The following is an 86,949-nucleotide window of genomic DNA, read 5'->3' on the forward strand; positions in this document are numbered from 1 at the left end:
TCTTTACTTGTGGCGATACATTTCCTATATTCTCTTTTTTCGTTTGCGGAGAAATGACGTTGTTAGGCTTCATTTTATTAATTTGAGGAGCAATTAACTCGCTTCCCTTTTTTATTACGTCTGAAATTTTATATTCTTTTTTCGATTTAATTGGCGGTTGCGGCGGCTGCGGTAATACATTGATAGAAAATTTAGTGTTTTCTTTCGTAGTAGGTTTTAGTTTTTCTACTTTCTCTACAACAGGTGGTTTTTGAATGACCGGCGGCTTTTCAACTGGCTTCTCTTTTTGAATCGGAATTTCTTTTTGCACTTCTTTTTGTGGCTGCACCTGTACTTCTTTTTGTGGTTTCACCTGTATTTCTTTTTGCGGTTTTACCTGCATTTCTTTTTGCGGTTTTACCTGCATTTCTTTTTGCGTTTGTTGCATAGCTGGCTGCTGTGTAATAGGTGCTGATTGATACGTAATCTCATCTTCATCTTCTATTCCGAGCGGGGTTGGTGTTGATGCAAACTCTTTTTGCTGTACCTCTTTTACATATTGTTTCGGGGGCGCTGAACCCGATCCAGTCTGTTGCTTCACATGAACGCTATTCGATGGCACTTTAATTTTCATCCCTGGCATAATTAGATCTGGATTGCTAAGCTGTGTATTTGTTTTTTTTAGCGTCTCAAAATCCACTCCGTACTTTTTTGCAATTTTCCAAAGGGTCTCCCCTTTTTGCACGATATGAATTTTCAAATTTTCCCCCTCCTGTATAACTTATCTATAAGTAAAAAACACTTTGAAGTAACACTTTCTAAACAACATTAACTTCTTTTACTTTTATCACTTCTTCTATTTTCAATATGATTCGAAGTGGAATAAGCATAGAAAAATCGCAATGATTTCCTCAACACAATGTATGCCCCTTTCGTTCTTGTTATGATTATATGTACGAAAAAAAGCAACGGAAATTCCGCTGCTTTAAACACGCTCTAACATACGATTTAATGCAAGAACTGCCTCTTCTGTTACTTGTTTCTCCACACGAATAACGTTAATCTGTTCTCCTCTTTCTATGTTCTCAAGTGCCCATAATAGGTGAGGTAAGTCAATTCGGTTCATTGTTAAACAAGGACACATAAACGGATTTAGCGAAATAATTTCTTTATCAGGGTGTTGCTGAATAATTCGGTTCACTAAATTCATCTCTGTACCAATCGCCCACTTACTTCCCTCTGGAGCAGCCTCTATCATATCAATGATATATTTCGTTGATCCTGCATAATCAGAAGCGGCAACAACTTCATAACAACATTCAGGGTGAACAATAATATTCATATCCGGATGATTTCTTCGCACATTTTCAATATTTTTCACAGTGAAATTTTGATGAACAGAACAATGGCCTTTCCATAAAATCACTTGAATTTCTTCTATATCTCCATCGTACTCTAATGAATCTGTATGTGGGTTCCACACTGCCATTTTTTCTAACGGAATACCTAAATCATACGCTGTATTTCTTCCTAAATGTTGGTCTGGTAAAAAGACGAGACGCTCTTTTTGTGTAAACGCCCAAGACACCATTTGTTTTGCGTTAGAAGAGGTTACTGTTGCCCCTCCATTACGACCACAAAACGCTTTGATTGCAGCTGTTGAATTTACATATGTTAATGGAATCATCGTATCCCCAAATAATTTCGTGAGCTCTTTCCACGCTCTTTCTGTTTGTTCAATATCTGCCATATCTGCCATAGAACAGCCGGCACGCATATCTGGTAAGATGACAATTTGATCATCTGTCGTTAACATATCTGCCGTTTCTGCCATAAAGTGTACACCACAAAACACAATATATTTTGCCTCTTTATTATTCGCTGCAACTTGCGCGAGTTGAAGTGAGTCCCCTGCTGCATCTGAAAATTGCACCACTTCATCTTTTTGATAATGATGTCCTGGAATAAATAGTAATGCTCCCATTTTCTCTTTAATTTCACGGACACGCTCTTCCATCTCTAATGTAGACATCGTTTGATAACGCTCTGGTAACATTACTTCAATTGGCTGAACTTTCTCTAAAATACCCATTTATGATTCTCCCCCTCTAAACCACTCTCACTAGGCCTCAATATTAAAACTAATATCAAGTGCTTTCACTGAATGTGTTAACGCTCCAAGTGAAATATAATCTACCCCTGTTTTTCCGTATTTTGATAAATCTTCAATTGTAATACCACCTGAAGCCTCCGTAACGATGGCACTTGGTACAATTTTTGAAAACTCACGAATCTCTTCTGGCGTACGATTATCGAACATAATAACATCTGCGCCGGCTTCTACTGCTTCTCTTACTTGCGCCTCTGTCTCTGTTTCGACTTCTACTTTCACCATATGTCCCAATCTTTCTTTCACCGATGTAACAGCTTTTGTAATTGAGCCAGCAAAAGCAATATGATTGTCTTTAATCATGACACCATCATATAAACCGAATCTGTGGTTAAATCCGCCCCCGCACACTACCGCATGTTTATCAAACATACGTAGTCCTGGCATCGTTTTTCTCGTATCACAAATGCGTGTATGACTGCTATCTAAAGCAAGAACCGCCTTACGTGTCATCGTCGCTATCCCGCTCATACGCTGGATAACGTTTAATATAACGCGCTCTGCCGTTAATAATGACGCGATTGGGCCTTGCACAGTTGCAATTATTTCGCCTTTTTCTACAAGATCCCCATCTTTTTTATGAAGTTCAACTTCAATTCTCTGATCAATTAATTTAAATCCTTCTTCAATTACTAAGCGTCCTGCAAAGACCCCTGTATCCTTTACAAGAAACGTTCCTTTCGCAAGTGCATTATCGGGAAAGATAAGCTGAGATGTTACATCTCCTTCTCCTATATCTTCTAGAAAAAATCGATTTAATGCTTCCTTAACTTTTAACGTATTCATAAAACCCCTCTTCCCCTTATTAAACAAGTTGTAGTTTTCTTCTCACTCGAATAATCTCTTTTTTCACGCTATTTTTTTCTGGATAATCAATGCGATAATGACCACCAATACTGTCTTCTCTTTGCAAAGCTGATACTGTTATAAGCTCACAAACTGTTAACATATTAATAAGCGTTATCTCTTCATTTGTCAGTGCATCGTATTGTAAGATCATATTTCGCACACCGTACCTACTAAACCATCTCTGAGCATATGATAATTTTTTCTCAGTTCGCACAATCCCAACATGCTTCATCATGTATTCTTGTATTTCTTCTTTCAACGGTAAATCATTAAGAGCTATAAAACTTTTTCCTCTCTCTTCCGGCATATTTTTTCTTTCCTCTGCTGGTTTAGCTAAAATGTGTTTTCCTATTCGTCTTCCAAACACAAGACCTTCTAATAATGAATTACTCGCCAATCTATTCGCACCATGAACTCCATTACACGCCACTTCACCGACTGCATATAAGTTGGGAATGGACGTCTCTCCGTCACAATTCGTCTTCACGCCGCCCATATGAAAATGAGCACCCGGTACGACCGGAATAAGGTTCCCTTTTAAATCAACGCCATTCTTTTTACATAATGATGAGACGGTGGGAAAACGTTGTTCAAAGTTTTGAATGGTTTCGATGTTTAAGTACACTGTTTCACCCGCAAGAAGTTGTTCATGAATAGCCCTTGCCACTACATCACGCGGTGCGAGATCTTTCCCGGGATGTATATCCATCATAAAACGCTGTCCTTTTGCATTTATAAGGACAGCTCCTTCACCACGGACTGCTTCAGAAACGAGACCACAACATCGCTCGTCCACGTATAACATTGTCGGATGAAATTGTACAAATTCTAAATCAACAAGTTCTCCCCCAGCTCGATATATCATCGCAAGTCCATCGCCTGTAATTGTCTCATCATTCGATGTAAAGGCGTACAAGCCACCAATTCCTCCTGATGCTAACACCGTATTATCAGCATAGTAACGCTTCAGCTTCCCTTCACTATTTCGCGTTAAAGCTCCTATGCATTTATTATTTTCTATAATAAAATCGAGCACCATTTCATGCTCAACGACAGTAACATTCGGAATTACTTCTTGTATTAAATGCTCTAATAGATTTTTACCAGTTGCATCTCCTCCCGCATGTAAAATACGCCGTTTTCGATGCGCTCCTTCTTTACCAAGGTGGAGCCCTTTTTCATCCCCATCAAATTTCATTCCATTTGTAATAAGCTTACTTATTTCCTTCGGTCCCTCTTCAACTAAATAACGAACTGCTTCTTCGTTGTTATAATGGCAACCTGCCACTAATGTATCTTCAAAATGCCCACTCGGATCGTCATATGTAGCAACAGCTGCTGCAATTCCTCCTTGAGCTAAATGTGTATTGTTATTACGTCCTGTTTTTTTTGTGATAATTATCACATTCTTTTCGTGACAAAGCTCTTTCGCAACACGAAGCGCTGCAACACCGCTTCCAATAATCAAGACATCTGCACTTGGCATAATTGTTGCCTCCTACTTTACACTTTTCAACTGTCTTGACACCTATATTTACATAGTTTTAAAATAATGACAAGAGTTTTTTTACAATTCTTATTTTCACTACCATTCTAAAAACGAAAACAAATGTCACTCTTACTGAAGAGAGGAAATTACATGATGATATATCTAGATTATGCAGCGACAACACCTATGAGCGAAGAAGCTTTAGAAACATATATAGCAGCGGCAAAAACATATTTCGGAAATGAACAAAGTTTACACGATATCGGCGGAAGCGCATCATCTTTATTACAAGTTTGTAGAGAAACATTTGCAGAAATGATTGGGGGTAAGGAACAAGGTGTATTCTTTACAAGCGGCGGTTCAGAATCTAACTACCTTGCGATTCAATCCCTTCTAAATGCTAGAAATGGAAAGCACATTATTACGACACCTATGGAACACGCATCGATTCGAAGTTATTTTCACTCCTTACAATCGCAAGGCTATACTATTACTGAGATTCCTGTTGATAAAAGCGGGATAATTCATTTAGTAGATTTAGAAGCAGCTATTACAGAAGATACTGTTCTAGCAAGTATACAGCACGGAAACTCTGAAATAGGAACTGTTCAAAACATTGCAGAGATCGGAGCACTTTTAAAAAAATATAATGTTTTATTTCATTCGGATTGTGTTCAAACGTTTGGTAAACTTCCAATAGACGTTACAGCGATGGAGATTGATAGTCTCTCTGTTTCAGCCCATAAAATATACGGACCAAAAGGAGTTGGAGCTTGCTATATAAATCCGCAAGTCCGCTGGGAACAAATATTCCCTGGAACTTCTCATGAAAAAGGCTTTCGCCCTGGTACAGTGAACGTTCCTGGAATCGCTGCTTTTTTAACAGCCGCAGAGCATATATTAAAGAATCAAAAGGAAGAGAGCGTTCGTTTTAAACAATTACGATCTTATTTTTTAGGGCAATTACAAACACTTCCTCTAGAAATTGAAGTGAAAGGACATTCTACTTCTTGTTTACCACATATTATTGGGGTTACAATAAAAGGAATAGAAGGTCAGTATACAATGTTAGAATGTAACCGTCATGGTATAGCCATTTCAACTGGAAGTGCTTGCCAAGTCGGTAAACAAGACCCTTCAAAAACAATGCTTGCAATTGGAAAAACGTATGAAGAGGCAAAACAATATGTCCGCTTTTCTTTCGGACATCACACAACGAAAGAACAAATTGATACAACTATTCATGCACTACACACAATTGGAAATCAATTTTATAGAGGTGTTAAATCATAATGAAACAAAACGATCAAAAAAAGATTTTAGGCGAAGAAAGACGACAACTCATCCTCGAGTGGCTTCTTGCTGCAAATGAACCGTTATCGGGGAATGAGCTATCTAAAAAGACAAACGTAAGTAGGCAAGTTATCGTGCAAGACATTTCCTTACTAAAAGCAAGAAATGAACCAATTATTGCAACTGCACAAGGGTATTTATATTTAAAACCACAAACAAGACAACAAGCTTTTGAACGCGTAATCGTATGCCAACATAAACCGGCAGAAGTACGTCAAGAACTTACCATGTTAGTTGACCACGGCGTTACGATTAAAGACGTAAAAGTTGAGCATCCTGTATACGGCGACTTAACAGCATCAATTATGGTAAGTAATCGCTTTGATGTAGAGCAATATTTACAAAAAATCGAAAACACAAACGCTTCCTATCTTTCGCAACTAACAGATGGTATTCACTTACATACAATTGAAGCAGATTCTAAGGAGAAATTAGATGCGGCTTGTGAGGCACTAGACCGCGCTGGATTTCTTGTTTATTAATGTAAAGCACAGAGGTTTTCATCATTCTCTGTGCTTTTATTTTTTAAATGATATAATATTGTAATCAATTGTAAAGGAGATCAAATATGGGAATTGAACTCGTTCACTTTAGCATTGGCAAACCGAAACAAATGGAATATAGCGAAGATAAAGAAATGATTACTGGTATATGTAAAGAACTTACAGAAGAGGCTTTCCTCTCAAAAAATGGCTTCCTTGGTGATGATGTAGCGGATTTAAAACATCACGGTGGACCTGACCGCGCTGTCTGTGTTTATCCATATGAACATTACGCACTATGGGAAGAAGAATTTCAAACAACACTTCCAGCTTCCACATTTGGTGAAAACATTACCGTAACAAATATGTTAGAGCGTGACGTATGCATCGGAGATACATATCAACTAGGCGAAGCAATCATTCAAGTAACACAAGCTCGCGTACCTTGTAGTACAATTTCAAAACGTCTTGGCATTCCTGGCATTTTGCCACGCATTGTAGCAACTGGATATACTGGCTATTTATGCCGCGTTCTTCAAGAAGGTACTGTACATAAAGATTCTAAAATTACATTACTAGAGCGTCCATCAAACAATGTATCTGTTTTGTTCTCTAACGAAATTTATTTTCATAATAGAAAAGATAAAGATGGCATTGAGAAGATCCTTGCTGTCCCAGAACTAGCTGATGTTTGGCGTGGTCAATTAGAAGATCGTCTTTCGAAGTTAAAATAACAAATCCCACCTTGTGCAGGTGGGATTTTATTAATCTATCAATATTGCATCTCTTGCTTCAATAGAATAGACAGCTTGCTCTGCGCCAAACCGATGATACGTTTTGATTAACTTCATATGTAACCTTTCTAAAAGTTTACGCGAAGGTGTATTAGCCATTTGTGTTACTGCAATTACTTTTGATAAATGTAATTCCTGAAAACCATACTGAATTACTGCTTGAACAACTTCTGTTGCATAGCCAGCTCCCCAGTACATCGGCAAAAATTGATAAGATACTTCAATATCCTTATTAACATCATTTGGATCGAGCGATACTACTCCCAAAAACGCTTTTGTTTCCTTCTCTTTAACAATCCAATACCAACAGTTTTCTTCCAGATGCAACATATCATTCAAAACATCTCTAATTGACTCTTCTTCACGCGGTCCACCAAGATATTTTCTCACTTCTTCATTTAAATATAGTTCTTTTATACTTTCGTAATCTAATTCATGAACTGTATTTAATAAACAACGTTTCGTTTCAAGCAAATTTAACAACCCCCTCACCCCTTACAACCAATAAGAAGAATAGCTCCCCAAAACAGTAACAGAAAAGCCAAGTGCTTCAAGTTCCATCATTACGCCTGGCAATAATACGTCATCATATGCTTTATCTACGTCGATTAAGAAAAAGTAATTTCCAAGACCTGTTTTCATCGGGCGAGATTCGATTTTTGATAAGTTTAATTTTCTCCATGCGAAAGCTGATAACACTTGATACAGCGCTCCTGCATAATCCGCAGGTAACGTTATCATAAGCGTCGTTTTCTCACCTCGATTTTCTCCGTTGTTTGGGAGTACTGCTTTCTTTTTCTTATGCAGAACAAGGAAACGCGTATGATTGTTTTTATGCGTATGAATGTCACGCCTTACAATTGTTAATCCGTACTTTTCTGCCGCTGCTTCATTTGCAATGGCGGCAACTTTTTCTGCAGGATGTTCTTTCACATATTGCGCAGCAGCGCTTGTTGATGTCATATCTCGAACAGTTACGCCTTTTAATTCCTCATTTAAAAATTTATGGCACTGTGCAATGGCATGCGGATGAGAATGTACAGCGTATACTTCTTTCCACACTTCTTCGTACTGCGGGTATACGAGTAAATGTTGCTGAATTGGCACTGTAATTTCTCCTACAATGGAAAGTGGCTGCTCATGTACGAGATAATCAACCGTTATATTAACTGAACCTTCTATGGCGTTCTCTAACGGTACGACCGCATAATCTACATTTTCATTTGCAGCTGCATCAATACAATCCGGAATCGTTCGATACGGTACATGCTCTGCTTCCGGAAAAAAACGACTCACCGCCATATTTGTAAATGTCGCTTCTGGTCCTAAATATCCTACTCGAATCATCGTCTTTTCCCTCTTTTTCGTTTTCTTACTGTTATACCATACTTTTTTATATTCTTCTATGAGAATTTCGAATATTAAAAAAAGACTAGCATTCGCTAGTCTAAATGTTTCTTGTATTCTCTTTGAGCGAAGAAGAAATAGATGATACATGCAGCAATGTAAAACAGAATAAACAAGCCCACTTTTCTTAATGATCCGTCCATAAAAAGAGTATTATGAAACGTATATAACGCAACTGCACTATGCATACTCCCTACTATAATAGGTGCAAAAAATAGCATACATAATTGCCAACGAGAAATTTTCCACACTTCTTCCTTCGTCATTCCAAGTTTAGAGAGCGCACCATACTGTTTACGATCCGATGCAATATTATGAAACCATTTAAAATATACGATACTACATGATGTAAGGAAGAATAATATACTAATGAATGAGCCGACAAATAGAGTAATATCGCCGAACTCTTTCATATTCACATATAACTCCATATTACTTCGAAATGCATCATTATTATCTTGTTTCATATGTTTCCGTAAATCTTCATTTAATTTCTTCGTATTTTCAATATTTGGTAATGTGTAGCCTCTATATATCATTTTTTCAGAATCCGGAATTTTATTTGCTACACTGTCAAAATCTTCATCATTCATGACAAAAAACAGACCATTAATGCGCGCGGGATGATAGTTAAATTGCACTCCTTCTTTCTGACCGTTAAATGCGAATTGATACGTTTGATTCATTACTTGCAATTGAATCTCTTTTTGATTATATAAATTCGGATGATTGCGTTTATTATAATAAACAAGTGTAACTGTTCCTTTTTTAGGATGATACGTTTTCTGTTTTTGTTTTCTCGCCTCTTGATTGTATTCACTTTCCTTTATAAGCGGCGCGACTTCTGTTTCTCCCTTATTAGACTGAAAGGATGCATGCAATCCAACAAAACTCATAGATTGAAAATCATCATACCCATATTGATGCAGTAAATTTTCAACCGCACCATCCTCAAAGACTTCATGGGAAGAAACACCTTTTTCTATATATGAAAATGAGTGTGTGCCCCCATCCCGCCACATATCTTGCATACTAGAAAAATACAAGAATACCGTACCTGTCGCCGTAACTACAAACGTCGTTGCCATGGACATTAGAAAGAAAAAGCGACCATTTTCCTTCATTCGATGTGACAATTGATTTACTATAAATAAATACGGATATGTATATATAATCTTTTTATTTCGTTTTATCACTTCTAACAATTGGCTAACACCATGTGTAAAAGAAAAATACGTTCCAAAAAAGATAAGTATAGACACAGGGAAAAAGTATAACGCTATCGTTGGCATCGTCACTTGTAGCGCTAGCGCATATCCCGTTCCTAAACAAGCAAAGCCGAATAAACAAAGCCACTTTGATGTTTTCTTCTCTTTTTTATCTGTTCGAAATTCTTTCAATAACCGAATGATTTGTATATTCCATATACGTAAAGCACTTATAAAAGATAACAGAATAAAAACGACCATATATGTAACAAACGTTACACCAATCGCTCTCACATCAAATATGACAGGGAGTTCTTTCGGAAGACGAAGTAACATACTAAACACCATAAAAAAGAGTTTCAAAAAGATCATGCCAATCCCAATACCGAAAATATTAGCAAAAATTCCAATCAATATTTGCTCGGTCATAATCACTCCTATTACGTTAGACTTCTTCGCTCCCATTAACATATATAATCCTAATTCTTTCTTACGTGCTTCTATGAAAATAGAAGTAGAGTACAAAATAAATATAACGAAAAAAGAAATAATTATAACGTTACATACGATAAGTCCCCAGCGTACGTTTTGATACCACATCGTCTCTTGCATATACGGATGTACAATGACAGACATGTATGCATAAGAAGCAAATATGGCAAAACAACTACTTAAGAAAAACACTTTATAATTACGCCAATTTCCCTTTATATTTTGCAGCGCTAGTTGCCGAATGTTCATCTATCGTCCTCCTGTAACTTACTACACACGTAAAAAGCTAGAGGTTTCCCTAGCTTTTTACGTGTTTTAAATATCCTCTTTGAGCGATCATAAAGTAAACGGCAGAAGCTAAAATATATGCACCTATTACAATCGCACCTGATTTCCATAAATCGATATAAAGCATTTTCCCTAACGTATGAAGAGCAAATCCACTATGAATTGTACCGATTAAAATTGGGATAAAGAAGATAACACCCATTTGTCGAATTGCAATTTTACGAATTTCTTTATCTGTCATACCAATTCTTTTTAATGACTTAAATTGAATACGATCTTGTTCTTTATCATTAAACCATTTAAAGTATGTCATGCTACAAGCGAAGAAGAAGAACAGTACTGCTACGAAGAAACCGATGAACATTGTAATCGCTCCGGATTCTCTTATATCTTTATAAGCAAACACTGAATTTTTCAGTTCTCCTTGCTTTTCTGGCGCAATTTCCTTTTTTAAATCTAGCACAAGATTTTCGGTACTTTTCCAATCTTCAATATAATAACCATAATATTTCGTCTTTTCTCCATCTGGTACGAGCTTTGCATATTTCTCAAAATCTAGATCATTCACAATAAGATATTCGTCATCATTAAACACAGAATATGAAGTTGGTTCATTTAACTGAACAGGCTGTTTTTGTCCATTAATTGTAATTTCATATGGCTTCGTACGATCTATCTTCACTAGATCATTTGTCATATCACTCATGATCATCGTCGCACTACCTGGTGCATTATGAACTTCTCTAACTTCTTCCCTTTTTTGTTTGCGTACTTCCGCATTATATTCTTTCTCTGAAACAATCGCTGTTGGCACTTCATGTTCACTGTTAAAAAACGTTATTTTCTGCGTAGCAGGTAGTTTTACGTAGGTTATTTTTCTTGCATCTTCAAACCCATTCTTTTTTAATAATCCTTGTACTTTCTCCTCGTTAATAATGGTATGCGTATTTATACCCTTTTCTTCATATGAAATAGCATGTGGCGTAAGGTCTACCGTTTTCGCACTCATATTTTCAAAATATACATAAAGCGTACCAACCGCTGAAGAAACAACTGCTGTAATGATAGAAATGACAAATAGAAAACGAGCGTTATCTTTCATTTTATAAATAAGATTGCTAAGGACAAACATATTTGGATACGTATAAAAAGATTGTTTTCTTTTTTGCAATGCTTTTAATACGACTGTACTACCTTGTGTAAATAATAAATACGTTCCGCCAATTGTCAGTCCTACAATTGGTAAGAAATACATAATAAAATTCATAATTGTTACTTGGAAACAAAGTATATACGCCGCAATAATACAGCCTATACCGGCTACACCTAACCATGTAAATGCAAAAGGCTCTACTTTTTGTTTTCTTGCCTCTCTTAATAAATCAATAATTTGCAAGCGGCCTACTGTCCAAACACTAAACAATGATAGTATTAAAAAGAGGATAAAGTATATGCCAGCTGTAATAAGAACTACTTTTCCATTCCACACAAGCGGCAGTGTTTTATCAATTTCCAGTAAGACACTGAGTGCTTGGAAGAAAAGTTTTGAACAAAGCATTCCAATCCCAATACCTACTACAATTGCAATACTACCTAACATCAGTTGCTCTAATATAATCATTCGGCCGAGCTGAGACTTCGTTCCACCTATTAATGTTAATAAACCGAATTCTTTTTTTCTTGCTCGTAAAAACGTTGAATTCGCATATAAAATAAAGAGTGCTGAGAAGATGACTACAATATAATTCATCGATTCTAATCCTTTTGAAATCATCGTCTTCATACTAATATTACCGCTTACGACATCTGGATGATAAATGAAGGAAGCATACATGAAAAATACGACAATCGATAAACAACTACTAATAAGGAACGCTTTATAATTACGCCAATTTCCTTTTACATTGTTAAGCGCGAGCTGGCGAAAGTTCATGATATTCCCCCCCTAGCATCGCAAGTACGTCCAAAATTTCTTGGAAAAAGGCTTGTTTCGTTCTTCCTTTATGTATTTCTGAGAAGATCTCTCCATCACGTATGAAGAGGATACGTTCACAATAACTAGCCGCTACCGGATCATGCGTTACCATTGCAATCGTTACTTTCTTTTGCTCATGTAAATCTTGAAGTGCTCCCATTAATGATTTCGCTGACTTAGAATCTAAGTTTCCCGTTGGCTCATCCGCTAAAATTAATGTTGGTTCATGAATAATCGCCCTTGCAGCAGCTGCACGTTGTTGCTGTCCTCCTGATACTTCGTATACTTTTTTATTTAAAATTTCTTCGATGTTTAAAAACCTCGCAATTTCAAGTACTTTCGCATCAATTTCTTTTACAGATTTCTTCGCCATTACAAGCGGCAAAATAATATTTTCTTTAATGGATAACGTATCAAGTAAGTTGAAATCTTGGAAAATGAACCCTAGATGTGTACGGCGAAATTCCGCCAATTTTGCAGCACGCATTTGATTAATTTCTTCACCATTTACAAGCACATGACCTGAAGTTTGCTTATCAATTGTCGCTAATAAATTTAAAAGCGTTGTTTTTCCGCTTCCTGAAGGCCCCATAATTCCTACAAATTCGCCTTCTTCAATTTTAAAATTTATATCATTTAAAGCAGTCGTCGCTACTGAACCTTTTGATTGATACACCTTTGTTAACCCTTTTACTTCAAGAACACTCATTTCTAATCCCCCTATGTGTTTTCTTCTTACATTTACTATAAGAAAAATAAGAAAAAGAAACGAGTGATTTCCCTTACAAAACCATTTGTTATCTTACAATTTTGTCATTTTTCTCATTAATGCATGATATTCTTCATCTTTTGCAAATTGGAACGTAACTGTTGTTCCTTCCCCTTCAGTTGATTGTACATACACTCCATGATGTAAATTACCGCAGATTTCCTTCGTAATATATAAACCCATCCCTGTCGCTTCCCTTGTTTTACGGCCGTTTATTCCCGTAAAGAACGGATCAAATATACGCTTTACATCTTGCTCTGGAATACCAATTCCATTATCCCTAATATGCAGTAATACGTTTTGATCCTTCTCTTCAATTTGAAATTGAATTTCTTTTTTCTCTGCTTCTGAAATTTTTGTATACTTAATTGCATTCACAACAATTTGGCTCATAGCGATACTAAGCCACTTTCTATCAGACGCAATCATACAAGTCTCTTCTTCAAACATCATTTTCGGAAATACAGAAGATTGAATGAACGACTTTCGATTTTCATTAATAATATCTCGAATGACCTCTATAACATTTACTACTTCTACTTTATAATCTTTCGAAAACTGATCTAACCTTGCCATATGTAACGCTAAATCTAACCCATTTAAAATACGGTTATTTTCTTCACGAATACTTTCAATCGTTCCCCTTGCTTCACGGTGTTCCTTACCATATTTCTGTAACAATAATTCAATAACGGATACTGGTGTTTTCATTTGATGGATCCATTGATTCATGAAAATCATTTGCTGTTGCTCTTTTGCATGCTGTTTATGAACTTCATTCATATATTGCTGCCTTAATAGCGTAAACGCTTCAACAACCAGTTCTTGCTCTGACGTATAAGAAGTATCGATAAGTAAAGAGTCATGTAATGTATGTCCACCGGCAATATACTGTTCTATTCTCTTTAAAAACACACTTCGTTTTCGGTAATCGTAAATAAGGTATACACTAAACACAACTGTCCCTAATAAAAGTCCGTATAACCATGTACTCCAGTCTAGCGAACGCTTTTCTAAAAGACTTTGTAACTGCAATACGAGCCCAAATAAACAAAGGCTTATAATGTAAGAAAAGATTAAGGAAAAACGGTCTATGAGGTAGCTTTTAATCTTCATGCCCTTCGCCCCACTCAGTAAGAAGAGCATAACCGTACCCACGCTTTGTGACAATTGCATTTTTAATGCCTAACTCCTCAAGTTTCTTCCTTACACGCTTTACATTCACAGTTAATGTATTATCATCAACAAAAGCTACTTCATCCCATAAAGCCTCTAACAGCTCTTCACGTGTTACATATTGGTTCGCTTGTTTCATTAAACATTCTAATAAATAAAATTCATTTTTTGTAAGTTCAGTTTGTTGCCCTTTCCACTCTACTGTGTGCTGTGATGGGAATAATAACAATCCATTAACACCTAAACAGTCACTTTCCGCGGCCAAAGCATACTCACCATACCCACGGCGAAGTGCACTCTTCACCTTTGCCATTACGATATCTAAATGAAACGGCTTTGTAATATAATCATCCCCGCCATTCTCAATCGCCATCACTTGATCCATTTCCCCTGTCCTTGCAGACACGAAAATAATTGGCGCATTCGATACAATGCGGATTTGGCGGCACCAGTAGAAGCCATCAAAGTATGGCAAATTAATATCAAGTAACACAAGATGAGGACTTACTTTTACAAACTCATCTTTTATATGACGTAAATCGCTTACTCTGAAAGATTGATATCCATACCTTTCTAAATGCTCCTCTAATATTTCTGCAATTTTTTCATCATCTTCTACAATTAATATTTTATACATGTTCCTTTTCTCCCCATAAAATATTCTTCTAAAATCACTCCTTTTTCTATTATAAATTGAAACTTTGATTAATGGGGATTTTTTCCTATATCGACTTATAGTTCGCCTATACGAATCGGATCTTTACTGAACTCAAATAGTGAAAAAAAAAGACCGCCATATTTCGGCAGTCTTAATCGATAAATTCAAATTGATATTCAAGAATTTTTACAATATCTCCGTCTGTTGCACCACGTGCACGAAGGGCTTCATCGATACCCATTCCACGCATTTGACGAGCAAATCGGCGTACAGATTCATCACGTGAGAAGTCTGTCATCTTGAATGTTTTCTCAATGTCATAACCAGAAATAACAAATGTACCATCACTTTCGCGTGTAATTTCAAAATTAGATTCAGATTCAAATTTGTACATTACACTTGCTTCAGATTCTTCTACATCATCGTACATTGGGAATTCTGGTGTTGTTTCTAATAAGTTCGCTACTTCAAATAGTAAGTCACGAACACCTTGTTTCGTTACAGCTGAGATTGGGAAAATTTTCACTTCGTCTCCCAATTTCTCTTTAAATGCTTGTAAGTTTTCTTCTGCATCTGGCATATCCATTTTGTTTGCAACAACAACTTGTGGACGCTCAGTTAAACGCATATTGTATTCTTTTAGTTCATTATTGATTGTGACATAATCTTCATATGGCTCACGTCCTTCTAAACCAGACATATCGATAACGTGCACAATTACACGTGTACGTTCGATATGACGTAAGAATTGGTGTCCAAGTCCAACGCCGGAGTGTGCGCCTTCAATTAGTCCAGGAAGGTCAGCCATAACGAAGCTGCGGTTATCACCAGTTTCAACAACACCAAGATTCGGAACGATTGTTGTAAAGTGATATTCTGCAATTTTCGGACGCGCTGATGATACAACAGATAATAATGTAGATTTACCTACACTTGGGAATCCAACAAGTCCAACATCTGCTAGCACTTTAAGTTCTAGCGTGACATCACGTTCTTGACCTGGTTCCCCGTTCTCAGCGATTTCTGGCGCTGGGTTCGTCGCTGTTGCGAAACGTGAGTTACCACGGCCACCACGGCCACCTCTTGCGATTACAGCTGTTTGTTCATGCGTTACTAAATCGGCAAGAATTTCACCTGTTTTTTCATCTTTCACTATTGTTCCTGGTGGAACCTTTACGATTAAATCTTCAGATTTACGACCGTGCTGACCTTTACTCATTCCGTGCTGACCGCGATCAGCTTTGAAATGACGTTGGTAGCGGAAGTCCATTAATGTACGTAAGCCTTCCTCAACAACAAAAACAACATCTGCACCTTTACCACCGTCGCCACCTGCTGGGCCACCTTTAGGTACATACTTCTCACGACGATACGCAACCATTCCGTTACCACCGTCGCCGCCTTTTACATATATCTTGACCTGATCTACAAACATTATTTCACCACACTTTTTTCGATTAGTTGTAATATAACTGAGACTTCTTCGTCTCGTACTGTATAAGAAATGGAATACCATTTATTGTTTTGGTTCGCAAGCCACGTTTGTAGTTCTTCTACATTCGTTAGCTTTCCACGAAAATCAAAAAAGAAACGAGCATTCTCCGCGTCACATTCAATTGTGATACAAACATAATTTTCAACATATACGTCTAAACTATGCTGAAGCATTAAGAAAAACTGATTCGTCCATGTACATACAGTCTCATCTAGATGAGATAAGTTATGTAATTTCCCCAATACTTCGTACTCCAATAAGCACGGTTGCTGTTTCCAATTATATGTTAAAATCCACTCTGAAAATAAAGGCATTGATAGCCCCATCAGATTGGATTCTTGTCTCGCTTCTTGGACAAAACGATCGATGAGCATATGAATCTCTTCCACTTTTCCAAGGGAAAGATTTCCTTTAACCATCTGCAAACGATTAAGCCAATCATGTCTTGAGTGGCTCAACGCATCTATAATTGTCCATTTTTCATTCATTTAGATACCCCTTAATATAGAAAAACTCTAACCTGCACTCAGGTTAGAGTTTTCCGTGAGTTCTTATGCTTCTTGAGCAACAGGATATACGCTCACTTGTTTGCGGTCACGACCAAGACGCTCAAAGCGTACTACGCCGTCAACTTTCGCGTATAAAGTGTCATCGCCACCACGACCAACGTTAACACCTGGATAAATTTTTGTACCGCGTTGACGGTAAAGAATTGAACCACCTGAAACCGTTTGACCATCTGCGCGTTTAGCACCAAGACGTTTTGACTGAGAGTCACGACCGTTCTTTGTACTACCTACACCTTTCTTAGATGCGAAAAACTGAAGATCTAATCTTAACATACGTTACACCTCCTGCACTTTTTCTATTAAACGGATATACTTTCCGTAATCAAGTTCAATCGTCTTAAGTGAAACAACCAATCCTTCTAAAAGTATTTGTGCTTTTTCTGCTGCATGAACGTCTAAATCATTAGGCAATTCATACGTCAAGAATCCGCCATCACTTCCGAGTTCAATAGTTGCCTGCACATTACAAAGTTCTTCCACTGCATTTATAGAACCAAACACAACCGCTGTAGTTCCAGCACAGACAAGATCTTGTCCATGTGGCGCATACTTGGCATGTCCAGTCATTTTAAATGATTGGATACTTCCTAGTTTCGTGCGACTTATCGTAATCTTAATCATCTTAACCAGAATTAAGCGTTGATAGCTTCAACTACTAGCTTAGTGTAAGGTTGACGATGACCTTGTTTCTTACGATTGTTCTTTTTCGCTTTGTATTTGAAAACGATGATTTTCTTAGCGCGACCTTGTTTTTCAACTTTCGCAGTAACTGTTGCACCTTCTACAACTGGGCTACCAACTTTCACGTTTTCGCCACCAACGAAAAGAACTTTGTCAAAAGTAACAGTTTCACCAGCTTCAACATCTAATTTTTCAATGTAGATTGCTTGACCAGCTTCAACTTTAATTTGTTTTCCACCTGTTTCGATAATTGCGTACATACTTGCACCTCCTCTTAATTACTAAGACTCGCCAAAAACGAGGTAGACATAAAATGTCTTTAGGGAACCTGTCTTGTGCGGTTGTAGCATATAGCAGTTTAGGTGCTATAAACTATAACATAAAAATATTACCATGACTCATTGACTATTGTCAATGAATGTTCTGCTAACTATTTTTTCCGTTCTACAATTTCTTTCTTACTTCCAAAACGGATAATAGCGTACTTTTCGATAATATCATCTTTGAAATAAATTTCAAATGGAATATTTTTTTGTAATTCTTTTTGTGAAAAATGTTTTTGCAAAATTTTTGGTGCAGCGATTAATACTGCTTCATCTTCTATATTGCCATATGTAATTAACTCTCTCTCTAGCTCATATGCAATTGTTTCATAAGACATAACATACCCCGTCGCTTTACAAGGTACACATTCTTCTAATAATACGTCACGTAACGAATGTTTCTTACGTTTTCGCGTCATCTCTAAAATACCTAGCTCTGTAAACCCAAGCACTCTTGTATATGTGCGATCATCTTGCATAGCAGCTATGAGGCGTTCTCTTACCTTCTCTTTATCTTCCCGTCTTTTCATATTAATAAAATCAATTAATATCATCCCGCCAATATCACGAAGTCTTAATTGACGAGCAATCTCTTCAGCAGCCATTTCATTTGTGCGAAATACGGTATCTTGTAAATTTTGTTTTCCAGTAAATTTACCTGTATTCACATCAATTACAGTCATCGTCTCCATTTGTTCTACAATTAGATAGGCACCATTTGGTAGCCACACAATTTGTTGAAGTGCTTTCTCGATTTCACGATCTATTCCAAAATGGTTAAACATCGAAGATTTTTCATTATAAAAGGATACTCTTTCTTTCCCTACTTTTTCTTCTAATTCTTTTACTATACTTCTCGTATCTACAACTATTTTTTCAATTGTTTCAATTGGGTTCTCCTGAAATACACGATCTAAAAACGTCGCTGGTTGATGAAGTAGTAAGGGCGCCTTCCCTTGATCTTCTTTTCTTTTTAACTCTTCATATAACTTCTGCAACCCTTGCATTTCAGCTTGTATTTCATCGATCGTTCCTTTTTCAGAAGCAGAACGGAAAATGTATCCACCCGTTCCTTCTACTTCAATTCCCAGTAACTGTTGTCTTCTTTTATTATTTTTTATTTTCCGAGAAACAGCGCGCATGTCATCATACGGCATGTAAACGACATATTTTCCGGTAAATTCTACCTTCGCCGTTAATTTTGGCCCCTTCGTATCAATTGCCTCTTTCACAACTTGTACAAGTATCGCCTGCCCTTCATGTATGCGATATGAAGATGGTACATCATCAAACGAAAGATATGCATGTTTTTCTAATCCGATATTTACAAAGGCTGCGTTCATTCCAGCAATTGTTCTTACAATACGCCCAACATAAATATGTCCGACAATCTCCTGCTCTTCATTCCGTTTCCATAAAAGCTCGACAATTTTTTGTTTCTCTTCTATCGCAACACGCTTTTCCGAACCAGTGTAGTTAATATATAACGTCTTCAAAATTATTTCCTCACTTTTCACTTCTTTTCCTTACAATATAAAAGGTTAGTGTCGTCGTCAACACTAACCAATTAATTCTTCAACAGATGAGGTTGTTCGTTTTTCAGCAAAATACGCATACAACAATTCATTTTCGTCCAATGTGTAATGCTCTTTATATTTTCCATGGACGATAATAGAGTGTTTATATCCTCTGCGAAATTTTGTGAAAATCGTATATAAATGATCTTCCGTTTTCACCTCAATAGGTGCTATTTTTTCAATATCTCTTTTATTCCCATAATAACGTTCTAATAAAAAGCGCATAAATGCGTACCGTCTTTGTTTCCATTCTTGATATAAAGAAATCGCTAGAAAAACGAGTAATACCCACATCATAATGTTATTACTATTCCAAAGTAACTGCCATCCTAATATTACACTAAAAAAAACACATGACAATTTCATCATCTTTTCATGTGCTTGTAAATAGGGAAAACGATATGATAATACATTAAATAATACTTTTCCGCCATCAAGTGGCCAAATAGGCAATAGATTAAACCCTAAAATAATGACATTATTCCATACAAAGAAATGGTACAAATCATCAGTTACCCAGCCCGCTTGATACAAAATATAAGCGGCCACAATCATCCATATATGCTGAATTGGCCCAGCTATAACGACAATTAATTCTTCTTTTAATGATTTATTCCCATGCTCTTCCATCTCAACTACGCCACCAAACGGCAAAAGCTGAATTTGTTTAATACGCCAATTATAATACGCTGCGGCAAAAGCATGCCCAAGTTCATGAATGAGAACGATACAAAATAACAATAGCAACTCTTTAAAACGCGCCGTAAAAATACCAATAACAATAATAACCCAAAACAACGGATGCACGGAAATTTTCGTGAAAACATCCCTATATTTAATCAAATGAAATCACCTGAATTGGATCAATAAATTTTTCATTCTTTTTTATTGCAAAATAAAATTTACCATTTTTATTATTTTCATCATTACTCACTGTTCCAATTTTTTGTTTCTTTGAAACGTAATCATATAATTTTACTGACATATCATTTAAATTTGCATACCATGACTCCGTACCATCAGCGTGCTGAATTTGAACTGTATTTCCAAGTTCCTCTTTCTTGCCTGCAAAAACAACTAGCCCTTCATTCACTGACTCAACTGTTGCATTTGTAGCTGTTTGGACAAATACACCTTGACCATTTTTTTGAAAACCTTGCATCACCTTTCCAGAGGCAGGAATTGCATAATCCTTTTGCTGAATCGTTCCTTCCTTTCTCTCATTAGGCGAATAGAATACGAGAGGTTTTCCAAACTGCTTTTCGTACCATTTCGCTACAGTGGCAAACTGAAACTCCTCTTTCATCACTTTTTCTGTAACAGCTTTAGCACCATCGAAAGAAGAAGGAGCATTCTTGTATAAAATAGCAACAGAAAGAACTAATATTGCTGATAGCAACACTTTGAAGAGAAAAACTTCTTTTCGAAATAGAGGATGAATTTCCTTCTCCCCCTCTTCAATAAAGACCGTTTCGCTATCAAAATCTCCTCCCGCAAAATACCGCTCTTCCTCCATCCTTTCTTGCTCTGCTTTCCTTTTCGCAATCCGCTTTTTAATTTCTTCCACACGTCTATTCTTCATACTGTCTCCTTTCTTTCGTTAGCCTTATTCAAATAGAAACAGTTATATACAGTTTGTACATATGTATGAGTTATAGAAGGAAGATATTCATGCGAAGAAAAAAGAAAGCACTCCGCATTTATGCGAAGTGCTTTTAACGGATTCCAAAGAAATTTTTCATCTTTGTAAATACCGATACTTTTTCTTGTTCAAATGCTTGTAATGGTACATTCTCACCTAACAAGCGTCTTGCAATATTACGATAAGCTATTGCTGCTTTCCCACTAGGTTGCAGTGCTACAGGTTCACCTGTATTCGTAGCACGAATAACTTCATCATCATCCTCGACAACTCCAAGAAGCTCGATTGACAGTGTACGTACGATTTCATCAACGTCTAACATATCCTGTTCATGAAGCATATGACTACGCACACGGTTAATGACAAGTTTCGGTGGTTCAATATCCTCTTTCTCTAAAAGCCCGATAATACGATCCGCATCACGCATTGAGGATACTTCTGGTGTTGTTACAACGATTGCTTTATCCGCACCTGCTACTGCATTTTTAAACCCCTGCTCAATCCCCGCAGGACAATCAATTAATATGTAATCATAATCTTGACGTAATACTTGTATTAATTCATCCATTTGTTCAGGTGTTACCGCCGATTTATCGCTCGTTTGTGCTGCAGGTAATAAATAAAGATCATCAAAACGTTTATCTTTAATAAGAGCCTGAGGTAAACGACAACGCCCTTCAACGACATCAACAAGATCAAATACAATACGATTTTCCAGCCCCATTACTACGTCTAAATTGCGTAAACCGATATCTGTATCAATTAAACATACTTTTTTTCCAGATAACGCAAGGGCTGTACCAATGTTCGCAGACGTTGTAGTTTTACCTACTCCGCCTTTTCCAGATGTAATTACTATTGCCTCTCCCACAGCTATACAATTCCCCTTTCTAACTTTGTTAAATTAGGTCTAAGATGTGTGAGAAGTTGCAGGCGATCGACAACAATGTGATTGTTCTCATTAATGTACGCACATTCTGCCGCCTCTGCTCCGTCTTCTTTCTCTTCCGGAGCCCGCATTGTCACATCACTAATTCGGAGTTGCATAGGGTTCATACTAGATGCAGCAATAACAGCTTCTGAATCTCCATCATACCCCGCGTGTGCAATTCCTCTTAATGATCCCACGACAAAAATATTCCCCCCAGCGATAACCGTTCCGCCTGGATTAACATCTCCAATTAATAATAAATTGCCTTTTACATGTAACACTTGTCCAGAGCGAACAATTTTGGAAATAGGGACAATTTCTGTTTCTTCTTTCCAAGCTATTGCTTCTGCTTTTGTTATAACATCACTTTCGATTGATTCCACAACAAGGTTCTTCTTATTGCGAATTAACGTACGAATCTCTTCTTGTTGTACTTCTGTTAAATAGCGATTTCCTACTTTAACACGCACTTCAATTAAAGAACGTCCGTCACCCTCATAGTAATGTGTAGAAAGCTTTTCATCCAATTCTTTTAGTAGTTCAGAGAATGAACAGCAATCATCTAAATGAAGTGTTATTCCATCTTTTGTCCCTTTTATCGTTACATTTTGTTGCTTTTTTTCTTCCACTAAAGTTCACCCCACCGATTCAATTCGACATAAAATTAGAAAATCCTTTTTTCTTTTTCTTCTATCGCTTTTGAAAGACGCACTAAATATCGTCTCAGTGGGAAACAAACTATTAACAAGAAAATTCCATTTAGCAATAAAGTAGCAAGGAGACGATCTGTGAAAAAGACAGATGCTGACATGTGAGTACGTCCTAACAAAGTTAAAAACCCATACACATAATACTCTAATGCTGCAATGCCAGCCAGTACGATAGAAGCGACAATAAATAAATTCAATTGTAATACCTTCATCACACTATAAACTAAATAAGCTAAAATCGGATAAGCAAAAATATATATACCGACAAGTTCTGTGTATACGGTATCAAATAAGAAACCAAATAATAGTCCGTAGTAAATCCCTTGAATTGGACTATAGTACACTGTAATAAAACATAACACAATTATAAAGAAATGCGGTGCTGCTATACTGTTGTTCCAAAAGACGTCTGTTGGAACAACAGTAGAGAACATATTTTCAAATAAAAAAACAAAAAGGAGCAGAAGAGGAAGAGCTGCTCTTTTTAAAATCGTCATCATCTCTTCTCCCCCTCCTATTCTAACGACGCTGTAGGCATATCACGTTTTGCAACTATAACATGCTCTACATCATTCAAATCAGCGGATGGTTTTACATAAGCTGTTTTTGTTAAACCGTATGGATCTGGCTGAACATCAACAATTTTCCCAATCGCAAGACCTTTTGGGAAGATATCACCAAGTCCAGATGTTACAACTAGTTGATCTTTTTCTACTTTTGCATCAGAGCTAATCTTTGTGAAAAGAAGTAGTTGTTTTTCTTTATCGTAACCTTCAATCAATCCAAAGATATTTTCTTGTCCTTGTACAATAGCAGAAACACGGTTTGTTCGGCTCATAGAACTTAACAACTCTACTGACGATGTAAACTGAGATGCACTTTTTACGCGTCCAACTAAACCTTTCGGAGTTACAACAGCCATATCTTTTTTAATCCCTTGCTGTGCTCCTTTATCAATTGCAACTAAATCGTACCATTTATCGGGATTACGAGAAACCACACTAGCTTGTACTTCCGTATAATCACCACGGGACTTTTCTTTACCAGTTAATTCTCGTAGTTTTTTATTCTCATCCTCTAAATTTTTCACTACTACAGATAAATCTGCGGTAGTATCTAATTTTGCTTTCAGCTTTTTATTCTCTTCATACGTGCGCTTTACATCTTCTACGTTTTCGAAGAATCCGGCAACATAATTCGCTGGCTTTTGGAATACACGTTCTACAACACCGACAGTATCTTTAATAAACTGCTCTGGCCATGTTAAACTATTCCGTTCTTTCAATGAGATTCCAATCAATGCCACGAGAAGAATAATACTAACTAACAAAACAATTAATCTTTTGTTTAAGAAAAACTGTGGCACGTTCACACCCTCTTAATTTCAGTGATTTTTATTTTGCAATATTATCGAGCAGCAGTTTTGAAAAGGTCGATATTGTCTAACGCTTTACCCGTTCCAATTGCTACGCAATCTAATGGGTTCTCTGCAACAAGAACTGGCATATTTGTTTCTTCACTAATAACTTTATCTAAGTTACGTAGTAATGCTCCACCACCTGTTAATACGATACCACGGTCCATAATATCCGCTGCTAATTCAGGTGGAGTTTTTTCTAACGTATTTTTAACTGATTCTACAATTGCATCTACTGTATCTTTTAATGCGTCTGCAATTTCTTCTGGTTGAATTAGTACTGTTTTTGGTAAACCACTTACTAAATCACGACCGCGAATTTCCATAGGCTCGATACCTTCTGGCTCGCCTGCAGAACCGATTTCTAATTTTAGTGCTTCTGCTGTTCTTTCACCGATCATTAAGTTGTAGCTTTTCTTAATGTACTGAATGATTGAATCGTCCATATCATCACCAGCAACACGAACTGATTGACTTGTTACAATACCACCTAAAGAAATAATTGCAACTTCTGTTGTACCACCACCGATATCAACAACCATACTACCAGTCGGCTCCCAAACAGGTAAGTTTGCACCAATTGCTGCTGCAAATGGCTCTTCGATTGGATAAGCATCACGAGCACCAGCTTGACGAGTCGCATCGATTACCGCACGTCTTTCTACAGCTGTAATACCAGATGGTACACATACCATTACGTATGGCTTACGTGAGAAGAATCCATTTGATTTTTGAGCTTGTTGAATGTAGTATTTCATCATTGTTGCTGTTGTTTCATAATCAGCAATTACACCATCTTTCATAGGGCGAAGTGCCACTACGTTTCCTGGTGTACGACCAATCATTTGTTTTGCATCGCTACCTACCGCAACGATTTGTTTCGTATCAGTTTGTAATGCTACTACTGAAGGTTCACGTAAAACTACACCTTTTCCTTTCACATATACAAGCGTGTTCGCTGTTCCTAAGTCAATTCCAAGATCGCGAGTAAATCCACCAAATCCAAACATATCATTTATCTTCCCTTCTTATTTTCACGGACTCATTTTTCTTACTTTATATTTATAAAAACAGTACGTTTTTTTATATCTGTATCCTTCTTGTAGATAATTTTCTACAAAAAACTCATAAATCACATTATAAAACAAAATAGGTAAAAAGAATAGTCTTAAATATGACCTTTTTCCTTTAAACTCACGAATTTATGGTCACCTATTATGATATGATCAAGCACTTCAATTCCAATAATTCGACCACATTCTACTAGTCGTTTTGTAACTTCAATATCTTCACGGCTCGGCGCCGGATCTCCTGAGGATAGCAATAGGTAAGACTTTGAGGTTATCTCCACCTTTTCCCCTGCTCTACACCGTGCGTGCAACTTTCATCGCACACGGCATGCCATCGTTTGCCTTCTATTTCATTTTCCTCAATCTACTTAGTTTAATTTAAATCCCTAATTTACTTGATTATTTCATTTCCAATTAACAATCTTAGTTTATTCAGCTTTATAAGTTGTTCCTCATTTAATTCAAGAAATTCAAGATACCTTTGGATAGTTTCTACATCTGTGGCATGGATTAGCCGGTGAACATCTCTAGTAATTAGCACTAAGTTGGAATAACTATCATCCTTCGTTTTACTCCATAATGTTTTATGATGGCAATCCATTTCCGTTAGAATCAATTCTTCCCCAGTTACTGCACATTTTCCATTTTGGGCTATAAACAGCGATATTCGATTGTCATTGAATTCTATCGTTGCCCGTTCATTAATGATAGGGTGTTCCCTAATCCATTGAACTTGCCAGTTCGGAACCGACTTTTGTTCCCGATGTATTAGTTCTCGTCCTTCTTCGGTAAATTTATTAACACTATTTTTGGGCATTAATGCTGTTTTTGTTTTAATGAACCCAATAGGAATGAGGGGATATCCATTAATATATCTTGTCATCTTTGATTTTAAATAAGGTTTAATGCCTTTATCTTTGATTGGATAATTGGTTGTTTTTCGCAATGAAAATTGCTTTAATCGTTGACGTTCTATTTGTGTTAATTGGTATTGTATTGGCATCAAACTATTGACTACTTGCGTCGCAATTTGATAATAATTGTGAATGCCAATAACCATACTATTATAAATTCGAACGTTCTTGATTAATTCGTTTCCATTGGGAACTCTTTGCATGAGTTTGATTTGGTCTTTGAGTTGTTTCTTAATCCTCTTTCGTGCTTTTTCTGCTATATGTGATTGACAAACGTATTTTCTGCGGCCAAAACGGTCATATCCTTTTCGTTCCATTTTCAGTTCAAAGCCGAGAAACTCGCTACTTTTCTTTTTCAGATTTGTAATTTGAGATTTCTCCTCAGAAATAGGAAGGTTTAACCGTTCCTCTAGCCACATTTTGCTTGCCATGAAAATCTTTTCAGCATTTAATCGCGTTGTAGTAAAAATTTTAAAATCATCTGCGTAGCGGACAATGTACATTTCTTTTAATGTAGATGTTTTTCTAAGTTGTTGATAGCGATATTGACGATTATACCATCCTGTTTTCTTATTAAAATAGTCGTTAATCGTTCGACACTTTTTACTTTCCCATTGGTTTGCAATCCACCAATCAAATTCATTTAGAGTGATATTCGCCAATAGAGGGGAAAGTATTCCACCTTGCGGTGTCCCTTTTGTTGGATGTACGATTTCTCCATTTGGTAAAACAATAGGCGCTTTTAACATTTTACGTATAATCACAAGTAATTGTTTATCACGAATACCCATTGTCCAAATTTGTCGCATAAGCTTTGAATGTTTCACTTCATCAAAGAAACCTTTAATGTCTATGTCCACTACATATTGCATTTTATTATTGTTTATTCGTCCATTACATGCAGATATTGCATTTTCAGCTGATTTTGTCGGTCTAAATCCATAACTATATTTATAAAAATTAGCTTCACATATAGGTTCCAGTACTTGTAGAATACATTGTTGTGCAATTCTATCCCACATAGATGGAATACCTAATGGTCTAGTTTTTCCATTAGGTTTTGGAATTTCCACACGTTTTACTTTTCGAGGATTATACTGTTTAAATCTTTTCTTCACAATTCCAATAAACTCATGGGTTCCAAGCTCTTCAACGTCCTTTATCGTAACTTCATCGACTCCAGGCGTAGCACTTCCGTTATTCCGTTTAATATTTCGATAGGCAAGTAGAATGTTGTTGTCTGAAGTAATGATTGACATGAGGTTTTTAAATTTTTGTTTATCCTTACTTTTTACATAAAGTTCATCGAAGATTTCAGTCATGCCATAATACTCAGCATGGCGTAACCTTGTATTTTTCATTCTAGGGATCTTCTTAAAGCTTTCGTTCAAGGTATATCACGCTCCAATCTTGGCTCGTGACCTTTTTAGTCATACGAGAATCCTTGAGATGATTGAGTTAAAATAATTTAGGCGAAACGACTTGAGGCTATTGTTCCATTTCCATTACAGAAACTTCATCACTCCTGCCTCTACTCTCACTATCATAAAAGGAAGTTATAGATATATTCCTTTCCTTCCTAACACTTCGTCGAGTGTGTACTCTCCATGTTGATAGCTTTCCACGTTCCCTTAACTCTATCTATTCTTAACTTAGGTGCTAGCTCTTGCCTGACGTCCTCTCCATCGCCTGTAACGATGCATGGAGCTTTCGAAACCACCATACTTACTCGCCCACGGAACGCACTTGAAGTTTTCATCAAGTCTACTCATTTCTAAGTAGTTCCACTTACAGACATTTCATTCGCTAGTTCGTCAGTGTTTTACCACATTCTCACCATATTAAGTTTTTCACGACTCCCGACCTATCAGTTGTACCAACCACCTCTGGTTAGCTTTCGGTTACTCATGAGTACTACGACAACTTTCAGCCGACTTCACCGAGCTTCACACCCTATTCTTATACACATTCGAATAACGCATGTCGGAGTATTAGAGTAGGCATTTCAAGGCGTTACCCTATCATTCTACCTATCGAGTTAAGAGTTCACGACTCTCTTACTTGCCATAAATGACGTTCAGACAGCGTGCGTAACCTTTTCAGTTAGGAACGTGTCGCACGATGGTTATGAAGACATATAATAGAGGCTGCTGCACGGCGAAACGCTTCTTTAAAAACTTCCCTTGGGTGCACAATCGACGTATTTAAACTTCCAATAAAAATAGTTTGCCTATGTATAACTTGATTTTTCGTATTCAAATATAAACAAACAAAATGCTCCTGTTGCAAAAAACGCATCTCTTCCATCATATAACTCGCACAATCTTCTGGACTTCGAATACTATATCTATTTTGATATTCTAAACGTACCATTCTTCTACCTAATTCAAAAGCAGCCATAAGCTGCGACGCCTTTGCAATCCCAACACCATGAATGCTCATCATCTCTTCTAACGTTGCATCCTTTAACATTCGTAGGCCGTCAAAATGATGTAGGATATTATCTGATAACGTTAACACCGTTTCTTCTTTAGAACCCGTTCTGAGTAAAACTGCAAGAAGTTCTCGATTCGATAAACTTCCTGCTCCTTCTAACAATAAACGCTCCCGTGGCTGTTCTTCTCTCACAACATCACGAATACCGTTCATCTCTCCACCCCTTTTTTTACGATTTCTCCTAAAGAAAACCCCATGCAATTTTACGCATGGGTTACATCGCTATCAAACTGTTTTAGTTCACGGACAAGACGCGCAATTGGCAAGCCAACTACACTGTAGTAGTCCCCTTGAATATGTTGAACAAAAATAGACCCTTTACCTTGAATTCCATAGCTTCCTGCTTTATCAAGCGGTTCCTTCGATGCAACGTATACGTCTATTTCCTCTTCTGTTAATTCCCAAAATGTTACTTCTGTACGTTCATAAAAAGTTACCGTTTTTTCTTTCAATATAATTGCAACACCTGTGTATACTTCGTGTGTTTTCCCCGATAATAATCGTAACATTTCTTTCGCCTCAGCCTCATTAGACGGCTTTCCAAGAATACGTGAATCATATGTAACAATTGTATCTGCACCTAATACAACGTGATCACTATGATTTTCTGCCACAGCAGATGCTTTTTGCAAAGCAAGCGACATAACAATATCAGAAGGTGATAAATATGCACCAATCGTCTCTTCTACTTCACTAACAACGATTTCAAATGGCACATCAGCTAATTCAAGCAGTTCCTTCCTCCTAGGTGATCCTGAAGCTAAAATAATTTTCCTCATATTTTCTCCTTCCCTTCTCGCATGAAGCAGAATAATTCAAATCAATCGTATCAAAGGAATAGTTTCCCCACAAATTCTAGAAATATCATTTTCTCTAAACAAAATAATAGTTCTTTTTAAATACGATTATATTCTGTCCATACAGAAAGCACTTTGCTCTAAATTCAAAAGAAAAGAAAGAAGTACATGTACTTCTTTCTCCTTCATCTTATTATCTTATTACTTTACTTTTTGTGAAACCATTTTTTCGTACGAAAGTAATCCATCAATAATAACTTGATTTAATTTAGCTACAGATTCCTTATCGCCCTTCCCTTCCTTGATCGTTTGCACCGCTATTGACGTATACGTATAAAGCTTCTTCGCATCTTCACGCTTCATACTCTTCGCTTCCTTTTCAATAGCTTTCCACTCTTTTTCAATCGCCTCTATATCTTTTGGATTACTTTTTCCACTAGTTTGTACGCTGGACGCATATTTTGTTAAATGAGTATATAATGGCTGCACTTTCGCTAAAAACATTCCTACTTCTTTATCATTTTTGATCAATGCTTTATCTGTAATATCCCAATTTTTTTTCAAAACTGAAACACCATCTTGCTTATACTGATCTATTAATTGATTAACAGCCTGTTCATCGCTCGTAATACCAACAACTAACGCATACTTATCACCACTCGGTTTCAAAGCAGCCACGCCCCCATTGCCTTTCCACTCTTCAAGAGCGGCCTGTCCCTTTTCTTCGGAAGAATAAATCCCTCCTTGAACAAAATATAATTTCATGGGGTCTAATGACGTTCCTACCTGCGCTTTTTGTTTTTCCACTTTTGGTGCCGGTGTTTGTTCTGCCGTTCCACCCACCTTTGATTCTTCATTCCCCATCTGCTTCGAAGCTGTTACTTCGCTTCCCCCTGTCGTCCCTTGTCCCTTAAGTAAATGCAGCATTCCCATTCCAAACGCCGTACCAATAACAATTGCAGTTGCAACGATTGCAATTATTGTATTACTCCACTTCTTTCGTTTTTTTTCCTTAGACACTAATTTCGCTTTTTGAAACGGAACAACGTTTTTTAGTCTTTCACTTTCTACTACCATCCAGTCAAACTCATCCTTCTTTTTTTCCTCATACTTCGCTTCTGTTCCATTTACTTTCACTGAGATCGTTCGTGATTGCTTGTCCATACACTCACACCTCACCTCTTATCGTTGTCCGCATCATATCATATTCACTTCGCAAAAAAACGAGATATTTGTCAGAGAAATTCGCCAAATAACCCTATATATTTATCTTATATGTATGCATTTGACTTCATTTGTAGAACAAAAAACTAGATAGCAAAGACTATCTAGTTTTTCTCGCGAATATATTTTCGAACTTCAGAAATGAAATAAAGAGAACCTGTTATGATAAAGACATCATTTTCTCCAATCATACCAACTTTTATATCAATTGCCTCTTTCCAATCTTCAAAAACTAATTTTGACTCTTGTTGTGAATACGATGCAAGCTTGTCAGCAGAAATGGCACGATCAAAGGCAAACGTCGTAAATATTATTTCATCAGCAACTTTTTCTAATTGCCCTACCATGTTATGTAACTGTTTGTCACCAAGAGCAGTAAATAAAACTATTACATTCTTCTTTTTATAATGTGCCTCTACTGTTTTTACAAGACTTTCAATACCTTCTGGATTATGAGCACCGTCTATTATAATATCTGGATTACTTTGTAACTTTTCAAATCGACCAATCCAGTAGGCTTCTTGTAAGCCAGCTTTCATTTCCTCTTCATTAATTAAAAATGATAAATATGTTTTTAAATACATTACTGCCATAAGCGCTAGCGCTGCATTGCCTACTTGATGAATACCTTTCATTGAAATTCGAACATTTTCAAATGAGGCGAATGGACAAGCAAAATCAAAATGTTCCCCATCTTCATTAGAATGTTTATGTAATGTTGTAAACTGTTTTCCAAGTTCATATAAGCTTGCATGATTTTCCTTAGCAACCTTTTGAATTACTTGTAATGCTTCTTCATTTTTCACACCAGTAATAACTGGAACACCAGACTTAATAATTCCTGCCTTTTCATATGCAATTTCTCCTAGTGTATTGCCTAAAATATGCATATGATCGTGGCCGATATTCGTAATAATCGTGAGAACCGGATGAATAACATTTGTAGAATCAAATCTTCCCCCAAGCCCCGTTTCAAATAGAACAACATCACAGAAATTAACTTTACCGAAATAACAAATTGCCATTACTGTAATGATTTCAAACTCAGTCGCTTCTCCTAAGTCCGTCTCATCTAATTTTTCAACGACTGGCTTTACCATATTTACAAGTTCCGCAATCTCTTCATCTGCAATTGGTATTCCGTTTACACTAATACGTTCATTGAATGTTTCTATGTAAGGCGATGTAAACGTTCCTACTTTATATTTCGCGCTTTCTAACATGTAGCGCATATATGTTAAAGTTGAACCTTTTCCATTTGTGCCGGCAAGATGCACACATTTTATATGACGCTCTGGATTTCCGAGTTCTTCTAACATCCATTGCATTCTTTCTAGTCCTGGTTTTATCCCAAATTTCAATCGGCTATGAATCCAGCTTATCGCTTCTTCGTATGCATGTATCACGTTTGCTATTCCCCTTTCAAAAGACAAACTTCATAATTCTATTATACGCAAAGAAAAGAGACTCACCAATATAGTGAGTCTCTGAAAAACATTTTATTTTTCAAGATCAGCTAGACGTTGACGAACCGCTTCGCGTTTTTCTAGATAATCTTGCTCTTTCGCACGCTCTCCGTCAATAACTTCTGCAGGAGCTTTTGCTACGAATCCTTGGTTTGAAAGTTTCTTCTGTACACGTTCTACTTCTTTATCGAACTTCTCAAGTTCTTTTTCAAGACGCGCTTTCTCTTCATCAAGATTGATAAGATCAGCTAACGGTAAGAATAACTCTGCACCTGATACGATTGCAGTCATCGCTTTTTCTGGCGCTTGTAAATCAATCTTAATTGTTAGTTCACTTGGGTTACAGAAACGCTCAATGTAAGAACTGTTTTTCGTAAGCTGAGCTAGTACTACCTCGTCTTTTGCTTTAATTTGCATTTGAACTTTTTTGCTCATTGGTGTATTTACTTCCGCACGGATGTTACGAACAGAGCGAATGATATCAACTAGAAGGTGCATTTCTGCTGCCGCTTCTTTATCTTGTAAATCTTCACGAACTGTTGGCCATGCCGCTACTGTAATAGACTCGCCTTCATGCGGTAAATGTTGCCAAATTTTCTCTGTTACAAATGGCATGAATGGGTGTAATAGACGCATTGTTTGGTCTAATACGTAAGCTAAAATAGAACGAGTTGTTTTCTTAGCTGCTTCATCTTCACCGTATAGTGGCAGTTTCGCCATCTCAATGTACCAGTCACAGAAATCATCCCAAATGAAGTTGTATAATGAACGACCAGCTTCACCGAACTCATATTTATCCATGTTACGTGTTACACTTTCGATTGTTTCGTTTAAGCGAGTTAAAATCCACTTATCTGCAACTGATTTTTCACCAGTTAAATCGATTTCTTCATACTTCATGTCATCCATGTTCATTAATACGAAACGTGATGCGTTCCAAATTTTATTAATGAAGTTCCAAGTAGATTCTACTTTTTCCATGCTGAAACGTAAATCTTGACCTGGTGCACTTCCTGTCGATAAGAAGTAACGCATTGCATCTGCACCATACTTCTCGATAACATCCATTGGATCAATACCGTTACCAAGAGATTTACTCATTTTACGTCCTTGCTCATCACGAACTAAACCGTGAATTAATACATCTTTAAATGGACGCTCTCCTGTAAACTCTAAACCTTGGAAAATCATACGAGATACCCAGAAGAAGATAATGTCATAACCAGTTACTAAAGCATCTGTTGAATAGAACTTTTTAAAGTCTGCTGCATCTTCATTCGGCCAGCCAAGTGTTGAGAATGGCCATAGTGCTGAACTAAACCATGTATCAAGTACGTCGTTATCTTGATTCCAGTTTTCAATATCCGCTGGCGCTTCTGTACCTACGTATACTTCACCAGTTTCTTTATGATACCAAGCTGGAATACGGTGGCCCCACCATAATTGACGAGAAATACACCAGTCATGAATGTTTTCCATCCAGCGTAAGTATGTGTTTTCGAAACGATCTGGTACGAACGTTACTTTTTCTTCTTCTTTTTGTTGAAGCTCTACTGCTTTTTCAGCAAGTGGAGCCATTTTTACGAACCATTGTGTTGATAAGTAAGGCTCAACAACTGCACCGCTACGCTCACTATGACCTACTGAGTGCATATGAGGCTCAATTTCTACTAATACGCCAGCTTCTTGTAAGTCTTTCACTAACTCTTTACGGCATTCGAAACGATCCATACCGTTGTACTTACCAGCTTTTTCGTTCATCGTTCCATCTTCGTTCATTACTAAAATACGTGGTAAGTCATGACGGTTACCTACTTCAAAGTCATTCGGGTCATGAGCTGGTGTAATTTTTACAACGCCTGTTCCGAAGTCTTTTTCTACGTATTCATCAGCAATAATCGGAATCTCACGGCCTACGATTGGAAGTGTAACTGTTTTTCCGATTAAATGTTTGTAACGATCATCTTCTGGATGAACTGCTACTGCTGTATCACCAAGCATTGTTTCTGGACGAGTAGTTGCAAGGCGAATGTGACCTGAACCGTCTGTTAACGGATAGTTCATATGGTAGAATGCACCTTGAACTTCTTTATGAATTACTTCAATATCAGAAAGAGCTGTGCGTGTTGCTGGATCCCAGTTGATGATATACTCACCGCGGTAAATTAAGCCTTTTTCATATAATTGAACGAATACTTTATTAACAGCATTAGATAAACCTTCGTCTAATGTGAAGCGTTCACGAGAATAGTCTAGTCCTAAACCAACTTTCCCCCATTGTTGACGAATGTGAGAAGCGTATTCTTCTTTCCATTCCCAAGCTTTTTCAAGGAATTTCTCACGGCCAAGATCATAACGTGAAATACCTTCTTCACGAAGTTTCCCTTCTACTTTCGCTTGCGTTGCGATACCAGCATGGTCCATTCCTGGAAGCCATAATACATCATAACCTTGCATACGCTTTGTACGAGTTAAAATATCTTGAAGAGTTGTATCCCAAGCATGACCTAAGTGTAACTTACCAGTTACGTTCGGAGGTGGGATTACAATTGTATATGGTTGTTTCTTCTCGTCTCCTGTTGCTTCGAAATATTTGCCTTCAAGCCACCACTTGTAAAGGCCTTCTTCAACGGACATATGATCATATTTAGTTGGTAAATTCTTTTCCGTGTTTGACATTATTTTCCCTCCTTAAAATAAAAAATGCCCCTCATCCAAAAAAGGACGAGGGACATCGCGGTACCACCTTTATTTACAAACAAATTCAGAATTTGCTTATACTCTTAATTTGATAACGGACAAATCCGTCTTTTCCTAATGAGAACCATTCCGTTCAGAAAAGATGCTCCAGGGCTACCTTCTAACATAACTATCTAGAGAACCTCCCAGCCAATGGTTCCCCTCTCTGAAGACGTTTCATGTTATACTCTTCCCCTTCGATGCATTTATGTGATTGTTAATTATTATATACAATAGTGTAAAAAACGAAACCTTATTCGTCAAGATAAATTTGAAACTATGACCTTTATCTCTTTATGGAACTAATAAAAAAAGATAAGCAGGGTTCTCCCTACTTATCTTCTTTATCCCGCGTTAACGAGCAGTAAGACCCCCACCTCAAAATCCGGCTGAAACAAAGAAGTTAGGTGGGAGATCCACTGCCCGTAAACGCCCGATTGGTGAAGGCTAATAATCAGTGGGGGATGAACAAAACCCCCACTGATTAAAGTTTCACTTTATCCGTTCCCTTGCTGGGCAGCTTGTAACTGCGAAAGGAAATATTCTGTATTGCTAATGAGCCAATGCGATTGCTGCAGGCTTTTCACCCCGCGGAGCTCATTTTCTTCATTACGACTCTTTCTTCTTTTCGTATACGACTGAATTTGCCGAATAAAATGCGACGGGTACGTCATATACGCAAACATAAGAATCTGCTCCTCTTTCGTAAATGGAAAATTTTTTTGATACATTTGATACCATTCAAAGCGGTCACTCCGCGCAATTGGATATGTGTTTAAAGACCTTGAATAAAAGCTGACGATATCCTGTACCGGTGTAGCAAACTGAGACTTTTCTAAACTAATAAAATAACCGTTTCGTTCATAATCAAATAAAAAGTGATTAAGCGATACATTCCCATGAACGAAAGTAGTACGTGTCGTTTCCTTTTCTTTCATTGCATCATGCCATTCACTTAATTGTTTCGTTGCGAACTCACGCGCTCTCATAACATGGTGATAATACGTACAATATTGTAATTCAAATGGCGACATATACCACTTCGCTTCAGATTCTACAAGAAACTCTTCTAATATCTCACCATCATTTTCCCAACGTTCGGATATATTTGTATAATGTTTTTCTAAATCTTCTTCTGTATAAGTTTCCTCTTTCACCGTTTTTTGATGCAACGTCCCGAGCGTTTGAAACATCTTATGGTATTGATCATTATCTTCGCCATTTCCTTCCGCACGTTCTAACCAAGGCATTAAATAATAGCTATACGTCCCATCACTTAAAACATAATTCCCGTCCGTCGCATGATAGATAGGTACATAATTCGAAAAACCTTTCTCCTTCAAATATTGAATATGGTGCAAAAAATTATTCCGCTCTAATTTTCTATCTTGTATTTTCTTTAACGCATACGGACCTTGATTCGTATAAATTTTCATTACACTTCCGTGCTCTTCCATATGCTGAGTGTCCAATCTATATTGCCTCACAATGGGTTCATAGCGATTTCGTAATTCAATATCCATACGAATAACCCTTTCTTATTCAAAACATAGCTTCTAGGAAAAGAAAAGAGGTGAGTGAAAAAACTCACTCACTTATTTCGCTGTTGCTTTTGAAACAGGAATATATATAATTTGCCCTGTAGTTAAATATATATCTTCTGATTGATTTACACGATATAAGCTTTGTACAGTCGTTTCATAACGTTCTGCAACAGCTTCAATTGTGTCTCCTTCTTGTACGAAGTACATTCTTAACTTCGTAAATTCTTCTTCTGGTTCTTTCGTAAATAATTTCGTTAAATAAAGTGCATTTTCATCCCGCTGTGAATATGCTTCTTCCTCTGGCTCTTCCTGCTTTTTCGCTTTTTCTTTCTTGAAATTTTTTCGCCCGAACAATTCAAATTGTGGCGTCGTTTCTTTCTCCTCTTCACGCTCCACAAGTTCATGTTCTTCTAATTCCTCTTCTTCTATTTCTTGCTCTTTTCTTTCTTCTAACTGAAACGGTTCAAATGCATAATCTTCCCATCCATCTGATTCTTTATAGGCTGGTACCTCTTCGTGCGGTGCAGGTCTACTTTCATCATCTTCAGCTGAATCAGCTTCCAACTCGGCATACGCCGTCTCTTCCTCTTCACCCTCGGTTCTTTCTTCGTCACATAAACCTGTAATAGATATATCCGCTAATAGTTGTAAGCAACCATTTTCCTTTAATTCATAATCAAATTCCTCGATTGATACATATAATTCTTCAATTACTTTCACTCGATTTCTTGGAATTGATATTTCGAGCGGAAAGGAATGGACAAGCTCATTAACCCCATCTGCCCTTGTTTCTACATAATCAATTGCCTTTGCTGGTGATAGCTCTCTTAATGAATAAGCTGAATCATCTTGCCTTGCAACATACTCTCCCGTTAAATCTAATTGCCCTCTCACGATAACTTCATGATCGAGCTCCTCTATCTCAACGTCTGGATCTAACGAAATTGACAAAAGTTCTTCGACTTCCTGTCCCTTTTGGAACCAAACAGATTCTTTTAATGAAAATCGTAATGAATGATCTGTTGCCACTTCTTTTCCCCCTCCCAAACTATAGGTCATTACAGATTTATGTTCCCTAAGGCTACTTTATGAATAAAAAAAAATCGCTCCCCTAATGGAAAGCGATTTTCTCTAAGAAATTATGCTTTTAATTTTGACATTGCAATTTCAGCCGCCGCAATTGTCGCCTCAATATCTGCATCACTATGTGCTGTCGATAAGAATAAACCTTCAAATTGAGAAGGTGGTAAAAATACACCTTGTTCTACCATTTCACGATAGTAAGCTGCAAAGAATTCTAAGTTTGAAGATTTTGCTGTATCATAATTAATAACCTGCTCATCTGTAAAGAAAATACCAATCATAGAACCTGCACGATTAATATGATGCGGGATATTATGCTTTTCAGCTGCCTTACGTAGTCCAGCCTCTAACATTTCTGCTTTACGCTCAAATTCCACATATGATTCTGGCGTTAACTGCACTAACGTTTCATAGCCTGCTGTCATGGCAAGTGGATTACCCGATAATGTTCCGGCTTGGTAAATCGGTCCGCTTGGTGCAACTTGACGCATAATCTCTGCCTTACCACCGTATGCTCCTACCGGCAAGCCACCACCGATTACTTTACCTAAACAAGTTAAATCAGGAGTTACGCCGTAGTAACCTTGTCCACAATTATAAGCAACACGGAATCCTGTCATTACTTCATCAAAAATAAGTAGTGCACCGTTTTGCTCTGTCACTTCACGAAGTCCTTCTAAAAATCCTGGTTGCGGGGGAACAACACCCATATTCCCTGCCACTGGTTCTACAATTATACAAGCGATGTCATCACCGAATTGTTCGAAAGCATATTTTACACTTTCTAAATCGTTGTACGCTACTGTAATCGTATTTTTCGCTACACCTTCTGGTACACCAGGGCTATCTGGTAAACCTAGCGTCGCCACACCAGAACCTGCTTTAATTAATAACGAATCGCCATGACCATGGTAACAACCAATGAATTTCAAAATTTTGTTACGCCCTGTATAACCTCGAGCTAAACGTAGTGCACTCATTGTCGCTTCTGTTCCAGAGTTAACCATACGTACAATTTCAATTGATGGCACGCGCTCAATAACAAGCTGCGCTAATTTATTTTCAATTTCTGTTGGTGCACCAAAGCTTGTTCCTTTTTCAGCAACAGCTTTTAAAGCCTCAACAACACGGTCGTTCGCATGACCATGAATTAAAGGTCCCCACGATAATACGTAATCGATGTATTCATTCCCATCGATATCATATACTTTAGAGCCTTTTCCGCGCTCCATAAACAGCGGATTCATACCAACAGACTTAAAGGCACGAACAGGGCTATTTACGCCACCAGGCATTAAATTTTGCGCCTCTTCAAACGCCGCAATCGACTTATCGAACTTTTTCATTATTTAGCGCCTCCTTCTTGTAACCATCTTGCTGCATCTTTTGCATGATACGTAATAATCAAGTCTGCTCCTGCGCGTTTCATGCTAATTAATTTCTCAAGTACAACTTCTTTTTCATTAATCCAACCATTTTGCGCTGCTGCTTTAATCATCGAATATTCACCACTTACGTTATAAGCAACGACTGGTAAGTTAAAGCTATTTTTCACATCACGAACGATATCTAAATAAGAAAGAGCTGGCTTTACAATTAAGAAGTCTGCCCCTTCTATTACATCTGATTCTGCTTCACGGAATGCTTCCATACGGTTCGCTGGGTCCATTTGATATGTTTTACGGTCACCGAACTGCGGTGCACCATGTGCTGCATCACGGAACGGTCCGTAAAATGCTGATGAATATTTCACAGCGTACGACATAACTGGTACGTGCGCGAAACCATTTTCATCTAATGCATGGCGAATTGCTGTTACGAATCCGTCCATCATATTTGATGGTGCAATAATGTCTGCGCCTGCTTTCGCTTGACTTACAGCTGTTTTTGCAAGAACTGCAAGAGACTCATCATTTAAAATAACGCCATCTTCTATAACACCGCAATGACCATGGCTTGTGAATTGACATAAACATGTATCTGCAACTACTACTAGCTCTGGGAACTCATCTTTAATTTGCTTAATTGCACGCTGTACAATTCCATGCTCACAATATGCCGATGATCCAACTTCGTCCTTTTCAGCAGGTAAACCAAATACAATAACAGAACGAATACCTAAATCAACGACCTCTTGCATTTCAGCTTGCAATAAGTCTAACGACATTTGATATACGCCTGGCATAGAAGGAACTTCATTACGAGTATTTTCTCCTTCTAATACAAAAATAGGGTAAATAAAATCTTCTGTATGTAAAAATGTTTCACGCACAAGTGCACGCATGCCTCCGCTTTGTCTTAGACGACGATGACGATTAAATTGTAAAGAATTCATAGATTTCTATCCCCATTCTTTTATTTTATAGATTCACAAATGCATTGCAGTAATGCTTCTACAGTGTACTCTTTTGGCACAATAACATGTGGAAAATAAAGGTTCGCCTCTTTTTCCGTAATAGGCCCTATACAAGCAATTGTACATTTTTTTGTCCATTCTCTCCAGTTTGTACCCTCAAGTAAATGAACAAAACTATCAACAGTTGACGGGCTCGTAAATGTAATAATATTTACTTTCCCTAATTTCAATGCTGTTATAAGTTCTTGTTTTTTCTCTACATTCACCTTCGTACCATATACGATTAGCTCATCTAGAAAAACACCAAACTCCCTAAGTTTAACCGGGATTACATCTCTTGCTAAATTCCCTTTCGGAAATAAAATACGCTCGTTTCCACTTAATTTTTTTAGAAACTCTTCGGCAAATGCTTCTGCAACAAATGAGGTCGGAACAAAATGAACTTGATAGCCCCTTTTTTCTAACTCTAATTTTGTTTTCACGCCTACCGCAGCGATTTTAATAGTTAATGGTATTTTTGTTTCTAAACCATCTAGAAAAAAAGCTACACCATTTTTACTCGTAAAAATAACCCAGTCATACGAATGTAGTTGCCTTGTTATACGCTGAATTTGCCTATGAGATGTGCCTTCCATACGCAAAAGCGGAATTTCCAATGGAATTCCGCTCCTTTCTTTCACTGCTACACTCATTTGTTTCGCTTGATGCTGGGCACGTGTAATCAATACTATTTTGCCAGCGAGAGCATCCATATTTATTGTTGCTCCTTATTTGCAGCAAGAATGAGCTCTTTTGCTCCTTGTTTAATTAAACGGTCCGCAGCCTCTAATCCTACTTGCTTCGGATCAGTGCCTACTACTATTTCTTTTAATAAAACAGAACCGTCCATAGAACCGACAAGCGCTGTTAATTCGATTGCATCATTTTCTTTAAGAGTTGCATATCCAGCGATTGGAACTTGGCATCCACCTTCAAGTTTATGAAGAAATACTCGTTCAGCAGCCACTGTTCTTTCTGTTACTGCATCATTAATATGTGCTAACAACTGAAGTAAATCCTTATCATCCTCACGACATTCAATTGCTAACGCACCTTGTCCTACGGCTGGTACACATAACGTTTCATCTAAATGTTCTGTAATAACTTCTCCGTCCCAGCCCATTCTCTGTAGTCCAGCTGTCGCTAAAATAATTGCATCGTAATCTTCATCTTTTAACTTACGTAAGCGTGTATCGATATTCCCACGAATCCATTTCACTTGTAAATCTGGTCTCGCAGCTAGTAATTGTGCACTACGTCTCAAACTACTCGTCCCTAAGATCGCGCCTTCTGCTAAGTCTTTAAACGATTCTCCGTTTTTAGAAATAAAAGCATCACGAGGGTCAACGCGCTTTGGCGTACAACCAATCGTTAATCCATCTGGAAGTACAGCTGGCATATCTTTCATACTATGTACAGCCATATCAATTTCTTTCGTAAGTAACGCATGTTCAATTTCCTTTACAAATAAACCTTTTCCGCCTACTTTTGAAAGAGTAACATCTAAAATAACATCACCTTTTGTGACGATTTCTTTCACTTCAAATTCATATGGTAAACCAAGCGCTTTTAATTGATCGATAAACCAATTTGTTTGTGTTAATGCTAGTTTACTCTTTCGTGAACCTACAATAATTTTGCGCATAATTCTCTCTCCTCATTATAAATACCAAAAGTGGAAATTAGATAAACTGCTTAATAGAAAAATGTTAACTAGCATTACGAGAAATGCCCCGATATTCCACAGCACAATTTTCTTACCTTGCAACACATCTGCCGCTCGTAAATATAAGCCCGCACAATATACAAATAGAACGACAAAAGACCCGATTACTTTCGTATCATACCAATGGAAATTATCCAATTTTGTATATCCCCATATGCATCCTAATATAATTGCTAATAAGAAAAACGGAACAGAAAATAAATTTAATCCGTAAGACATAGATTCAAGCTTCGGCAAATTCCCTAACCTTCTTAATCTCGCATTCCATTTTTTCTTTTTTAATAGCCGATATTGCAATAAATACATAATAGAAAAAATAAACGATACAGTAAACGTTGCATAAGAAATAATCGCCATACCGACATGCACGTATACAAGTTCTGAAACTAATTGCTCTGCAAGTACTGGCGACATCTTTCCGAGCGGTGTAAAAATAGAAAAAGCGCTTACGCCAAATGCTACAACATTTGTAAAAAAGACTAAAAAGTCAATGCGCATAAATCGATTAATGACTAATGACATCGTAATCAATAACCAAACATAAAAATAAATCCCTGACAATAAAGTTAAAATAGGATTCGTTTCTGAATCTGTAGCCCTAAGCAACATAAAGATAGACTGCAATACCCATACAATCGAAAGTAACCAAAAAGCAAATCGGTTCGCCTTTCGGTTACTTTGAAAATAATCTATAAAATATAAACTAATGCTACAAGCATATAAAATAATTGCAATATGATAAATAATACTGTTATTTAAAAAACTCATCCGATCATCCTTCCAAGTTATAAAGATGGAACGGATGGTGTCCACGCTCTTTTATGTTCTACTTCTTCCGTATTTCCCGCTTCTTCCACTTCTAAATCAAAAATCTTCGCAAATAAAGCTAATTTTTCGCCAGCTCCCTCTTCAGCAGCTAATTCTTTAGCTACTAAAATTGGATCTTTTAACAATTGATTAATAATACTTTTCGTATGTTTACTAATTACTTTTTTCTCACGATCACTAAGGTTTGGTATTTTTCGCTCAAGACTTTCCATCGTGTCACTTTGAATTGCTAGCGCTTTATCACGAAGAGCCGATATTAACGGTACAACACCAAGCGTACTTAACCACGTTTTAAATAAAACCATTTCCTCTTCAATCATAAATTGAATTTTCTCTGCTTCTTTTAAACGTTCAGCACGGTTTGCTTCAACTACACCTTGCAAATCGTCGATATCATATAAGAAAGAGCCTTCTAATTCATCAATCGCAGGATCAATATCACGTGGTACTGCAATATCAACCATAAATAACGGACGACCAGAGCGCATTCTCTCTACTTTCGTCATCATCTCTTTCGTAATGACATATTCTGATGCACCCGTTGAACTAATTAAAATATCCGCTTCTAATAATGCACATTGCAATTCACTTAAAGGCTTTGCATGTCCCATATATTTCTCAGCCATCACTTCCGCTTTCGTAAGCGTCCTATTCATAACTGTTACTTTACGAGCACCGCTTCCGTATAAGTTTTGCAGTGCAAGTTCACCCATCTTACCAGCACCAAGAATAAGTACATGACAATCTGTTAAATCTCCAAATATTTTCTTTCCGAGCTCAACAGCAGCATAACTAACAGACATCGCACTTTCACCAATCGTTGTTTCTGAGTGCGCACGTTTTGCTAACGTAACCACTTGCTTAAACAACTCATTAAAAATTGTACCTGTCGCTTTTACTTGTTGCGCTTCTAAAAAGCTATCTTTTATTTGACCTAAAATTTGCGTTTCTCCAACAACCATAGAATCTAGACCGCACGTTACGCGGAATAAATGATCTATTGCGCCATCTTGTTCAAAAATAGACAAGTATGGTGCGACTTCTTCTATTTCAAGCTGAAACCAATCAGCTAAAAACTTCTTAATGTAATACCGTCCCGTGTGTAATTGATCGACAACAGCGTAAATCTCAGTGCGATTACAAGTTGATACAATGACATTTTCTAGTACGCTCTTTTGGTTTTGTAATGTAGTCATTGCTTGCTCTAGCTCTGCTGCCTGAAATGTGAGTTTCTCACGAAATTCTACAGGGGCTGTTCGATAATTTACACTAACAACAAGAATATGCACGCAGCATGTCCCCCTTCACCCGTTTTATCACTTTATCTACTATCATAATACAACTTTCCTCTTATGAATCTGACAATCGTGTGAACAACTGATTATTTTTTCTCCATATGTAATAAAGGAGCTTCAGTAAGATTAATAAAGAACTCTCTACTTTATAATGATTATAAAATAATAACTCTATTTGTACGTTACCAAAAAAAGTCCTCATAATCAAGTGATGGAAACTATTCCATATTAATTATAACATCATCTTTTCTATCTTCTTTCATCATGAAGGAAAATATGTATGATTGTTCCAAAATATAGTACTCACTTTCTCAATGCAATGCATTTGACATTGTATTTATTTTTCGTTATATTGATTTTACAAAATTAAATTGTGCACAATTTAAAAATATAAGGAGTTGCTTATGAAAGAAAATCCTCTACATCTAGATAACCAACTTTGTTTTTCTATTTACGCTTGTTCTAAAGAGGTTACTCGTTTTTACCGACCCTATTTAGAAGAAATGGGCATTACGTATCCCCAGTACATTACTTTACTCGTACTCTGGGAACGAGACGGACTAACAGTAAAAGAAATTGGAGAACGTCTATTTTTAGATTCTGGTACTTTAACACCTATGTTAAAACGGATGGAATCATTAAAACTTGTACAACGTGTTCGTTCAAAAGAAGACGAGCGAAAAGTTTGTATTGAATTAACAGAACAAGGTAAAGATTTAAAAGAAATAGCTTGTTCATTACCGACAACGATGGCTACAAATTTAGGAATTACAGAGCAAGAATATCATTCTTTATTAATCCAATTAAACACATTAATTGAAACAATGAAAAAAATTAATGATAGAAAAGGGGAATAAACATGGATAAATTATATACTGCTTCAGTAACAGCAACAGGTGGAAGAAACGGTAAGGTAGTTTCAGATGATGGCATATTAAATCTTGATGTAAAAATGCCAAAAGCACTAGGTGGCGCAGGCGGAGAGGCAACAAATCCAGAACAATTATTTGCAGCTGGTTATGCAGCTTGCTTTGATAGCGCATTGCAACTTGTAATTCGTACAAAACGTGTGAAAGTGGAAAGTACAGAAGTGACTGCACACGTTTCTATCGGTAAAGATACAGATGGTGGTTTCGGACTGTCTGCTGTACTTGACGTACATGTTGCTGGTGTTTCTCATGCCGAAGCACAAGAACTTGTAGAAGCCGCTCACGGTGTATGTCCTTACTCTAAAGCAACAAGAGGAAATATTGAAGTTACATTAAACGTACGCTAAAAGTTTAGTAAATAAAAAAAACGCGCGACATTCGTCACGCGTTTTTCGTTTTTGTCATTTTATGAATTGCTTTCCATGCTTCTTCTTTTCCAAGACCTGTTTCAGAAGAGAATAGAACGATTTCATCGCCAATTTCAACAGCAAGCGTTTCTTTTACAACTTTTAAATGCTTTTGCCATTTCCCTTTCGGAATTTTATCGGCTTTCGTTGCAATAATAATTGTTGGGATTTCATAGTGCTTTAAGAAATCATACATCATAATGTCATCTTTTGTTGGTTGGTGACGTAAATCAACTACTAATACAGCTGCGTCTAATTGGGTACGTGTTGTAAAGTAAGTCTCAATCATTCTGCCCCATGCCGCGCGCTCTGTTTTAGATACTTTCGCATATCCATAACCTGGAACGTCAACAAAATGCATCATTTCATTGATTAAGAAAAAGTTCAGCGTTTGCGTTTTTCCTGGTTTAGAAGAAATACGTACTAACTTTTTACGATTTAAAATTTTATTAATAAAGGAAGACTTCCCGACATTAGAACGACCTGCTAAGGCAATTTCTGGTAAATCACTGTCTGGATATTGTTCCGGTTTAACGGCACTAATTACAATATCTGCTTTTGTTACTTTCATTGTTTCACTCCTACTAATGCGTGCTCCAATACTTCGTCTAAATGAGATGCAAGCACAAACGTAAGGTTTTCTTTTACGCTCTCTGGAATATCATCTAAATCTTTCTCATTTTCCGCCGGTAAAATAATTTTTGTTAATCCCGCGCGGTGAGCACTTAATGTTTTTTCTTTCAAACCACCAATTGGTAATACACGACCACGAAGTGTAATTTCACCTGTCATACCAACTTCTTTACTTACAGGAATACCTGTTAGTGCAGAAATAAGTGCCGTTGCCATCGTAATACCTGCTGACGGTCCATCTTTTGGAACTGCTCCTTCTGGAACATGAATATGAATATCGTTTTTCTCATGGAAATCCGGATCAATATGAAGTTCTTCTGCACGAGAACGAATATAGCTAAACGCGGCTTGTGCGGATTCTTTCATAACATCCCCAAGTTTCCCTGTTAAAATTAATTTCCCTTTTCCTGGCGCTACAGACACTTCAATTGCAAGTGTATCGCCGCCCGCTGCTGTGTAAGCTAGACCTGTTGCCATACCAACTTGGTCTGTTTTTTCAGCTTGACCATAACGGAATATATGCTTACCAAGTAAATCAACAATATTTTTCTCTGTTACAACAATGCGCTTGCGTTCTGCTGTAACGATAATTTTTGCTGCTTTACGGCAAACTTTTGCAATTTGACGCTCTAACGTACGAACACCAGCCTCGCGTGTATAATAACGAATAATTTCAAGAAGCGCTTCATCACGCACTTGCAAATTACCTTTTCTTAGGCCGTGCTCTTTTAATTGTTTCGGCAATAAATGCTCACGAGCAATGTGTACCTTTTCAAGTTCTGTATAACCAGCAATCGAAATGATTTCCATACGGTCAAGCAATGGGCCCGGAACACTTGCAAGTGTATTGGCAGTTGCAACGAACATAACTTTCGATAAATCATATGGCTCTTCAATGTAATGATCACTGAAGTTATGGTTTTGTTCTGGATCTAACACTTCAAGTAACGCCGCTGATGGGTCTCCCCTGAAATCGTTAGACATTTTATCAATCTCATCTAATAAGAAGACTGGATTAACTGTTTTCGCCTTTTTCATACCTTGAATAATACGTCCTGGCATCGCTCCTACATATGTACGACGGTGACCACGAATTTCAGATTCATCACGCACACCACCAAGAGAAACACGTACGAAATTACGATTTAACGATGTTGCAATAGAACGTGCTAACGAAGTTTTCCCAACCCCAGGAGGGCCTACTAGACAAAGAATTGGTCCTTTTAATGAATTCGTTAACTTCTGTACAGCTAAATATTCAAGTACTCGCTCTTTCACTTTTTCAAGACCGTAATGATCTTTATTTAAAATTTCTTCCGAATGAGTGAGGTCAATCATATCCTCTGTTGCTTCTGTCCACGGAAGCGCTAATAACCAATCAATATAATTACGAATTACACCGCTCTCAGCAGAACTTACAGGTAACTTTTCATAACGATCTAATTCTTTCAGTGCAGCCTGCATTGTTTCTTCAGGCATTCCCGACTGTTCAATTTTCTCACGAAGTTCTTCAACTTCCCCGCCCTTGCCTTCTTTATCGCCAAGTTCAGTTTGAATCGCCTTCATTTGCTCACGTAAGAAATATTCTTTTTGCGTGCGCTCCATTGAACGTTTCACTTTTTGTCCAATTTTCTTTTCTAGGCTAAGTAACTCTTGTTCATCTTGAATAATTGAAATAAGTGTATGTAGTCGTTCTTTCACAGATACAATCTCTAAAATCTCTTGTTTCTGCTTCGTTTTAATCGGTAAGTGAGAAGCAATTAAATCAGCTAGTCTTCCGGGTTCTTCTACATCAGCTACCGTTGCAAATGTTTCATTTGAAACTTTTTTCGAAACTTTAATATATTGTTCGAAATGCTCCAGTAACGTACGCATAAGAGCCTTCTCTTCTAAATCATCTTCTACTTCTTCAGTTACTGTTCTAATAGAAACTTGTACCAGATTTTCTTCTTCGATAAACTCTACTACTTCTGCTCTATGTAAACCTTCTACAAGGACACGAAGCGTACCGTTCGGCAATTTTAACATTTGCTTCACTTTCGCCACTGTACCTACACTATATATGTCATCTTCTTTCGGATCGTCGATATTCATTTCTTTTTGCATTGCTAAAAAGATGATATTTTCATCCATTGCCGCCTGCTCTAGTGCTTGTATCGATTTATCACGTCCTACATCAAGATGCAGAACCATCGTTGGATATACGAGAATGCCTCTTAATGGTAGGAGGGGCACAATTCTTTCATTCGTATTCATACTAGACATAGCACCTCCATAATAAATTAAACTCCTGTTCAACTATTTTATATTACAATACATCTAGATGCAATTGCAGAGATTCTTCGCAATTGTAAATCCCCTGTTTTTTTGTGCCTCACGAAAAGAAAAAAGACTCCGCTTAAGCATACAAACTTAAACGAAGTCTGGCAAATTTTTATTATTGTATATTCTCACATTGATTGCGCATCTGTTTCGTCCAAAGCAGTATGTGCATCAAGCTCACGATGCATATTTTCCTGCATAAATGTTAATTCAAATACTTCTTTTAATTTGCGAACAGGAATGATCTCAATTCCCTTTATTGTATACAAAAATGGTTGCATGTTTTCAGCCGGAATGATGACTTTCTTAGCTCCCGCTTTTTTCGCAGCTTTTATTTTTGCGTACACACCACCAATAGGCTTCACTTCTCCGTGGATACTTATTTCACCTGTCATCGCTACTTCATTATTCACATACGTACGATGCACTGCTGAATAGACACCTGTTGCCATAGCAATACCTGCTGAAGGACCATCAATCGGGATACCACCAGGAAAATTAATATGTATATCATACCCTTCTGGCAACACATCTAGAGAACGAAGGACTGTTAACACATTATCAACAGAACCTTTCGCCATACTTTTACGGCGAATCGATTTCGTTTGGCTACCAATACTTTCCTCTTCTACAATTCCAGTGACATTTACTGACCCTTTATCTTTCGCAGGAATAGCTGTTACCTCAATTTCTAATAACGTACCTGTATTCGGCCCATATACAGCAAGCCCGTTCACAAGACCGATTCTCGGAATTGGATAAATACGTTTTTCGTACTTTGGTGTAAGCTGACTAGAATGAACAACCCACTCAATATCTTCATCTTTAATGAAAGGTCGTTCTTCATTTATCGCCATACCAGCAGAAATTTGCACGAGATTAATTGCTTCTCGTCCATTTCTTGCATACATTCCAATCATTTCGATACCGTTCTCACCTACTTGCATCTCCACTTTGTCAGCTGCATTTTTCGCTACTTTTTGAATTTCTTCTGTATCTAACTCACGGAAGAACACTTCTAAACAACGCGACCTAATTGCAGGAGGAATTTCCTCTGGTGAACGCGTCGTTGCACCAACTAAGCGAAAATCTGCAGGTAAACCTTTTTGAAAAATATCATGTATATACGTTGGAATCATCGAATTTTCTTCACTATAGTACGCACTTTCCAAAAATACTTTCCGATCTTCTAACACCTTTAGCATTTTATTCATTTGAATTGGATGTAATTCACCAATCTCATCAATGAACAAAATACCACCATGCGCATCTGTTACAGCCCCTTTTTTCGGTTGCGGAATACCCGCTTGCCCCATTGCACCTGCTCCTTGATAAATCGGGTCATGCACTGAACCAATTAATGGATCCGCAATACCACGCTCATCAAACCTAGCTGTCGTTGCATCAAGTTCGATAAATGTTGCATTTGTACGAAATGGAGATTTCGGATTTCGTTTCGCTTCTTCTAATACAAGGCGTGCTGCCGCTGTCTTTCCAACACCTGGCGGACCGTATATGATCACATGTTGCGGATTAGGACCACAAAGAGCCGCTTTTAACGACTTAATCCCGTCTTCTTGCCCTACAATATCTATAAAGGATGTAGGGCGTACCTTTTCCGCAAGTGGCTCTGTTAAAGAAACCTCACGCATTTTACGAAGCTGCTCTAATTCTTTTTTCGATTCTCGATCAATTGAAACTTTTTGTGTTCGCTGATTTCGAAGTAAGTGCCAAAAATACAATCCGACAATTACGCCAAAAACAAGTTGAACAAGTAAAAATATATTTGTCCAGCTCATAATTCATTTCCTCCCGCTATGTTTTACCTTTTAGTATTTCCTGGGAGGAATAGTGCTAAACATAAAGAAAAACAGCAATTATAAAAATTGCTGTTTCTTCTTCGCATTATGCAGATGTTTTTGTATCAAGTACAGTGCCGTCTTGTAACACCAATTTCGGCGGTTCATTATCAGCTACTGTTTCTTTCGTAAGAATACACTTCTCGATATCTTTGCGAGATGGCAGTTCGAACATTACATCAAGCATCAAGCCTTCAATAATAGAACGAAGTCCACGAGCACCTGTTTTACGTTCAATTGCTTTTTTCGCAATCTCAACTAGTGCACCTTCTTCAAACTCTAACTCAACATCGTCAAGCTCCAATAGTTTTTGGAATTGCTTAACAAGTGCATTTTTCGGTTTAGTTAAAATATCTACAAGAGCATCTTCATCAAGCGGCTCTAGGTTCGCAATAACTGGAAGACGACCGATAAACTCCGGAATTAAACCGAATCTTAAAAGATCCTCTGGTAAAACGTGAGATAAAACATGCTTCTCATTTACATCAGCATTTTTCTTCTCAGCACCAAATCCAATTACTTTCTCACCAAGGCGACGTTTAATAATAGGCTCGATGCCATCAAACGCTCCACCACAAATGAATAGGATGTTCGTTGTATCAATTTGAATAAACTCTTGATGCGGGTGCTTACGACCACCTTGAGGTGGAACGCTTGCTACAGTACCTTCTAAAATTTTCAGAAGTGCCTGCTGTACGCCTTCACCAGATACATCACGTGTAATTGATGGATTTTCGGACTTACGTGCCACTTTATCAATCTCATCAATATAAATGATTCCTTTTTCCGCTTTCTCTACATCATAATCAGCTGCTTGGATTAATTTTAGTAAGATGTTTTCTACATCTTCCCCTACATATCCAGCTTCTGTTAAAGATGTTGCGTCCGCGATCGCAAATGGAACATTTAAAATACGCGCTAATGTTTGTGCCAATAATGTTTTACCACTACCAGTTGGCCCAATAAGTGAAATATTACTCTTCGCCAATTCTACATCATCAATTTTGCTGTTAGAATTAATGCGTTTGTAATGGTTATATACCGCTACCGCTAGTGCTTTTTTCGCGTTATCTTGTCCGATGACATACTCATCTAAGATTTCACGAATTTCTACCGGTTTCGGTACATCTTTGAATTCTACTTCTTCGTCCTTCGCAAGCTCCTCTTGTACAATTTCAGTACAAAGCTCGATACACTCGTCACAAATGTAAACACCTGGACCTGCAACTAGCTTTCGAACTTGCGTTTGTGTTTTACCACAGAAAGAACATTTTAATTGACCTTTTTCATCATTAAATTTAAACATATTTTCACACCCCTTACAAAGTGCTAACCTCTTGCCTTCGTATGTACACGATAAATGTATCGTATGTAAATACATATTATGTCACTACGTGGCGAGAAATACAAATAATATGACTAGTTATGTACAAACAAAAAAATTTTAAAACTTTTGAAATATGTATATTCGACTTACAAAGGAACTTTTCCTTCTTCATCGAAAAGTTTTATAAATATATTTCTATATTTATAAAACAAGGCACGATTAAAATCGCGCCTTGTTATTTTATTATGCAGCGTTGTCTACTAAGAAGTCTACAGCTTTACGCACTTTAAGATCTTCAGATAAAGCGTCTACGCTTCCAAGAGCTTGCTTGATAGCGTCTACTGGCATACCGTACATTTCAGCCATTTTTTCAACTTCTGCAGTTACTTCTTCTTCAGTAACTTCGATGTTTTCAGCTTCAATGATAGCTTCAAGAACAAGATTGATTCTTACACGTTTTTGTGCATCCTCTTTCATTTGCTCTTTTAATTTGTCAGCGTCAGTACCTGTGAATTGGTAGTAAAGCTCAAGGTTCATACCTTGTTGGCTTAAACGTTGCTCGAATTCACGAACCATACGATCTAACTCAGTGTCGATCATAGCTTCTGGAATGTCGATTTCAGCGTTAGCAGCAGCTAATTCTACTACTTCGTCACGTACTTTGTGCTCAGCTTCGTGCTTTTTGCCTTCTTCTAAGTTTGTACGAAGTTTTGTTTTTAATTCATCAAGAGTTGCAACTTCTTCGTCAGCATCTTTAGCGAACTCGTCGTTTAACTCAGGAAGTTCTTTTGTTTTGATTTCGTGAATTGTTACTTTGAATGTTGCTGGTTTACCAGCTAATTCAGCAGCATGGTACTCTTCTGGGAATGATACTTCAACTTCTTTAGAATCACCAGATTTAAGACCAATTACTTGCTCTTCGAAACCTGGGATGAAAGTACCAGAACCGATTGCAAGAGAATAGTTTTCGCCTTTTCCGCCTTCAAATGCTTCGCCATCAACGAAACCTTCGAAGTCGATTACAGCTGTATCACCATCTGCAACAGTTCCTTCTTCTTTAACAACTAGTTCAGCTTGACGCTCTTGTAAAGCTTTTACTTCGTTCTCTACATCCTCGTCAGTTACAGTTGTTTCAACTTTTTCTACTGCTAAACCTTTGTAATCACCTAATTTAACTTCAGGTTTTACAGTAACTTTTGCAGTGAAAATTAAGTTTTGGCCTTTTTCGAATTTCTCGATGTCAATCTCTGGATGAGCAACTGGGAAGATACCAGCTTCATCGATTGCTTCACCGTATGCTTTTGGTAAGATGATATCTAAAGCATCTTGGTATAAAGATTCAATACCAAAGCGTTGTTCGAATAATGGACGAGGCATTTTTCCTTTACGGAAACCTGGTACATTAATTGTTTTTACTACTTTTTTGAATGCAGCGTCGATAGAGTTATTTACTTCTTTAGCATCAACTTCGATTGTTAAAACGCCAACGTTACCTTCTAATTTTTCCCATTTTGTAGACATTTATTCTTTCCCTCCAACTATAATAATGTATGCACATACCTCTATAGATTAAGATTTTTATTATCTCTTTTTTGAAATAACAAATGTACAAATAATCCTCTAGCAAAAGCTTTCAGATACAATGTTCCAATCTACTAATTGCCTAAAAGACAACTACGGTATATTTTGTTCGAGACTAATATGAAACATATTAAGTAAGAGAATTATACTCCTCTTCTCTTACAAACAGGCAGATTTCTGCCTTTTGCAACCCTTACATTATAACATAGAATGTGCTCGTTTCAATAACTGAACGATTCTTTTTCATAATTATACGGGCAAATACCCTTCTCTTTCAATGCGCAGTAACCATTGATAGGCAATATGGAATTCCTCAAACTCAATATTGTATGCTGTCATAAGTTCTTCTTCATCAATAGCCAATCCGAAACGCTTTCTTCCAATTCTCTCTAAGACGGCAGCCCAAATTTCTACTTTGTCCATTAATAGAGGGAATGGGAAAATGCTAATTTGTAATTCTTTCCAGTATGTAACCATCGCATCAAATATATCTGGATAATTTTGCTCTAATCGGTTTGAGAATTTATGTATAATTTTATCGGATTGCTCCTCATTATGACCCGTAAATGCTGGAATCACCTTTATCGTATTTCCAAACTTCTCTACTTCTATCTCTTCTTCTATTTGATTTTCTACCATTTTATACAAAATAGAAGTTTTTAAATAAGGGTGCTGATCTTCGTCTATTAAAAATTTCTTTAAAGTAGGAAGTGCGAGATCCAGGTCTTTTAACGAAAGTTTCTGAATCACTCTTAGCTTTTGACCAAAGTTTTCTCCAAAAAGCCCCTCGGTAAATTCTTCTAATTCAAAATTCGAATCCACTAGCGGTATATCTTCTTCATTCAGCATCCCTTGCGCAAACAAAGCAAGCTGCGCCAATTTTTCCTTTTGCTCAGGAATTATATCTTTCGTTTGCAAAACTTCCTCAACAGTTTCGATGACACCTTCATAATCATTTGTTTGAACTAAAATAGTTACATACGTTTCAAGAATATCACCAAATAATACAGCTCCTGTTTCAAGCAACTGCTCACATTTTTCTTTCGCTTCTTCCATACGTTTTAATTCTAGCAAACAAATAACTGAAGCTAATTCTGTTTGTTCCGTTTCTGCATTATACTGACGTAATATTTCAAAGCAGCGCAATGCATCTTCGAATTCCCGCTCTTTCAACGCTAAAAAACCTTTATCAATATAGCGTTCTGATAGTTGCGGAAACAATACGACCGTATTTTCTTTTTTATCCATACGTCCGCCTCTTTTTCTAGGTTTTAATGATCTTCAAAGTAAATATATCAAATGCGTAATGAGAACACAACATTCCAAAATTATTTATTTGAAATATAGGAATATTCTATTTTTGTAACAAAAAAGCAACAAACTTTTAAATGAAATTCATTTTTCACAAACAAAAACCCTCAGCAACAGAAGCAGAGGATTCATCATTAATGGAAAGCTTTTATAATTGTGGGGTATATAACAAGGGTAATAATTTGGAGAAAAATAATTGCCATAACAATCATGCTAAAATAGAAGATCGGTTTACTTCGCTTCATCAAAAACATAATAATAAGCATCGTACAAGCAAACAAACTTAAAAAGAACAAACTTGTTGTCGAACTAAGTATACCACTCGGGACAAAGAACAATAAAACTACACTACAAGTACCTATAATTCCAAATAACCATTCCATTCATTCACTCATTCCCTTTCCCTCTCATGGCAGTTTTTTCTACGCTACTAAATGTTTTACAACATCAATTACATATGTTAATTTTTCATACGCCACAAACCCAAAAGCTACTGTTAAACCCGTTACGATTAACCCTTTCATCATCTCTTCCTCCTCATGTATCGTTGTTATCTTCATTATATAGGATTAGTAATTTGTTACCATCGAACTTCCTTACACTTACCTTACAGAATTGTAAGATTTCAAAACAAATAAAAAAACACCTCATGTAACTAGAAGCGAATTCACGGAATTTCTCTATAATCATTTGCAAAATTAACTTTTTTCTCTTGCTGATTTTTCGGAGAATCCACTCTTAAACTAATGGATTTATTAAATGATTTAGGATCGAAATAATAACATAGATCAGTTTGAGGACAATATATGCAATACACATCTATTTCTTCTTTATTCACTTCTTTTGTGGCGACTCCATTTGCCGTAGAATAACTAGAGCGGAATCTTACTTCAAGTATCCCACGTGGATTCAATTCTCTATATTTAACTTGCACCCTCTTAAACAATCCATCTTTGTACACTACAAGATCAAATGGAGAATGTTCTGTTTGTGGTGTTAAAATCATATATCCTTTTTCATACAAGTCAACTTGAGCTTTTAAAACTGCTAAATCTCCTTTTGTTTTTGTATGATGGTGCACTTTTACTCAACACCTTTTTACATATTTTCAAAATAATATTCGTTACTTTTCTTAACTTACCTTCAAATATTTTCGGATTACAAGAAAACAATTTATTAAAATCATGATATTATATTTTTGTACAATTAAGAATTTATTTTATAAGGGGGATTATATATGTTCAAAAAAATGGCTGCTGATGTTTTAGGATTAAGCGATGTAGGTTCTGTCATTACACCAAAAGATTATGATAAGGTTGATGCTGATGATTACGTGATGCATGAAGATGGGGAGAAAATTTACTTTCTTATTAAATCAAAATCGGATGAATATTGTTTCACAAACAAAGGATTAATTCATCTAGATGGTACAAGTGCCACAAGCAAAAAACGTACATTACGCCGCTTTAGCTATAGTAAATATCAAATTAAAAACGTCGCACTCGAAACTGCAGGAACGATTGATTTAGATGTAGAAATTAAATTTCAAATGGGAGATGAGCATTACTCAATTGATGTTCATAAAAAACATATTGAAGAATTAAAAGATTTATATAAGGCTCTTCTTAAAATCGAAGAAATTTCATACGACAACGACATTACATTGCAGTATGCACATAAAAGTTTAGATATGGCATCTAACGCTTTCAGCCGTATTTCAAATGCACAAGTAAATTTAGCAGAACAGTTTAAAGAAATGAACGATATCGCCTTTAACTGGCTTGTTGATACGAAGAAACAATATAACGTGAAAGATTATGGTTTTGTCTTTGAAAAGTTTATTAATAACTAATTTAAAACAAACAAAAAACCTTGTTATCAAAAGATAACAAGGTTTTCTTAGCGTCCCAGGAGAGATTCGAACTCCCGACCGTACGCTTAGAAGGCGTATGCTCTATCCGGCTGAGCTACTGGGACATGGAGCGGGTGAAGAGAATCGAACTCTCGACCAGAGCTTGGAAGGCTCTTGTTTTACCACTAAACTACACCCGCATATGTTATTTTATTTTTCATCGTTAGCGCCGTTGCCCTATCGACAATATTTATTATATTCATAACTACTTATAAAGTCAATACTTTTTTAAAAGAGGATAATTTTTCTTATCCTCTTTTAAAAATTGCTTGTTCCACCAGCTGTCCGTCTAATGTTTCAAAACGAACTTCTATATGATTTTCATCCATTTCTAATAAAGCGAAAGTTTTTTCCACACGAGAGCGCGGGAGCAAAATACTTCCTGGATTAATAAATAAAATCCCATCAATTAATTCTGCCCCTAATACATGAGAATGTCCAAAGCATGCTACTTGCGCTCCTACTTCTTCTGCATGATACGCTAACGTTTGTAACGTCATTTTCACATTATGACGATGACCGTGTACAACTAAGAAACGAATTCCATCTACATCAGTTACAATTTCACCTTGAAAGTTAGCATAATCACAATTCCCTTTTACAACATGGAAACCTTGCAGCTCTTCGTGAGCAGGCGTTAGCTCTGAATCACCACAATGAATCATGACATCTACTTTCCCTTCGTACTTCTCTTTTAACTGCTGTAATTCCTTCACAGAGCTATGACTATCGCTTACGATTAAAGCTTTCATCAATCTCTCTCCCTTATTCTTCTAAAAACCATTCTGGGATTTTTTCTTCTAATTTACGAAGAGCACGCCCGCGGTGACTAATCGTATTTTTCTCATCTGAGCTTAGCTCCGCCATCGCTTTTTTATATTCTTCTACATAAAAAATCGGATCGTATCCGAAACCATTTTCCCCGCGGCGCTGTTCTAAGATTTTTCCTTCGCACGTTCCGTTTACAATAACCGGCTCTTTATCAGCTTCAGGGAAAGCAACTGCTAGCGCACAGTAAAAACGAGCTGTACGTTTTTCTAAATCGACGTCGGTTAACCCTTGTAACACCTTATCTATATTCGCCTGATCATCTTTCGGCTCTCCAGCAAAACGAGCTGAATATACACCTGGTTTCCCGTTTAGGGCATCTACAATAAGACCAGAGTCATCCGCAATTACGATGGAATTCAACTGTCTACTAAGACTGTCCGCTTTTAAAATTGCGTTTTCTTCAAATGTTTCACCAGTTTCTTCGACTTCTTCAATATGAGGAAAATCGTGTAAAGATTTCACTTCTAAGTCAAATCTCTCAAATAACTCAGCAAACTCACGTACTTTCCCAAGATTTTTCGTCGCTACAACAACTTGCTTCATATTTTCCACCTCTACTCTATATGAGATACGATGTCACCTAATGCTTCTTTTTGCTTTTCAACAAGTTGGAAAATCCCTTGTTCAGCAGCATCAAGTAATTCATTTAATTCAGCTCTGCTAAACGTCGCTTCTTCTCCAGTTCCTTGTATTTCAACAAACTGACCTTTTCCAGTCATAATAACGTTCATATCAACGTCTGCTTTAGAATCTTCAGCATAATTTAAATCTAAAACAACACCTTGTTCTTCAACAATACCTACTGACGTTGCGGCTAAATAATCTTTCACCGGAATTTTAGATACTTTGTCTGCTTGCAATAATTTTTCAAAAGCTAATACCATCGCTACATAAGCACCTGTAATAGAAGCTGTTCTCGTTCCGCCATCCGCTTGAATTACATCACAGTCAATCCAAACAGTTCTTTCGCCAAGCGCTTCTAAATCAACAACCGCACGTAATGCTCGTCCAATTAAACGCTGGATTTCCATTGTACGCCCTGTTACTTTCCCTTTACTTGACTCCCTGATTGTACGTTGCCCTGTCGCACGTGGAATCATTGAGTATTCTGCTGTTACCCAGCCTTTTCCTTCTCCACGCATAAACGGCGGTACACGCTCTTCAATTGTCGCTGAACAAATTACCTTTGTATCCCCAACTTCAATTAGTACCGATCCCTCTGGATGTTTTAAATAATTTGTATGAATATGTATATGGCGTAGCTCTGCTTGTCCTCTACCATCTACTCGCATAAAAATAACCCCCTCATAAATACTCTCATTAGTATAGCCAAATTTAAATGTACGATATGTATAACAATAAAAGAAGGGGAACTCAAAAAGCAATTCCCCTTTCTTACATAAGTATATCAAATTATTCACGATTAAAAACTACCTGTATTTACGTTTTGTGGACGATTGACAGGTTTTATTAACTTTTCACCTTTCTCGTCCGTAAGGTTCGCTTTCCCATTCACTTCAATAGAAACATTTTTCACACCTTGTTTTTCCGTTAAAGATAAGACCAACGATTTCAATACGTAATTTGAAATCATACTTTTGTCTTGGTTCACAAATATATTTTCATTAAAGTTTAATGTAACATTTCCGTTCTCCACTTTCGGATTCGTAATAAGCTTAACTCCCGGATTAAAATCATTTAGTAACGAACCGTGAATCGGACCTTTTACAAGCTCATTCACAATTGCCGAGTAATCATTTTCTTTTCCTTCTGCAACGCGTCTTGTTACCGGTACGTAATATTGCTGCTTATTATTATTTTGTGCCATAAAGTAAAGTGTAACCGGTTTTGTATTCGTTACATCTGCTACTTGTTCATCATCAAAGTTAATTCCATTCGCACGACTTACACCTTCACCAAGCGGTGTACCCGCAACAGGCATCTTCGCTAACTTTTCACCATTTATTTGGAACTGCACTTGTTTTATTTCTGTAAATTGAGTCAAAGTCCACGCTACTGATTCAATAATTTGACGCTCTTCTTCTTTTGAATAATTTTTCATTTCTTTAGAGAAATCAATTACTGCTGTCCCGCCCTTTTTCAAATTTAAGGTCATCGTTGTATTTGCTGGAAGGACTGCTCGAAATCCATTCGGCAATAAATTTGTGACTGGTCCATCTTTCACAAGATACTCTAACGTTTGCTGTACAACTTCATTTACTTTCGGAGTAGGCATTGCAATAGTTTGCGGTACGACATATCCATTTTTATCAACGAGGTATAACTCTCTATTTATTGTTTGCCCTTGTTTATCTTTTTTAGCTGTTTCTTTCTTTTCACCTTCTGTATACGTAACTTTTTTTGGCGGATCAATTTGTTCTGTCGCTTTCTCTTGATTTAACAAGCCACACCCTGATAATAAAATCGCACTCACAGTAGCACCAACAACCCATTTAAAAGTGGATTTAGGCATGCCATTCCCCCCTAAAATCTAAGTTTGTACTATTATGTATACGAGCTGTTTCATATTTTAGAACAGGCTATAGCCACTTACACAGAAAAAACCCCTGATTTCTCAGGAGTTCTCTTATATGAGTCTACTATTATTCTGTTTCTAAATTAATATGCTTCACATTTTCAATCGGCTGACCGAACCACTTTGATGCAATTTCTTTGAACAGACCTATTTTACCAGTCGTTAAGAAGAGATGATCACTTTGTTCTTCTCCCTCATTTAACATCTTACTATGGTATAAAATCGTGCTTACCTCACGCGCTGTTTCATCACCCGAACTAATTAATTGTACTTGATCCCCCATTACCTTTTTAATAACAGGACCTAAAATCGGATAATGTGTACACCCTAAAATAAGTGTATCAATGTCAGTACTTTTCAACGGTTGCAACGTTTCTCTTACAACTTCATACGCCATTTCACTTTCGAAATTCCCACTCTCTACAAGCTCAACGAAAGGTGGACAAGCTAAACTTTCTACCATAACACGGTTATTAATAGACTTTAGCGCCTCTTCATAGGCACCACTTTTTACTGTTCCAATCGTTCCAATAATCCCAACATGATACGTATTTGTCACTTTTAAAGCTGTACGTGATCCTGGATGAATAACTCCAACTACTGGAATTGGTAATTGTTTCTGCATTTCTTCTAATACAACCGCAGTTGCTGTATTACACGCAATAACTAACATTTTGATATTTAAATCTAATAAATGCTCCGTCATTTCCCACGTAAATTGACGCACTTCTTCACGAGAACGCGGACCATAAGGGCAACGTGCTGTATCTCCTAAATATATAATACGCTCTTTCGGCAACTGACGAATTAATTCCTTCGCTACTGTTAAACCGCCCACTCCTGAATCAATAACACCGATCGCTCTATTCAACTTAATCACCCGTTTTCTCATTCATCATCTTATTTTATCCCGCGTTAACGGGCAGTAAAACTCCCGATTGGTTCAACTAATAATCAGTGGGGGATGAACACCCCCCCCACTGATTAAAGTTTCACTTTATGTTTATCAGTATATTTTACACACTTTAAGTTCGCTAACTTAAAATGCCCCTGTATAAAATTTTTCATTTGTACCTGTATAGACCAGGACCTTTTTTTATTTTGCTCCTTTTTTTCATAATTTGCAAGACAGAAAAATAACCGACCTTCTATATTAATATCTTCATTCATACTTTCTTCATCGTGCTATCTTTTTCTGAAAAGAAGACACTCCAATTAACAAGAAAAAGTGAGCTGAAATTAAAGCTACAATCATATATAGCATGAAACAAACAGAAAAATAGCCGACTCCTTGTATAAGAGTCGGCTATTTTTCTTATCGTTTGAGCATGCCAAGAAGCTCACCTACTACTTGCGCATGCTATAGTTCTTATCTCCAACGCCACGCAATCGTTGCATCTTCCATATGAATAGCAGGAATATTAATCCCTAAATATCGTCGCTCACCCTCATCAAAAACGGACCAATTTTCGTCATCTAGAAATTCACGGTCTATGCTTTCAACATCAAACGTACTCTCTTCATCTACCATCTCGCGAAAATAGTTTTGAAATGGTTTACTATTCTCGTATAAACGAATTGTTCCATACATCCATGGCATTTCTCCAAAAACATCTTTAATTTCGCCTATCTCCATATCCTTAAAATACAATTTCATATTTGCACCTTCTTATTCATGAATGATAAAGATATCTATCTTGAATACCTTATCACGTTATAAAATAGTTATTTTTAACGCTTTCCGAGCATTTTACCGAAATCATTATATGTTTCCATCACTGTACCTGATGGTTTATCCAACTCTAAATATGTACCGTCAGATAAGTTTTTACCAAACCACGCAATAAAGGGTTCTTCCTTCAAACATATCTTCTATCTCCAAATCTGAAATACCTGCTTTTTAAGTTCAAGAACCTTTTCCACTTCAATGGTTCACTTCAAAATATAAACAGAAAAATAGCCGACTCCTTATATAAAAGTCGGCTTCTTCTATTATAGTTCGAGCTCTCCCATGCGAAGAAGCTCAACAACTGCTTGTGAACGTCCTTTAACCCCTAGCTTTTGCATTGCGTTTGAGATGTGGTTGCGTACTGTTTTTTCACTTATAAAAAGTTCACCTGCAATTTCCTTCGTCGTTTTATCTTGAACGAGTAATTCAAATACTTCTCTTTCTCTCTTTGTGAGTAACGGTTTAGATTGATACGCTTTTTCCTTCAACTGGTATAACCCTCCTTGCTTAAGCCAGAGCTGTATATGTGTAAGTTGGGTGTTTATTTAGTCAAGATATTGTATGAACGAAATGTGCAGGTGGTGAATGAAAATGGGCTTTATTTCTTATGTTATTTTAGACTTTTATACAGTGCGCACACTCTTTTTATCCACTTATTTTCCAGTACGCCATATTTGTTCCAGCAATATACTTACAACAGTACCTACAAACAAACCATTACCAAATATATATTGCATAACAGAAGGCAATGATTGAAGTGCTCCAGACGGTAAAAACATAATGCCGCAGCCAAACAATACCGCAACTCCTAAGATCGTTACATTCCGTTCGCTAAGTGGCACTTGTTTTATATTATGAAATCCAATCCCAATAAGCTGCACGAACGAGGCCATTAATACCGCAGATGCGACCGCGGATGGCAGAGAGGCTAAGTAGCGGATAATACTTGGAAATAGCGACATAACGACTAATAGTACACATGCAAATAAGAATGAACGCATGTACTTTTGATTTGTTAAACGTATGAAACCTGCCGTTGCTGGTAATGGAACGACACCTACAGTTGAAAATACGGAGGAAATTATATGCGAAATCCCTCCGATCCACGTACCATCCTTCAACTGTTTTTGTTCAATAGCCGCTTTATGAATGGTAGCTTGATTAATCGCTATAATAGCTGCCACTGTATTTGAAACTAAAATACATACCATAACGAAACTGGATACAGCCATACCTGTATTCCATTTTGGAAGTCCCCAAGCAAATATATGTGGAAGTTGCACAAAATGAGTTACTTGAGATGGAATCGTCACTTTTCCTGCAATCAAAAAAATAATCCACCCACTAATTAGTCCTATTAAAACCGCATAACTTTTAACAAAACCTTTTCCAAAATTGGAGAGTATGACCACGAACAAAAAGATGCCAAAAGCGATCAACGCTGTAAATCCATCGATTTGAGAAACAGTAGCTGTAATTCCTAACATCCCTTTTAAAAACACACCACTTAATTGCAAACATAATAGAAGCAAGAACGTCCCTGTCACGAGCGGCGTAAATAAAAATAAAATACGTTCTATAAAACCAGTTAGCCCTAATCCTATTAAAATAACTCCCGCAACCATCATCCCTAATTCTAAAATTTGCAACGTACTATGTAATTGATCTTGCCCTACAGTTGCATAAGCTAGTACGGTAAATACACCAACCCAAGATCCAGCTGGTCCATCAGCAATCGGAAGTTTATGTCCAATCCATCCTTGTAAAAAAGAAGATATACCAACTACGAAAAACGTACGCTGCATTAAATAAAATACTTCTTCCATCGTAAGATGAAATAATCCGCCAACGACAATTGGTAGCGCGATTGAGTTCGCTAATAAAAAAATAAACCATTGCAAAGTTCCCATAATATGATTTTGATTATGTTGATTGTCCAAACTTTTCATCCCTTCTAGCTTTCCTATAAGGAAGTATAGCGTTATCCTGTTTCTACGGAATACAAAAGAAGAGTTCTATTTTCACAATTAGAACCCTTCTAAAAACATCTAAACGATTCCTCTATACAAGATTATCAGATTTCACTTGATCTAAATCCCCTATAACAACATTCCCTTTATACATAACTACACTCTTCTCTGTTTGACGAGCCACTGCTTCCGCGGCGCATGTTGCATTCGTCAAGACAAAACTTGCCTCATCTCCTACATTTGGCCATAATCTCTTGCCTTCATCGTTTAGCGTAGCTTTCCCTCCAGTAATAAAACGAAGAGCTTTCCCTAAAGACCTTTCATCACTCCAACCAAATCGTTCTGCCAATCGATTTACCTTTTGAAGCATATCACCTGTGCCGAACGGAGACCAATGATCTGTAATACTATCATTTCCTAATGAAACTTTAACACCTTTTTTATCTAGTAACGGAATTGGGATTACTTGTTTACCGATTGGAACGGTTGAAGTGATATCAATCTTTAATGCTGCTAGTCTTTCTGCCACTTCTTCAGCTTCTTTATCAGTAACGCCACCAAGTCCAAGCGCATGACTAATTGTTACACGACCTTGCCATCCTGCTTCTTCCGTTAGACTTGCCAATCTCTTCATTGTAAACGTTCCAAGATTATTCGCATCGTGCAAATGAATATCAACATCCGCATTAAACTCTACCGCAATGTCCATAATCGTATGTAATGATTTTTCAATATCATTATCTACTGTAGCTGGGTCCACTCCGCCAACTAATTGTGCGCCCATACGCATCGCATCCTTCACAAGTTGCATAGAATTACTGCGCAATAATCCATGTTGCGGAAAAGCAACTATTCTACCAGACAACCGATCTTTATATGTTTCTAAAGCCGCTAACGTCGCCTCTAAATTACGAAGTCCAATAACCGGATCCACATTACAATGCGTTCTAATATTTGTTGCGCCATTTCGAAGCAATAACTCTAGCATATTTTCCGCCCTGTCTTGAGCAGTTGCTAATTGCTTTGGTAAAATCGTTTTTTCTTCGTTAAAACGTGTAAAAATATTTTCTGCTGGCATACAAGCTTTCCAAGGCCCACTATAATATGTTTTATCAATATGAATATGCATCTCTTCAAAAGCTGGTAAAACTAATAAACGATTAGCATCAAAAGTTAACGTTCCTTCCTCTTGGGCGATTCCCGATATAATTCTTTTAATTCTTCCATCTTCAATAAGAAGACTGCATATCTCAGTTTCCGTTTGTGAAATTTTCGCTTCTTCATATGTATAACCTGTTTCAAGCTTTACATTAGTCAACCAATACAATGTCATTACTATTTCCCCACCTTATAATAGAAAATACGTCACACCCTCATTTTCATTTTAATACCGACTGAAAATTAAGACAATTAATACGCTATATTGTCCCTTCACAAAAAAATGTAATATAACCTAATGGTCTTCTCATAAATTTCCATATAGAATAAAAGTACACTGTATCACTCATACATAACAGCGGTGATATGAAAAGGAGAGGATCATAATATGTCGAAGAGGTTATATAAATCCGAAACTGACAAAATGTTATTTGGTATATGCGGTGGTTTAGGAGAATATTTTGATATTAGTTCTACTCTCATTCGTATTATTTGGGTCATTGCTATTTTATGTTTTGGAACGGGTTTTTTAGTTTATCTCATTTGTTTATTACTCATGCCACGTTCTTACTAATATTATCCTGATTAGCAATACTCCTTTCACTATACTTAAGCAGAACATACAAATTGAAAAAACGCCTATAGAATCTTTTCTATAGGCGTTTTTTCATGAAGAATATTTCATCGTTAAATGTAATACCGCCACTTCATCCTCTTCATTTTTATAACTATGTTTCTTATTCGCTTCAAATTGAATGGAATCAAACTCATTTAGCAGGTACACATCGTTCTCCACTTGAATAGAAACTTTCCCTTTCATTACTGTTACAAGCTCAATTGCTCCTTCATGATGAGCTTCAGGTTCATATATACTATCCGCTCTTAAACAAGCTCGGTGCATTTCCATCCCCGTTTCTTTCGTATACCGGAACATTGTTTCTAAGTGCCACGCTTGTCCTACATCTACTGCAAAGCCTTCTCCGCAGCGCGCAACAGCTACAGGCTCTCCAACAACCATCAATCTCGATAAAGGGATTGATAACCCTTTCGTAATTTTCCAAATGACAGCTAATGTTGGATTCGTTTCACCTCTTTCGATCTTTCCTAGCGTTAATTTACTAACACCTGTCTTTTGGGCTAAATCTTCTAAACTTAATTTTTGTTCATTTCGAATTTGTCTTAATAACTGACCTACTTGCTGAATTACTTCTTTTGTTTGCATATCTTCATTTTCTTTCATATATAAAAACCACCTTAAAATATAAAATAGTTTACTTTTATTCTCTTTAAGTATATTATACTATACATAAATGCTCAATCCCGAAAGGAGTGCCATACTTCATGCGCGCAATATTACTAGGTCTTTTATCATCGGCCTTTTTTTCTGCAACCTTTATTATTAACAGAGCAATGAATGTATCTGGAACAAGCTGGGCTTGGACTGCTTCCTTCCGTTTTCTATTTGCTCTCCCTATTTTATTCCTTATCGTTTTATTTCGCAAAAACTTAGGCGTTTTATGGGAAGAATTAAAAAAACATCCATTTGTATGGATCGGGTGGGGCTCGGTCGCTGGCATCGGCTTCTATTCTTTATTAAGTTTCGCAGCTGTTTTTTCTCCAGCTTGGCTCGTTGCTGGAACTTGGCAAGTTACGATATTAGCAGGTTTACTACTATCACCATTATTTTTCGTTAAAATAGAAACGAAATCAGGTACAAAACTTGTACGTGGAAAAATTCCACTTCGCAGTTTATATGTAGCATTATTTATTTTACTTGGTGTAATTTGTATGCAAGCGACTGCAGCAGGTCATATTACAATGACTCAGTTCATCTCGGGATTTTTACCTGTCGTATTAGCAGCTTTCTTATATCCGTTCGGTAACCGAAAAATGATGGAACTTGTTGGCGGGCGTCTTGATACATTCCAACGTGTATTAGGAATGGCAATCGGAAGTCTCCCTATTACAATTCTACTTGCTATATATGGATTTTCCACTACTGGTATTCCATCGTCAAGTCAAATGCTTCAAGGGTTTTTGTTAGCATTATGTTCCGGAGTTATTGCGACGATGACATTTTTCTTTGCTACCGACTTAGCAAAAGACAATCTTGCTTTACTTGGAGCTGTTGAAGCAACACAAGCTGGAACGATGGTCTTTACTGTGCTTGGTGAGATTATTTTCTTAAATGGCTCATTCCCTAGTGGTCTGTCACTGATTGGGATGATTATTATAATGTTAGGAATGATCGTAAATAGTGTTTTAAACCGCTCTGTTCCAGTCATTAAACAAAAAAAATCAGCATAAAAATAGATATGGTTCTTCTTCATAGAACCATATCTATTTTTATTGTCTCCCTATTTCGCCTTATCAGAATAGTATTTCATTGGCTGTTTATACTAAAACCTATGTTATAATACGTTTCATGTGCATTATTAGGAGGTAAATTATGTTAAAAAAAGCAATTGCTGAATTTATTGGTACATTTGTACTTGTATTATTCGGAACTGGAGTAGCTGTCATTGGCGGCGGAATTGAAGGAATTGGAACATTAGGTATCGCTATGGCTTTCGGATTATCTATCGTGGCTATGGCATATAGCATTGGAACAATTTCTGGATGTCATATTAACCCAGCGGTATCAATCGCTATGTTCATTAACAAAAGAATGAACGCTATGGAACTTAGCTATTATTTATTAGCTCAAATTTTAGGTGGTTTATTAGGAACTGCAACATTAGTAACAATTTTACGATCTGCTAAATTACCTTTAGATAATTTAGGACAAAATAGTTTTGGAACTCTTGGTTTATCAGGAGCATTTTTAGTTGAATTCATTTTAACTTTCGTATTTGTTTTAGTTATCGTTGCTGTAACAGGTAAAAAAGGAAGTTCTTCTTTAGCTGGATTAGTAATTGGTTTCACATTAGTATTAATTCACTTATTAGGTATTCCGTTAACTGGAACATCTGTTAACCCAGCTCGTAGTATCGCACCAGCTCTATTCGCTGGCGGAGAAGCAATTTCTCAACTATGGGTGTTCATCGTTGCCCCAATTCTTGGTGGTATCGTAGCAGCTGTTGTAGGAAAGTGTATTTTAAATACTGAAAAATAGAATTTTCAATATTTCCGAATAAAAAAAGGCGAGCCCTCATCATGAGGAAGCTCGCTTTTTTATTCTTTAATTTTCGACTTTAAATTTGTAACTAACTGCTGAACCGTTACATTTGCAAGTACGTTTTCCATCGCTTCTTGCGATTGTATTAAAACAATCTCTAATACCGATTGAATATTAGCTCCTACTGGACATTCAATGTTGGGATTTTCATGGAAAGAAAATAGATGTCCTTCTTCTACAACTTCCACAGCTTTATATACATCAAGTAATGTAATTTCATCTAAATCACGAGCAAGTGTCGTACCACCTTTACCAGCTTGTACATCAACAAGTCCTGCTCTCTTCAACATTCCTGTAATGCGACGAATCACAACTGGATTTGTATTCACACTACCAGCAATCCATTCAGAGGTACAGCGAGAGTTTCGATCTATTGCAAGTAACGTTAACATATGAACACCTACTGTAAAACGACTACTAATTCCCATCTGCACACCCTCCTTTTTATTCATTCTATTAAAAGACGACTCTTGTTATTATATACTATTTTTAATTTATACATAAAGAAAAAGCATGATTCCATTAGAAAATCATGCTTTTCTCCTATTAGTGACGCTTTATAAATTTCGCTAAATCTTTAAATTTCACTTTGTCGGAGTAGTTCATTACACCGTTTACATAGATACGGCTTGTAACAGCACTTAATATACCAATTGTCGCTAAAAGAACCGCCATTGTTATCGTAATTTCTAACATACCAGCTTCACCAGCCACAAAGCGTGAGAATGTAATCATCGGGGTGAAGAACGGAACGTAAGAACTTACAACAACAACAGTACTATTTGGATCACCTAGCGATTTAATACTTATAAAGAATGCTGCCATTATTAAAATAGACACTGGCAAAATAACACCTTGTAAATCCTCAGTCCTAGAGACAACCGCACCAGCAGCCGCATACATCATCGCATAAAGGAAATATCCTGTAACAAAATAAATAAGGAACATACCGATAACTTGTGCATCTATCTTTGTAAAATCAATTGGTGCTCCAAATAATGAACCATTTTCTAAATCTACCCATCCTAGTAACCAAGGAACCAAGTAACCACATGCCAATACGGCAAGTTGTAATAACGCCGTTGAAACAACCGCTAAGATTTTTGCATACATCATCGTCAGTGGTTTTACTTTCGGAATCATAACTTCCATAACGCGAGAAGCTTTTTCAGAAGCTATATTCATCGCAATTGTACTTCCGAACATGATAATAAACATATACAAAGCAAATGTAAAGAAATATGCAATTCCTGCGGAAGCAGAACGATCTTTTATCGCTTCTTGTTTCACAGAAATTTCGGTTTGCAATTGCTGTGCAATTTCCGGTGAAACATTATGTTTAGCAATTGTTACTGCTGTATATTGCGCTTTTAAATAACTAGCTATAATTGTAGAAGTTGTTTCACTAGGTAACTTATTAAACATATACGTAACCTCTGGAACTCCATTCTTTTCGGTTACATGAAATAAACCATCCATTTCGCCATCTTCTACTTGTTTATGCAGTTTATCAAAATCACCCTTTGAACCAACCGTTATTTTTGCTGATGGCAATAGCTTATTTAGCTCTTCTTTTTGTACTTTGTATGTGGAACTCTCTACTACAACTGCAATTTTATCTTTATCCTTATTTTTATCATCGCCTGAAGTAAAATGATTAAATGCAAAAATCCCAAACACAACCAAAAATAAAATCGCACTCGTAATTAATGATTTTTTAGATAAAAACGCTTCCCTAAAATAAAATGAAAATACATGATAAAATTTACGCATCTTTATTTCGCCCTCTCTACAAAGATTTCGTTCAACGTTGGCTCTAGCATTTTAAATTGTCGTAAGCTAATACCTTGTTCTTGCAATTGTTGCAAAATCTTTAGAGCTTCTGCATCGTCTTGTACTTTTACATAAAGAAGGCCTTGTTGTTTTTCATACGGGACATGTATAGCTTCTAATCCCTTTTCATTCTCTGCTATATCTTCAATCGTTAAATTACGAAAACCGTATTCCTTCTTAATATCACTTAACTGTCCTTTTACGACTGCTTCACCCTTTTTCAAAATACATACATGCTGGCAAAAAGCCTCTACTTGCTCCATACGATGACTTGATAAAATAATTGTCTTTCCACTCTGCACTTGTTCTTCAATAATGCTAGCTAACATTCCCGCATTAACTGGATCAAGTCCGCTAAATGGTTCATCCAAAATAAGGAGTTCTGGATTGTGAAGAAGAGCAGCTATCAATTGAATTTTTTGCTGATTCCCTTTTGAAAGTTCTCCAGCCGTTTTAAATTTATATTCTGGGATTGCTAATCGCTCTAACCAGTGATCAATTGCAAGATCCACTTCTTTTTTCGTCATTCCTTCTAATCTACCAAAATATCGCAACTGATCTATTACTCTACTTTTTGTATATAGTCCTCTTTCTTCTGGTAAATATCCAATTGTTACCCCGCTATCACCAAATGACTTTCCATCCCACGTAATAGAACCTTCATTTGGCGTTAATAAACCTAGTAACATTTTAATTGTCGTTGTTTTTCCTGCACCATTTCGGCCAAGTAACCCTAACACTTCACCTTTTGGTAACGAGATTTGCAAACCATTAACTGCTTTTGATTCTCCAAATATTTTTGTTAAGTTTTGAATTTGTAAACTCAAAGTATAAAGCCTCCCCTTTAATATCATTCGTTCTCTCTCTTAAAGACTATTATTGTTTGAAATAAAATATAGTATTATATTTCATTCTCTTATATGTACCACTGTCTCTAATCCATCATTTGTTTCATTTAGTTAAAATTGTAAATAACAAAACGAGAATTGTCAATTATAATTGTCATTTTGACAATTATACACGTCAAATAACTCGTTATTTTTTGCTCATCTTTCTAATATAGGGCACACTACTATATATACAAAAGACAATATGCAAATGTTCATAAAAAAAATTATAAAAAGCATTATATTTTAATATATAATATTAAATGATTTACTAACATCAAGGAGGATACATATGAAGATGAAGAGGGGTATTACCACTTTATTATCTGTAGCCGTTCTTTCCACATTGCTTGTAGCATGTTCAGGAACAGCTGAGAAAACAGTGGCAAAAGAAGAGAAAGTACAATTAACAGACCAGCAATTAATGGCTGATTTATGGTATCAAACAGCTGGCGAAACGAAAGCACTATACTACCAAGGATACAATATTGGTCAATTGAAGCTTGATGCAGCTCTTGCAAAGGGGACAGGCAAAAAACCTGCTATCGTACTTGATTTAGATGAAACTGTTTTAGATAACAGTCCTCATCAAGCTATGAGCGTAAAAACAGGAAAAGGCTATCCTTATAAATGGGACGATTGGATTAATAAGGCTGAAGCTGAGGCTCTCCCAGGCGCTATTGATTTCTTAAAATACACAGAGTCTAAAGGTGTAGATATTTACTACATCTCAAATCGTAAAACGAATCAACTAGATGCAACAATTAAAAACCTTGAGCGCGTAGGGGCTCCTCAAGCGACGAAAGAACATATATTACTACAGGACCCGAAAGAAAAAGGAAAAGAAAAGCGTCGTGAACTTGTTTCTCAAACACATGACATCGTCCTATTCTTCGGTGACAACCTATCTGATTTCACTGATTTTGATGGGAAATCTGTAAAAAATCGCAATGAAACAGTAGCAGAATCAAAAGCACAATTTGGTGAAAAATTCATCATTTTCCCTAATCCAATGTACGGTGACTGGGAAGGCGCTTTATATGACTATAATTTCAAAAAATCAGATGCAGAAAAAGATAAAATCCGTCGTGACAACTTAAAATCATTTGATACAAAGTAAAAGAGGATGGCATTTGCCATCCTCTTTTACTGCATATTTCTTGTTAAAGGCAAGATAAACACTTCAACACGTCTATTTTTCGCTTTTCCTTCTGGCGTATCATTTGGTGCAATTGAACGGTATTCTCCGTAACCAACTGCACTAAATTTTTCTGGTTGCAATTCTTTATTTTGGAGTAACACCTGCATAAAATTAACTGCACGCTGTGTACTTAACTCCCAGTTTGATGCAAACTGAGCATTTGCGATAGGAACTGTATCTGTATGACCCGACACTGTAATTTCACGAGGTGATGCCGACACAAGCAGGTTAGACATCTCTTTTGCAATCCCTAATGATTCCAACTTCACATCTGCTTTCCCTGAGTCAAATAATACATTTTCTAATATCGTTACCATTAATCCTTTTTCAGTTAAATCCGTTTTAAAAGAAGAAGATAATTGCTTTTCCTCAATATACTTGTCAATACTTTGTTGTACTGCTTTTAATTCATTCATTTCTTGCTGTTTCACTTCAGCTTCAGCATCTTTTTTGATTTTCTCAGATTCCAAACCACTTGCCGATAGCTCTTTTTCTTCTTTTGGTTTTTGATCACTTAAAAACTCTTTATTTCCTGTTCCACCTGCTAGTTCACTTCGAAAAGCTACTGCCATCTGTTTAAATTTCGCAGCATCTATACTACTCATTGCAAATAAAACAATAAACAGCGCAAACAACAACGTTAGCATATCAGAATACGGGATTAACCAAGTTTCATCGATATGCTCGTCATGCTTTTTCCTTTTACTTCTTCTATTCTTCCTACTCCGCATTTTTTTCTGCTCCTTTTTCTAGCTTTTTACGCTCAGTTGCAGAAAGCGCACCTAAAATGCGGTTTTTCATAATAAATGGATATGTACCTTCTTGTAACATTAATAAACAATCAATAATTAAACGTTTCTTCTCTAATTCAGCAGCAGACTTTTGCTTTAATTTATTTGCAAATGGATGCCATAATACGTAACCTGAAAAAATACCGAAAATCGTTGCAATAAACGCACCTGAAATAGCATGTCCTAGCTTTTCAATATCAGTTAAATTTCCAAGTGCAGCTACAAGACCAATAACAGCACCTAAAACCCCTAATGTAGGTGCATATGTACCAGCTTGCGAAAAAATAGTAGCTCCTTTTGCATGTCTTTCTTCAATTGCTTCTAATTCGGCTTCTAAAATTTGTTCTAAGTCTTCTGCAGATACACCATCAATCACAAACTTCATACCACGCAAGAGAAATTCATCTTGAATTTTATCTAATTGTTGTTCTAAAGACAAAATACCGTATTTTCTACTCTCAGATGTCCAATGAACAAATAATTCTAGTAACTGTTCATAACTTAAATCTTTTTTATTTGAACCAAAAAGAACTTTAAATAATTTTGGAATCCTTTTTAGTTGATTCATTGGAAAGGCAATACATACTGCAGCAAATGTACCAACAAAAATAATTAATGCTGCTGCAGGATTAACTAAGGCCATTACGTCAGCGCCCTTGACGACCATTCCTACTACTACTGCCAACACTCCTAAAATGACTCCAATAATTGTTGCAAAATCCATTCCCATTCACTCCTAGTCTATACAAGAAGTCCTTTATTCTCCATAATCGTTACATCTCCTTATATGTATATATTACATAAAAAATGAATCACATGAAAGATAGGAAATGAATTATATAAAAAAAATACTACAATTTCACACATTTTCTGACATTTTCTTTGCATTTCTATTACGTTATGACTCTTATATTTCTTTTTCAATAAACTAGACTTATAATAAAAACGATACATATTCTATTAAGAAAGGACAGTGATTACAAGGTATCATGAAAAAGATAATACTTATTTCTGCCACTACTATTGTAATCGGTATCACATCTTTCGCTTACTTTGGTTCTAAATCACCACTGCAAAATGAGGCGAAAGCTGTCGAAAGTCAAAAACATAGTAACCATCCAAAAGAAGAGATTCCTGCTTTTCCAAAAGCTGATCATAATGCAAAGAAACTAGATGATAATTTTTCCGTTGTAACAAATCCAGATTCTGCTCTTGTATTAGTCAATAAACATCGTAAATTACCAGATGGGTACATTCCAGAAAATTTAACGAAACCGAACGTACCATTTACTAGTCCAAAAGATAAAGAGAAAACATTACTTCGCAAAGATGCTGCAGACGCTCTTGAAAAAATGTTCCAAGCAGCGAAAGAAGAAGGTTTAGAACTTACAGCAGTTTCAGGTTACCGTTCTTACAAACGCCAACAGTCATTACATAATACATATATTAAACGCCAAGGAAAAGCTGCGGCTGATTCGGTAAGTGCAATTCCTGGAACAAGCGAGCATCAAACTGGTCTAGCAATGGATATTAGCTCAAAATCTGCTAAATTCCAATTAGAACCAAGATTCGGAGAGACAGCAGAAGGACAATGGGTTGCAGAACATGCCCATGAGTTCGGATTTGTCATTCGTTATTTAGAGGATAAAACAGAGACAACAGAGTATTCATACGAACCGTGGCACTTACGCTACGTTGGCAATCCATATGCCACATACATATATAAGCACCACCTAACATTAGAAGAGGCAACGAAGGACAAAAAATAAGAGAGCGAATCGCTCTCTTATTTTTCTTTTATTCTATTATTGTAATAATTTCTTCCATTCCTCAGGCCACGGTTCGCCTCTTCCAGTTCTTTTCGATGCTTGGACCATCATACCGCGTCCAACTAAACAAACTTCCCCCTCTGCATTTTTGACCATATAGTGTAAATCTAAAGAGGAGTTCCCAACCGCTCCTGCCTTTACATATATTTTCAACTGCTCATCAAAATAAATTTGTTTAATAAAATTGCATTGTAAATCTGCAACAACGATCATCGTTTCTGAAGATTCATGTGTCCACTCTTGCATAAATCCAAGTTCTTTAAACAATGCGATACGAGCTTCTTCAAAATATGTAAAAGCAACGACATTATTTACATGTCCAAACATATCTACTTCACCAAAACGAACTTTGACAGGATTATAAAATGAAAAACCACTTTCCCATTGCTCAAAGTCTTCAATATAAGAAATTCTCTTCATCGTTCCCTCTCCTTTTCGCCCTCAAAATAAACAGAATAAACAGAAAAATAAACTTATAAATATTGCCTCTTCAACACGAAGAGGCAATATTTATTAATAGTTATTGTCGCTACCAAAGAAATCTTTGAACGATTGAATTGTTGTATCACGGTTTAATGCTGCAATTGAAGTTGTTAATGGAATACCTTTCGGACATGATTGCACACAGTTTTGAGAGTTACCACAGTTTGCAAGTCCTCCATCACCCATAATTGCACGCAAGCGATCTGCTTTATGCATTTCACCAGTTGGATGCGAGTTGAATAAACGCGCTTGTGAAAGCGGTGCTGGTCCAATAAAATCAGATTTACTGTTTACGTTCGGACATGACTCTAAGCAAACACCACATGTCATACATTTTGAAAGTTCATATGCCCATTGACGCTTTTTCTCTGGCATTCTTGGACCTGGTCCTAGATCGTACGTACCGTCGATTGGAATCCAAGCTTTAACACGTTTTAACGCATTAAACATACGGCTACGGTCAACTTGTAAGTCACGTACAATCGGGAATGTCTTCATCGGCTTTAAGCGGATGGGTTGTTCTAACTGGTCAATAAGAGCTGTACATGATTGACGTGGTTTTCCGTTAATCACCATCGAACAAGCACCACATACTTCTTCTAAACAGTTCATATCCCATGCAATCGGAGTCGTCTGGTTTCCTTTTGAATCAACAGGATTACGACGAATTTCCATCAGTGCCGAAATAATATTCATATTTGGACGATATGGAATTTCAAACTCTTGGTCAAACTCTTGTGCATCTGGTCCATCTTGTCTCGTAATGATGAGGCGGATTGTTTTCTCAGACATGTTGCTTATCCCCCTTCTCTTCACCCTTAGCAGCTACATCATGTTTTGAGGAATAGTCACGTTTACGTGGTTTAATTAATGAAACATCCACTTCTTCGTAATGGAATGCTGGTGCTTTTCCTTCTCCCTCAAATTTCGCCATCGTAGTTTTTAAGAAGTTTGCATCATCACGATTTGGGAATTCTGGTTTGTAATGTGCTCCGCGGCTTTCATTACGGTTATATGCGCCAATTGTAATAACACGTGCTAACTCGAACATATTTGCAAGTTGGCGTGTAAATGAAGCACCTTGGTTACTCCATCTCGCTGTATCGTTAATGTTAATGCGTTTGTAACGCGCCATTAACTCTTCAATTTTCGCATCAGTTTCTAGTAACTTTTTATTTTCACGAACTACTGTAACGTTATCTGTCATCCATTCTCCAAGCTCTTTATGAAGAACATATGCATTTTCGTTACCATCAAGCGTTAAAATATTGTTAAATTTCTCTGTTTCAATTAATTCATTTTGCTCATATACAGTAGATGAAACAGCATCAGATGATTTAGAAAGACCTTTCATATACTCAATCGCGTTCGGTCCTGCTACCATACCACCGTAAATTGCTGATAATAGTGAGTTCGCACCAAGGCGGTTACCACCGTGCATAGAATAATCACACTCACCTGCTGCAAATAAACCTGGAATACTTGTCATTTGCTTATAATCAACCCATAATCCGCCCATTGAATAATGAACCGCTGGGAAGATTTTCATTGGTAGTTTACGAGGATCATCACCTGTAAATTTCTCATAGATTTCAATAATTCCACCAAGTTTAATATCTAGTTCTTTCGGATCTTTATGAGAAAGATCTAAGTACACCATGTTTTCACCGTTAATACCTAGTTTTTGCTCTACGCAAACATCAAAGATTTCACGCGTTGCAATATCACGAGGTACAAGGTTTCCGTAAGCTGGATATTTTTCTTCTAAGAAGTACCATGGCTTACCATCTTTATACGTCCAAACACGTCCACCTTCACCACGTGCAGATTCACTCATAAGACGTAACTTATCGTCTCCAGGAATTGCCGTTGGATGGATTTGAATGAACTCACCGTTCGCATAATATGCACCTTGTTGATATACAGCAGACGCTGCTGTACCTGTATTAATAATAGAGTTTGTTGATTTTCCAAAGATGATACCAGGGCCCCCTGTTGCCATAATCACGGCATCAGCTTGGAAACTTTTTATCTCCATAGTTTGTAAGTCTTGCGCGACGATTCCTCGGCACACACCTTCATCATCCACAACAGCTCGTAAGAAATCCCAACCTTCATATTTCGTTACAAGTCCTGCTACTTCATGACGACGTACTTGCTCATCTAATGCATATAGTAATTGTTGACCAGTTGTTGCGCCAGCAAATGCTGTACGATGATGTTGTGTTCCACCGAAACGACGGAAATCAAGAAGTCCTTCTTCCGTACGGTTGAACATAACACCCATGCGGTCCATTAAATGAATAATACCAGGTGCTGCATCACACATCGCTTTAACTGGTGGTTGGTTCGCTAAGAAGTCCCCACCATAAATTGTATCGTCAAAGTGGATCCATGGAGAATCCCCTTCACCTTTTGTATTTACGGCACCGTTAATTCCACCTTGGGCACATACAGAATGTGAACGTTTTACTGGTACTAAAGAAAATAGTTCAACATTTACTCCTGCTTCTGCCGCTTTAATCGTTGCCATTAAGCCGGCCAAGCCACCGCCGACTACTATAAGTTTCCCTTTCATGCTCTCCCACTCCTTACTGGTTTGCTAGCTGTGGATCGATGAACGCTAATAATGCACTCACACCTACATAAGATAGACCTAAGAAAATAGCTAATGTTACATAAGTAGAGATTCTTTGTGAACGTGGAGATACTGTAATTCCCCAGCTTATGCAGAATGTCCATAGTCCATTTGCAAAGTGGAAAATTGTTGAAACAACACCAACTAAATAGAAACCAAACATAAATGGGTTGTTTAAAATATCTGCCATCATATCATAGTTTACCTCTTTACCTAACAATGCTTGAATACGAGTTTCCCAGACGTGCCAAGAAATGAAGATCAGCGTAACGATACCTGAAATTCGTTGGAAGACGAACATCCAGTTACGGAAATAGCCGTAAGATACCGCATTGTTCTTAGCTGTAAATGCAATATATAAGCCATATATAGCATGGTACAGTATAGGTAAAAAGATGATGAAAATTTCTAGCGCATACCGGAATGGAAGGAGCTCCATAAAGCCTGCAGCTTTGTTAAAAGCCTCTGCTCCTCTTGTTGCAAAGTTGTTTACAATTAAATGTTGCGTCAAAAAGACACCAACCGGGATGACCCCCATTAATGAGTGCCACTTACGAAACGTATACTCGCGGCCTTTCATGTCCCCATTACCCCCTTGAATGTTTGACTGCTGTTTTCAGATTAATTTACAACAATAATGTTTTTTCACTATTGGCATAAGAAAAACTGAAAAAATTATTCGAAATATTTCAGCATAATTTGATTCCAAGTTCATTTTACCCCTATTTTTGTCGAAGCGTCAAGAAAACGTATACATAATTTGCATATAATTTGCCAATTCTTTTTTTTTCTTATATATTCAGATTTCCCCAAAGAAAAATCTGTTTTTATAAATGAAAAATGTTATATAATAATCCCTATAGAAAGAGGGGAATATTGTGAGCAAAAATACAATCGATATAACATCTTTAGAAGATGTTTCATTGAACGCCTTCGCTTATGAATTGCTACGTGAAGAATTACTACCTGATTTAATTGGTAACGATTTAGATGGTATTTTATACTGGGCCGGTAGAAACCTTGCGAGAAAATATCCGCTAGAAACAATTGAAGAAGTCATTCAGTTTTTTGAAAAAGCTGGTTGGGGCACTTTAAGCATCATTGAACATAAACGTCGTGAAATGCAATTTCAACTTAAAGGTACACTTATTACTGAGCGTCAAAAACAAAAAAGACATTCATCTTATCAATTAGAAGCTGGATTTATCGCCGAGCAAATTCAAAGACAAAGAAACGTCGTTGCAGAGTCCTATGAGGAACAGAAAAAACGTTCAGACTCTATTACATTTCTTGTTAAATGGGATATAAAAGATCTCATTGAAGTGTAGCATCTACTTACAGTCAACTAGACATATAAGTTTAGTTGACTTTTTTGTATATTCATTTAGGTGTGTTTATTTTAAATCTTCAGAAATTATACCAAAAAACAGAAGACATTGTAAACTACAACGTCTTCTTATCTGTTAAATAAGTATAAATTGTCTCCGCTACATTTTTCGGCATACCCGCTTCGACAAATTCCGATACGGAAGCTTCTTTCATCTTTTTTAATGAACCAAAATGTTTTAGCAATACTTTTTTTCGTTTATCACCGATTCCCGGAATTTCATCTAACGCCGATTGAATAACAGATTTCCCGTGTAATTGACGATGGAATGTAATTGCAAATCGATGTACTTCATCTTGAATGCGCTGCAATAAATAAAATTCTTGGCTATTCCTCGCAAGCATAACAGGCTCAGGCGGATCCCCAATAATTAAATGTGATGTTTTATGTTTTTCATCTTTTACAAGTCCTGCCATTGGAATATATAATCCAAGCTCGTTTTCAAGAACATCACTTGTAGCCGTGAGATGTCCTTTTCCCCCATCGATAATTATTAAATCTGGCAAAGGTAAATTTTCCTTCAATGCTCTCGTATAACGGCGTCTCACAACTTCCCTCATAGACTCGTAATCATCTGGCCCTTGGACCGTTTTAATTTTATATTTCCGATATTCTTTCTTCGCTGGTTTCCCATCGATAAAAGCAATCATTGCTGAAACAGGATTTGCCCCTTGAATATTTGAATTATCAAACGCTTCAATACGATAAGGTGTTTCAATACCGAGCTGCTTTCCTAAATGATCAACAGCTTTAATCGTTCGCTCTTCATCACGTTCAATTAAGTGAAATTTCTCTTCTAGTGCAATTTTTGCATTTTTATTTGCTAATTCCACAAGATCTTTTTTCTTCCCACGCTTCGGCTGTGTCGCTTCAACTTCTAAAAAGTGCTCTACTAATTCTGAATCGATACTTCCTGGAACAACAATTTCCTTCGGCTTGAAATGGCTACTGTTTTCATAAAATTGACCGATAAAAGTTAAAAATCCCTCTTCTGGTTCATCATAAATCGGGAACATAGAAACATCGCGCTCAATTAGCTTTCCTTTTCGAACGAAGAAAACTTGAACACACATCCACCCTTTATCAACTGCATATCCAAACACATCCCGATCCACTAAATCACTCATAATCATCTTTTGCTTTTCCATAATTGCATCAATATGAGCAATTTGATCTCGCAACTCTTTCGCTCGTTCAAATTCTAGTTTCTCGGAAGCCTCGTACATCTTTGTTTCTAATTTTGAACGAATTTCTTTATGCCCACCATTTAAGAATTTAATAATTTCATCTACAATTTCTTTATTTTGCTCATCCGTTACTTCTTTCACACAAGGTGCTAAACATTGACCCATATGATAATACAAGCAAACTTTATCTGGCATATTTGAACATTTACGAAGTGGATACATACGATCTAATAATTTCTTCGTTTCATGTGCAGATTGCGCATTTGGATAAGGCCCAAAGTACTTTCCTTTATCCTTTTTTACATTTCGCGTAATGAGTAAGCGCGGCTGTTTTTCAGCTGTAATTTTAATGAAAGGATATGTTTTATCATCTTTTAATTGAATATTATATTTTGGATCATATTTTTTTATTAAATTTAACTCTAAAATAAGAGCCTCCAAATTTGAGGAAGTCACAATATATTCAAAATCAACAATTTCTCCAACAAGCCGGAGTGTTTTCCCATCATGTGAACCAGTAAAGTACGAGCGCACACGATTTTTGAGTACCTTTGCTTTTCCGACATATATAACCGTTCCCTGCTTATCCTTCATTAAATAACAACCAGGTTGATCGGGCAAAATTGCTAACTTCTCTTTTAAATGCTCGTGCACTCGTCTCCCTCCATTTCTACATGCTTATCATTTTTATTTTCACATAAAAACATACTATGCCAAAACACCCAACATACGTTCTTTTATTGTAACGGAAAGGTTGTAAAAAAGAAAATAAAAAAAGCTACCAAATGGCAGCTTCTTTATTTTAGAAGTGTTTAGAAACTAATTCTACTAACGCTTCTTTCGGTTTATATCCTAACGCTTGATCAACTACTTTACCGTCTTTTAATACGAAAAGAGCTGGAATACTCATTACTTCGAATTGACGAGCAGTTTCTTGGTTTTCATCAACGTCCACTTTTACTACTTTTACTTTCTCGCCTAACTCTGAATCGATTTCCTCTAATACAGGAGCGATCATTTTACAAGGTCCGCACCAAGGCGCCCAGAAATCTAATAATACAACACCTTCGCTAGTTTCAGCTGCGAAGCTTTGGTCATTTGCATTTATAATTGCCATTTTATTTCCTCCTTCAAGTATATTCTACCAAGAGTATATCATTAACTTTTATACGTGGCGAATATTATGTATCGTTATGTATTGTAACAAAAAAATGTTCCTTTATACTATATAAAAATATGGATGAAATACTAAAAAGATGAGAGACAGGGGATCTCTCACCTTTTTCTATATATAGGGGTACTTCACTTGGAACTCAAGGGTACTCAAATCATGAATGTACTTTTAACTTTTTGAACTCTTCTGTTAAAAGAGGTAATACTTCAAATAGATCACCGACAATACCGTAGTCAGCTACTTTGAAGATACTTGCTTCTGGATCTTTATTAATCGCAACAATTATTTTTGAATTAGACATACCAGCTAAATGTTGAATCGCACCAGAAATTCCGCATGCAATGTATAGGTCTGGTGTAACAACTTTACCTGTTTGACCAATTTGTAATGAATAATCACAGTACTCAGCATCACAAGCACCACGAGATGCTCCAACAGCGCCGCCTAGTACGTCAGCCAATTCTTTTAACGGTTTAAATCCTTCTTCACTCTTCACACCACGTCCGCCAGCTATAATGACTTTCGCTTCAGAAAGATCTACACCTTCTGCAGTTTTACGGACAACATCTTGAATGATTGTACGTAAATCTTTCACATCTACTGTAATAGAAGACACGTCACCTGTGCGAGACTCGTCTTTTTCAAGAGTTGCAATGTTATTTGGACGCACTGTCGCAAATAAGATACCATCTGTTACAATCTTCTTCTCAAATGCTTTACCAGAATAGATTGGACGAGTAAAGATAACATTGCCACCTTCAATTTCTAAAGCAGTTACGTCAGAAATTAAACCAGCTTCAAGCTTTGCTGCTAATTTTGGTGATAAATCTTTACCTAGTGCTGTATGTCCAAATACAATACCTTCTGGCTTTTCTTCAGCATATACAGCTAAAAATGCTTGTGCATAACCATCAGATGTATATGATTTTAATTTATCATTTTCAACTGTCACAACGCGATCTGCACCGTAATGAATCAATTCATTTGCAAAAGAGGCAACGCTGTCTCCAACTAGAAGACCTACCACTTCACCGCCTTCTGCAATTGTTTTTGCTGCTGCTACCGCTTCAAACGAAACGTTACGTAGCGATCCATCACGAACTTCACCCATTACTAATACTTTACGAGCCATAGATTTTCCCTCCTGCATATATAATTTCGTATTTTATTAGATTACTTTCGCTTCTGTGTGGAGCAATGATACAAGTTCTTTTACTTGATCTTGCAGCTCGCCTTGTAACACTTTTCCTGCATCTTTCTTAGGAGGCAAATAGATTTCAATTGTTTTCGTTTTTGCCTCCACATCATCTTCTTCTAAATCTAAATCATCTAATTCTACTTCTTCTAGTGGCTTCTTCTTCGCTTTCATAATACCTGGAAGTGATGGATAACGCGGTTCATTTAAACCTTGTTGCGCTGTTACTAGAAGAGGTAATGATGTTTCAATTACTTCTGTATCCCCTTCAACATCACGCTCAATCTTCACATTTGTACCATCAATTTCAAGCTTCGTAATCGTCGTTACGTATGGGATATTTAACGCTTCAGCTACTCGTGGACCAACTTGTCCAGATGCACCGTCAATCGCAACGTTCCCGCCTAAAATTAAATCAATTTCTTTATCTTTTAAATATTCAGTAAGCACTTTTGCTGTTGTAAATTGGTCACCATTCTCAACATCATCTTCAATGTTAATTAGTACCGCTTTATCGCAGCCCATCGCTAATGCTGTGCGAAGTTCTTTTTCACTATCCTCGCCACCAACTGTTATAACAGTAACTTCTCCACCTTGTGCATCTCTTACTTGAATCGCTTCTTCAATCGCATATTCATCGTAAGGGTTGATGATGAATTCCGCTTCGCCATCGTAAATTGCACCGTTTTTAATTACGATTTTTTCTTCTGTATCAAATGTTCGTTTCATGAGTACGTAGATGTTCATTCCATTTACCCCCTTATTTTTCAGAAAGATTCTATCAATTTTAAAATTCTGTTAATTTTTATTAAAAAAATAATTGGACTACCTACCACTAAATGAAGGCTTACGTTTTTCTAAAAACGCTGCTACGCCTTCTCTACCATCTTCACTCGTAAATACTTCACCAAAAATCTGTGATTCACGCTGTACACCTTCATAATAATGAGACGATTTTGTCGTTTGTAATAACTCTAGCACAGCACGAGTTGTTGCTGGGCTTTTTCCAGCAATCTGTTTTGCAATTTTAAGCGTATCTTCTAAAATGGATTCTTCAGAAAACACTCCGTTAACAAGTCCCCATTGCAATGCTTCTGCACCAGTAATTGGTGTACTTGTTAACATCATTTCACAAGCTTTCGCTTTACCAACATAACGTGGTAAGCGCTGTGTACCTGCAAAACCAGGAATTAATCCAAGTGTTAATTCAGGTAAACCAAGCTTTGTACTTTCAGTTACAAAGCGCATGTGGCAAGACATAGCAAACTCAAGGCCACCGCCAAGTGCCGCTCCATGAATTGCCGCAATAACTGGTTTTGAGCATTTTTCAACACGCTCAAACGTAACTTGTCCAAGCTGTGCTAACTCTGTTGCTTGCTTCGCTTCAGTAACAGATGTAAATTCTTTAATATCTGCCCCCGCTGAGAAGAAGCGCCCTTCACCATGTAAAACAACAACACGAATGTTATCATCCTTTTCCACTTGATCGATTAATTCAGTAACGTCATGCATAACTTGTGAAGACATCGCATTAGCTGGAGCATGATTTAACGTCGCCACCGCGATATGATCTTCAACTTTTACAGATAGGAATTTCAACATGATCCCTCCCATTATTTACGATAGCCACAAGCTGCAATAAGTAGCCCGTGTACCGTTTTTGAAAGTGCGACCAGATCATACTTATGATCGCTCATTACCCAATTGGTCACAACTTCATCTACTGTTCCAAAGATCATTTGTCTTGCCACGCGAACATTTAAATCCGCCTGAAATTCACCTTGCTTTATACCTGTCTCTAAAATCTCATCCATAACTTGTAAGTAGCCTTTTAATACTTCATTTATTTTAAGGCGCAAGTCTTGATTGGACTGCCTTAGTTCTAATTGCGTAACGATAGCAAGAGGATCATTTTGTGACAACAGCAAGAAGTGCGTTTCTACCAACATGAATAACTTCGCTACAGCGCTTTCAATTCCTGCTATTTTTTGACGAATTGTTTCAACAAATTCTCCCATCTTCTCTTGGAATAAGGATATCAATATATCTTCTTTATTTTTAAAATATAAATAAATCGTGCCATCAGCTACCCCAGCTTGCTTTGCAATTTTAGAAACTTGCGCTTGATGGTATCCATTCTCTGCAATCACAATGACTGCTGCATCAATAATTTGATTGTATTTCGGTCTATTTTTCTTCACTTTACTGTCCCCTTCAAGAAGATGACTGAATGAATAGTCATTCATATTCTTATAATACTGACTATTTAGAAAAGTGTCAATCCTATTTTTTCAAAAAGAAAGGGCCTTAGCCCGTTTGCTCATCCTCATTCTTTCTCTTCTCTTCATCTATTAGGACACGGCGTAAAATTTTTCCGACTGTCGTCTTCGGCAACTCACTTCTAAACTCATATACCTTTGGAACTTTGTAAGCTGCTAAATATTTACGTGCAAACTGATCTAATTCTTCTTCAGAACACTCAGCGCCTTCTTTCAAAACAACAAACGCTTTTACAGTTTCCCCTCGATACGGATCAGGAACACCGATTGTTACCACTTCTTGCACCTTTTCATGTTCATATAACACCTCTTCTACTTCACGAGGATATACGTTAAAACCACTAGCAACGATCATATCTTTCTTACGATCTTTCACATAGAAAAAGCCATCCTCATCCATGTATCCTACATCACCTGTATGAAGCCAGCCATCTTGCAGTACAGCTGCCGTTTCTTCTGGCTTATTCCAATACCCTTTCATAATTTGTGGGCCCTTTACAACAATTTCACCAATTTCACCTGGAGGTAATGACTCTCCTGTCTCAAGTGACATGATGATTGCCTCTGTATCCGGCCACGGTACCCCAATACTTCCCGGCACACGCTTTTCCCACAAAAAATTCCCATGTGTAACTGGTGATGACTCCGTTAATCCATAACCTTCTACTAATTTACCACCTGTAACTCTCTCAAACTCCTCCTGTACTTCTACAGGAAGCGGTGCAGAACCACTAATACAAGCCTGAATTGAAGAAATATCATATTCTTTTAAAAGAGGACTATTTAATAGAGCAATATAAATGGTTGGTGCTCCTGGAAATAGTGTGACTTTATGTTTCTTAATTGCTTCAAAAACCATTTTCATATCAAACTTCGGAATAAGCACCATTTTATACCCTTGCATAATACTCAAATTCATTACAGCTGTCATCCCGTACACATGAAAAAACGGAAGAACACCAAGAATTACCTCTTCTCCTTCTTTACAATTATATAACCAATGCGCTCCCATTAAAGTGTTCGAAACGAGGTTTTTATGCGTTAACATAACCCCTTTTGGAAACCCTGTCGTTCCCCCTGTATACTGCAAAAGGGCTAGATCATTTTCAGGATCACATGGAACTTCAACATTAGCACTACTTTCCCTTTCTACTGATTTCCAAAGATGAATCGTTTCGCTTTCCGACACATTCACAACAAGATTTGCCTGCTTTTTTTGTACAAATGGATAAAGTAAATTTTTAGGAAATGGTAAAAAATCTGCAATACGGGTTACGATAATGTGCTCAATCTTTGTTGCAGTTTGAACGTTAGTAACTCTCGGAAACACTAAATCAAGGCAAAGAATAACTTTTGCCCCTGAGTCATGAAGTTGATACTCAAGCTCTCTTTCTGTATAAAGAGGATTCGTTTGTACGACAATACCACCCGCAAGCAAAGTACCATAATAACCAATTACAGATTGCGGACAATTCGGTAACATAATCGCAACTCTATCGCCTTTTTCAATACCAAGCCTTTGAAGGTAATTCGCAAATTTCTTTACCTTGTCATGGAAATCTGAAAATGTAACATCTTTCCCTAAAAAGTGAAGCGCTTTCTTTTCTGGATAACGAGCAGCCATTTTCTCTAAATATCTATGAAGTGGCTGAATATCATAAGAAATCGTCCCTGGAATTTCATCTGGATAACTCTGCAGCCAAGGTTTTTCCACTCTCATTCCCCCTTCCAATACTTGTGAAAATAAATGAATGTTCATTCATGATGGTTGTTTTCATTATATTATAGTCATAACAGCGTTACAATCATAATATTCTGACTTTTATATAACTATGCTTTACTTCGTTAACTTCTTATTATATGTATAAACTCTCTTAATTTTAAAAGAATAAGAGAGTTCACGTTACTTAGCTTAATCTTATAATCGTTAAAACTGCACCAGGTGTAGTCGTTGATAATGTTGCAACAGCTAACAATCCAAACAACTGCAAACTAATTGCACTCCCCGCTGCAAGAGTCGTAATAATTGTTGCACTAAATGAAGTCGTCGCTAATGCAGGAGAGTTGATAGTCCCAGCAAGCGGTGCTCCATTAATTGTAATTCGCGAACTAACTAATAATGAAGCCGTTATATTAATTGTATATGAAATATAATAATTCCCCGCATTTGCGGCCGTAAATACTGTGTTCCCCCCCGACACTGTAATTCCTGGACCGATATTCTGATTATTTGGAAGTGGGACATTTGTTCCACCAAGAAGCACTGATATTGCCGCTCCTGATGTATTATTCGCAAATGCATACGTCGCAGTTATACTTGTACCTGTTACTCCCGTTGCTCCCGTTTCACCTGTTGCTCCCGTTGCTCCCG

The 86,949-nt window shown here is 36.9% G+C and carries 84 protein-coding genes, 2 tRNA genes, 4 pseudogenes and 2 other annotated features; of the genes and pseudogenes, 12 read left to right on the forward strand and 78 right to left on the reverse strand.

Translation table 11 applies throughout. The features are described from left to right. From exsA to nadB, 4 genes and pseudogenes are all read right to left on the reverse strand, one after another. Positions 1–739 (reverse strand): annotated as a pseudogene (exsA, locus tag V7038_RS11585) (spore coat assembly protein ExsA); the annotation flags it as partial. Between the two features lie 225 nt (positions 740–964). Continuing rightward, entirely contained in the window at positions 965–2,071 is a 1,107-nt protein-coding gene (gene nadA, locus V7038_RS11590) for a quinolinate synthase NadA (RefSeq protein WP_335470294.1), read from the reverse strand. Positions 2,072–2,101: 30 nt separating this feature from the next. Continuing rightward, positions 2,102–2,935 (reverse strand): carboxylating nicotinate-nucleotide diphosphorylase, encoded by an 834-nt coding sequence (gene nadC / locus V7038_RS11595; RefSeq protein WP_070146913.1) that lies wholly within the window; start codon positions 2,933–2,935, stop codon positions 2,102–2,104. A 19-nt stretch (positions 2,936–2,954) separates the two neighbouring features. Further along, the gene (nadB, locus tag V7038_RS11600; RefSeq protein WP_335470296.1) at positions 2,955–4,484 is read right to left on the reverse strand and encodes an L-aspartate oxidase; all 1,530 of its coding nucleotides are present in this window, start codon (positions 4,482–4,484) and stop codon (positions 2,955–2,957) included. 153 nt (positions 4,485–4,637) lie between these two features. Between nadB and V7038_RS11605 the strand changes: the two genes are divergently transcribed. The 3 genes from V7038_RS11605 (at position 4,638) to V7038_RS11615 (ending at position 7,056) form a co-directional block, all read left to right on the forward strand. After that, positions 4,638–5,780, forward strand: coding sequence for an IscS subfamily cysteine desulfurase (locus V7038_RS11605; protein WP_070146915.1), 1,143 nt, complete (start codon positions 4,638–4,640; stop codon positions 5,778–5,780). Then, positions 5,780–6,322, forward strand: coding sequence for a transcription repressor NadR (locus V7038_RS11610; protein ID WP_002034157.1), 543 nt, complete (start codon positions 5,780–5,782; stop codon positions 6,320–6,322). The genes V7038_RS11605 and V7038_RS11610 overlap by 1 nt, the downstream gene beginning before the upstream one ends. Positions 6,323–6,408: 86 nt before the next feature. Further along, positions 6,409–7,056, forward strand: coding sequence for an MOSC domain-containing protein (locus V7038_RS11615; protein ID WP_070146916.1), 648 nt, complete (start codon positions 6,409–6,411; stop codon positions 7,054–7,056). Positions 7,057–7,086: 30 nt separating this feature from the next. Here the strand turns inward: V7038_RS11615 and V7038_RS11620 are convergent, their stop codons facing one another. From V7038_RS11620 to hemA, 36 genes and pseudogenes are all read right to left on the reverse strand, one after another. Further along, on the reverse strand, positions 7,087–7,590 hold the full coding sequence (locus V7038_RS11620; protein WP_335470299.1) for a GNAT family N-acetyltransferase: 504 nt from the start codon (positions 7,588–7,590) through the stop codon (positions 7,087–7,089). A gap of 21 nt (positions 7,591–7,611) precedes the next feature. Continuing rightward, entirely contained in the window at positions 7,612–8,463 is an 852-nt protein-coding gene (gene pheA, locus V7038_RS11625; RefSeq protein ID WP_335470301.1) for a prephenate dehydratase, read from the reverse strand. A 95-nt stretch (positions 8,464–8,558) separates the two neighbouring features. Further along, positions 8,559–10,472 (reverse strand): ABC transporter permease, encoded by a 1,914-nt coding sequence (locus V7038_RS11630; protein ID WP_199659374.1) that lies wholly within the window; start codon positions 10,470–10,472, stop codon positions 8,559–8,561. A gap of 49 nt (positions 10,473–10,521) precedes the next feature. Then, positions 10,522–12,444 (reverse strand): ABC transporter permease, encoded by a 1,923-nt coding sequence (locus V7038_RS11635; RefSeq protein ID WP_335470303.1) that lies wholly within the window; start codon positions 12,442–12,444, stop codon positions 10,522–10,524. Continuing rightward, entirely contained in the window at positions 12,419–13,195 is a 777-nt protein-coding gene (locus V7038_RS11640) for an ABC transporter ATP-binding protein (protein WP_002015381.1), read from the reverse strand. Before V7038_RS11640 ends, V7038_RS11635 begins: the two co-directional genes overlap by 26 nt. A gap of 93 nt (positions 13,196–13,288) precedes the next feature. Then, a complete protein-coding gene (locus V7038_RS11645) occupies positions 13,289–14,371 on the reverse strand; it encodes a HAMP domain-containing histidine kinase (RefSeq protein WP_335470306.1) in 1,083 nt (360 codons plus the stop codon). Further along, the gene (locus V7038_RS11650) at positions 14,361–15,068 is read right to left on the reverse strand and encodes a response regulator transcription factor (RefSeq protein ID WP_016106234.1); all 708 of its coding nucleotides are present in this window, start codon (positions 15,066–15,068) and stop codon (positions 14,361–14,363) included. The genes V7038_RS11645 and V7038_RS11650 overlap by 11 nt, the downstream gene beginning before the upstream one ends. Before the next feature lie 172 nt (positions 15,069–15,240). Next, positions 15,241–16,524, reverse strand: a complete 1,284-nt coding sequence (gene obgE / locus V7038_RS11655) for a GTPase ObgE (RefSeq protein WP_002015378.1) — start codon at positions 16,522–16,524, stop codon at positions 15,241–15,243. Further along, positions 16,524–17,072, reverse strand: coding sequence for a Spo0B C-terminal domain-containing protein (locus V7038_RS11660; protein ID WP_002112037.1), 549 nt, complete (start codon positions 17,070–17,072; stop codon positions 16,524–16,526). The genes obgE and V7038_RS11660 overlap by 1 nt, the downstream gene beginning before the upstream one ends. A 63-nt stretch (positions 17,073–17,135) precedes the next feature. Then, on the reverse strand, positions 17,136–17,426 hold the full coding sequence (rpmA, locus tag V7038_RS11665; protein ID WP_000944957.1) for a 50S ribosomal protein L27: 291 nt from the start codon (positions 17,424–17,426) through the stop codon (positions 17,136–17,138). 3 nt (positions 17,427–17,429) lie between these two features. Then, complete coding sequence (locus tag V7038_RS11670) at positions 17,430–17,774, reverse strand: ribosomal-processing cysteine protease Prp (protein ID WP_335470310.1); 345 nt, start codon at positions 17,772–17,774, stop codon at positions 17,430–17,432. An 11-nt stretch (positions 17,775–17,785) separates the two neighbouring features. Next, positions 17,786–18,094, reverse strand: coding sequence for a 50S ribosomal protein L21 (rplU, locus tag V7038_RS11675; RefSeq protein WP_000270907.1), 309 nt, complete (start codon positions 18,092–18,094; stop codon positions 17,786–17,788). Positions 18,095–18,108: 14 nt separating this feature from the next. Further along, positions 18,109–18,187, reverse strand: a sequence feature (ribosomal protein L21 leader region). Between the two features lie 77 nt (positions 18,188–18,264). After that, positions 18,265–19,653 (reverse strand): Rne/Rng family ribonuclease, encoded by a 1,389-nt coding sequence (locus V7038_RS11680; protein ID WP_002112039.1) that lies wholly within the window; start codon positions 19,651–19,653, stop codon positions 18,265–18,267. 63 nt (positions 19,654–19,716) lie between these two features. After that, entirely contained in the window at positions 19,717–20,577 is an 861-nt protein-coding gene (locus V7038_RS11685; protein ID WP_002112040.1) for a M50 family metallopeptidase, read from the reverse strand. Then, positions 20,570–21,316 (reverse strand): stage IV sporulation protein SpoIVFA, encoded by a 747-nt coding sequence (gene spoIVFA / locus V7038_RS11690; protein ID WP_002112041.1) that lies wholly within the window; start codon positions 21,314–21,316, stop codon positions 20,570–20,572. Before spoIVFA ends, V7038_RS11685 begins: the two co-directional genes overlap by 8 nt. A gap of 133 nt (positions 21,317–21,449) precedes the next feature. Then, a complete protein-coding gene (gene minD, locus V7038_RS11695) occupies positions 21,450–22,247 on the reverse strand; it encodes a septum site-determining protein MinD (protein WP_000503308.1) in 798 nt (265 codons plus the stop codon). 2 nt (positions 22,248–22,249) lie between these two features. Beyond that, positions 22,250–22,936 (reverse strand): septum site-determining protein MinC, encoded by a 687-nt coding sequence (minC, locus tag V7038_RS11700; RefSeq protein ID WP_002112042.1) that lies wholly within the window; start codon positions 22,934–22,936, stop codon positions 22,250–22,252. 35 nt (positions 22,937–22,971) lie between these two features. After that, on the reverse strand, positions 22,972–23,517 hold the full coding sequence (mreD, locus tag V7038_RS11705; RefSeq protein ID WP_002112043.1) for a rod shape-determining protein MreD: 546 nt from the start codon (positions 23,515–23,517) through the stop codon (positions 22,972–22,974). A gap of 14 nt (positions 23,518–23,531) precedes the next feature. After that, positions 23,532–24,383 carry a rod shape-determining protein MreC gene (gene mreC / locus V7038_RS11710; protein WP_002112046.1) on the reverse strand — a complete coding sequence of 284 codons (852 nt, stop codon included), beginning with the start codon at positions 24,381–24,383 and terminating at the stop codon, positions 23,532–23,534. A gap of 41 nt (positions 24,384–24,424) precedes the next feature. After that, complete coding sequence (gene mreB / locus V7038_RS11715; protein ID WP_000466738.1) at positions 24,425–25,444, reverse strand: cell shape-determining protein MreB; 1,020 nt, start codon at positions 25,442–25,444, stop codon at positions 24,425–24,427. A 158-nt stretch (positions 25,445–25,602) separates the two neighbouring features. Then, positions 25,603–25,749: pseudogene (locus V7038_RS11720) on the reverse strand (JAB domain-containing protein); the annotation flags it as partial. Positions 25,750–25,895: 146 nt separating this feature from the next. Next, entirely contained in the window at positions 25,896–27,809 is a 1,914-nt protein-coding gene (gene ltrA / locus V7038_RS11725; RefSeq protein WP_438825108.1) for a group II intron reverse transcriptase/maturase, read from the reverse strand. Between the two features lie 188 nt (positions 27,810–27,997). Further along, entirely contained in the window at positions 27,998–28,177 is a 180-nt protein-coding gene (locus V7038_RS11730; RefSeq protein ID WP_098988541.1) for a hypothetical protein, read from the reverse strand. A gap of 362 nt (positions 28,178–28,539) precedes the next feature. After that, positions 28,540–29,067: pseudogene (gene radC / locus V7038_RS11735) on the reverse strand (RadC family protein); the annotation flags it as partial. 50 nt (positions 29,068–29,117) lie between these two features. Next, on the reverse strand, positions 29,118–29,693 hold the full coding sequence (locus V7038_RS11740) for a Maf family protein (protein ID WP_002112047.1): 576 nt from the start codon (positions 29,691–29,693) through the stop codon (positions 29,118–29,120). A gap of 219 nt (positions 29,694–29,912) precedes the next feature. Beyond that, on the reverse strand, positions 29,913–30,875 hold the full coding sequence (locus V7038_RS11745) for a hypothetical protein (protein WP_002112049.1): 963 nt from the start codon (positions 30,873–30,875) through the stop codon (positions 29,913–29,915). A gap of 164 nt (positions 30,876–31,039) precedes the next feature. Then, the gene (locus tag V7038_RS11750) at positions 31,040–32,341 is read right to left on the reverse strand and encodes a bifunctional folylpolyglutamate synthase/dihydrofolate synthase (RefSeq protein WP_002112050.1); all 1,302 of its coding nucleotides are present in this window, start codon (positions 32,339–32,341) and stop codon (positions 31,040–31,042) included. Between the two features lie 93 nt (positions 32,342–32,434). Further along, a complete protein-coding gene (locus V7038_RS11755; protein ID WP_002199259.1) occupies positions 32,435–35,080 on the reverse strand; it encodes a valine--tRNA ligase in 2,646 nt (881 codons plus the stop codon). Positions 35,081–35,118: 38 nt separating this feature from the next. Beyond that, positions 35,119–35,350: a binding site (T-box leader), on the reverse strand. Positions 35,351–35,637: 287 nt separating this feature from the next. Then, positions 35,638–36,663, reverse strand: coding sequence for a spore coat protein YsxE (gene ysxE / locus V7038_RS11760; RefSeq protein WP_002112053.1), 1,026 nt, complete (start codon positions 36,661–36,663; stop codon positions 35,638–35,640). 72 nt (positions 36,664–36,735) lie between these two features. Then, complete coding sequence (gene spoVID, locus V7038_RS11765) at positions 36,736–37,743, reverse strand: stage VI sporulation protein D (RefSeq protein WP_171904007.1); 1,008 nt, start codon at positions 37,741–37,743, stop codon at positions 36,736–36,738. 80 nt (positions 37,744–37,823) lie between these two features. Further along, positions 37,824–39,113 carry a glutamate-1-semialdehyde 2,1-aminomutase gene (hemL, locus tag V7038_RS11770; RefSeq protein WP_002112056.1) on the reverse strand — a complete coding sequence of 430 codons (1,290 nt, stop codon included), beginning with the start codon at positions 39,111–39,113 and terminating at the stop codon, positions 37,824–37,826. Next, positions 39,113–40,102, reverse strand: coding sequence for a porphobilinogen synthase (hemB, locus tag V7038_RS11775; RefSeq protein WP_335470316.1), 990 nt, complete (start codon positions 40,100–40,102; stop codon positions 39,113–39,115). The genes hemL and hemB overlap by 1 nt, the downstream gene beginning before the upstream one ends. 20 nt (positions 40,103–40,122) lie before the next feature. Next, on the reverse strand, positions 40,123–40,875 hold the full coding sequence (hemD, locus tag V7038_RS11780) for a uroporphyrinogen-III synthase (RefSeq protein WP_070139982.1): 753 nt from the start codon (positions 40,873–40,875) through the stop codon (positions 40,123–40,125). A 2-nt stretch (positions 40,876–40,877) separates the two neighbouring features. After that, on the reverse strand, positions 40,878–41,807 hold the full coding sequence (gene hemC, locus V7038_RS11785; protein WP_002199254.1) for a hydroxymethylbilane synthase: 930 nt from the start codon (positions 41,805–41,807) through the stop codon (positions 40,878–40,880). A gap of 15 nt (positions 41,808–41,822) precedes the next feature. Next, a complete protein-coding gene (locus V7038_RS11790) occupies positions 41,823–42,656 on the reverse strand; it encodes a cytochrome c biogenesis protein (protein WP_002112062.1) in 834 nt (277 codons plus the stop codon). A 17-nt stretch (positions 42,657–42,673) separates the two neighbouring features. Next, positions 42,674–44,005, reverse strand: coding sequence for a glutamyl-tRNA reductase (gene hemA / locus V7038_RS11795; protein ID WP_002112063.1), 1,332 nt, complete (start codon positions 44,003–44,005; stop codon positions 42,674–42,676). Between the two features lie 410 nt (positions 44,006–44,415). Here hemA and V7038_RS11800 point away from each other — a divergent pair, with 410 nt between their 5' ends. Beyond that, positions 44,416–44,868, forward strand: coding sequence for a MarR family winged helix-turn-helix transcriptional regulator (locus tag V7038_RS11800; protein WP_002112064.1), 453 nt, complete (start codon positions 44,416–44,418; stop codon positions 44,866–44,868). A gap of 2 nt (positions 44,869–44,870) precedes the next feature. Then, entirely contained in the window at positions 44,871–45,287 is a 417-nt protein-coding gene (locus tag V7038_RS11805; protein WP_000359777.1) for an organic hydroperoxide resistance protein, read from the forward strand. Between the two features lie 34 nt (positions 45,288–45,321). Here V7038_RS11805 and yihA read toward each other — a convergent pair whose 3' ends face one another. The 8 genes from yihA to V7038_RS11845 all read right to left on the reverse strand — a co-directional run bounded on the left by yihA (position 45,322) and on the right by V7038_RS11845 (position 55,461). Then, positions 45,322–45,918 (reverse strand): ribosome biogenesis GTP-binding protein YihA/YsxC, encoded by a 597-nt coding sequence (gene yihA, locus V7038_RS11810; protein ID WP_002088829.1) that lies wholly within the window; start codon positions 45,916–45,918, stop codon positions 45,322–45,324. Further along, positions 45,915–48,245, reverse strand: a complete 2,331-nt coding sequence (gene lon / locus V7038_RS11815) for an endopeptidase La (RefSeq protein WP_002112067.1) — start codon at positions 48,243–48,245, stop codon at positions 45,915–45,917. The genes yihA and lon overlap by 4 nt, the downstream gene beginning before the upstream one ends. 185 nt (positions 48,246–48,430) lie before the next feature. Beyond that, positions 48,431–50,101 carry an ATP-dependent protease LonB gene (gene lonB, locus V7038_RS11820; protein ID WP_002112070.1) on the reverse strand — a complete coding sequence of 557 codons (1,671 nt, stop codon included), beginning with the start codon at positions 50,099–50,101 and terminating at the stop codon, positions 48,431–48,433. A 106-nt stretch (positions 50,102–50,207) separates the two neighbouring features. Beyond that, positions 50,208–51,467, reverse strand: a complete 1,260-nt coding sequence (clpX, locus tag V7038_RS11825) for an ATP-dependent protease ATP-binding subunit ClpX (protein ID WP_000472285.1) — start codon at positions 51,465–51,467, stop codon at positions 50,208–50,210. 264 nt (positions 51,468–51,731) lie between these two features. Then, positions 51,732–53,009, reverse strand: coding sequence for a trigger factor (gene tig, locus V7038_RS11830; protein ID WP_002112071.1), 1,278 nt, complete (start codon positions 53,007–53,009; stop codon positions 51,732–51,734). Positions 53,010–53,318: 309 nt separating this feature from the next. After that, a complete protein-coding gene (locus tag V7038_RS11835; protein WP_002199251.1) occupies positions 53,319–54,317 on the reverse strand; it encodes a hypothetical protein in 999 nt (332 codons plus the stop codon). Positions 54,318–54,514: 197 nt separating this feature from the next. Next, positions 54,515–54,763 carry a hypothetical protein gene (locus tag V7038_RS11840; protein ID WP_002112074.1) on the reverse strand — a complete coding sequence of 83 codons (249 nt, stop codon included), beginning with the start codon at positions 54,761–54,763 and terminating at the stop codon, positions 54,515–54,517. Positions 54,764–55,047: 284 nt separating this feature from the next. Beyond that, positions 55,048–55,461 (reverse strand): group I intron-associated PD-(D/E)XK endonuclease, encoded by a 414-nt coding sequence (locus tag V7038_RS11845; protein ID WP_335470320.1) that lies wholly within the window; start codon positions 55,459–55,461, stop codon positions 55,048–55,050. A 156-nt stretch (positions 55,462–55,617) separates the two neighbouring features. Between V7038_RS11845 and V7038_RS11850 the strand changes: the two genes are divergently transcribed. Continuing rightward, positions 55,618–56,232 carry a PH domain-containing protein gene (locus V7038_RS11850; RefSeq protein ID WP_002112079.1) on the forward strand — a complete coding sequence of 205 codons (615 nt, stop codon included), beginning with the start codon at positions 55,618–55,620 and terminating at the stop codon, positions 56,230–56,232. A 51-nt stretch (positions 56,233–56,283) separates the two neighbouring features. On the opposite strand, the gene V7038_RS11855 is transcribed toward V7038_RS11850, so the two are convergent. From V7038_RS11855 to V7038_RS11910, 12 genes and pseudogenes are all read right to left on the reverse strand, one after another. Next, a tRNA-Arg gene (locus tag V7038_RS11855) sits at positions 56,284–56,357 on the reverse strand. 1 nt (position 56,358) lies between these two features. Continuing rightward, a tRNA-Gly gene (locus V7038_RS11860) sits at positions 56,359–56,432 on the reverse strand. Between the two features lie 108 nt (positions 56,433–56,540). Next, positions 56,541–57,044, reverse strand: a complete 504-nt coding sequence (locus tag V7038_RS11865; RefSeq protein ID WP_002112081.1) for a metallophosphoesterase — start codon at positions 57,042–57,044, stop codon at positions 56,541–56,543. A gap of 13 nt (positions 57,045–57,057) precedes the next feature. After that, on the reverse strand, positions 57,058–57,666 hold the full coding sequence (locus V7038_RS11870; RefSeq protein ID WP_002112083.1) for an XTP/dITP diphosphatase: 609 nt from the start codon (positions 57,664–57,666) through the stop codon (positions 57,058–57,060). 11 nt (positions 57,667–57,677) lie between these two features. Further along, complete coding sequence (rph, locus tag V7038_RS11875; protein ID WP_002112084.1) at positions 57,678–58,415, reverse strand: ribonuclease PH; 738 nt, start codon at positions 58,413–58,415, stop codon at positions 57,678–57,680. 131 nt (positions 58,416–58,546) lie between these two features. After that, on the reverse strand, positions 58,547–59,596 hold the full coding sequence (locus V7038_RS11880; RefSeq protein WP_002112085.1) for a GerMN domain-containing protein: 1,050 nt from the start codon (positions 59,594–59,596) through the stop codon (positions 58,547–58,549). A gap of 130 nt (positions 59,597–59,726) precedes the next feature. Further along, on the reverse strand, positions 59,727–60,539 hold the full coding sequence (gene racE, locus V7038_RS11885) for a glutamate racemase (protein WP_002015338.1): 813 nt from the start codon (positions 60,537–60,539) through the stop codon (positions 59,727–59,729). Positions 60,540–61,028: 489 nt separating this feature from the next. Then, positions 61,029–61,316, reverse strand: a complete 288-nt coding sequence (locus V7038_RS11890; protein WP_070146924.1) for a hypothetical protein — start codon at positions 61,314–61,316, stop codon at positions 61,029–61,031. A gap of 57 nt (positions 61,317–61,373) precedes the next feature. Beyond that, positions 61,374–61,504, reverse strand: a pseudogene (locus V7038_RS11895) (YrhA family protein); the annotation flags it as partial. A 147-nt stretch (positions 61,505–61,651) separates the two neighbouring features. Beyond that, positions 61,652–61,876 (reverse strand): spore germination transcription factor GerE, encoded by a 225-nt coding sequence (gene gerE, locus V7038_RS11900; protein WP_000659484.1) that lies wholly within the window; start codon positions 61,874–61,876, stop codon positions 61,652–61,654. A gap of 165 nt (positions 61,877–62,041) precedes the next feature. Further along, positions 62,042–63,337, reverse strand: a complete 1,296-nt coding sequence (locus V7038_RS11905; protein ID WP_070139984.1) for a purine/pyrimidine permease — start codon at positions 63,335–63,337, stop codon at positions 62,042–62,044. A gap of 112 nt (positions 63,338–63,449) precedes the next feature. Beyond that, complete coding sequence (locus V7038_RS11910; RefSeq protein WP_070129032.1) at positions 63,450–64,691, reverse strand: amidohydrolase family protein; 1,242 nt, start codon at positions 64,689–64,691, stop codon at positions 63,450–63,452. Positions 64,692–64,904: 213 nt separating this feature from the next. Between V7038_RS11910 and V7038_RS11915 the strand changes: the two genes are divergently transcribed. Next, positions 64,905–65,090, forward strand: coding sequence for a PspC domain-containing protein (locus V7038_RS11915; RefSeq protein WP_002112091.1), 186 nt, complete (start codon positions 64,905–64,907; stop codon positions 65,088–65,090). Between the two features lie 93 nt (positions 65,091–65,183). Here the strand turns inward: V7038_RS11915 and V7038_RS11920 are convergent, their stop codons facing one another. Next, positions 65,184–65,756, reverse strand: a complete 573-nt coding sequence (locus V7038_RS11920) for a helix-turn-helix domain-containing protein (RefSeq protein WP_071151569.1) — start codon at positions 65,754–65,756, stop codon at positions 65,184–65,186. A gap of 101 nt (positions 65,757–65,857) precedes the next feature. On the opposite strand from V7038_RS11920, the gene V7038_RS11925 reads away from it, so the two are divergent. Both V7038_RS11925 and V7038_RS11930 read left to right on the forward strand, forming a co-directional pair. Then, complete coding sequence (locus V7038_RS11925; protein WP_002160322.1) at positions 65,858–66,823, forward strand: DMT family transporter; 966 nt, start codon at positions 65,858–65,860, stop codon at positions 66,821–66,823. 142 nt (positions 66,824–66,965) lie between these two features. Next, positions 66,966–67,631: an MIP/aquaporin family protein gene (locus tag V7038_RS11930; protein ID WP_002112094.1), complete on the forward strand. Its 666-nt coding sequence runs from the start codon at positions 66,966–66,968 to the stop codon at positions 67,629–67,631. A gap of 59 nt (positions 67,632–67,690) precedes the next feature. Here the strand turns inward: V7038_RS11930 and V7038_RS11935 are convergent, their stop codons facing one another. The 3 genes from V7038_RS11935 to V7038_RS11945 all read right to left on the reverse strand — a co-directional run bounded on the left by V7038_RS11935 (position 67,691) and on the right by V7038_RS11945 (position 70,354). Further along, the gene (locus V7038_RS11935; protein WP_002112095.1) at positions 67,691–68,122 is read right to left on the reverse strand and encodes an Rrf2 family transcriptional regulator; all 432 of its coding nucleotides are present in this window, start codon (positions 68,120–68,122) and stop codon (positions 67,691–67,693) included. Between the two features lie 118 nt (positions 68,123–68,240). Then, entirely contained in the window at positions 68,241–69,467 is a 1,227-nt protein-coding gene (locus V7038_RS11940; RefSeq protein WP_002112096.1) for an ABC transporter permease, read from the reverse strand. A gap of 2 nt (positions 69,468–69,469) precedes the next feature. Beyond that, positions 69,470–70,354, reverse strand: a complete 885-nt coding sequence (locus V7038_RS11945) for an ABC transporter ATP-binding protein (RefSeq protein ID WP_070139986.1) — start codon at positions 70,352–70,354, stop codon at positions 69,470–69,472. A 352-nt stretch (positions 70,355–70,706) separates the two neighbouring features. On the opposite strand from V7038_RS11945, the gene V7038_RS11950 reads away from it, so the two are divergent. Then, on the forward strand, positions 70,707–71,534 hold the full coding sequence (locus V7038_RS11950) for a 5'-nucleotidase, lipoprotein e(P4) family (RefSeq protein ID WP_002112098.1): 828 nt from the start codon (positions 70,707–70,709) through the stop codon (positions 71,532–71,534). Positions 71,535–71,560: 26 nt separating this feature from the next. On the opposite strand, the gene motB is transcribed toward V7038_RS11950, so the two are convergent. Further along, positions 71,561–72,346, reverse strand: coding sequence for a flagellar motor protein MotB (gene motB / locus V7038_RS11955; protein ID WP_002112099.1), 786 nt, complete (start codon positions 72,344–72,346; stop codon positions 71,561–71,563). Beyond that, positions 72,336–73,130, reverse strand: coding sequence for a flagellar motor stator protein MotA (gene motA / locus V7038_RS11960; protein ID WP_002112100.1), 795 nt, complete (start codon positions 73,128–73,130; stop codon positions 72,336–72,338). The genes motB and motA overlap by 11 nt, the downstream gene beginning before the upstream one ends. A gap of 265 nt (positions 73,131–73,395) precedes the next feature. Between motA and V7038_RS11965 the strand changes: the two genes are divergently transcribed. Further along, positions 73,396–74,175, forward strand: a complete 780-nt coding sequence (locus V7038_RS11965; RefSeq protein WP_335470330.1) for a M15 family metallopeptidase — start codon at positions 73,396–73,398, stop codon at positions 74,173–74,175. A gap of 36 nt (positions 74,176–74,211) precedes the next feature. On the opposite strand, the gene V7038_RS11970 is transcribed toward V7038_RS11965, so the two are convergent. The 4 genes from V7038_RS11970 to sdhC form a co-directional block, all read right to left on the reverse strand. Further along, on the reverse strand, positions 74,212–74,655 hold the full coding sequence (locus V7038_RS11970; protein WP_002160315.1) for an acyl-CoA thioesterase: 444 nt from the start codon (positions 74,653–74,655) through the stop codon (positions 74,212–74,214). A 93-nt stretch (positions 74,656–74,748) separates the two neighbouring features. Then, on the reverse strand, positions 74,749–75,510 hold the full coding sequence (sdhB, locus tag V7038_RS11975; RefSeq protein WP_002088861.1) for a succinate dehydrogenase iron-sulfur subunit: 762 nt from the start codon (positions 75,508–75,510) through the stop codon (positions 74,749–74,751). Further along, positions 75,503–77,296 carry a succinate dehydrogenase flavoprotein subunit gene (sdhA, locus tag V7038_RS11980; protein ID WP_002112104.1) on the reverse strand — a complete coding sequence of 598 codons (1,794 nt, stop codon included), beginning with the start codon at positions 77,294–77,296 and terminating at the stop codon, positions 75,503–75,505. Before sdhA ends, sdhB begins: the two co-directional genes overlap by 8 nt. Positions 77,297–77,309: 13 nt before the next feature. Continuing rightward, positions 77,310–77,936, reverse strand: coding sequence for a succinate dehydrogenase cytochrome B558 (gene sdhC / locus V7038_RS11985; RefSeq protein ID WP_002015407.1), 627 nt, complete (start codon positions 77,934–77,936; stop codon positions 77,310–77,312). Between the two features lie 298 nt (positions 77,937–78,234). Between sdhC and V7038_RS11990 the strand changes: the two genes are divergently transcribed. Then, positions 78,235–78,684, forward strand: a complete 450-nt coding sequence (locus V7038_RS11990) for a YslB family protein (protein ID WP_002015405.1) — start codon at positions 78,235–78,237, stop codon at positions 78,682–78,684. A 115-nt stretch (positions 78,685–78,799) separates the two neighbouring features. Here the strand turns inward: V7038_RS11990 and uvrC are convergent, their stop codons facing one another. The 8 genes from uvrC to V7038_RS12030 all read right to left on the reverse strand — a co-directional run. Next, positions 78,800–80,584, reverse strand: a complete 1,785-nt coding sequence (gene uvrC / locus V7038_RS11995; protein WP_002112105.1) for an excinuclease ABC subunit C — start codon at positions 80,582–80,584, stop codon at positions 78,800–78,802. Between the two features lie 148 nt (positions 80,585–80,732). Beyond that, entirely contained in the window at positions 80,733–81,047 is a 315-nt protein-coding gene (gene trxA / locus V7038_RS12000) for a thioredoxin (protein WP_000974757.1), read from the reverse strand. A 211-nt stretch (positions 81,048–81,258) separates the two neighbouring features. Continuing rightward, positions 81,259–82,236 carry an electron transfer flavoprotein subunit alpha gene (etfA, locus tag V7038_RS12005; RefSeq protein ID WP_002112106.1) on the reverse strand — a complete coding sequence of 326 codons (978 nt, stop codon included), beginning with the start codon at positions 82,234–82,236 and terminating at the stop codon, positions 81,259–81,261. Between the two features lie 36 nt (positions 82,237–82,272). After that, the gene (gene etfB / locus V7038_RS12010) at positions 82,273–83,046 is read right to left on the reverse strand and encodes an electron transfer flavoprotein subunit beta (RefSeq protein ID WP_002112108.1); all 774 of its coding nucleotides are present in this window, start codon (positions 83,044–83,046) and stop codon (positions 82,273–82,275) included. A 78-nt stretch (positions 83,047–83,124) separates the two neighbouring features. Next, on the reverse strand, positions 83,125–83,901 hold the full coding sequence (locus tag V7038_RS12015) for an enoyl-CoA hydratase (protein ID WP_002088868.1): 777 nt from the start codon (positions 83,899–83,901) through the stop codon (positions 83,125–83,127). Positions 83,902–83,912: 11 nt separating this feature from the next. Continuing rightward, a complete protein-coding gene (locus V7038_RS12020; RefSeq protein WP_087945806.1) occupies positions 83,913–84,500 on the reverse strand; it encodes a TetR/AcrR family transcriptional regulator in 588 nt (195 codons plus the stop codon). Positions 84,501–84,606: 106 nt separating this feature from the next. Continuing rightward, positions 84,607–86,292 (reverse strand): long-chain-fatty-acid--CoA ligase, encoded by a 1,686-nt coding sequence (locus V7038_RS12025; RefSeq protein WP_002112110.1) that lies wholly within the window; start codon positions 86,290–86,292, stop codon positions 84,607–84,609. Positions 86,293–86,485: 193 nt separating this feature from the next. Next, on the reverse strand, positions 86,486–86,949 hold a 464-nt coding region (locus V7038_RS12030; RefSeq protein ID WP_438825109.1), incomplete at its 5' end, for a BclA C-terminal domain-containing protein.

Source organism: Bacillus sp. JJ783 (assembly GCF_036963225.1).
GTDB lineage: Bacteria > Bacillota > Bacilli > Bacillales > Bacillaceae_G > Bacillus_A > Bacillus_A cereus_U.

Excerpts from the sequence above, each read along its gene's own strand:
- nadA (WP_335470294.1), bottom strand. The coding sequence starts at position 2,071 with ATGGGTATTTTAGAGAAAGTTCAGCCAATTGAAGTAATGTTACCAGAG.
- nadC (WP_070146913.1), bottom strand. The coding sequence starts at position 2,935 with ATGAATACGTTAAAAGTTAAGGAAGCATTAAATCGATTTTTTCTAGAA.
- nadB (WP_335470296.1), bottom strand. The coding sequence starts at position 4,484 with ATGCCAAGTGCAGATGTCTTGATTATTGGAAGCGGTGTTGCAGCGCTT.
- V7038_RS11605 (WP_070146915.1), top strand. The coding sequence starts at position 4,638 with ATGATGATATATCTAGATTATGCAGCGACAACACCTATGAGCGAAGAA.
- V7038_RS11610 (WP_002034157.1), top strand. The coding sequence starts at position 5,780 with ATGAAACAAAACGATCAAAAAAAGATTTTAGGCGAAGAAAGACGACAA.
- V7038_RS11615 (WP_070146916.1), top strand. The coding sequence starts at position 6,409 with ATGGGAATTGAACTCGTTCACTTTAGCATTGGCAAACCGAAACAAATG.
- pheA (WP_335470301.1), bottom strand. The coding sequence starts at position 8,463 with ATGATTCGAGTAGGATATTTAGGACCAGAAGCGACATTTACAAATATG.
- V7038_RS11630 (WP_199659374.1), bottom strand. The coding sequence starts at position 10,472 with ATGAACATTCGGCAACTAGCGCTGCAAAATATAAAGGGAAATTGGCGT.
- V7038_RS11635 (WP_335470303.1), bottom strand. The coding sequence starts at position 12,444 with ATGAACTTTCGCCAGCTCGCGCTTAACAATGTAAAAGGAAATTGGCGT.
- V7038_RS11640 (WP_002015381.1), bottom strand. The coding sequence starts at position 13,195 with ATGAGTGTTCTTGAAGTAAAAGGGTTAACAAAGGTGTATCAATCAAAA.
- V7038_RS11645 (WP_335470306.1), bottom strand. The coding sequence starts at position 14,371 with ATGAAGATTAAAAGCTACCTCATAGACCGTTTTTCCTTAATCTTTTCT.
- V7038_RS11650 (WP_016106234.1), bottom strand. The coding sequence starts at position 15,068 with ATGTATAAAATATTAATTGTAGAAGATGATGAAAAAATTGCAGAAATA.
- obgE (WP_002015378.1), bottom strand. The coding sequence starts at position 16,524 with ATGTTTGTAGATCAGGTCAAGATATATGTAAAAGGCGGCGACGGTGGT.
- V7038_RS11660 (WP_002112037.1), bottom strand. The coding sequence starts at position 17,072 with ATGAATGAAAAATGGACAATTATAGATGCGTTGAGCCACTCAAGACAT.
- rpmA (WP_000944957.1), bottom strand. The coding sequence starts at position 17,426 with ATGTTAAGATTAGATCTTCAGTTTTTCGCATCTAAGAAAGGTGTAGGT.
- V7038_RS11670 (WP_335470310.1), bottom strand. The coding sequence starts at position 17,774 with ATGATTAAGATTACGATAAGTCGCACGAAACTAGGAAGTATCCAATCA.
- rplU (WP_000270907.1), bottom strand. The coding sequence starts at position 18,094 with ATGTACGCAATTATCGAAACAGGTGGAAAACAAATTAAAGTTGAAGCT.
- spoIVFA (WP_002112041.1), bottom strand. The coding sequence starts at position 21,316 with ATGAAGAATAGACGTGTGGAAGAAATTAAAAAGCGGATTGCGAAAAGG.
- mreD (WP_002112043.1), bottom strand. The coding sequence starts at position 23,517 with ATGATGACGATTTTAAAAAGAGCAGCTCTTCCTCTTCTGCTCCTTTTT.
- mreB (WP_000466738.1), bottom strand. The coding sequence starts at position 25,444 with ATGTTTGGATTTGGTGGATTTACTCGCGATCTTGGAATTGACTTAGGA.
- V7038_RS11730 (WP_098988541.1), bottom strand. The coding sequence starts at position 28,177 with ATGAAAACTTCAAGTGCGTTCCGTGGGCGAGTAAGTATGGTGGTTTCG.
- V7038_RS11740 (WP_002112047.1), bottom strand. The coding sequence starts at position 29,693 with ATGAGGAAAATTATTTTAGCTTCAGGATCACCTAGGAGGAAGGAACTG.
- V7038_RS11745 (WP_002112049.1), bottom strand. The coding sequence starts at position 30,875 with ATGGACAAGCAATCACGAACGATCTCAGTGAAAGTAAATGGAACAGAA.
- V7038_RS11755 (WP_002199259.1), bottom strand. The coding sequence starts at position 35,080 with ATGTCAAACACGGAAAAGAATTTACCAACTAAATATGATCATATGTCC.
- ysxE (WP_002112053.1), bottom strand. The coding sequence starts at position 36,663 with ATGGATATTGAATTACGAAATCGCTATGAACCCATTGTGAGGCAATAT.
- spoVID (WP_171904007.1), bottom strand. The coding sequence starts at position 37,743 with ATGACCTATAGTTTGGGAGGGGGAAAAGAAGTGGCAACAGATCATTCA.
- hemL (WP_002112056.1), bottom strand. The coding sequence starts at position 39,113 with ATGAAAAAGTTCGATAAGTCGATTGCGGCGTTTGAAGAGGCGCAAAAT.
- hemB (WP_335470316.1), bottom strand. The coding sequence starts at position 40,102 with ATGAATTCTTTACAATTTAATCGTCATCGTCGTCTAAGACAAAGCGGA.
- hemD (WP_070139982.1), bottom strand. The coding sequence starts at position 40,875 with ATGGATGCTCTCGCTGGCAAAATAGTATTGATTACACGTGCCCAGCAT.
- hemC (WP_002199254.1), bottom strand. The coding sequence starts at position 41,807 with ATGCGCAAAATTATTGTAGGTTCACGAAAGAGTAAACTAGCATTAACA.
- V7038_RS11790 (WP_002112062.1), bottom strand. The coding sequence starts at position 42,656 with ATGAGTTTTTTAAATAACAGTATTATTTATCATATTGCAATTATTTTA.
- V7038_RS11800 (WP_002112064.1), top strand. The coding sequence starts at position 44,416 with ATGAAAGAAAATCCTCTACATCTAGATAACCAACTTTGTTTTTCTATT.
- V7038_RS11805 (WP_000359777.1), top strand. The coding sequence starts at position 44,871 with ATGGATAAATTATATACTGCTTCAGTAACAGCAACAGGTGGAAGAAAC.
- yihA (WP_002088829.1), bottom strand. The coding sequence starts at position 45,918 with ATGAAAGTAACAAAAGCAGATATTGTAATTAGTGCCGTTAAACCGGAA.
- lon (WP_002112067.1), bottom strand. The coding sequence starts at position 48,245 with ATGTCTAGTATGAATACGAATGAAAGAATTGTGCCCCTCCTACCATTA.
- lonB (WP_002112070.1), bottom strand. The coding sequence starts at position 50,101 with ATGAGCTGGACAAATATATTTTTACTTGTTCAACTTGTTTTTGGCGTA.
- clpX (WP_000472285.1), bottom strand. The coding sequence starts at position 51,467 with ATGTTTAAATTTAATGATGAAAAAGGTCAATTAAAATGTTCTTTCTGT.
- tig (WP_002112071.1), bottom strand. The coding sequence starts at position 53,009 with ATGTCTACAAAATGGGAAAAATTAGAAGGTAACGTTGGCGTTTTAACA.
- V7038_RS11835 (WP_002199251.1), bottom strand. The coding sequence starts at position 54,317 with ATGGATAAAAAAGAAAATACGGTCGTATTGTTTCCGCAACTATCAGAA.
- V7038_RS11840 (WP_002112074.1), bottom strand. The coding sequence starts at position 54,763 with ATGGAATGGTTATTTGGAATTATAGGTACTTGTAGTGTAGTTTTATTG.
- V7038_RS11850 (WP_002112079.1), top strand. The coding sequence starts at position 55,618 with ATGTTCAAAAAAATGGCTGCTGATGTTTTAGGATTAAGCGATGTAGGT.
- V7038_RS11865 (WP_002112081.1), bottom strand. The coding sequence starts at position 57,044 with ATGAAAGCTTTAATCGTAAGCGATAGTCATAGCTCTGTGAAGGAATTA.
- V7038_RS11870 (WP_002112083.1), bottom strand. The coding sequence starts at position 57,666 with ATGAAGCAAGTTGTTGTAGCGACGAAAAATCTTGGGAAAGTACGTGAG.
- rph (WP_002112084.1), bottom strand. The coding sequence starts at position 58,415 with ATGCGAGTAGATGGTAGAGGACAAGCAGAGCTACGCCATATACATATT.
- V7038_RS11880 (WP_002112085.1), bottom strand. The coding sequence starts at position 59,596 with ATGCCTAAATCCACTTTTAAATGGGTTGTTGGTGCTACTGTGAGTGCG.
- V7038_RS11890 (WP_070146924.1), bottom strand. The coding sequence starts at position 61,316 with ATGAAATTGTATTTTAAGGATATGGAGATAGGCGAAATTAAAGATGTT.
- V7038_RS11905 (WP_070139984.1), bottom strand. The coding sequence starts at position 63,337 with ATGAAAAGTTTGGACAATCAACATAATCAAAATCATATTATGGGAACT.
- V7038_RS11910 (WP_070129032.1), bottom strand. The coding sequence starts at position 64,691 with ATGACATTGTATTGGTTGACTAATGTAAAGCTTGAAACAGGTTATACA.
- V7038_RS11915 (WP_002112091.1), top strand. The coding sequence starts at position 64,905 with ATGTCGAAGAGGTTATATAAATCCGAAACTGACAAAATGTTATTTGGT.
- V7038_RS11920 (WP_071151569.1), bottom strand. The coding sequence starts at position 65,756 with ATGAAAGAAAATGAAGATATGCAAACAAAAGAAGTAATTCAGCAAGTA.
- V7038_RS11925 (WP_002160322.1), top strand. The coding sequence starts at position 65,858 with ATGCGCGCAATATTACTAGGTCTTTTATCATCGGCCTTTTTTTCTGCA.
- V7038_RS11930 (WP_002112094.1), top strand. The coding sequence starts at position 66,966 with ATGTTAAAAAAAGCAATTGCTGAATTTATTGGTACATTTGTACTTGTA.
- V7038_RS11935 (WP_002112095.1), bottom strand. The coding sequence starts at position 68,122 with ATGGGAATTAGTAGTCGTTTTACAGTAGGTGTTCATATGTTAACGTTA.
- V7038_RS11940 (WP_002112096.1), bottom strand. The coding sequence starts at position 69,467 with ATGCGTAAATTTTATCATGTATTTTCATTTTATTTTAGGGAAGCGTTT.
- V7038_RS11950 (WP_002112098.1), top strand. The coding sequence starts at position 70,707 with ATGAAGATGAAGAGGGGTATTACCACTTTATTATCTGTAGCCGTTCTT.
- motB (WP_002112099.1), bottom strand. The coding sequence starts at position 72,346 with ATGCGGAGTAGGAAGAATAGAAGAAGTAAAAGGAAAAAGCATGACGAG.
- motA (WP_002112100.1), bottom strand. The coding sequence starts at position 73,130 with ATGGATTTTGCAACAATTATTGGAGTCATTTTAGGAGTGTTGGCAGTA.
- V7038_RS11965 (WP_335470330.1), top strand. The coding sequence starts at position 73,396 with ATGAAAAAGATAATACTTATTTCTGCCACTACTATTGTAATCGGTATC.
- V7038_RS11970 (WP_002160315.1), bottom strand. The coding sequence starts at position 74,655 with ATGAAGAGAATTTCTTATATTGAAGACTTTGAGCAATGGGAAAGTGGT.
- sdhB (WP_002088861.1), bottom strand. The coding sequence starts at position 75,510 with ATGTCTGAGAAAACAATCCGCCTCATCATTACGAGACAAGATGGACCA.
- sdhA (WP_002112104.1), bottom strand. The coding sequence starts at position 77,296 with ATGAAAGGGAAACTTATAGTAGTCGGCGGTGGCTTGGCCGGCTTAATG.
- sdhC (WP_002015407.1), bottom strand. The coding sequence starts at position 77,936 with ATGAAAGGCCGCGAGTATACGTTTCGTAAGTGGCACTCATTAATGGGG.
- trxA (WP_000974757.1), bottom strand. The coding sequence starts at position 81,047 with ATGGCAATTATAAATGCAAATGACCAAAGCTTCGCAGCTGAAACTAGC.
- etfA (WP_002112106.1), bottom strand. The coding sequence starts at position 82,236 with ATGGCTCGTAAAGTATTAGTAATGGGTGAAGTTCGTGATGGATCGCTA.
- etfB (WP_002112108.1), bottom strand. The coding sequence starts at position 83,046 with ATGAACATCTACGTACTCATGAAACGAACATTTGATACAGAAGAAAAA.
- V7038_RS12015 (WP_002088868.1), bottom strand. The coding sequence starts at position 83,901 with ATGTTGAAATTCCTATCTGTAAAAGTTGAAGATCATATCGCGGTGGCG.